A 112,012-nucleotide genomic window follows, 5' to 3' on the forward strand; every position below is an offset into this window, starting at 1 on the left:
GCGATATCAGTCCCGCATTCGGACGATCCCGTTCTCGAAGACCTTCCGGTTGGGGACGATGTACTCCTCCGAGTCGTCCTCGATCTTCGTGACGAAGAGGTCGACCTCCTGGACGATCCCCGTTTGATCGCCGATCCGGATCTCGTCGCCGATCCCGTAGGGCTGGTTGAGCAGCAGGTAGATCCCCGCCGCGCTCGAGACGAGGAAGTCCTTGAAGGCGACAGTGCCGACGATGACGATGCCGACGGCGTACACTGTCAGCAAGATTAGCAGGGCGACGACGTGGACGCCGACCTGCCCGAGCGCGATGATCAGCGTCACGTAGAGGACGCTGTACTTGACGAGCTTCGGGATCACGGAGACCTCGGGGAGCTTGACGCCCCGGAGGTACTCGCTGACGACCAGTTCGGCCTTGTCGGCGATGATGAAGCCGATGATGAGCACGAGGACGGCGATGAACAGCTGCGGGATGAAACTCGTCACCCGGAGCCAGAACGCCTCCGTGTCGAGCAACTGCGCGATGTGGATCGCCGTCAACACGGCGATGCCGTAGATGAACCACGAACTCAGTCTGGCGACGATCTCGACCGTCGAGGTGCCGATCGACTGGGCGGTCCGCTCGAACGGCGTCCCCTCGACGGCCTCCGGGACGCCCGACGCCTGCAGGAGTTCCTCGTTGAGCCGCCCGACCAGATAGCCGACGACGAGGCCGAGCGCCAGCACCGCCGCGGCTATCACGGCCGGTTCGTCGATGAGCGTCTGCCACTCTACCATATCAGTACGCCTCCGGATCGACCTCCAAGATGAGCTCGCCGGCCTTGAACGCCCGGACGAGCCCATCGCTTTCCGAGAGCACGATCGTGATCGCGTTCGTATCCCGCGTGATCGCGCCCCCGGCCATGTGTCGCGCGCCCAATCCCTTCGGAATGTCGACACCTTCCGCGGACGGCTCGAGGTAGCGGTACGCCGAGACGATCTTGCCCGCGTCGGAGATGACGAACGCGCCGTCGAGCCGCGAGAACTCCTTGAGCATCACGTTCACGATCGGATCGCCGACGTGGACGTGGGACTTCTCGAAGGGGTTGTACGACAGCGGGCGGGACTTGTTCATCACCTTGCCCGCGTCGCCGACGACGAACAGCGCGCCGACAGGTTTCCCCTTCTGGCCCTTCTTGCCGAGTTCGATCGCCAACTCGAGCACGGCCTTGATCACCTCCGGCTCCGCGCGGGACTTGACGAACAGGTCGTAGATGCCCGTGTGCGTCTCGGCGTCGGCGCGGACCCGGGAGACCGTATCGATCTCGTCGCCGTAGAGACTCGTCGCACAGACCAACTGGTCACCGTCCTCGATGAGGTCCTGTTCGATGGCGCCCTCGAGACCGAACTTGATCCGCTCTTTGATGTCGTCGAACGCGAGGGGAAGTTCGACGAAGATGTCGGCGTTGACGGGGTTTTCCGTCCCGACGACGATGACGTCGAGGTCGTCGACGTCCGCGAAGCGTTCGTAGTACGAGCCGCTCGGCGAGAAGAGAAGGATGGCGTCGATGCTCGCATAAAGATCCCCGAACACGTCGTCTAACCCGGCCATTGCTCGTATAAGTTGCTCCCGCGCGAATAAGCGTTGTGGACCGTCTGACGCGCGTCTGTCGCTTCTCTCTCGGTTCGACCGGATTCAAAATACCCACACCGCGTTCCGGCGCGCGATCCGCGCCCGAACGGCAATCCCGTCATTCGACGGTGTGCCGCGTCGTTGGTCCGATTCTCAACCAGTGGAAGCCCGCTCTGGACGACGCCCAAACCGTTCTCGAACCGCCATCGGTGGGACGGTTCCGCCGACTCCTCGAGCGAGCCGCCGTCGGGCCGGTCGGTCGTCAGCGTCGACGGCTGCTACTCGCAGACTCGAGTCACCGCGTCGAGTCGCCGCTCGAGCCGAGCGGCTCACTCGGTAAGCGGCAGGATGACCCCGAAGATCCACACCGAAAAGAAGCCGATGATGAGGCCGCCGCCTTCCGCGAAGGTGAACAGCGTGTGTTCCCACGCCGGCAGCTGTCCGACGAACGCGTGGCCGAGCAACTCGCCGGCGGCGCCCAGCACCAGGAGTCCCAGGCCGAGCAGGAAGCCGCCCTTCGTGAGGGTCGGGTAATCGAGATCACCGTATCGTCCCGTACGGGTCATATACGACACAGACACGCGAGGAATTATTATCGCTTCGGAACCTGAAGGCGATCGGTTGGTTTTTGTGGACTATCGCCCAGGACTCGGGACTATCGCCCGGGACTTGAGGTCGTCTTTCGCCTCGAGTGATTGCGACGGCTCGAGTGGGACCCGAGTGTTTGTAAATCAGGGGCACGGGACCGGATTCGAACAACGCGAAGACGTGCTCGCTCGCGGCTTCGTCGCTCGCTGCGCGCGTCTTCCTCGTTCGAATCCGCTGGCTACATTTTCCGCTCACGACGTTGTTCGCGGAAAATGCGCGGGACCGGATTCGAACCGGCGGACCCCTACGGGACAGCGTCCTAAGCGCTGCGCCGTTGGCCTAGCTTGGCTACCCGCGCGCACCCCCAGCTTTTCACGAATCGAGTAAGTACCTGTCGATACACGCTACCGCTGTTTCACTGGCTCCTCGGGTGACCAGTCCGGCGGCACGATAAACGTCACGTGCTCCGAATCCCGAAGCTGGTGCAGTTCCGCCGCTTGTTCGGCCAGCGATCGATCCCGGTACGGCATCTCGAGGCCGCAGCCGGTACAGACGAGCTTGCAGGTTGGCTCTTTCATAGACGGGACGCAGCCGTGCAGGAGCCGGACGAGCGTCTATTGTGAGAGACGAAGACAACCCGGTTTAGTAGTCGTGTCCTAGCGAACGTATCAGTGAACAACCAATTAGGCAACTCGTTCGTATCTGAACGTTGCCCAGCGTAGCACCGGATTGGACGGTCCGTTCGGTGCTATTTCGAATCAGTCGTCCGAATATGTGATCGTTTCCTGACTGATCGGCCCTACCTTTATGCGCGCTGGGCCGATAGCCGGGTGCATGCACAGCGCTCGGGATCGAATCGAGTACGAACCGTGGCTCGAAGAACTCGAGCAGATCGCCGATCGGCTGGAGCTCTCGACGGAAGCGCGGTCGTGTGCAGTGGATCTCTTCCTGACCGACGTTCCCGAGGACGATCGGTCGAAGCGAGCCGTCCTCGCGGCCAGCGTCTACGCCGGCTCGCTCGTCGCCGGCGAGGGCCGAACGCAGGGCACTGTCGCTGACGCCGCGGACGTTTCACGGCTCTCGATCCAGTCTCGCTGGAAGGACCTCCTCGAAACCGCAGGCCTCGAGCCGCCGCGGTGGTAACTCGCCCCAACAGACCGTTTCGACTGTTTCACGGGGCCATTCTGTGACTGTCTTTCCGTAAGTATACGCTACGAGAACGAAATTCGCGAACCGGGACGCGATCGCGTCCGTCCCTCGATTCGGTTCGCCGTTCGAGACGCTGAACTGATCGGATCGGAGCTGTCAGTCGGATTCGGCTGCGTCGTCTCCGTCCTCGAGGACGTTCCCGTGTTCGTCGATCTCGCCCGTGACGATCCGGGTGCTTGAGATTATGTCGCCGTCCTCCGCGCGGACGTGTGGCACGACGACAACCTCGAGGGGGTCGTGGCCGCGCTCCCGGCGAATCTCGTTGATCCGTTCCCCGCCGTCTCTGGTCTCCGGCGAGACCACGAGGTAGTCGAACTGCGGTTCGGTCGCGATGCCGGTCGGTTCCTCGAGGCAGCGAACCTCGAACGCGCGGTCGTGATCCGCAGCAAACGACTCGAGCTCCGCCTCCAGCGCTTCCTTCCGTTCGTCGAACGATCTGACGCGGCGTTCGACGTGTCGTGTCTTCGGTGCGAGTTCGTCGCTCGTCAGTCCCACAGTCACGTCTCCGAGTTCGAACGCCCGTTCGAACAGCCGACGGTGGCCGTCGTGGACGGGGTCGAACGTCCCACCAAGCGCGACGTCCATACCCCATTCCACTTGCGCGGAGCGTATAAAACGGTCGAATCGGGGAACGCGTCGGGTTCGAGCGCCGATCGGACCGGGCCGGGTATTCGACGATCGTCGAAACTCCCCTTCACATTGTTTTTAGTACTCCCCTGCAGTGTCCCCAATATGGGATTAGACGAGGACGCACTCGAGTATCACCGTACCGATCCGCCGGGAAAGATAGAGATTTCGACAACGAAACCGACGAATACCCAACGCGACCTCTCGCTGGCGTACTCGCCCGGGGTCGCCGCGCCGTGTACGGAGATCGACGAAGATCCGACCGACGCCTACCAGTATACGGCCAAGGGAAACCTCGTCGGCGTCGTCTCGAACGGCTCTGCCGTGCTGGGTCTTGGCGACATCGGGGCCCAGGCCTCGAAACCCGTCATGGAGGGGAAGGGCGTGCTGTTCAAGCGCTTCGCCGACATCGACGTCTTCGACGTTGAGCTCGACGAGGCCGACCCCGACAAGATCGTCGAGGCCATCAAGATGATGGAGCCGACGTTCGGCGGCGTCAACTTAGAGGACATCAAGGCGCCGGGCTGTTTCACCATCGAGGAACGCCTGCGCGAAGAGATCGACATTCCCGTCTTCCACGACGACCAGCACGGCACCGCGATCATCTCCGGCGCGGCGCTGCTCAACGCCGCCGACATCGCCGGGAAGAGCCTCGAGGAGCTCGAGGTCGTCTTCTCCGGCGCCGGCGCGAGCGCGATCGCGTCGGCCCGTTTCTACGAGTCGCTGGGCGTCCGCGAGGAGAACATCACGATGTGTGACTCCTCGGGGATCATCACCGAGGCCCGCGCGGCGGAGGGTGACGTCAACAAGTACAAACGGCAGTTCGCCCGGGACCTCCCCGAGGGCGGCCTCGCAGACGCGATGGAGGGCGCGGACGTCTTCGTCGGCCTCTCGATCGGCGGCATCGTCTCCCAGGAGATGATCCAGTCGATGGCCGACAACCCGATCGTCTTCGCGATGGCCAACCCCGATCCCGAGATCGGCTACGAGGAAGCGAAGGCGGCCCGCGACGACACCGTCATCATGGCCACCGGCCGCTCGGATTACCCGAACCAGGTCAACAACGTCCTCGGCTTCCCCTTCATCTTCCGGGGCGCGCTCGACGTGCGCGCGACGGAGATCAACGAGGAGATGAAGGTCGCCTGCGCCGAGGCGCTTGCCGACCTCGCCCGTCAGGACGTCCCCGACGCGGTCGTCAAGGCCTACGGCGACGAGCCGATCCAGTACGGCCCCGACTACATCATTCCGAAGCCGGTCGATCCGCGCGTGCTCTTCCGCGTCGCGCCGGCGATCGCGGAGGCCGCGATGGAGTCCGGCGCCGCCCGCACCGAACTCGATCTCGAGGAGTACGAGGAAGAACTCGAGGCCCGCCTCGGCAAGTCCCGCGAGATGATGCGCGTCGTCCTCAACAAGGCCAAGAGCGACCCCAAGACGGTCGCGCTCGCGGAGGGCGAAAACGAGAAGATGATCCGGGCGGCCTACCAGATCCAGGAGCAGGGAATCGCGCTGCCGATCCTCATCGGCGACGAGAGCGAGATCCGCCAGACGGCGGCCAACCTCGGACTGGACTTCGATCCGCAGATCGCGGACCCGTCAGTTGGCGACTACGAGGCGTACGCTGACCGGCTCCACGAGCTCCGATCCCGTAAGGGGATCACGCGCAGCGAGGCCGGCGAACTCGTCGAGCGCGACACCAACTACTTCGGGAGCGTGATGGTCGAACAGGGCGACGCGGACGCGCTCCTGACCGGCCTCTCCCACCACTACCCCTCGGCGCTGCGGCCGCCGCTGCAGGTGATCGGCACCGACGAGGACGTCGATTACGCGGCGGGCGTCTACATGCTGACGTTCAAGAACCGCGTGATCTTCGTCGCCGACGCGACGGTCAACCAGGACCCCGACGAGGAGGTCCTCGCGGAGGTCACCAAACAGACGGGCAAGCTGGCGCGACGGTTCAACATCGAACCGCGCGCGGCCCTGCTCTCGTACTCGAACTTCGGCAGCGTCGACAACGAAGCGACCCGCCGACCCCGACGCGCGGCGAGCATGCTCCAGGACGACCCCGAGGCCGACTTCCCGGTCGACGGCGAGATGCAGGCCGACACCGCCGTCGTCGAAGACATCCTCGAGGGAACCTACGGCTTCTCCGAACTCGAGGACCCGGCGAACGTGCTGGTCTTCCCGAACCTCGAGTCCGGTAACATCGGCTACAAGCTGCTCCAGCGACTCGGCGGCGCCGACGCCATCGGCCCGATGCTGGTCGGCATGGACAAGCCGGTCCACGTCCTCCAGCGGGGCGACGAGGTCAAAGACATCGTGAATCTGGCTGGCGTCGCGGTCGTCGACGCCCAGCAGGAATAGTCCGGTTCCGCCGCGATCGGCGCGAACGAACGGTCGCAATTTTTAGACGGGCGCGCTCACGACGAGGAGGTGGTCCACTCCCGTAACGTCCCATCGTCGTGGATGTCGACTTCGCTGCCGACATCGTCGAACGTGACGCCGCCGTAGGCGATGCTACTGCCGTCTCCCACGTAGACGCCCGCGTCGCCGCACTCGGCCGCTCGAGCGGTCGTCAGCGTCGCGTCGACGTTATTCCGGAATCGGAACGCCTGATCCCTCGCGCCCTTGGCCGTCACGGTGCTCAGCTTCAGGTCGTCCATGTCGTCGAAGAGGATCGCGTTCGTGAACTCGCCGTCGACGACGGTGTTCGAGATCTCGGCGCCGTCGAACCCGGCCGCGTACAGTCCCGAGCCGGCGGCCAGCCCCCTGTTGTCGGTTCTGATCGTGACGTTGCTGATGGTCAGCTCTCGTCGGCCGCCCTTGATATGTCCGAGCGAGATCCCCCGCGCGTTCTCGATACACGAGACGGAGTCGATCGTCAGGTCCTCGATCGCGTCGCCGGTGTCGCCTCGGATCGCCGAATAGAGGCAACCGGTGATGTACCCGTCCCTGATGGTGATCGACTCGTTGCCGTTCCGGTGCATGTGGACGCCGTACTCCGGACCGTTCGCAGGGTCGATCTCGAAGTTCTCGAGCGTGCAGTTCCGCGTCGGGGTGCCGTCGCTCCCGGCCAGTAGCTCCTCGTTACCGTTCCAGACGCTGTTCGACGCGATTTCCGTGGTCTGGTTGTCGAACTGAATCGGCGCGTCCGAGTCGGCCTCGCCGCCTCGAGTCGCCCAGTAGCCGTCGATCCCGACGTTTTTCGAGGACACGACGTCGATGTGGTGGTAGTAGATCCGGTCGCCGTAGATTCGTTCCAGCCGGACGTTCTCCGCGTGTGCAGGCATGATCCCGTTCGTGGCCGGCGAATCGATTCGGACGTTACAGATCGCCCAATCCGACGCGCCGTCGAAATCGACCGCGTCGTAGCCCCTGTTGGAGAGCAGCGCCCGGCCTTCCTCGTCCTCGGGGCGCGTTCCCTCGAGGACCGTCGCGCGACCCGCGCCCAGCAGGAGCGTATCGTCGCCGATCAGCGGCGTCCGCTCGAGGAGGTATCGGCCGGGCGGGAAGTAGACGATCCCGCCGCCGGCCTCAGCGACGTCCGCGAGGAGGTCGTGGACGGCCGCCCCGACTTCCGTCTCGCCGTCGCCCTCGATCCCGTGGGCTTCGACGTTCCAGACGGGGGTCTCCTCGGTGCGCGCGTGGACGAGTTCCGCCGCCTCGAAGTGACTCGTCCCCGGTATCGGCTGCTCCGAACAGCCCTTGCCGCCGAAGTACGTCCAGTCCTCGCTCGAGGCGTCCCAGCGCCACGTGATCCCCTGATCGTTCGCGTGGTAGAGTTCGTCGTCGTACTCGCCCTCGTCCGGACGGTCGGCGATCGGTCCCCGGACAATCGCGTGTTCGTCGACGGCTTCGACCGTGTCGGTGTGATCCCACGCGTCGCCCTCCTCGAACGTCTCGAGTCCGAGCCGGGGCGTTCGGTCGCTCACGACTGCTCGCCTCCGCGTCCGTATTCGCGTCCGTAGGCGGTTCCGTAGCCGGTATCCTCGACCGACGCGTCGGTTTCCGAACAGCCAGCAAGTAGGAGGGAGGTTCCCGAGATCGCGACGAGTACATCTCGTCGGCGGGGTCCTGAATCGGTCATACGTCCTGACTCTCCTACCACCGTATAAACATTATTGCCTGAAACGGGGCCTCGCGGACGCCGGCCGGCGTCGCGTTCGCGACGGCCGCGGAAACAGTGGGCTTTTTCGAGATTCCCTCGAGAGGTGTAGACCACGCAATGCGATCTCCGAACCGAGATACGGTGTCCGAGCGCGGTCCCGACCGGTCCGCCGACCTCTCGCGTCGTCAGTTGCTCGGCGCGAGCGCCGGCGCCGCGGCGGCGGGACTGGCCGGTTGTGTTGGCCTGCCGACCACGCTGGGCGGACGCCTCGACGGCTCCGAGGACGTGTCGCTGTTCCAGAACGGTCTCCGGCGCCTCGGCTACTACCCCGACGAAACCGTCCCGGAGTCGGTGAGCGTCAACTGGTCGTTCCCGATCAACGCCGCCGACCACACGGCCGCCAAGTCCAGTCCCGTGCCGACGCCCGACGGCGAGACGATCGTCTTCGCCGGCGATACCGGCAAGGTGTGCGCCTACGCGCCGTCGGGCGACCTCCAGTGGGCGACCCAGACGGACGCGACGAAAAAGGGCTTTCACGGGTCGGCGGCGATCGTCGGCGACACCGCCTTCATCGGCGGCTACGACGGGGACCTCTACGCGATAGACGTTGAGAGCGACGACGGCGAGATCGTCTGGCGCACGCGCTCCGAGGACGGCGATCTGGACGGTCCGCTCGCGATCGGCTCGAGTCCCGCCTACCACGACGGCAGTCTCTATGTCGTCTCCGAGTACGCCCCGCCCTCCTCCGGCGCGATCTGGGAGGTCGACCCCGACACCGGCGACCCGACGTGGAGCGACGACCGCGTCTGGGGACAGGCCCACCCCTCGCCGACGATCGATCTCGAGGCGGGCCGTCTGCTCTTCGGGTCGAACGACGGCGTCGTCTACTGCTGGGAGTACCCCTCCCTCGAGTTCGCGTGGTCGTTCCAGGCCGACGCCGACGGCGAGGAACAGGAGGGCGGCGCCTTCCGCAAGGGCGCTCAGATCAAGGGCACCACTGCGGCTCACGACGGCTACGGCTACGTCGGTAGCTGGGACGGGACCTTCTACTGTCTCGACCTCGAGGACGGCTCGGAGGAATGGGCCTTCGAGACGGGCAAGGTGATCATGTCGAACCCGGCCGTCGACACCGACGCGGACGTCGTCTACATGGGCAGCGACGACGACTACGTCTACGCGCTCGACGCGAAATCGGGCGAGGAGCTGTGGTCGACGGACGTCGGCGGCCGCGTCATCGGCGCGCTGACGGTCACCGCGGAGACGGTGCTGGCGGGCTCCTACGACTCGCACCTGTACGCCCTCGACAAGGAGACCGGCGACCAGCGGTGGCGGGTCCAGAATCGGGGCCGGGTCACCAGCGCGGCGGTCCCCGTCGACGGGCGGATCTACTACGCAGAACGGGCCGTCTTTTCGAACTACTACGACGACGAGGAGACGGTCCTCGAGGAGCCGGGGCACGGCTACTGCCTGGTCGGCGACGAGTAGCCCCACACGGGCCGACGAGGAGCGTCGACACGGGCAGTCGACGGCGGTCGCGACCGCGCGCCTCGCCGGGCGGGTCCGGACGGGGCCCTAACGTTGCATATAAATATACGCCGAGACTGGATGCGAGTATGCAAAACCAGGGACGCTCCACGCGCAAGCGAACCGGTGGCCGACTGAAGAACGTCCGAAAGCGCCGAAAGAACGAGCTCGGACGCCTACCGACGGAGACGCAGGTCGGCGAGCCCCGATACCGAACCGTCGACGTCCGCGGCAACGAGACGAAGACCCGCGCGCTCGCGACCGACGTCGCCAGCGTCAACAAGGACGGCGAGACCGTCTCCGCCGATATCGAGGACGTCGTCGAGAACGACGCCAACCCCAACTACGTCCGCCGAAACATCATCACGAAAGGCGCCGTCATCGAGACCTCGGAAGGCCGCGCCCGCGTCACCTCCCGTCCCGGTCAGACCGGTCAGGTCAACGCCGTTCTGCTCGACTAGATCGCGACCGTCTCGCTTCGTCTTCGCTTCGGAGGCGACGCTCAGTTTTCTCGAGCGACAGCTATCGTCGAACCGTCACGGAGCCCACTCGAGCCCCCGCGGGCAGGCGCGTCAGACGTCCCCGATTTCGGCGTTCCAGACCGGCGTCTTCGGCGCCTCGAGACGCTCGAGTTCCTCGTCGGTCAGGTCGACCTCGAGCGCGCCGACGTTTTCCTCGAGGTGATCGATCGTCCGCGGGCCGACGATCGGCGCGTCGACCAGGTCCTTGTGGAGTAACCACGCGAGCGACAGCTGTGCCGGCGTGACGTCCTTCGCGTCGGCGAGGTCGCGGACGCCCTCGAGCACGTCCCAGTTCTCCTCGGTGAACCGCTTCTCCATGAACTCGTCCGACGCGGCGCGGCCCTCCTCGAGGTCCGCGTCGCGTTCGTACTTGCCCGTCAGGAAGCCGCCGGCCAGCGGCGACCACGGAAGGACGCCGATCCCCTGATCGGCACAGAGCGGCAGGACGTTGGCCTCCTCGTGGCGGTCGACGAGGTTGTACTCGCACTGCATGGAGACGAACCGCTCGCGGTTGTTCAGGTCGGCCTCGTACAGTGCCTTCGCAAACTTCCAGGCGGGCATCGTGCTCGCGCCGACGTAGCGGACTTTGCCTTCCTCGACGAGCGTATCGAGCGCCGAGAGCGTCTCCGCGATCGGCGTCTCGTCGTCCCAGCGATGGATCTGGTAGAGGTCGATGTAGTCGAGTCCGAGTCGCTCGAGGCTCGCGTCGGCCTGTTCGAAGATGTGCTTGCGGGAGAGCCCTTGCCCGTTTGGGCCGTCGTGCATCGGGCCGTACACCTTCGTCGCGACGGCGAGTTCCGACCGCACCCGGTCGGACTCGGCTAGCGCCTCGCCGAGGATCTCCTCGCTCTCGCCCTGCGAGTAGACGTTCGCCGTATCGAAGAACGTGATCCCGAGGTCGAGCGCCCGCTGAATCACCGCACGGGACTGCTCGCGGTCGTTTATCATCCACGGCTCGCCGCTGCCGAAGTTCATACAGCCGAGACAGAGCCGGGACACCTCGAGTCCCGTCTCGCCGAGGTGAGTGTACTCCATCCCGTCGTCGTTCGCGGCGTCGCGGGAAAATTCTCAGCCGGCCTCGCGAACACTGTCTCGACGCTAGATACATACGATCCTCGGTCGGGGGGCAGAAGCGCCGAAATCGCAGCCGAATCAGGGGCGAGGCGCGGCCTTCTGGAGGGCCGTCTCGGCGATGTTGCCGCCGTAGTCGGCGCTCCGGGACAGCGAGTCGACGATCAGCCCCAGCGACTGGGCCTGCACCGGCTCGAGCTCCCGAAGCATGTCGTCGATCGTTCGGGTGTGCTCGTCGATTTCGAGGATCGCCTCGCGGGCGGCGTGGCCGAGGTCGGTCGCCTCGTCGCTGTCCTCGGCGACCAGCGCGTCCATCGACTTCTCGATGATGTCCGAGACGTCGTCGTGGAGCGCGACGAGCGCGTCGGCGACGTCCTCGGGGATCGCCTCGAGTTTGAGCGCGAGGTTGCTGATCTTGGCCGCGTGGTCGGCGACCCGCTCGAGCTGGCGGGCGCTCGAGTGGAAGTCGAAGCAGTCCTCACGGGGGACGCCGAGCTCCTCCGCGGCCCGCGGCGAGCGCAGCGTCGCGCGGAAGATCCGCGAGACGACCTGCCAGAGGCGGTCGACGTCGTCGTCGCGTTCGATGACGTCCTGAGCGATGTCGTCGTCGTTCTCGACGAGCGCCGTGACGGCGTCCTTGAGCATCGCCCGGGCGATCAGGCGCATCCGCGAGACGGCGTTGACGATCGACAGCTCCGAGGAGTCGAGCAGGTCCTGGATGACGACGCTATCGGTCGTCTCCTCTAAGACCTCGACGCCGACGAGGCTCTGGGTCGCGCTCCGGATCGCGCTGCGCTGGTCGGTCGTGATGCGGCCGGCCGAGAGGCGGATGATGTCGAAGCCGCTGACGTACATCGTCATCACGGCCCGGGTGAGCCGCTCGCCCTCGAGGTCTGTGACGTCGAGGGTTCCCTCTTGACGATCGGTCTCGTTCTGGGGCGTCAACAGCAGCGAATCTCCCTCCGGATAGAACTCGACCGTCGTTCCGGCGCTGACGTCGTTGTCGGTCGCCCAGGATTTCGGCAGCGAGACGGTGAACGTCGATCCGCCCGTTACCTGCACCTTGCGCGTCTCCATACCGTGGCGATTCGACCCCGTGCGTATAAACCCATCTTCATCTATAGAGTTCGGCGTCAACGAGCGTATGAGCGCACCACTGTCGTTGTAGCGGTGAGTCGCCGAAATACGCACTCCGATCCCTTGCGATTCAGTCTCGGTCGTAGAGATATGTATAGTTGACAGTGTACTATGTAGTGACGGCAGCGACGGATCCGTACCCGACCGTTCGCGACCGACGCGCCGCTCAGTCGCGAAAATCGAGCAGCGCCACCGACCAGCGCCGTCGTACGCCTCGCTCTCCGTAGGTCACTATAGCGCCATTGGGACGACGTACAACGGACGGAGCGCTCATAGCACAGTATTTGTTCGCTCGGCGGTTGAGTGCGGATAATGGTACTTGCGCACCGATTCGGACACCGACCGATCGGAGCCGAGTTCGGTCCGGCGCGCGCCGCCGGTCGCGTGCCACCACGGCAGCAATCGTATCGACCCGCGTTTTCCAACCGATAAGCCCGAGATCACTCACAATGACCGCGAACGGAACCCAATCCGTCTCGACGTCCGACGACAGCACCGCCCGTTCGGACACGTCCGCAACCGACGACGTCCCCCTCGGATCACCGCTGGTCGACGACGCCGTCATCGAAACCCGCGATCTGGACGTCTACTACGGCGACGACCCGGCGCTTGACGGTATCCACATGGACATCCCCGAAAAACAGGTGACGGCGCTGATCGGCCCGTCGGGCTGTGGAAAGTCGACGTTCCTGCGCTCGATCAACCGCATGAACGATCTGATAGACATCGCCCGCGTCGAGGGCGACCTCTACTTCCGCGAGAAGAACGTCTACGACGACGACGTCGATCCAGTCGCCTTACGCCGGAAGATCGGCATGGTCTTCCAGTCGCCCAACCCGTTCCCGAAATCGATTCGGGACAACGTCGCCTACGGGCTTCGGGTCCAGGACAAAGATGAAAACGTCGACGAGAAGGTTCGAACCGCCCTCGAGCGGGCCGCACTGCTCGAGGAGGTCGAAGATCAGTTGGACTCGAGCGGACTCGATCTCTCGGGCGGCCAGCAACAGCGGCTCTGCATCGCCCGGGCGATCGCTCCGGACCCGGAAGTGATCCTGATGGACGAGCCGGCGTCGGCGCTGGATCCGATCGCCACCTCGAAAATCGAGGACTTGATCGAGGACCTCTCCGAGGAGTACACGGTCGTCATCGTCACCCACAACATGCAGCAGGCCGCTCGGATCTCCGATAAGACGGCGGTCTTCCTCACTGGCGGCGAGCTCGTCGAGTTCGACGACACGGACAAAATCTTCGAGAACCCCGAGCACGACCGCGTCGAGGACTACATCACTGGCAAGTTCGGCTAACGAAGTCATCGATACATGCGGCTACGGGAAGTCGGAGTCGACGGCTCCGAAGCGTCCGAACGTCGTCGGGAGATTCGTCGCGTAGTTCGTGCCCGGTGAATGGGGCCACTCCTGACTCGATTTTTTGACCGAATTATGGAATCTGGCGCTGGTCGATACGTCGCGAAACTCGGGATTCCATCAGCGTGACCCTCGGCCGGTCGACCGATCGTCCGATCTCGTCTATATATGTTCGACTGTTTCCCACCGAATACTCTCTAGTAGAGTACACGTTCATTCCTCGCTACTGCTTCGCGCGTTAGCTATTCTCATATGTATGGATTAACGCCTTAACAGCAGCACCAGTTATAGCGCTGACAGTCACTGTATCGAGTACATATCACTATATAGTTCTCATAGTAGTCTACTTACCTACAGTGTGGTTTGCATCCGGTGATGTCGAGAGAAACCACGGCGTCCCTGCCGACCGGCTTCGGTCGGCGTGATTTTCTCGCCGCGGCTGGCGTCGCTCTTTCCGGTGGGTTAGCCGGCTGTAGCGGCGTCTTCGCCGCGGAAGGGAAACAAGTGAACGTCGCGGGGAGCAGCACGGTGTTTCCCGTGACTGAGGCGATCGCCTCTGCGTTCTCGGAGAAAAACCCGACCGTCAATATCTCGCTCAGCAAGACCGGGACCGGCGGCGGGTTCGGGAACTTCTTCTGTGCGGGGCGAACCGACATTAACAACGCGAGTCGGGAGATCGCCGATGCCGAAATCGAACAGTGCGGAAACAACGATGTCACACCGATCGAGTTCCAGATCGCGACCGACGCGCTAACGGTGGTCGTCAATCCGGAAGCCGACTGGGTCGACTGTCTCACAGTCGAACAACTCCAGGAGATCTGGCGGACCGACGGCGCCCAGCGGTGGAGCGATCTCAACGACGAGTGGCCCGACGAGGAGATCGAACTGTACGGCGCCGCGACCACCTCGGGCACGTTCGACTACTTCAACGAGGCGGTCCTCGGCGAGGAACTGAACCACCGTAGCGACTACTACGCGACCGAACGGGATCGAACGATCGTTCAGGGAGTCCGCGGTTCGGAAACTGCTATGGGGTACTTCGGCTTCTCGTACTACAGCGAGAACCCGGATTCGATCAAAGCCGTCTCGATCGACAGCGGTGACGGTTGTGTCGAGCCGTCGATCGAGACGGCCATGTCCGGCAAGTACACGCCGCTTTCGCGACCGCTGTTCATCTACGTCGCGAAGGAATCGCTCACGAAACCGGCGGTCCGTAACTTCGTTCGGTTCTACATGGAACAGGCCGCGACGGATCTCGTCTCCGACGTCGGCTACGTGCCGATCACCGAGGACAAGCGCGACGAGAACCTCGAGAAACTCGACGCCGCGGTCGCGGAGGTGACCGAATGAGCCAACCCGATTTCTCCCACGACGACATCCGAACGGCGCGGGGGACCGCGTTCCGGTACCTCTTCCTGCTCTGTGCGCTCCTGTCGATTCTGACGACGGTCGGGATCATCCTGACGTTGCTCATCGATGCGGTGGATTTCTTCGCTCAGGTTTCGCCCGTCGAATTCCTCACCGGAACGGAGTGGAACCCGACGCACGATCCGGTTTCGTTCGGCGTGCTGCCGCTGATCTCGGGAACGCTCGTCATCACCATCGGCTCGGCGATGGTCGCGCTCCCGATCGGGCTGCTGACCGCTATCTACCTCAGCGAGTACGCCTCCGACCGCCAGCGCGCCTACCTCAAGCCGGCGCTCGAGGTGCTGGCGGGCGTGCCGACGGTCGTCTACGGCTACTTCGCGCTGGTCTACGTGACGCCGGCGCTGGACACGTTCCTGCCGCTGTCGACGTTCAACGCCCTGTCGGCGTCGATCATGGTCGGTATCATGATCATCCCGATGGTCTCCTCGATCAGCGAGGACGCGATGAGCGCGGTGCCGGACTCGCTTCGCCAGGCCAGTTACGGGCTGGGAGCGACGAAGTTCACCGTCTCGACGTCCGTCGTCGTGCCGGCCGCCCTGTCCGGAATCTTCTCGTCGTTCATCCTCGCGCTCTCGCGGGCGATCGGCGAGACGATGATCGTCGCCATCGCGGCGGGACAGACGCCCCGGATGGTCGATCTGACCGATCCGGCGGGGATGTTCCTGAACTCGATTCAGCCGATGACCTCCGCGATGGTCCAGATCGGGACGGGCGACATCGTCGGCCAGGGAGAAGCGTACAAGAGCCTCTTCGCGGTCGGCCTGACACTGTTCGTCATCACCTTCGTCATGAATCTCATCAGTGAATTCGTCGCGTCGCGTTACCGGGAGGTGTACCGCTGATGGCGGCCGACACCCGCGACGAACCCGCCGACTCCGGGTTCGGTCATATCAGTCGGACGAAAGACGTGTCGTTCCGCCTGCTCGCGCTGGCGGCGACGCTCGTCGGTATCGTCTCGCTGGCGGCGTTGCTCCTGAACGTCGCCGTCGACGCCGTCGGCTGGCTCGACTGGCAGTTCCTCACGAACCCGCCGCATCCCGATCCGTTCCAGGCCGGGTTCCTGCCGGCGATCGTCGGTTCGATCGCGATCATGCTCGTGATCGCGCTCGTCACGTTCCCGCTCGGCGTCGGCGCCGCGATCTATCTGGAGGAGTACGCCGGCGACGGCTACCTCACGAAGTTCATCCAGCTCAACATCGCGAACCTCGCCGGCGTCCCCTCGGTCGTGTACGGATTGCTGGGACTGGGGCTGTTCGTCGGCCTCTTTAGCATCGGCTACGGGTCGGTGTTGGCGGCCGCGTTCACCATCGCCCTGCTCATCCTGCCGATCGTGATCATCTCGGCCCAGGAAGCGATCCGGTCTGTTCCCGACTCCCAGCGGCAGGCGTCCTACGGGATGGGCGCGACGAAGTGGCAGACGATCCGCAACGTCGTCTTGCCGCGGGCGATGCCCGGCATCATGACCGGGACGATCCTCGCGCTCGGCCGTGCAATCGGCGAGACGGCACCGCTGATCATGATCGCCGCCCCGACGACCGTCTTCGGGCTCCCGAACGGCCCCTTCAGCAAGGTCAGCGCCATGCCGCTACAGATCTACAACTGGGCCTCCTACCCCCAGACCGAATTCCAGTACGGCGTCGTCGCCGCCGGCGTCGTCACGCTGCTCGTCGTCTTGCTGACCATCAACTCGATCGCGATCGTCATCCGGAACCGATATCAACAGCGCACCTGACAATGACTAACGAACAGATGACTTCCTCGGAGACGGAACCGACCGACGACCAGCCAGCCCCGACGCCGGGAACCGGCGGTCTCGCCGACAGCGCCGACGCCGGCGCCGAATCGGTGACCGATCGGACGATTATCGAGGCGCGAGACCTCGACGTCTACTACGGCGACGACCAGGCACTCCAGGGGATCGACATGGAGATTCCCGAAAAACAGGTGACGGCGCTGATCGGCCCGTCGGGCTGTGGAAAGTCGACGTTCCTGCGCTCGATCAACCGCATGAACGATCTGATAGACATCGCCCGCGTCGAGGGCGACCTCTACTTCCGCGAGAAGAACGTCTACGACGACGACGTCGACCCGGTCGCCCTGCGCCGGAAGATCGGCATGGTCTTCCAGTCGCCCAACCCATTCCCGAAATCGATTCGGGACAACGTCGCCTACGGGCTTCGGGTCCAAGGGAAAGACGAAAACGTCGACGAGAAGGTTCGAACCGCCCTCGAGCGGGCCGCACTGCTCGAGGAGGTCGAAGATCAGTTGGACTCGAGCGGACTCGATCTCTCGGGCGGCCAGCAACAGCGGCTCTGCATCGCCCGGGCGATCGCTCCAGACCCGGAAGTGATCCTGATGGACGAGCCGGCGTCGGCGCTGGATCCGATCGCCACTTCGAAGATCGAGGACTTGATCGAGGACCTCTCCGAGGAGTACACGGTCGTCATCGTCACCCACAACATGCAGCAGGCCGCTCGGATCTCCGATAAGACGGCGGTCTTCCTCACCGGCGGGGAGCTCGTCGAATTCGACGACACGGACAAAATCTTCGAGAACCCCGAGCACGACCGCGTCGAGGACTACATCACCGGCAAGTTCGGATAGGCGCCGCCCTCGTCTGAGCGGCGGCCGCTGATCGTACACCGATCGGATCCAACTTTGGTCGAAGCGACGTTTTCAGTACCGCCCGTATGAGCGAACACACTGATTACTACCCGAGGAGATGCTTCCGTCTGCGAATGTGTATTGTTCGCTAACCACATCTATTATGTGACTAACTAGCATGGACTGAGAAACATGGTCGCCACTGGGGTACACATCCTGCTCAGTCTGGCACTGGTTTCGCTCGCCGCTCGGTCCGAACGACCCGAGCCGTATCTCGTCGCGGCGCTCGCCGCGACGGTCCCCGACGCCGATACGTTCGTCTTTCGACCGCTGATCGAACTCGGCTACGTCTCGAGTATCGTGTGGACGCACCGAGGACTCACGCACTCGCTGCTGGCGGGAGTCGTCGTGGTCGCGCTCCTCTCCGCGGTCGGCCCCTGGCGAGCCGCCGCGATCGGGTTCGGCTCGCACGTCGTCTTCGATATGCTGAGCGGCGGCGTCCGGTTGTTCGCGCCCATCGATCAGACGCTGTACGGAATCTCGATCGACTGGCTCCTCCTGAATATGACCGCGTCGGCCGTCGCGATCACCGTGATCCTCGGCGGCCTGCTCGGGATGAAGTACGACTTCGATCGACGAGTCTCCCTTCGGGCTCCGAGAACGTCGCTGGAGCGGTTCCGATAGCGTGCGGTCTCGACGATCCAGACGAGCGCGTGGAGAGCGCGACGAAGCCCCTGCGCTCGGTACGCGAGGAGCGACCCCGATGCGAACCGAACGCGTCCGTCAGGCGCCGTCGACCGTCCCGTCCGGACGGACCGTGACGACCGGAACCGGAGCCGTCCGGACCACCGTATCGGTGACGCTGCCGACGATCCGTTTCTCGAGTCCGGTTCGGCCGGCGGTCCCCATGACGATCATGTCGGCGTCGATCTCCGCGGCGAAGTCGGCGATCTCCTCGGCGGGGACGCCGGTCCGGACGACGCCCTTCGCCTCGAGGCCGTACGCTTCCGCGTCGTCCGCCAGTTCGTTGGCCCACTCAGCGGCGATCTCGGTGACCTCGTCCTTGCTGCGGGGCGGCGAACCGCTGTGTGGTAGTGCGAGCGCAAGTTATATCTTCGCCCAGAAAGGTGGCTGCATCATGGCCAGAAAATCGTATCAGGAGAAACTCGCGGAACTCCGCGAGGACATCCTCTACATGAGCGAAGTCGTCATGGAGCGACTTCGGATGGGGCTCGACGCCCTCGAGCAGAAAGACCACGAACTCGCCCGCGAGGTAATCGAGGGCGACGGCGAGATCAACCGGATGTACCTCGACTTAGAGAAGGACTGTATCGACCTGCTGGCGCTCCAGCAGCCGGTCGCGAGCGATCTCCGGTTTATCGCCGCCTCGTTCAAGATCATCACCGACTTAGAGCGGATCGCCGACCTCGCGACGAACCTCGGTGAGTACACGTTAGACGCCGAGGAGAACCTGTTCCCCGACGTCGACGTCCAGGAGATGGGCGAGTTGACTCTCCAGATGATCGAGGACGCGATGGTCGCCTACGACGAGGAGGACACTGCAGCCTGTCGCGAACTCGCCGCTCGAGACGACGACCTGGATCACTTCGCTGAGCGAGCCAGCGAGATCGTCGTCCGCGACCTGATCGAGCGCGAACTCGATTCGCCCGACGAGGTCGAACTACTGCTCCAGGACGTCTCGCGGCTCCTGCTGACGATCCGCGACCTGGAGCGCGTCGGCGATCACTCGGTCAACATCGCGGCGCGGACGCTGTACATGGTCGAAAACGACGACGAACTGATCTACTGAGCGCCGCGCTCGTTTTCTCGCCGCGACCCGTCCTCACTCGGGTTCGCGGTCGGTCGTCCCCATCGTGATCTCGCCGTCGGCGCGGATCGTCCCGTCGATCTCCGCGTCGGGGCCGAGCTCGAGCGCCGCACACGAGACGTCGCCGAGGACGCGAGCGCCCGCCGCGATCGTGACGTCGCCGTCGCGCGTGGTCAGGTCGCCGTGAATTCGCGTTCCCTCGCCGACGGAGACGTCACCTCGAGCCCGGAGGCTGCCGAAGATCGTGGTGTCGGTTCCGACATCGATCGTCTCGGCGCGGACGTTGCCGTGAAGCCGGCAGTCGTCGCCGATCGTCGCGGGCGTCGAGACCCGCCAGGCGTCGTCGCTGACCGTCGCGTTTTTGGGGATCACGAGCGGGTCGACGTCGATCTCCTCGCCCTCGTCCTCGTCGACGAGTTCGGAGACGAGTCGCTGCGCGGTCTGTTCCTCGCCGATCAGCAGGAGGTGTTTGAGGTAGACGAACAGGAACACGATCGTCGGCATGGGGTTGCGAATGACGATCCAGCCGTTGGCCTCGAACCCCTCCTCGATCTCGACGTCGTCGCCGATGTCGAGGTCGCCGGCGACTTTCATCTCGCCGGCGACGTGGACGCGCTCGCCGATGTAGGCGTCTTGACCGACCAGTACGTTCTCGGCGACCTCACACCACATGTCGAGGCGACAGTCCGCCTCGGCTTCGATGGCGCCGCCGAACTCGACGCCTTCGCCGGCGAGGACGTTTCGGCCGCGGACCCCGAACTCGACGGTCGACCGACCGCCGACGAGGACGTCACCGTCGGTTACAAGGTCGACTTCCTTGGCTTCCGTTCCGTCGGGAACGACCAGTTCGTCTAACGGGTCCCTGCTGAAGGCCACACTTCACCCCAAAGGAGTTATCCACTAATAAACCTCGCGCGTCGTCCGCCGCGCGTCTGACGCGCGTCTCACGCGAAGCGAGTCGCAACGCCTCTCTTTTAATCCCGCACCGCGTACGGCCGTCCATGACGACTCTCGCGTTCGACGAAGAGGGGGTCGACGTCGTCTACGAAGGCACCGAGTTCCGCCTCGAGCGAGAACTCATCGAGGAGGCGACGGAGAAGACCTACTACGACGTGACCGATCACGAAGTGCTGCAGATGGTCGCCGAACAGCCGAACCTCCAGGGAGAACCGCGACGCGTCGGTGATATCCTCTGAGGACGAACGGGGATCCCGCGACTGGTACGGTACACACCATCACGGGAGGCGAAAATCGAAACGGGTAAAAACATCACCCGGGTACGAATGAGTGAGCCGAGATAGCCTAGCCCGGCCAAGGCGGTAGATTCGAAATCTACTGTCCTCACGGACTCGGGAGTTCAAATCTCCCTCTCGGCGTTTTCACGGCGCAACAAGGCGAACAGAGTGAGCCACTGCGCCGTGAAACCCACTATGGAGATTTGAATCAGGGAGGAGCTTTGCTCCGACCGTGGTTCAAATCTCCCTCTCGGCACTTTTGCAGCGACACTAACCGACGAGCGGCGCGTAGCGGCGCGAACCGACTCCCGTTGCTGGAAAACGATCGCGGGAATTTGAACGAGGCCAGACGCGCGCAGCGGAGCGAGCACGTCTGGACGTTGTTCAAATCTCCCTCTCTTACGAACGGCAAAGTGAGTGCGGCGAGCCGTGCGTTCGTTCATCCGACGACACCGACTCGAGTCCGAGTCCAGTCCTCGAGTCGAGCCCGCAGCGACGACCCACTCACCGCTTTGTCGACCGCGGCGAACCGTCGCGCGTTCGGACCTCACGAGTGATATACACAACCATGCTATTCGCAAGCATACTGTTTATCGAAATCGGTCCGAAATCGGTAGTAGCAGAAAATGGGACTCGATTATAATCAGGCAGCCGTCGATCGGGGTGGACAGCAGTGAGTTCCGACGATCACGAGGATGCGGACGAGGAGGTGTTTCATCCGCTCGGCGAAGAGTGGCAAGATGGCCTCGAGGCGGAACTCGAGGACACGGAGTACGACGCGGAGCTTGGGATGGAGATGGCCAAAGACGCCATGCGCGTCACGAAGGGGGAGCTCTCGGAGGCGGACTTCCACGACCGCTACCACGAGGACGTGATGGACGAGTTCGGCGAGGACGAGCGGCCAATCGAGGCCGGTGACGCCGACGAGGACGGTCGCCTCGAGAACACGCTCTCTCGGTTCGGCGTCGACGAGGAGTCGCGCCGCGACATGATGAAGAAGATGGGGGGCGCCGGTGCGGTGGGGTTCGGCGCCTGGGGGATCTCCAACGGCGGTTCGGACGAACCGCCGGCCGCCGCGGTCGCGGAGGAGTCCGAAGAGGGGGGCGAAGAGAACGAAGGGACCCAGTGGGGGATGGCCCTCGATCTGGAGTACTGCGACGGCTGTCTCTCCTGCGTCGTCGCCTGCGCAGAGGAACACGACTGGAATCAGGGCGCCAACTGGATGTACATCCTCGACTACCAGGACGAGACGACCGACGAGGAGGAGGACTACCGCCTCATCCGTCCCTGCCAGCACTGCACCGACGCGCCCTGTGAGAAGGTGTGTCCGACGACGGCGCGCCACACCCGCGACTCCGACGGGCTCGTCCTGACCGACTACGGCGTCTGTATCGGCTGTCGCTACTGTCAGGTCGCCTGTCCGTACGGCGTCAACTACTTCCAGTGGGACGAGCCCGAAGTCCCCGAATCCGAACTCGATCCGGACCACGTTTACGACGAACGGGGGCGGCCGGTCAGCGCCCGTGGTCCCCGTGGCGTCATGGAGAAGTGTACGTTCTGTCCGACGCGCCAGGACGGAAGTAAAGGCGAGGAGTTCGTCGGCCGGACAGCTTGCGAGGACGCTTGCCCGCCGGAGGTCATCCAGTTCGGCGACATGAACGATCCGAACAGCGATCCGCAACGATACATCGAGAACACCGCGAAAAGTCGCTCACTCGTCCAAATCGCCAGTGATCTTCCGGATCCGGAGACGATCGAAGGGAGTCTCGAGGGCGGCGATCAGGATCTCCAGTCGGTCGTCGACTCCGTCGAAGACCTCGACGAGGAGACGATTGCGGTCGTGGTGGCGGTCGCCATCCTCGGAAAGGGCGGCGAACCCGAACACGGGGCGAACGAGACCCTCGCCGAACAGGAGGCGACCGTGTTCGACGTAGCCAGCGCGCTCCAGGAAAACGGACTCGACCTCGAGAGCCGGGACCTGCTCGTCGAACTCGACCTCGCCGAGGAACCGGACGAGGACGAGGAGTTCCAGGGACCGGACGAGGAGCTCGCACAGGAAGTCCTCGAAGACTTCGGCGGCGATCCGCAGTCGCAGTTCAAACTCCTCGAGGACATCGGGACGGATCCGAACGTCGTTTATATCGGCAACCAGCCCGGCCCCGAAGCCCATCAGGTCGAGGGCCCGGTCGCCTACGAGGACGTCGACCAGACGGACGTCCGCAAGGACGTCCTCGACGAGAAGACTTTCGGCCCGCAGGGACCCTCCCTGTGATCGGGTGATCGGTGATCCGGCGGCGGCGACCCGCCGGGTTCATTACGTCCGCCGCGAACGTCCACGTATGAACATTCGCCAGCGACTGATCGTCGGGGCCCTCTGGATCGGCGTCGGGGCCGTAATGGCGATCACGATCGAGCCGGGCATTCCGTCGACCGCGAGCGAGTTCCTCAAACTGTTCGTCGTGCTCCTCGCGCTGTTCATCGCGGGCGTCTACCTGTTCGACCCCTGGAACGTTATCTCCCGCCAGCGGTTCCACTAGCGGGACGAATCCGGAACGGGAGCGGTGCTACTGGGTGCTATTTCCTCGAGCGAACGCGTGGAAAGCGGCTCGCGCGACCTCAGTCGTCCGCGGGCGCGAGCGGCTGCTGATCGGCCGCGAGCAACCGATCGAGCGCGTCGACCATCGCCTCGACGCTCGCGCGCGTGATGTCGGCCTCGCTGCGGGCGACCGTCACCGAGCGATCGTTGCGCATCATGGTCACCTCGACGGTGACGACGGCGTCGGTGCCGCCGGTCACGGCGTCGACGTGGTAGGAGTCGAGTTCGGCGTCGGCCATTGAGCCCAGCGCCTCGCGAACCGCGGAGACGGCGGCGTCGACGGGGCCGGAGCCGGTTCCGCTGGCGACGCGTTCCTCGCCGTCGACCTCGAGTCGGACGCTCGCCGTGGGAACGGCACCGCCGCTGGTGGCGTTGAGGTCCAGCAGTTCGACGACCCGTTCGCGGTCGTCGCCGGTGACGTCCTCGGCGATCGCCAGCAGGTCGGCATCCGTGACCCGGCGACCTCGGTCGCCGAGTTCGGTGACGCGGGTCGCGATCTCGGCGACCTCGTCGGAGTCGGCCTCGACGCCGTGTTCTTCGAGCGTCGCCGTGACGCCCGCGCGGCCGGTGTGCTTGCCGAGGGCGAGCCGGCGCTCGCGGCCGACGGTTTCGGGCGCGTAGGGCTCGTACATCTTGTCGTCCTTGAGCGTCCCGTCGGTGTGGATCCCGCTCTCGTGGGTGAAGGCGTTCTCGCCGATGACGGCCTTGTTCGGCGGGAGCTGGATGCCCGTCGCCCGGGAAACGGTCTGGGCGAGATCGTACAGCTCCGTGAGCTCGAGTGTCTCCACGTCGTAGACGTGGGAGAGGGCGATCGCGACCTCCTCTAAGGCGACGTTGCCGGCGCGTTCGCCGAGCCCGTTGACCGTACAGTGGACGAGGTCGGCGCCGGCCGAGACGGCCGCCAGCGCGTTCGCGACGCCCAGCCCGAGGTCGTCGTGGGTGTGGGCGCTGACCGGTCCGACGTCGGCGAGCCGACCGACGGCTTCGGCGGTGCGTTCGGGCCCGGTGTGGCCGACGGTGTCGGCGAAGCAGATCCGATCGGCGCCGGCGTCGACGGCCGTCGCCATCAGTTCCTCGAGGTAATCGAGATCGGCCCGGGAGCCGTCCTCGCCGATGACCTCGACCCAGAGGTCGTGGTCTTTCGCGTAGGCGACGAGTTCGGCGGTTTTCTCGAGGTTGTCCTCGTGAGAGGTGCCGACCTTGTCCTCGATGTGGCGGTCGCTGGCGGGGACGACAATGTGGACCCCGTCGACGTCACAGTCGAGGGCCAGATCGATGTCGGACTCCATTCCGCGACAGAAGCTCGTGACGCGGGCGTCGAGTTCGAGGTCGGTCACCCGCGAGATCGCCTGTCGCTCGCCCGCGCCGGTGCAGGCGCTGCCCGCCTCGATGACCGAGACGCCCGCCTGCTCGAGCGAGCGGGCGATGTCGACTTTCTCGTCGGGCGTCAGCGAGACGCCCGGGGCTTGTTCGCCGTCGCGAAGCGTCGTGTCGAGAAGGCGGACTGTGCGGTCTGGAGCGATCGTATCGTCGGCGGAGTGAGTCACAGGTAGAAGCGAATCGGTGGTTGCAGTCTGTTCATCGGAGAATTTCACGCCCAGCCGGGTTGCCCCGACTTCCTCTATCCTCGGACATATGTGTGTGACCCTATCGCATCTTGCCGACTTAAATCCGCCGGTCCCGGAGAGCGGAGACGTGGGTGAGCCAGTATGCTCGCCGCGAGCGAACGAAGCGAGCGAGCGGGCCGACGACTGACCCGAAACGGAGTGGAGGGGAAAGAGGAGTGCGTTTCATCAACGCTAAGCGGGATCGAAGATCCCGCGGGGTCGTCGGCGTGGCCCGAAAATCGAAGATTTCCGGCATCACGAAAGATCGAAGAGCTTTCGAACGACTTCGCGTCGACTGCTCGAGGGCGCGGCGAAGCCGCGCTCGCAGAGCAAACGGTTGGATCCAAACACCCTTGCAACCCCCCGTTGTACCGGCGCTCGAGTACATGGACCCGACTCTGAAGCAGCTCGCACGGTCGCTTCGCGAGGCCCCGGTCGTCGATCGCGACGGCTACGAGTACTTCGTCCACGGCGTCACTGACGGGGTGCCCCCGCTCGACCCCGCGGTGCTCGAGGCGATCGCCGACGGCATCCGCGAGCGGATCGACCTCGAGGGCGTCGACACGCTCGTCGCACCCGAAGCGATGGGAATCCACCACGGGACGGCGCTGTCGCTGGCCACCCGAATTCCGCTGGTCGTCGTCCGCAAACGCTCCTACGGCTTCCCGGAGGAGGTGGCCGTCCACCAGGAGACCAGTTACGGCGAGAGCGATCTCTATCTGAACGGCGTCGACGCGGGCGACCGCGTGGTCGTCGTCGACGACGTGCTCTCTTCGGGCGGCACGATCGAAGCGGTCTGCGAGGCCCTCGAGGCCGTCGGCGCCGAAATCGTCGACATCGTGACCGTCCTCCGACGGGTCGATGCCGACCACGGGGACATCTCCCGGCCCGTGACGAGCCTGCTCGATGTTCGCGTTCGGGACGGCGCGCTCGAGGTCGTCGAGTGAGGCGGGCGAGCGATCGGAGCAGGCTCAGGACTCGAGAACGACCCTGTCACCGTCCTCGACGCCGTCCGCGGTGCCGGCCGGGAGTTCGACGAGGAGGTCGCACTCCGCGCGGGCGAAGCTCAGCCACGGGCGCAGGCGCTCGACTCGTTCGACGACGCCGTCGACGACCCAGACAGCGTCGATCGGGAAGAAGACGAACAGCATGTGGACATCGCGAACCGCAGCGGAATCGAACCGGAAAGTCAGCGCGGAGCCGTCGAGCAGCGATCGGCGGAACATCAGGCCGCGGGTCTGGCTCAGCAGCGAGTCCGCGAGGTCGACGTCGGTCGCCAGCACTCGTCGATCGCCGCCCTTATCGGTCGCATCGCCGCCCGAAACCGGTTCGTGAACCAACTGCACAGCCTCGAGTCGGGAGTCGGGTGGCAAAAACCTTCTCGCTCGAGGCGCCTCCGAGGGCCGACTGCGATGAGAGCGATCAGGTCGGTTCTACGGGATGCCGTGCGAGCAGTGCTGGTCCAGGGAGGATAGATCTGCGAACACATCGTCGTATTCGCAACGGAAACGCTCCGTGTACTCCCGTCTGGATTGTAACGCGATCTTTCTCGCCGCTAACCCTGATTTCGCCACTGTAACTGCAGTGATGCGACCGAAAACGATCGGATAGGCGGCGCCACGAGAAGATTACGACCGTGAACGGACTTCCGTCTTTTATTGGATGCCGTTTCTACGCGAGAGCGTCCGCGGGGACGAGAGAACGATGACTGACAGTAACAAACGCCGACCTGAGAGAATTGTTGCCGATGAATCGCGTCGGACGTTCCTCAAGAAGAGCGTCGTCGCAACTGTCGGCGCGAGCGCCGCAGCATCGGGCGTAACGAGCGCACAGGACTACGACGAGGAGCGGCCCGGCCCCCTCGAGGGGGCGTGGGAGGCGTTGATTTTTCAGAACAACTTCCATCCGGAGGCGCGGTTTGCGATCGTCTCGGATACCCTCGACTGGTCGCCGAATTACGGCGGGATCGACGATAGCTGGTTCACGGGCTACAACACGCGGACGATTCGATGGCTCAACACCGGCGAACACGTCCAGTTGTTCATCGCGGACGAAGCCGACATCGGGCAGTACGATGTGAGCCTCGGATACGTCCCGAACCTGAAAGAGGGCTCGGACCGGCCGCTGGTGTACGAAGTGAGTCCGGAGTGGACGCCCTTTGATAACGATCCGCGGCTGACCGCGATCAACTTCAGTCCGGTCGAGGAGGAGATCGAAACGCGACTGCTCGAGGGGGACGACTGGTGGCGGAACCAACAAGAGACGATCCCCGACGACGAAAGCATCGGCGGCAACGCCACTGACGATACTTAGCTCGAGTCGATTCTCGCCGACTCGTCTGCTCGCCTCGAACAGCGCGAGCACACCCTCCTCGAGCAGCGAGCGCCCGGAGTCCGGAGCCGTCTCGCCGACCCGTGACGTTCAACTGCTCGCCGTGCGAACGGCTGCTAACCACGCATGGAGAAAACGCCGCGGGGAACGTCGGTCGGCGTCGACGACCCCTACGAGTTCGCGGGCGTCTGCGACCACCTCACCGGCGAGGGAACGTGTCGGTACGCCTTCGACCACTACGAGCACGATCCCGAATTCGCTCGCGAACGCGCCGAAGACGAGTACGAGTGTCCCGTCGTCGACCCCGAATCGGACTGGACGTGGGCCGACTGCCCGCACTTCCGCTCGCGCAATCGCGACCGGGAGTGCGTCCGGTGTGGCCTCGAGGAAAAGCGCATGGCCCACGACGACGAGCGCCCGCTGCTCGAGGAGCACCACCTCTCGTACGCGCGCGACGGGGAGACCCTCTCCCACGAGATCACGGTCTACCTCTGCCGGTGGTGTCACGCGAAGGTCCACAACTCGTGGGCGCGGATCACCGACGACGCGGCGCCGGATCCGGAGGCGATCGCCGCGCTCGAGGAACGGCGCGGTCGGGAATACGAGGAGTTGGGGTTCCAGTCGGCCGCGGAGCGGTACGACGAGGACGACTGACGAACGGATAGCCGCGTCAGCCCCTCGTGGACCGAACTAATCGATTAGCCCGTGTTCTTCATCCCGGCGGCGATTCCCTTCACCGTCAGCCGCAGCGTCCGCTCTTCGACGTCCGTCCGGTGGTTGCGATCGAGCAGGTAGACCTGTAACACGTTCAGCGGGTCGACGTAGGGGTTGCGCCGCGCCAAGTTCTCGCCGAGCCAGTCGCGCGTGTGCAGGTCCTCCCGCTGGCCGATCTCGGTGATCAGCTCCGTCGCGCGCTGGTACTCGTCGGTGATCCGCGGGAAGAACCGCTCGCGGAGCTCCGAATCGGCGAGGTCGGCGTACTGGTCGGCGATCTCGAGTTCGGTTCGCGACAGCGAGAGCGCCGCGTTGTCGAGCGTGGTCCGGAAGAACGGCCACTGGTCGTACATCTCCTGCATGGTCTCCATCGAGCCACCGTCCTCCAGATACGCGTCGATCCCCGCGGCGACGGCGTACCAGCCCGGGAGGATACACCGCGACTGGGTCCAGGAGAACACCCACGGGATCGCCCGCAGATCCTCGACGGTGCGCTCGCCGCTGCGCGAGGCCGGCCGGGAGCCCAGATCGAGATCCTCGATGACGGAGATCGGCGTCGCCTGCTCGAAGTACTGGACGAAGCCGTCGCTCTCGAGGAGATCCCGGTACTCTTGCCGGGCGGCGTCGGCCATGGTCTCCATCGCGTCGAACCACTCCTCGGGGAGCTCCTCCTCGTCGGGTTCTTCCTTCGCGTACAGCCGCGCCCGGAGCTGGGCGTTGAGCATCTGCTCGATGTTGCGCTCGGCGATACGGGGGTTGGCATACTTCTCGGCGATGGCCTCGCCCTGTTCGGTGAACTTGACCTGGCCGGTGATCGTGTTGTTCGGCAGGGCCAGCAGCGCCTCGTTCATCGGCCCGCCGCCACGGGAAATCGAGCCACCCCGGCCGTGGAACAGCCGCATCTGGACGTCGTAATCGTCGCAGATCTCGCCCAGCCGGCGCTGGTTTTTAAATAGCGACCAGTTGGCCGCCAGGAAGCCGTTCTCCTTGTTCGAGTCCGAGTAGCCCAGCATGATCTCCTGAGTCCGCCCGCGGGCCTCGAGGGCCTGACTGTAGGCCTCGTTTTCGAACAGCGTCCCCATGATGCGTCGCGCTCCCGAGAGGGCGTACTCGGTCTCGAGCAGCGGAACGATGTCGATCCCCGCGTGTTCGGGCAGCGAGACGACGCCGGCTTGATCGGCCAAGAACAGCACCTCGAGGACGTGGCTGGGCTCGTCGGTCATCGAGATGGCGTAGGTGTCGATGGCTTCGACGCCGTACTCGGTCTGCCAGTCCCCGAGGCTGTCGAAGAGTTCGAGGACTCGCGCCGAGTCCTCGGAGAGGTCGCTCGTCTCCGAGAGATCGACGAGGGGGTCGTCCTGTAGGACCGCGTCGGTCAGCAGTTCGACGCGTTCGTCCTCGGAGAGCGATCTGTAGTCGATCCCCTCTCGCTCGAGGGCCTCGGCGATAGCGCCGGTGTGTTTCTGCTGGTGTTCGCGCAGGTCCAGACTGGCCAGCGAGAAGCCGAAGGTGGCGACCTGTCTGCGGATCGGATCGACGTGGGCCTCGACGACGCTCTCCCCGCTGTTGTTCCGCAGACTCTGTGCGATGACCGCGAGATCGTCGAGGAGTTCGTCGACGTCGTCGTAGCCACCCGGCCGGACGTCGCCGACGCGCGCGAGGCGCTCGCGCATGAGTTTGAGTTTCTGGCGGTAGGGCTCACCCGGGTACCGATCTTCGGCGGTGCGAGCGCTTCCGGGCAGTCGCTCGCGGTCGTCCTCGAGGGAGGCCTCGAACTCGCCGCCGGTGTCGATCCGGCTCCCGTCCTGGCTCAGGACGCCCGAGAGGCGCTTGAGCTCGTCACGGTACTTCTCGAGGACGACCTCGCGCTGGCGCTCCAAGACGTTCGCGGTCACTTCGGGCGTCACGTAGGGGTTGCCGTCGCGGTCGCTGCCCGCCCACGAGCGGAACTCGAACAGCTTCGGAATCTCGAGGTCGCCCGCCGTCTCCGCGTCGATCGCGTCGGCGAGCTCGTCGTAGACCTCGCCGACGACGTCGAACAGGGTGTTCTCGAGGTACCACTGGACGTTGCGCGCCTCGTCTTCGGGCTCGGGCTGGCGGTTTCGCACCTGTGGGGTCTGCCAGAGGCTCGTCACCTCGGCATCGATGTCCCGCCAGACCTGCGACTGCTCCTTCTCGGTCAGCAGCCGTTCGTCCAGCGTCTCGAGGTGCGTCGAGATCGTCCGCAGCTTCGATTTGACCGTTTTGCGCCGCGCCTCCGTCGGATGGGCCGTGAACGTCGGCTCGATGAGAACGTCGTCGAGCACATCCTCGACGGTGTCGACGCCGCGCTCGCCGAGTTCCTCGGCCGCCATCTCGAGGCTGTCCTCGAGCGTTCCCTCGTTGGATTCGGTGCGGATCGTTCGGACTCGCTCGCGCTCCTCCGCGAGGTTGATCAGTTCGAAGTAGGTCGTAAACGCCCGCGCGACGATCCGCTGATTGTGGGGCGAGAGCCCCTCGAGTCGCGAGATCAGCGGCTCACGGGACTCGAGGTCGCCCGATCGGTAATCGATCGCCGCCCGCCGGCACGACTCGACCGTCTCGAACCCCTGCCGGGAGGTCTGGTCCTCGAGAACGTCCCCGAGTAACGCGCCGAGTTCTCGAACGTCCTGTCGAATCTCCCTGTTGTGAAGTCTCATACTGGTATGATGTATCTTCACCCCCAAAAACCCCTGTGGAGCCGTTCTACCGCCGGTTTGAATCGTTTTTCGTGATAGTTACTCGTGGTAGTCGGCTGCGACGACGATTCGTGTAGGCGATCGGCGATAGCGAATGTTTGCGAATAGCAACCACAGTTGCGTTACCGCGAAATTTCGATCGAATATGATACGTCAGAAACTGTTTGCTCGCCGTGGTGTCTGTCAGGTAGACATACATATTTCCGCCAGCGCCATTCAATTCACTACAAAAATAGTCAATGATTGCGATTATCGGGCGGCGACGGACCCCGCTGCTGACCGCGCCCGAGTTCACCGGCGCGTTCGGTCCGCTGTATCCGGCGCATAGCGCGCGACCGTCGCGCTCGTCCGTTCGAAAGCGACTCCTATCCGTTTCGCACCCTATTGGATCTTTGCGCCGAGTCGCGAGGGAACGTACTCGCGTCGCCGCGACCGAACGTCGACACCGTCGCTCTCGAGCACCTGGACCGTCGAGCGCGCTACTGACGTTACCAGCATTCGACAGGGTATCAGTCTTGAGGGGGCTCCGATTGGACGACTGACATGTACCGGCGTTTCACTCATTCGTATCTTATTCATTGACAATTTGGCGTGTATGTACTGTCCTCTGTCATGGATGGGTGAGAAAAACGTCCTCGAGAACACCACTATGTCGGTGTTAGGGAGACTGAACGAATTGTACGACTGTAATAACAAAACTCTATACACTGTGACAATAGCCCCGTGTTCGCTATGGAGAGTTCGACTGGTTTCGATCGCCGTTCCGTGGCTGTCCGGACAGCCGACGGGATCCCCGTAGCCGAGCGCGCGGAGCGCGCTCGCCCCGCAGTCGACCGTCGTCGGGACGGTAACGACGATTCCGACGCCCTCGCCGCGCCGAGAACCGGGAACGCGTCCGGATCGGCAGTCGCCGGTCCGCGTTCGGGGCGACCGCGCGTTCGCGCGTGGAACCGGGGAAACCGCGATCGACCAGTGGCGTTGCTTGGACGGATTGCAGGGTATCGAACGCAACCCGGGACCGCCGGCTACGGAGGGTGAGAGCATGTATAGACAGCACACGGTCGGCGTCGTCGTTCCGGCGTACAACGAGGAAGGATTCGTCGGCGACGTGCTCAGAACGATGCCGGAGTACGTCGATCGGATCTACGCCGTCGACGACTGCTCGACCGACGGCACCTGGGACGAGATCCGCCAGACGGCCGAGGAGATAAACGGCGCCGCCGAGGAGTCCGTCGCGGCCGTTCGGGCCGACGAACAGCCGGTGACCGCCACCGACGGCGGTCCGGCGTTCGACCGGCGCGTCGTTCCGATTCAACACGAGACGAACCGCGGCGTCGGTGGTGCGATCAAGACCGGCTATCTCGAGGCCCTCGAGGACAAGATCGACATCACCGCCGTGATGGGCGGCGACGGTCAGATGGACCCCGACATCTTGTCGCGCTTTCTCGATCCGATCGTCGAGGGCAAGGCAGACTACACGAAAGGGAACCGCCTGGTCGACAAGGAGTACCGCGACGGCATGTCGCGGTGGCGGTTCTTCGGCAACTCAGTCTTAACCTTCCTGACAAAGATTGCCTCCGGCTACTGGAAGATGATGGACCCACAGAACGGGTACACAGCCATCTCCCAGCGGGCCCTCGAGAACGTCGGCATCGAGGAGATGTACGAGTACTACGGCTACTGTAACGACCTGCTGGTGAAGCTCAACGCCCGCGGCATGCGGATCGCCGACGTCCCGATGCCGGCCGTCTACGGCGACGAGGAGTCGAGCATCGATTACCCCTCCTACATCTGGAACGTGTCGGGAATGCTCCTCCGGAACTTCTGCTGGCGGCTGAAGGCTCGCTATCTCGTCCTCGATTTCCACCCGCTGGCGCTGTTTTACCTCCTCGGGACGGCGATCTGCGGCGTCGGCGTCCTCGGGATCGCCTGGTCGCTGTACGCCTGGATGACGCTCGCCGCCCCGCTGTTCGTCCGCGGATCGGTGAGCGCGCTCCTGTTCGTCACCGGCTGCCTGTTCGTCTTCTTCGCGATGCTGTTCGACATGCAGGCCAACGAGTCCATGGAGGTGTGACGATGGCGACTACACCTGCGGGCCGCGTCGTCGTCACCGTCCAGCATCCGGCTCACGTCCACTTCTTCAGGAACGCGATCGACGAACTGGAGGAACGGGGCTACGACGTTCGCGTCTTCGCCCGCGCGAAGGACGTCACCGAGGCTCTCCTCGAAGCCTACGGGATCGAGTACGAGCGTCTCGCGGGGAGCGCGGAGTCGCCCTTCGAACTCGCGAAAGTGCAGGCGACCTACGAGTACCGCCTGCTCAAACGCGTCCGACGGCTGGATCCGGACGTCATGCTCGCGATCGGCGAACCGGCGGTCGCACACGCGTCCGCGGCCGTCGACGGCCACAGCGTGCTGTTCACCGACACCGAGCACGCGACCCTGTCGAACGCGCTCGCGCTGCCGTTCGCCGACCTCGTCTGTACGCCCCGTGCGTTCTGGGACGACCGCGGCTCCTCCCACTACACCTATCCGGGCTACCACGAACTGGCGTACCTCCACCCGGATCGGTTCAGTCCCGATCCGTCGGTCCTCGCGGACCTCGAGCCGCAGGTCGAGGCGGGACTTCCCGCGGCGACCGACGGAGGGGCCGCGTCCGGGACCGCCACCGGAGCTGACTCTGTTGAGCCCGGCGACGCGACCGCCACCATCGGCGACGAGTCGCTGATCGTCCTGCGGCTGATCTCGTGGACCGCGGCCCACGACATCGGCCAGGAGGGGATGGCCGGTGTCGAACGCCTCGTCGCCGACCTCGAGCGCGAGGGGGCGACGGTCCTCGTCTCGGCGGAGGGCGACCTCCCGCCGGCGCTTGCCGACCGACGGATCGACCTGCCGCCCGAACGGATGCACGACCTGCTGGCTCACGCCGATCTGTTCCTCGGCGAGAGCGCGACGATGGCCATCGAGAGCGCCGTCCTCGGCACGCCGTCGCTGTACGTCTCCGATCTGGACGCCGGCGTCCTCGAGGAACTCGAGACGCGCTACGGGTTGATCCGCCGGCTCGAGCAGGACGCCGAGCCGAGCCAAGTCGCCGCCACCGCCCGGGAGCTGCTGGCGATCGACGACTCGACGTGGCGGGAGCGTCGACGGACGCTGTTCGACGAGACGATAGACACGACGGAGTTCGTCGTGAACACGGTCGAACGGGTGAGCGACGCATGATGGCGGACCGCTCGTTCGACGACGACTACGAGTTCGCCCTCTGTCTCACCCACGACGTCGACCGGCCCTACAAGACGTTCCAGGCGCCCTACTACGCCGCCGCGGAGCGCGATCCCTCCCATCTCCGGTCGCTGGTCACCGACGAGCGCCCCTACTGGCAGTTCGAGGAGCTGATGGCCCTCGAGGACGACCTCGACGTCCGGTCGGCCTGGTACTTCTTGAACGAGAAGCGTCTCTGGGAGCAGTCCCCTCGCGAGTGGCTCGAGCCCCGCAACTGGATGCTCTACACGGGCCGCTACGACATCATGGACCCGGAGATCGTCGACGTCGTTCGGGCGCTCGACGATGGCGGCTGGGAGGTCGGCCTGCACGGCTCCTACGACTCCTACGACGACCGCGAGCGGTTGGGGTACGAGAAGCGGGTCCTCGAGAATGTCCTCGGCGATACCGTTCGCGGCGGCCGCCAGCACTACCTCAACACGAAACTCCCCGAGACGTGGGAGCACCACCGAGAGATCGGCCTCCGGTACGACGCCAGCTACGGCTCGAGCGACAGCTACGGCTTCGACGGCCAGTACGACGTCCTCCGCCCGTTCGACGACGAGTTCGTCGTCTTCCCGCTGACGGTGATGGAGACGACGCTGTTCTCCCAGACGCCCTCGGTCGACGCCGCGTGGCGCGAGTGTCGGCGCCTGCTCGAGGAGGCGGCCGACAACGGGGCGATCATGACCGCGCTCTGGCATCCGCGGTACCTCAACGAGGACGAGTTTCCGGGATATCGAACGATCTACCGCCGAATGATCGAGAAGGCGAAGGCGCTGGGCGGCTGGGTCGGACCGCCGGCCGAGTGTTACGAGCGGCTCGCGGCGGCGACGCCGTAGCGGCTACTCGCGCACAAAATCGGCGCTCCGTCTCGGCAGCTAACTGACCGCGTCGAAGACACTTACCGGCTCTCGAGAGCGGCGCGGGCTTCCTCGCGGCCCATGTCGAGACAGATCTCGTGTTCGTCGTAGTACAGCGCCGCATTGGACGCGTCGCCGACGACGTAGCCCAGCGGCCCGACGGCTTCGATCCGGTTGTCGTCGGTCGTCGTAAAGCGCATCGAGGTGTCCTCGAAGGCGAGTTCGCCGTTGACCCAGTACTGCATCACGCCGTCGGCGTTGGCCTGCCCGTTCTGGTAGGAGTTGACCTTCACGTGGCACTCGATCTCGTTCCACTCGTCCATTCGAACCACGGCGTCGGTCATCTGGAAGTCGCCCGAGCCGGTGTTGTCGAGGTGGTAGGAGTAGCTGAAGAACTTGTACCCCTCCGGCGCCGGCGAATCGTTCCGGTTGGCGAAGCCGATCGCGTTCGACCAGCCGTTCGTCCCGTCGGTGTTACCGCCGCCGGAGGAGCCGGGACCGTTCGTCAGGGGCCCCCAGAACATCCGGATGGTATCGTCCTGATTGAGGGTGAAGTTCTCCGGGTAGATCTTGAATCGCGTGTAGACCTCGTCCTGATAGTCGCCGACGTGCTCGGGGAACCGGTACTCGCAGTTGGCGATCTTCTGATCGCCCGTAAACGCCGTGTAGAGGGACTGTCGGCCAGTCGTCGCTCGGTCCGTAACGAACTCTGGCTGGTGGGAGCCGCGAACGTCGTTGACGTCGTAGACGTCGCCCGGTGCGCTGTAGTCGTCGTAGTTCACGGAGATCAGATCGCCGTCACCCGCAGCGGCCGCCGACCCCGCTACGCCCGAGACCCCGAACGCCGCGGCGGCCGATCCGGCCAGCTTGAGATAGGACCGTCGGCCGAGACCCGACTCGGCACCGTTGGTTCGGTCGTTGCTGACCGATCGATCGTGTTCGGTTACCGGCTGATCGCTCGTCATGCAACTCGGGTAACGCTGGGATATCATTATAAACCTTTACTACTGATTAACGTTATATTATACTGAATGTATTCTATTACTACCACGATTGGTCGATAATTCTCGAAAACAGATATGGACGACGGCAGGCGATATTGCCCGTTCGAAAGGCAGCATTACCGGCCGTTGACGGTGGGGAAATAGTCTATTACTACGGCAGGAATAGGCCGGCTCTATCGTCGGTAGCGGACGGAAAACGGACGGAATCGAATTACCGAAACGCCGAGTCGACGGTCCTACTGGATGTCGTGGTGGACGTCGACGGTGGCGTCGCCGACGAGCGTGAAGTCCGTGATGTCCCCGTCGAAGAAGTAGGCGTCTCGTTCGCCCGCCCGAACGGTGCCCGCGGCGCTCGTACCCTCGAGCGAGTCGGCGCGGTCGACGGTCGCGTCGCGGTAGTTCGACTGAATCACGTCGCCGTCGATGGTAAAGGAGTAGTCGGTCGCGTCGTCGGCCTCGCTGCCGTCGACGACGATCGCGTGCGGCAGGACGCGGGTCTCGCTGCTGTAGTCGGCGGGATCGATTCGCTCGGCGTCGAGGTACACGTGCGTCTCGCCCGTCGCGAACGTGACGTCGACGAGTTCGCCGGAGAAGCGGAATCGGTGGACGCCGCGCTCGATCGTTCCCGTCACGGTCTCGGTGGTCCGTCGCTCGGCGTCAGTAGCGGACGCGTCACCCAGGACGGTGTCGATCGTCCCGTCGACGGTCAGCTCGTAGCTCGCCTCCGATCCGTTGCCGACCACGGTCAGGACGTGGGGCAGGTCGTTGCCGTAGTCGGCCGGATCGATCTCCTCGCCGTCGACGGAGACGCGCGCGGCCCCGTCGACCGTGAGCTCCTCGAGGTCGCCGCTGAAGCGGAACGCGTCGCGCCAGCCGGCGACGGAGCCCGTGACGGTCCCACTCTCGATGGTATCCGTGCCGTCGATCGAGGCACCGCCGTCCGACGATTTCTCGACCGAGCCGCTGACGGTGAACTCGTATCGGCTGGTGCCGGTCGTTCCGAGACCGTCGACGAGCACGACGCGCTCGAGGGGCTCGTCGGATCGATTCTCGGCCGGCGGCGCGTCGGGATAGTCGGCCGGATCGATCTGCTCGCCCGAGACCCACAGCTGTTCGGGTTCGGGGTCGGCCGAAATCGCGACGATGTCGCCGTCGAAGAAGTAGCCGTCGACGGTGCCGGGCTCGGCCGTCGCCTCGACGACGGCGTACTCGTCGGACGCGATTTCGACGCTCTCGTTGTAGGTCGCCTGGCTCCAGTCGGACTGGACGATGTCGCCGTCGACGTACAGTTTGTACTCGGCCTCCTCGTCGCCGTTTCGGTAGGTGAACCGCTCCTCGTACTGCTCGCGGGCGCTGGGCTCGACCAGCGTCGGATCCTCGTCGTACGGCGGCGAATCGTCCCGATCGTCGGGCACGCCGCCGATCGCGATCTCGTGGTCGTCGTAGATCAGCGCGCTGCCCGAGAGGTTCGAGCCGACGACGTACCCCAGCGGGCCGACGCCCTCGATGAGGTTGCTCTCGGTAGTCGTCATCCGGAGGTTCGTCCGTTCGAAGGCGAGTTCGCCGTTGACCCAGTAGCGCATCACGCCGTCCCGGTTCGCGCTGCCGCCGGAGAACGTGTTACACCGGACGTAGCCCTCGATTTCGTTCCACTGGTCCATCCAGATCGGAACGTCCGTCATCTGGAAGTCGCCCGAGCCGCCCCGATCCATGTGATAGGAGTAGCTGAAGAAGTTGTAGCCGTTCGGCGCCGGCGAGTCGTTCCGGTTAGCGAATCCGATCGCGTTCGACCAGCCGTTGGTTCCGTCCGTCGCGCCGCCGCCCGACGAACCGGTTCCGTTCGTCAGGGGCAGCCAGAAGATCCGGACCGTATCGTTCGCGCTGAGTCGAATCCCGTCGGGATAGAGCTTGAAGCTGGTGTACACCTCCCGCGGCATCTCGTAGCCGTTCTCCTCAAACCGATACTCGAGATTCGCGGTCTTTTGCGCGCTCGAGAACTCCGTCCGAATCGCCTGGTCGGACCCGTTCGTCGGCGAGGAGACGAACTCCGGCGGAATGCCGCTGCGGTTGTCGTTGACGTTGTACAGCTGCGACGGATCGCCGTACCGGTCGTAGTCGAGTTCGATTCGTTCCATTCCCTCGGTCGATTGCGCGCCCGCGACGCCTGCCGAGGTCCCGATCGCCGCCGCGGTCGCGCCGGCGAGTTTGAGATACGATCGGCGGTCGATCGCGCTGTCGCTAGCGGCCCTCTCGTCCGCACCGCCCGACGAGTCGTCACCCAGTTCCGGAGTCTTGCGTGCCATATACTCCGAGTAATCAGATTTTACTATCATAAACTTTTCCGCTCCGTGAACGGACAAATAATGCTAGAGTAAAAGCGTTTGAAAGGGAATTCCGTGAAATAACGACACATATATCGAAAACATTGACTGTGATGATACCGTGGTGTAAGGCGGGATTACCGGCGGCTCGAGGCCGCATTGGTCGCACAGTCGCCCCCGGTCGACTTCGGTTGGCTCCGGTTCGCGGGCCCGAAACGGTCGGATTGTCCGTACGGTCACGCGAACCGACGTTATCGCGGTCGTCGCGAATCGCGTGTCCGGATGACCATCCCCGAAACGAAAGAAGCGACTCCCTTCGTTTTGCGCAGTACGGCTACAGCGGCCGTACGGCTGCTATAACAAAGCCTACATGAACCAAAGCTGAGCGAGAGTGTCGCCTTCGGCGATCGACCGCCCGTCGACACCGACAACAATGAGTATTCGTGTTTCAGTAGCCGATCCGTCAGAACAGGAGACGTGGAACAAGTACGTCGATCGCTCCCCGCAGGGAACGGTCTTTCACCGGTACGAGGCCCTCGAGTGTCTCCGAAATCATTCGGGCGCGACGCTGTACCCGCTGATAGGGTACAAGGGGGAGCAGCCGGTCGGGATCTTCCCCGTCTTCGAACTGAACAGCGGCCCGTTCTCGCTGGTCTTCTCTCCGCCGTACGAACTCGGCATTCCGAACCTCGGGCCCGCACTGGTACACTTAGACCAGTTGAAACAGCGAAAACGAGAGAAACGGCACCTCCGATTCATGGAGAGCTGTCTCGAGTGGATCGACGAGGAGATCGATCCCCAGTACACCTACGTCGAGACCGACTGGCACTACGAGGACACGCGACCGTTTGCCTGGAACGACTTCGACGTTTCCCCGTCGTACACGTACGTCATCCCGCTGGAGGATTCGCCCAGCGAGGAGGAGTTGATCGGTCGATTCAGCCAGAACCCACGGCGACTGATCCGGAACGCCCAGGACAGGGACTACAGCGTCGAGGTCGGAGATCGCGACGACCTCAAGTGGATCACCCAGCAGGTCATCGAGCGATACGAGGAACAGGATCGGACGCCGCATCTCTCCGTCGATTACGTCTTGGAACTGTACGATCGACTCCCGGAGGGGACCGTCCGACCGTTGGTTCTCGCGCTCGAGGGCGAGCGAGTGACGGGCAACATCCTCACCGATAGTGGGGATCGGGTCCGCGCCTGGCAGGGCGGGACGCGCGTCGAGATGGACTTTCCCGCGAACGAACTGGTCGAGTGGCACGGTATGCTCGACGCGATCGAGCGCGATGTGCCCAGTTACGAACTCGTCGGCGCGAACACGCGCCGACTGACCACGTGGAAGGCGAAGTTCAGCCCGGAGACGCGGACCTACTACTCGGCGAAACGGTCGACGGTGAGCATGGAACTGGCCGAGAGCCTCTACGTCAACCTCCGAGACAGCAGCGAGTTGCTCTCGCGACTGTCTCCGGCGACGAACTAGACGTTCGCGCCGTCGCACGGGCCGAGTCGTCCGCGACCGCGAGTCGAATACCACGCACGAACACCGCCGACCAACCGTCTACGCTTTCGAAACCGTGTCAGCACTCGAACCGACTCTGTACCGGAGCATCGAACCGATAAACGAGAACCAGTGGAACAACGTCGTCACCCAGTCCGACCGCGGGACCGTCTACCAGCGCTACGAGTGGGTGCGGGCGATCGAGGAGGCGTTCGACCACGAGCCTCGCCACGTCGTCGTCGAGAAGAGCGGCAATCCGATCGCCCTCATGCCTAACTTCAAGACCGACCTCCCCGTCCCCGACGCGGTCACGGAGACGCTCCCCGTCGCGCCGCCGCTCGAGCAGCTGGTCTCCCTGCCGACCGGATTCGGCGGCCCGGTCGTCCTCACCGACGAGGCCGACGCGCTCGACATGCTGTTCGACGGCCTCGAGTCGACCAGCGAGCGCACCGTCGTCACCCACGCCATCGAGACCTACGACCTCGAGTACGTGCGGTACGGCCAGTACCTCCAGACGCGGGGGTACGAGCCGTCGTTTGAGTCGTGTCTGTTCCTGATCGACCTGACAGACGGCTGGGATTCGATCCTCGAGGGGATGGACAAGGGCCGACGCCGCGACATCCGAAAGGGCAACGAACAGGAGTATCAGATCGAGATCGACCCGCTCGGGACGGACCTCGAGACGACCTACGACTGGTACGTCAAGAACCTGGAGCGCGTCGACGGCTCGCCGCTCCCGAAGGCGTTCTTCGAGTCCCTGGCCGACCGACTCGAGGATCGGCTGCGGGTCTTCAGGGCCGTCGTCGAGGGAGAGGAAGTCGGTCGGTACGTCTACCTCTTAGACGACGAGGGCGGGGTCCTCCACCACTGGTTGTCGGCGATCCCGGATTCGGACAACTATCAGTACCACCCCTCCGAACTCCTCCACGAACGCGGGATCAAATGGGGGATCGAGCAGGGGTACGAGCGGTACAACTTCGGGAAAACCGGCTCGCACTTCTCGAACTCGGTCTTCCGGTTCAAACACAAGTACGGGGGGACGGCCGTCCCCGTCTTCAAGGTCGAGAAGGGGTACTCGCGCGTCGCGTGGCCGTTGTACCAGCTCGGGCGCGAGAAGTACGTCGAAAAATCTCTCTAACCAACCTTTTGCTCTGCGCTCCCTCGCTATCGCTCGGTCGGTCGGCAAAACGTTGATGAAAAGCGCTCCTCCCTCCCCTACGGGTCGGTCGTCGGCCCGCTCGCTCACTCCGTTCGCTCGCGGTGAGTGCATACCCTCTCTTTCTACTTTTCGCGAGCACAGCCACTCGTACGCCTTGAGGTGCCCTCATCTAATCGACCGCCCCCGCGTCACTCCTCGGGCCTCGAGGGAACGGCCGCCGGGTCGAGTTCCTGCCCATCGACCCACAGCTCCGCCAATTCCGGGTCAGCGTCGACGGCGACGACCGAACCGTCGTAGAGGAAGCCGTCGGCGCTCTCGGGATCGGCGACGGCGTCGGCGACCGCGTACCCCTCGGTGTCGTCGGCCAGTTCGATCTCGACCGTCTCGTTGGGTACCGCCGTGTGCCCGTCGACGTTGCTCCACCCGCTGTGGACGACGTAGCCATCGACGTAGATGCGATATCTCGTCTCCTCGTCGCCAGTCGCGACGGTGATCCGGCCATCGTAGTCGTCCATTCTGCTTGGATCCTCGACGTAGGGATCCGGGTCCCGTTGGTCCTCGATCGCCCCGTTCCCGCGCAGTTCGTGGTCGTCGTAGTAGAGTGCCAGATCCGCCGGTGCCGTTTCGTCGCCGCCGTACCGAACCAGCGGCCCGCCGTACTCGATCGCCTGATCCTCGGTCGTCGTCCAGCGGAAGTCAGTTCGCTCGTAGACGGGCGTGCCGTTCAGCCAGCACCGAACCTCGCCGTTCGGATCCGCCGCGCCGTCGCTGACCGTGTTCATCCAAACGAGCGTCTCGAACTGAAACCACTTGCCGACCGGAACCGGCGCGCCGACGACCTCGAACTCGCCGCTGATGCCCTCCTGATCCATGTGGTAGGAGTACGCGGCGAGGTTGTAGGCCGCCTCGTCGTCGATCTCGCGATCGGTCACGGCGAACATGCTCGACCAGCCGTCGTCACCGTGCGGCCGACCTCGACTGCCCGATCCCTGGACGCCGGCCTCCGTGTTGAGCCCCGCACACCAGAACCGACAGACGTCCGTCTCCGCCATCGTCCAGTCCTCGCTCAGTGAGACCATCGCCCGCTGGTAGAGCGCCCGCGGCTGGTCGTAGCCGTCGTCGGGAAACCAGACCATCGCGTTGCTCCCGTCGCTGTCGCCCTCGGGGATGTCACACCGCAGGGCCGTCTCTCCCGTGTAGGTGCGTCCGTTTTCGAAGGCGAACCGTTCCGGATACCCCGTCCAGACGCGGTAGACGTCCGACGGGTCGTCGTGCGCGTCGTACTCGATCTCTCGTTCCTCGAACGTCGCGGTCCCGCCGCCACCCCCCTCGTCTCGGGCGACGAGCGCGATCACCCCACCCGCGATCCCTGCCGTGAGCGCGCCGCCGGTGAGTTTCAAATACGACCGTCGGTCGACCATCTCCCGGGAGATACAGCGATGGCGCTCTTAGTTACGGTCCGGATTCGAGGGTATACAATCGGTAGCAGGCCGTTATATTATATACGTCTCTGCTACGGCACCGTCCCGCCTGTCCCAACGCTCGAGAGACCTCGTTCACCCGCTCCAGGCGTCAACCAGAGGCGATCAGATCGTGTCGCTGGTGCGGTGTTCAGTGCTCGAGGAAGCCTCACGCTCTTCGTGCCGGATCGTCCCCGCTAGCGGGACTCTCGAGTCGGGATTCGATTCCGTCTTGACAACTGTTGTGTCACCCTACTCTGACAGCTCCGATTCGATTACGTTCACCGAACTTCTCATAAGTTACCAGATGTGAGCAGTCCAACAGTAGCGACAGCGATACCTTCTCAGCGGCTGTGAACGGTGTCGTACGTTTTTCGAACGCGATTGTATGTAGTTGCGACAGATGATCAGTTCCGTCGATCGAAGCGGACCGGCGGCCGACCGTCGGTCCCGACCGGGAGCCGAACCGAGACCGGACCCCGTCGCTCGAGTACGGATACCGAACTTCCCGCGACCGATTGCGAGACCGACGACGCAGGTCGGTGATGCCCCGTGAGACGGCTCGTCGATCGCGTCTACGGGCTATCGACGGTCGCGCTGCCGCTCGTGGCCGTCATCGGAATCGTCGCCCCGCTGGTCCTCGGGCTAACGAATCTGGCGATTCTGGGCCTGTACTTCGCCGTCCCCATGATCGCCGCGCCGGCACTGGTCCGAGCGATCGGCGACGAGCGGGGTTCCTCGACGGCGGCCGGCCGTCGGATCCCGCGGGTCGACTGGCGCGTCTGGTCGGTCACCTTCCACCTGCTGCTCGCGGGACTCGTGGTGGTGCTCAGCGCGACCGCGGTCCGACCGCTCCTGTTCTACGCGGGGGTCGCCGTCGCGTACCTGCTGTGTTTCCTGTTGATCACGACCTCGCGACCGACTCGAGGCCGCCACGCGATCGGCCTCTATCACCTGGTGGTCCTCGCCGCGCTCGTCATCTTCAGCGTCACGCTGAACTACGACCTCTTCGTGGGCCACGGCGACCTCATGACCCACATCGCGATGGCGAGGTCGATCCTCGAGACGGGCGAGCTTTCCTCGCTGCTGCCGGAGTACGAGGCGTTCCAGCTCTGGCACGTCTACACCGCCGTCTCGACGCAGCTGTCGGGCGGCTGGCTCCCCGTCCACACGACGATGTACCTGCTCTCCGGGGGGATCTTCGCCGCCGCCGTCGGGCTCATGTACGGCCTCGCCCGGCGCGTCTACCCCAACGAGACCGCCAGCCTGCTGTCGTGTCTGGTGTTGATCTCGTTCCCGCTGTACCTCTTCTACGGGATGTACTCGATCCCGCGCAGCGTCACCTCGATCCTCTTTATCGCGCTCGTGCTCGCGCTCGTCGATCGGCCGACGGGGAACATGCGGATCCTGACGGTGCTGCTCGTCGCGGCGATCGTCGTCTACCACCCCGCGTCGATCCCGTTCGTCCTCGCGATCCTCCTCCTGTTCGCAGCCCTCGAGTTCTCGATCGCCAGCCCGATCCGGGCCGCCGACAACTACGTCCTCTCCGTCGGCGTCCTGATCACGGCCACCTACTGGCTCTACAACGCTCAGTTCATCGTCGAACGGCTCGTCGACACGATGGTCGCGAGCTTCCTCGGCTCCACGCCGGGGTCGGGTCAGTCCGGAGACGTGCTCGCCGCGCCGTGGGCGCAGGCCGCGAACTTCGTCCCCTACGCGTTCGCCCTGTTGCTGGTCCTCGTCGGCTTCCTGTTCTGGCACCGGCGGCTCGCGACGAGCGGCGAGGCCGACGCGATGGCGGACGTGGCCGAGCCGGGCGTCGACGTCCGTTCGTCGCGGCGCGTGCCGCTGTTTACCTCCCTCGGACTGCTGACGGTAGCCCTCATTCCGCTCGCCTTCCCCGGACCGACGCTGCTGCTCGATTCCCTAGCGGGCATCAACATCAGCCGGTTCGGCCACTACAGCATCATGTTCGTCGCGCTGCTCGGCGGGTTCGGACTGTACGAACTGTTCGACCGCGGCGGCGTCGCGGTGTTCCTCGCGCTGCTCGTGCTCACGTCGGGGCTCGGGTTCACCGCCGTCTCCAACGACTTCACCGCATCCGACAACCCCGTCGTCGAGCGGCCCTTCTACACCTTCTACCTCACCGACAACGAGGTCCAGTCGTTCGAGGCCGTCGGCGCGGGCTACGACGGCGAGGTCGGCGCCGACAGGCTCTCCTGTCGATACCTCGAGGAACTGCAGGGGTCGTCGTGTTCGGTCGTCAACGCCGGCGGGGAGGGAGACCTGTTCGCCGGCTACGACGCCGTCCTCATCAGGGAGGGCGAACTCGCGGACAGGCCGTTGCAGTTCTCCGAGTACGTCGAGAAGGAGTCGATCGACGAGAGCGAACTCGCGGATCGAAACCGCGTCTACGATTCGAACGAGGTCGCGCTCTACGGCTGATCGGCGCCGCACAGCGTGCGATCAGCCCGTGAGCTGCTCCGCGACCTGATCGACGTCGATGAGATCGAAGGCCTGGCAGGCGACCAGCCAGACGACGCCGCTGGCGGCGATCGCGACGACGAGGCCGACGTACCCCGAGAGAACGTGCAGGAACGCCAGGACGATCGCGGCTATCCCGACGCTGATCCCCAGTGACGTCGTGAAGCAGTGGGCCACCTTCCGGTAGTCGAAGGGGAGTTCGGTGTAGACGATCCCGACCGTACAGATCGCGTAGGTGCCGTACGTGATCACGGTCGCGACCGCAGCCCCGGCGGCTCCGAAGATCGGGATCAGGGCGAGGTTCAGGGCGACGTTCCCGGTCGACGTCGTCGCCTTGAGGATCGCCCGCGACCGCGCTCGCCCGAGATAGTCCAGCGCGGGCCCGGAGATGTTCTCGAGGGCCTCGAAGAAGACGAACAGCGAGAGGATCTGGACGACGAGGATGCCGCCAGCGTAGCCGTCCCCGAAGATCAGCACGATGGCCGGGTCGGCGATAACGAGGATGCCGACGCAGGCGGGCACGTACAGCGTCAGCGTCTTGCGAAGACTCTCCTCGTACACCGAGGCGGCCGCCTCGGTCTCTCCCTTCGACGACTCTGCCCCGTAGGAAGGCGAGAGCGCGAAACCGATCGAGGCCGCGGGGACGCGCGTGAACTGGCTGATCTGTTTCCCGATCGTGTAGAACGCGACCTGCGTCGGATTCGTGAGAAAGCCCACGAGGATCGTGTCGAGGTGGCCGTCGACCTCGGCGGAGAGTCGCGTGACGCTCAGGGGCACGTTGTACCGGAGGATGTTCATTCGGACCTCGCCGTCGCCGGTGATGCTCGCCCGATCGAGGTCGCTGACTCGCCAGACCATCCAGTGGCCCAGCAGTGTCGCGAGGCCGTAGGCGACTACGTAGCCCACGACGGCCGCCGTCGGCGTCGGTCGGAGCAGGACGGCGGCCGTCACGAGCGCCAGGGTCATGCCTCCCTTTATCGCGTGCAACTTCGCTGTGGCGGAAATCGCTTCGTACCCCTGCAGGATGGCTCGGTTGTACCGGTAGAGCGTGTAGAACAGGACGTAGCCCGAGCCGACGAACAACAGGCCGGCGAGGCCCGTCTCGTTCAGCAGCGCCGCGAGGAAGTCGGCGCCGACGAGCAGGGCGACGGCGACGGCCAGCGACGCGATCGCGACGAGGACCCACGATTCGACGACCGCGGCGACGGCGCGCTCGGTGGCGTCGTCCCTGTCCTCGGCGATGAACCGCGCCGCGGCCCACGGCAGCCCCGATTCGCTGATGAACCGAGAGAAGGAGAAGACCGAGAGCGCGAACGCGAGTAGTCCGTACGACTCCGGCCCGAGGATCCGCGTGAGTACGAGCAACAGGAGTCCGGTCGATACGACGTGGATGACGCGACCACCGAAATCGGAGACGATGTTCGATATCAGTCTGTTCGCCATGTGGTGTTTGGAGGTATTGTGTGTGCGATTGGACGGCGCGGCGTTCCGGAGCCGACGCGGGCGCGGAACCGATTCCGTCCGCGGTCGGCCCGGGGCGATACCTGATCTGAGGGTGATGTGAAACGCGAACTAATAGGTTCGTGACGGGAATCGTGTCACTGACGAGTTGCTGAACGATAGGGATCGAATAGGATTCGCTACCCGCCGCCTGAACCGACCGGCGGCGCGCGTAGGATCCGAATTCTCTCCGCCGTCTCGAGGGGGACTCCTCGCTACGGTTCGAACGATCACCCACCGATATGTACGCGAATCGCATTAGCCGACCGTGATGTCACTCGTCAGTAAGGCGAAACACACCACGCAGGATCTCACCAGCAAAGCGAAGAACGCGAAACTCGATCTGGCCGCCTACAAGTTCGCTGGCGAGCTTCCCGAGGAATCGTACGCGTCGATCGATACCGAGCGTGCCGTCGTCGACGACAGAGGGACCGTGCGGCGGTTCTTCGGCGACGACCCCACGTGGCGCGACCGCTACTTCGAGTACCTCGAGGACGGCCACGTCGGGATGGTCCTCCACGACGACGGCGAGGTGATGAGCTACGGCTGGACCCTGACGCCGGCGTCGGTTCGGGCCCCCAGAGCGCTCCCGGATTCGATCGTTGAAGAGGACTGCTACTGGCTGTTCGACGCCGGGACGGAGCCGGCGTACCGCGGCAACGGGCTGTTCAAGGAGATCAACCGCGCGCGAACCGAGTGGATCCTCGAGCGCGATCCCGACGCGACGATCTACACCGATACCGGCGTCGACAACGTCGCCCGCTACGGTATCGAGTCCTCGCAGTTCGAGCCGCACGGCACGATCTCGCTGGTCAGGTTCGAACTCCCGGGAACGCCGCTGTTGAAGTGGAGCCGATGGGATCGGGACGCCGAGCATCCGCCGAAACCGGAGTGACGGATCGGCGACGGCCGACGGTCGCTCGCGTCTCGCGCCGGAACCGCTCGCTCGAGTCCGGCGCTGCCACGATCGACGGGTACGTGCCGATTACCGCCCGTTCGTGCGGTGGACGACCGACTGGTTTTATGTCACGGTCCGGAATAGTGCGGCGGCGATGCCTACGCCACGTCGTCTCAGATTCATTCACACGCAGGTCGCGCTGCTCCTGGGGTTGCTCCTAGCGCTGACGGTGGTCGGCGCGTTCTCGCCGGGACTGTTCGTCCTGCTGGGAGTCATCGGCTTCGTCACGGCCATCGAACTCCTGACGCCGGTCGAAGTCCGTCCGCGGTGGTACGGCCGCGTCGAGGTGCTCGTCACGCTGGCGCTGGTCACCGCCGCGGCCGTCGCCGGCGTCCGCACCCTCCAGTTGTTCGAGCCGAGCCTCCTCCCGTAGCGCGGCCGTCCGCCGCCGTCGGTGGTCGACACCTTCCGCGACTCACGGACGCAGCACTGGCGTTGCACCGGTACTCGATAGCAGCGTCACGTATCTCGTACTCAGTAGCAGCGGCACGAATTCGCACTCCGTACCGGCGTCACGACGACTCGCATCGCCCAGACGTCTCGCGTCTCAGCGACACCGCCATCCGTTTCAAAAGGAGTTCCGTTTCCACCCGTTCGAACGGTGCTATGCGGGTCCCCGATCCCCAGCCGTCGCGCAGCGACTCGAGTCCGAGTCCGCGTCCCGAGCGCCGCGCTCAGTTCGCGTCGATAGCTGCGTCCGCGTCCCACGCACAGCGGACGAGCCACTCCCCGCGGTCGGTGTCGTCGGTGACCTCGAGTCGAACCGGCCGCTCGAGACCGCCGGCAAGCCCCACCGCGAGCGTCGAGGCGACGGGGTGGTCGAATCGGTCGACGGCGCCGAACGCGCTGCCGGAGACGGCGATCTCGGCCCGGCCCCGATCGATATCGACGGCCGGCTCGGCCGCGGTCACGAACTCGAACCGGGCCTCGAGGGCGTCGCTCAGTTGCTCGACAGCCGCGGCCGGCGTCTCGGTCGCGTCCGAGCCCGTTTCCACGACTTCGCGAACGAACTCAGTGCCGATCGGCTTGAGGACGAGGCCGTCATCGCCGAAGCCGACGCTCGCGTCGCCCTCGGTCGGCCGTGGTGCGTCGTCCGAATCGGCCGGGACGAACAGGCGGACGCGATCGTCCTCGGTCGGGCAATACCACCGGCTCGTCTCGAGACCGCGACGCGCGAGTATCGCCTCGTAGTTGGCGGCGCAGGTCGCGTAGACCCGCTCGGCGTCGCCGCTTTCGACGAATCGACTCCCCGTCACGGACCGGGTCAGCAGGCCGGCGAACAGTCCGACGCCGGCGAGCGCGTACAGCACCTCCTGCCCGTTCGGGAGGACGAACGCGGCCGCGAAGCTCAGGACGCCGAGGCCGACGAACCCGAGGGCGGTGAGCCGAAGCCGGTGTCGGCGGGAGTTGTCGACTCCGTCTCGGAGCCGTTTGTTTTGGGCCCGCAGTCGCTCGACCCGGTGCTCGAGTTCGACGCGGTCGCCCTGCGTCGGGCCGCGAGTTCGGTCGGTGTCGGCGATGCTCGCATCGACGTTTTCGTCGGGGTTGTCAGTCCTCATGGGTGGATTCCTGTGGCGGTCGACCGCCGCGGACGGCCGCCTGCGCGCCGCGTCGGTCCCGCGAGCGGCGCCGACAGAGACGGCTCGCTCCCGGTGGGCGGAGAGACGCCCGCAGTCGACGCGAACGGCGCATTCCTCGGGTGCTAATGACGATCCCGGTGAAAGTAATGCTCTCACTATACTCCGTCAGGAGCAGAAACTACGGGGGACACTGCTGAGCGTCGCGTTCTTCGATATGGTGGGTCGCTCGCTCGAGTCGCGTAGTCGGATGCTACGCTCGTGACTGTTCAAGTTGCGTAGTCACTACTTCCTGACTGTCTCCGCAAGCGACCACCCAATTTACGTATCGGATATCGAACGGGTGCATATATGTCAGACACCACTGCGAACCGGAATCGGTCCGCGCGGACCGAGAGGGTACCGCCGGATCTCGCGGCGGTCGTCGTGGCGACGCTGCTCGTCGTCGTCGCCGCGTTCGCGCCGGTGATCCGCGAGACGCCGCTGCGCGTCCCCGTCGGCATCGCCTTCGTCCTCTTCGTTCCCGGCTACGCGCTCATCGCAGCACTGTTTCCCGAACGGAATCGAGTCGCCGTCGCCGACGCGGACGGCGGCGATGCGAGCGAGACGACCGACGGAGGGCGAACCCGCGTCCTCGGTGCCGGCACCGGCCTCGACGGCGTCGATCGCCTCTCACTGTCGGTCCTCGCCAGCGTGATCCTCGTCTCGACGGTCGGCGTCGCGATCCACTACACGCCCTGGCCCATCCAGGCCGGCCCGGTCGTCGCCGTCGTCGCGGTCGCCACGCTACTGCTGTCGTGGATCGCCGTCCGCCGTCGGCGAGCGCTCGCCCCGTCGGTCGCGTTCGCCGTTCCGGTCGAGCGCTGGCGGTCGACGGTTCGGGGCGCCGTCCGCGACCCCGACAGCCGCGCCGACGTCGTGCTGACCGGGCTGCTGGTTCTCGCCGTCGGAATCGCGCTGGCGAGCGTCGGCTTCGCCGCTGTCGGTCCCGGATTCGGTGGTGCCGACGGCGCCGATGGTCACTCGGCCCTGTTCCTCGAGCACGACGGCGACCTCCTGACCAACGAATCGGCCGTCCTCGAGACCGACGACGCGGCGAACGTCACCGTCGGCGTCGAGAACGAGGAGGGGCGGACGGTCGACTACACCGTCGTCGCCGTCACACAGCAACTCGAGGGCGACGGCGAGAACGTCTCCGTCGCGAACGAAACCGAACTCGAGCGCCGCGGGATCGAGGTCGACGACGGCGACACCCGACGCCTCGAGTACGAACTCGAGTCCGCGGCGGTCGACGACGCCGCGGACGACACGCGGGTCGTCTGGCTGCTCTACGCGGACGAGGTGCCCGACGACCCGTCGACGGAGACCGCCGAGGCGTACGTGACGCTGTCGCTGTCGGACGGGTCGGACGGCTGAGCGCCGCGGCCCGATTTAGCCGACTGCCCGGCACAGTAGCGACCGACCGCGGATCGGTCCGGCCGCCGATCGGGGTCGGTCGCGCTCTCCGGCCGTCGACGTACCGCTACCCACCCCAACCTCTTTTCGAACGACCCGACAGCCGTTCCGCTCGCGGGAGCGCGGAATCGATTCGAGGTGTCGGTGAGTTCCTGACCGACCTGACAGCGGGACCGAACGTCGCCACCTCTCCGGCAACAATAATCAAGAGGGCGTACTCACAAGCGAGACTATGACAGATTCGGGTCCACCGGAGGGGGAACGCGAGGGGGATCCGGAACGGTCGTTCGTCTCGCGAGTCGCGCGCTCGGTCGTGCTCGGTGTCGTCCGCCGCAGCTACGCGCTGAAACTCGCGCTCGCGCTCTTCGTCGTCGTCCTGTTGATCGCCGGCATCGGCGCGGTCAGTTACGTCCAGATTCAGGGGATCATCGAAGCGGACGCGGAGGAGACGCTCCGATCGACCGCGACGATCCAGTCAGACGCCGTCGGCGAGTGGGTCAACGGAATCGAGAGCCAGACGCGCGGGATCGCGACGTCGGACGTCTACGGCACTCGAGACCGGGAGGCGATCCGGGACCACCTGCGGGACTCGCAGGCGCTGGCCGGCGAGGACGTCGTGGGCGTCCACTACGTGGATCCGGAGAGTGACGAGATCGTCGCGAGCACCGATTCGGACTACGAGGGAGAGTCGGTCGCGACGGCGGTCCCGGCCTGGAGCGATCCGATCGAGCGAGCGACCGCCGAGGACGGCGACGACGGCCTGATCGCGCCGTCCGATCGCGCCTACGAACGCAACGGCCGCCTGCTGATGGCGTTCGCCGGGCCGGTTCGCGTCGGCGACGGCGTGCTCGTCGTCGTCGCCGACGTCCGGCAGGGGTTCGAACAGCTCTACCGGTCGGAGACGATCACGACGACGCGGGTCCTGACCGCCGACGGCCGAGAGGTGGCCGCTCCGCGCCAGATCCGGCCGACACCGCTCTCGGACTCGTCGGCGTTCGAAATCGCTCGCGACGGGAAGACGGCGATTCACGACCGCGAGTCCGACGTGCTCGCGTTCGCTCCGGTCGACGGCACTGACTGGATCGTCGTCGCCGAGGCCCCCAAGACGCGGCTCTACGAGGCCGGCGAGACCGTCGGTCGGAACGTCGCCTTCCTGGCGGTCGCCTCGCTCGCCGCCCTCGCCGTCGTCGGGCTCGTCGTGGGCCGCGGGACCGTCCTCCCGCTGATCCGACTGCGCGAGCGGACCCGAGCGCTCGAGGCCGGCGAGTTCGACGTCGATCTTCGAACCGACCGCGAAGACGAGATCGGGCGACTGTTCACCTCCTTCGCGGCGATGCGAGACACGCTCCGAACACAGATCCGGGAGACCGAAGCGGCGCGAGAGCGGGCCGAACGCTCCAGTCGGAAACTCGCGCGCCAGAACGAGCGCCTCGACCAGTTCGCGAGTACGGTCAGCCACGACCTGCGCAACCCGCTGAACGTCGCGGACGGCTACCGGGACCTCCTCGAGTCGAAGCTCGCCGACGCCGAATCCGAGGACGTCGACCTCGAAGAACTCCGGGAGTACGCGACGCGGATCGACGAGTCCCACGCGCGCATGGAGACGATCATCGACGACGTGCTGGCGCTCGCCCGAGAGGAGAACACCATCGACGACACCGTCTCGGTCGACCTCGAGTCGATCGCGACCGACGCCTGGGCGACCGTCGACCACGAGGACGCGACGCTGTCGGTGGTCGGCAGCCGAACGTTCGAGGCCGATCGGGACCGGCTCCTGCGCGTATTCGAGAACCTCTTCCGCAATTCCATGGAACACGGTACCACGAGCGCCGCCTCGCGAACGGAGCACCCCGTCGTCCAGCAGGGCGGCCCGAGCGTCAGCCTCGAGGTTGGCCCAACGGAGACGGGGTTCTACGTCGCCGACGACGGTCCCGGCATCCCGACGGACGCCGTCAACGACGTCTTCGAGTACGGAGCAACGACGGCCGAGGACGGGACCGGGTTCGGGCTGGCCATCGTCGAGAGCATCGTCTCGGCACACGACTGGACGATCGCCGTCGACGAGAGCCACGACGACGGGGCGAAGTTCGTCGTCTCGGACGTCGGTGACGAGTGATCGGGCTGCCTCGAGGGCCACGGAGTCATCGTCGGGTTCGCAACCGATCGCCCGCCCGGCGTCGGGCCATCACGGTTATCAGCGTTACCGAGAGAGTACACCGGTAATGCACCGCCGCCGGTATCTGGCGTCGCTCTCGGCTAGTTCGATGGCTGCGATCGCCGGCTGCTCGAGCCAGCGAACCGATGGTCCGGAGACGGCCGGACCGCCGCGGCTCACCGTCGAGGGGCGGTGGGTGACCGACCCGGACGGCAACCCGGTCGTCCTCCGCGGAGTGAGTCTCGCCGATCCCGTGTGGAGTCTCGAGCACGCCGAAAAGCCGGAGGAAGAGTACTGGGAGACGTTCCGACTCGCGACCGACGACGACGCCGGGTGGCACGCGCGGGTACTCCGGCTCCCGATCGAGCCCAACTCGATCAGCGAGGCCGGCATGGACGCCGTCGTCGACGCCCTCGATCGAGCGGTCGAACTCGCGGCCGAGCGAGGCGTCTATCTCCTCGTCGATTACCACGCGAGCAAACGTTACGACACGTCGTCGATCGATCGACGACTGCGCTCGTTCTGGGACCGCGTCGCCCCCCGGTACGCCGACGATACCCACGTCCTCTACGAACTGTTCGGCGCGCCGACCGAGCCGGCGGCCGGTGGCCGCGAGGCCTGGCGGACCTGGCGCGATCGTGCGCGTCCGTGGCTGTCCGTCGTACGCGATCACGCCCCGGACACGCCGATCGTCGTCGGCTCGCCGGCGTGGTCGTCGCTGACGGCATACGCCGCCGCGGAGCCGTTCGATCACGACGGACTGCTGTATTCGGCGCACGTCTACCCGTCCTGGGAGCCCCGCTCCTGGGAGGCGACGTTCGGTACGCCCGCCCTCGAGGTACCGGTGTTCGTGACCGAGTGGGGGTACACCGGCGCCGAGGCGGCGGGATCGGTGACCCACCTGATCGGCACCGCCGAGAGGTGGGGCGAGCCGTTCCGCGAGTGGGTCGACACCCACGAGAACGTCCACTGGTGTGCGGCGACGTTCGACACTCGCCGACAGCCGGCCATGTTCGACGCCGACTGGACCCTCCCCGACGGCGACGACAACATGGGCGCGCTGGTCAAGGCGTGGCTCACCGACAGACGCGACGACCACCGACCCGGTCAGGAGACGCCGCTTCCGTCCGACGAGGGGTCGCCGCCGACGCCCCCGGAATCGGTCAGGATCGTGCGCGTTCAGGAGACGAGGGCGACCGTGCGATGGGAGCGGCCGCAGGATCCGGACGGCGCCGTCCTCCAGTATCGGGTGACCCTCGACGATCGCGAGCCGACGATTCTGCGCGGGAGCAAACGGGTGGTGGAACTGTCCGACCTCGCTCCGGATCAGGACTACGAGGTGCGCGTGACGGCCGTCGACGAGCGCGGCCTCGAGTCTGACCCCGCGTCCGCCCGGTTCAGTACGCTCGCTCTTTCCAGTCCCGAGGCCGCGATTCCGCGGACGCCCTCGGCGCCGTCGATCGGTGCCGAGGTCGACGACGCGTGGACCCTCGCCGAGCCGAACGCGGTCGATACGCTTCTCTGGACCGATCGGCGCCTCGAGATAACGGCCACGTGGCGAGCACTGTGGGACGAGAACGCGCTGTACGTTCTCGTCGATACTGACGATCCCGAGGGCGGGACGGACGTCTTCGCGGAGCTCTATCTCGACCTCGATAACAGCCGCGAGGAAGCGTACGACGGGGAAAACGATCTTCAACTCGGTATCCATCGAGGCGACGAATACATGTGGCAAGGCTATCACTCGGCGCCGGTAACCGGGGTTGCGGAAGTCGCGACGACTGAGACCGATCGCAGCTGGCGTGTAGCATTTGTGGTCCCGTGGACGGAATACGACGTGCGGCCGATCGTCGGCTCCCGACTCGGACTGGACGTCCACATCGGCGTCAGGGACGGCAGCGAGCGAATCGCGAAAGTTAGCTGGTTCGACGAGAGCGACGAGGCGTGGGAGAACCCGCAGGCGTTCGCGACCGTCGAACTCGGCGAGTGACCGACGGTCTCGCCGTCGCAGTTCGTCGACGGGATGGTCGACCCCAGTACCGCCGCGCTCACATGAGACCTTATGATCGCTTCGCCGTCGTATCGACCGCTGGTTCGGCTGTCAACTCCGTTCTTGCCGTTCGTTTCGATCGCTCGCGGACTCGTTTCCGCTCCTGTCCATCGACCCGATCAGATCCGTCCGGAAGGTGCGGTCATACGAGAGGAACTCCAGCGGGACCGTCCGCTGGACTCCGGCATACTCGAGAGTCGCATTAAATTCGACCGACAGGGTCGACGTTTCGTCGTTCCGGAGATGCGTGACCCACCAGTCGTCTAGCTCCGTGTTATCGATGGCCGCCCTGGCGTCGATCGTTCGCGTACTGTCGGCCGGGATAACGGTCCGCTCGGCCGCGACGCCCTCTCCGACGACGATTCCGTTCAGTCGGATCGTGTAGCCGATCTCCGTGATCGGAACCGGCAGTCGGGTCGGGTTGGTCACCGTCGCCGACGCGTCGATCGGCGTTCGGTTCTCGGTCGCGTTGCCCCACTCGGCGTCCGTTTCGTCGACGACGAACACCGTCCGATCGTACGCCCGGAGCCGTTGGGTCTGATTCGTCCGGAGCGGCTCGAGCAGGTCCGTCCGGACGGTCCGTTCCTGCGTCATTCCGTCCGCGGGGAGCCGGATATCGCCGTAGGCGGCGACCACGTCGGGGTCGATGCGCACCGTCGTCGTCTCGTTTCGGTTGACGTGGGACGCCCACCACGCCGGGATCTCGTCGTTGTCGATCCACGTCGAGACGGTAACGGCGCGTCCCGCGTCGTCGAATCGGACGCGGTTGTCCCGCTCCGACGCGAGCACGATGTCGTTCGCCGAGACGGTGTACGAGACGTTCGCCGCGGCGTCGCCGGCGCGGAGGACCAGCGGCTCGTCGACGCCGATCCGGGTTTCGACTTCGGTCCGCTCGTCCGTGACGGTCCCCCACTCGGTCTCGACGGATTCGACCTGCGGCCGATCGGCCGTGATCACGCCGTACGTCGCGGTCCCGCCGGTCAGGACGATCACGGCGAGCACCGCCAGCACCGCTCTGCGACGGTCCATCTACCGCTCCTTCCGTTCGGCCGGGGTTCTGCTATCGCGTTACACGTTCAGGTCGTTCAAGTCCGCCCGTCAGTGGCTCGCTCGTCAGCGCTCGAGACGTCGCTGCGAGCGCTGGTCCCTTCCGCCGAGTCGTCGCCTCTGGTTGTGACACCGCAGCGAACCGTCCCCGCTGCTCCGCGACCGGATTTCGAATACCAAATCGTATTGGATATACGGTTATTCCGATCGGTTTCCTTTGTTGTCGTAGGGCAGGCACCATCCCCCATCATCCCCCACCATCGCAGTGTCAGAGGCAGTTTTCCTGCCCTATCACGGCACCCCCTTCCATCCCACCGTTTCGGGATCAATCGGGGAGAACCACCATCGGCTCCTGCTTCCAGTCAGTCGCTCTGATCAGCGTCTTGCTCGAGTCGAACGACTCGCGACGGTCTCAATAGGCCGGTCGCTTCTGGCGAAAAGACGACATCTCCGCAAGCGGAATAAGCTACGCGTCGCTCACTCGAAAACTGTATTAGAGAAGTGCTCCGTCAGGGATTCGAACCCTGGTCATTGCCGTGAGAGGGCAATATGATTGGCCGGACTACACCAACGGAGCGTTCACGTCCTTCGTCTGCATTCAATCGTTACGTCGTACGATGTTTAAGCATTCCGTTTCGATCCGAGAGTGTTCCACCGTGACACAGATTCGGATGCTGACAGCAGTCACTCCTCGAAGGGCGATTTGGTGGCTTCGGGTTCGAACCCGTCGAGGCTGATGATGTTCTCCCGACCGACCCGGAGTTTGCTGATCGTCCCGTCCTCTTCCATATCGGAGAGGAGCATGCTGACCTTGGATTTCGACCAGCCCGTCTCTTCGACGATGTTGACCTGCTTCATGCGGCCGCCGTTCTCGCGGATGAGTTTGACGACCCGGTCCTCGTCGGTGAGCAGTTCTTCGTCGGTGAGCGGATTGGGCTCCGATTGCGCCTCCCGTTCCGACGGTCCGTCGTCGACATCGCGCTCTGTCGTGGCGGCCGTCGCGGCTGCCGCCGCTGGGGCCGACGCCTCCGAATCGTCCGGCTCTGCGACTGCGTCAGGCGTCGGGCCGTCGTCGTCGTCGGTCCGTCGGCGGTGATACCAGACGGCGCCGACGACGACCGCCAACGCGAGGAGGCCGGCCGCGGCGAGTTGCCACGTCACGGCGCTCCCTTCGGCGACGCCGTCCCGTACGAACACCGCTCGCGGTTGCCCGTCGAGAAACTGCTGCTCGCCGCTCCAGCGAACCGTGTCCGCGTTCTCGAGCGAGTTGCCGGCGTACTGAGCGTCGGCTTCGGGATCGACGCGATCGAAGGTGAGACCGTCGCCGGCCTCGACCTCGATTACCTGATCATCCGCGATGTAGAGGTCTTCGAAGACGTCGCCGACGGTAACGGTCCCGCCGTCGACGCGGGCGAACCCTTCCCAGGTGAACGACATTTCGACGATGCCGTGCGTTGTGCCCAACTGCTCTTCGACTCTCGCGGAGCGTCGGAAGTTCGTCGCCGCCATCTCGCGGTCGGTCTGCTCGGCGCCGCCGGCCGCCATGGCCTTCGAGGAGTTAATAAATCGCTGGTAGAGGTCGCTCTCTTCGGACTCGAACTCCTCGGCGAACTCCTCGAACGCGTCCTGCTCTTCGGACGCGTTCTCGCCCTCGAACCGCCGTTCGTGGCGGATCGTCCACGTCGCGCTCCCGTTCTGGTGGACGGTGATCTCGAACGTCGTCTGATCGAAGTCCTGGGACTGAGCGACCGCGGACTGTGACTGCGTCTCCGTCGGCGCAGTCGACTGTGCGTACGGCGACGGATCGCTTGCGGCACCCGTCCCAGCCATCGCCGTCGGGACGCCGAGACCGGCGACACAGAGGACGACGAGAACGACGGCGACGACGGAGACCGGCCGGTTCATTCGTCTACCACTACGTGCCGCAGCTAAAAATCCTTGTGAATACGAGACTCTCGAAGAAACCGGCCCAGACTCGAGTCGAAAGCCGATATCGTTGGGTTACAGACGCCAAATCACACTTTGAGAGGCGTATGTCGCAGTGACGCACAACGCTCGAAACCGGCGCGTGTCGGGATGTCGATACGTACAAACGGATCGACGGCGTACCGTCGGCTATGATCGCCAATCTCGCGCAGGGCGTCCAGGCGTTTACGAGCAACGTCTTTCTCGTCGACGGCGAGCGGACCGTGTTAGTCGACGCGGGAGCGAACTTCGACGGCGTCGCGGCCGTCCGGGAACGGGTCGACGACCTCGACGCCGTCGTGCTCACGCACACCCACCGCGACCACGTCGGCAATCTCGAGGCGGTGAAAGACGCCTTCGACGTCGACGCGTGGGGGTACGACCCCTCGATCGACGGCGTCGACCGCGCGATCGCGGACGAGGAGACGGTCCGCCTGGGCGACCACGAGTACGTCGCGCTCCACACGCCCGGCCACAAGAACGACCACCTCTGCTTTTACGCCGAGAGCCCGGGCATCCTCTTCGCCGGCGACCTAATCTTCCAGAACGGGAGTTTCGGCCGGACGGATCTCGAGGAGGGGGACCGCGAAACCCTCATCGAGAGCCTCGATCGCGTCCGCGAGCGGATCGATCCGACCCTCGAGGAGATGCACACGGGCCACGGGCCGAGCGTGACGTCCGATCCGTACGATCACGTCGAACTCTCGGCGCAGATGGCGCGACAGGCCTGATTAACGCCGCTCTTCTGCCGACTGCGTCTCCAGTACGTGCGCGTCCGTCGGCGCGAATCCGACCACGACGTCTCCGTTGATCGTCGCATCGCCGTCGTCCGCCGTCTCCGCACCGCCATCGTCCACCGCCTCCGCACCCCCGTCGGTCGTCGCAGTCGCCCCGTTATCGAGACCGTCGGGATCCGACGGAAGTGGCGTCTCGGCGTCGAACTGGAGGACGACCGACCCGCCGTCCCACCGCCCGTACGTTCGGACGCGCTCGCCGCGGAACTCGCTCGTTTCGATCTCGACGGCGAACCGATTGGCGTCGGCGTCTCGAGCGAGCGCGGCCGGTCGGACGCAGAAGCTCACGCGCTCCGCGCCCGCGGGGACGTCCGCGACCTCGAACTCGCGGTCGCTGCCGTCGACGGCGACCCGCGTCCGGTCGCCGTCGCGGCCGCGCACGGTCGCGTCGAAGACGTTGTTGTCGCCGACGAACGCGGCGACGAATCGCGTCGACGGCTCGCGATAGATCTCCCGGGGGCTCCCGATCTGCTCGATCCGGCCGTCGCGCATCACCGCGAGGCGGTCCGAGATCGCCAGCGCCTCCGCCTGGTCGTGGGTGACGTAGACGGTCGTGATATCGAGTCGCGACTGGATGCGTTTGAGCTGTCGGCGCAGCGACTCCCGGAGCCGCGCGTCGAGCGCGCTCATCGGCTCGTCGAGCAGGAGGAGATCCGGTTCGGGCGCGAGCGCGCGGGCCAGCGCGACTCGCTGGCGCTGGCCGCCCGACAGCTGATCGGGATCGCGATCGCCCGTTCCCTCGAGGTCGACCAACTCGAGCAGTTCGCGGACGCGCTCGTCGGCGCTCGTCCCCGCGGGCGACTCCCGGTATCGGAGCCCGTAGCCGACGTTTTCGGCGACGCTCATGTGCGGAAAGAGCGCGTAGCTCTGAAAGACGACGCCGACGTCGCGCTCCTCGGGCGCCGCGTCGGTGACGGCCTCGCCGTCGAAGCGGACGGTTCCGTCGGTCGGCGCTTCGAACCCCGCGATCGCTCTGAGCGTGGTCGTCTTCCCGCAGCCCGACGGCCCGACGAGCGTGAAGAACTCGCCGTCGCGGACGGTCAGGTCGACGTTCCGCAACGCGACGGTGCCGTCGCCGTCCCCAGCTCCGTCTCCCGAACCGCTCCCGCCCGCACCGTAGCGCTTGGTGACGCCCTCGAGTTGGAGTTCGGTCACAGTTCGTACCTCCCGCCGACGCGGTCGACGACGACGAAACTCGCCGCCGTGACGAGCAACAGCAGCGTTCCCATCGCGATCGCGGGGCCGGAGCGACGGCCCAGATAGCGTTCGACGGCGACCGGCATCGTGTAGTGTTCGCTCCCGCTGGCCAAAATCACCGTCGAAGAGAACTCCCCGATCGAGATGGCGAAGGCGAAGGCCGCGCCGGCGACGATCCCGTTGGCGACCAGCGGGAGTTCGACGTCGAGCAACGCCCGCGTTCGCGAGGCGCCGAGGGCGCGGGCGGACTCGACCATCGCCGGATCGAGGGTCGCGAGCAGCGGCGAGACGTTGCGCGTCACGAACGGGTAGGCCGCGACCGCGTGGGCGGCGACGATGGCGACCGTACCCGTCACCTGAAAGCGCCAGCCGCCGGGCAGCGGGATGCCGAAGACCAGCCCCTGCAAAAGGCCGATCCCGAAGACGATGCCGCTGACCGCCAGCGGGAGCATCGCGAGCGTGTCGACGAGCCGTCCGCTCCTGCCGGCCCGGACCGTCAGCACCGAGATCACGACGCCCATCGGGACCGCGACGGCCAGCGTCGCGAGCCCGAACAGCAGCGAGTTCCGGATCGCGGGGAACGGACGCGTCTGGAAGCTTGCGCCCTCGAGCTGGCGCTCCACGAGGAACGCGTAGTTCCGGAGCGTGAACCCGGAGCCGTCGGTGACGCTCCCGACGACCAGACTCGCCAGCGGACCGACGAAGAGGACGAGCGCGACGCACCCGTAGCCGAGCACGGCGAGCCGTCGCGGCGAGAGCGCCGTCCGCGCGTCGGGGAAGAGCGCCTCTTTCGGCGGCGGCGACGGCGCCTGGGAGAAGCCGGTCTGTGCCGACTCGTACCGGAGGTAGGCGTAGGTCAGCCCCAGCGAGAGGATCGTCTCGAGGATCGCCAGCGAGGCCGCTTCGCCGTAGGCCAGCCGCTGGACCCGGTCGTAGATCCAGACCTCGACGGTCGCGAGTTGGAGGCCGCCGAGCGCGAGCACGATGGGGAAAGTCATGAACGTGAAGATGAAGGTCAGCAACGCGCCGGTGAGGACCGCCGGGACGAGTTGCGGAGCGACGACGTCGCGAAAGGCCCGGCGGGGGCTCGCGCCGAGGCTACGTGCGGTTTCGACGGTCCGGGCGTCGACGGACTCCCAAGCGGCGACGGTCAGGCGGGCGACCAGCGGCGCGTTGTAGAAGGCGTGGGCCAGGATCACGATCGCGAGCGGACTCGTCTCGATGAACGCGAACGGACCCAGGCCGACGGCTCCGAGCAGGGTGTTGAGCGTCCCCGTCCGCCCGAACATCGCATAGAAGCCGACGGCGACCATGATCCCGGGCAGGACGAACGGCAGGATCGTCAGCGACCGAAGGGTGCGCCGGCCGTAGAACTCGTAGTTCGCGAGGATGTAGGCGGCCGGGAGGCCGAGCGCGACGCTCGCGACCGTCGACAGCGCGGCCTGATAGGCCGTGAAGCCGAACAGTCCCTTCTGAACGGGCGGGAGCTCGACGGCGAGCCACGGCACCGGGAGATCGAGTCCGGGAACCGGAGACGCGAGCGTCACCGCGATCGATATTCCACCGAGCCAGCCCGCCAGCGCGCCGAGGTGGTCGCCGATCGCGAGCGGATCAGCGAAAACGTCCGCGAGGACGCCGAAGTAGAACGGATCCGTCAGCACCTCGACGAAGTGGCCGAGCGTCGGCGATCCGTCCTCGAGGAGCGCCTCGACGAAGACGAGCCCGACGGGCAGATAGAGCATGACGACGAGGACGGCCGCCGTCCCGAACGCGGCCAGCGAGAGGACGTGGCGCTCGAGCCACGCGCTGACGACGCCGGCGGAGAGTCGATCGACGACGGGACGATCTGCGAGGGACACGGATACGCTGGCCCGTTACTGGCCGGCGAACTCGCGCGCCCAGTCCTCGACCCAGCCGTCGAGGTTGCCCCGGAGACCGTCGTAATCGAACGAGACCATCTCCGACGGCCTGTGTGCGTACTCGTCGAACTCCTCGTCGAGATCGACGTGCTCGTCTGCGACGGCCGGGAACTGGACGTTTCGGGTAGCGATCTCGGCCTGGGCTTCACTCGAGAGGACGAAGTCGAAGAAGTCGTAAGCGAGGTCGACGTCGCCGGCGTCCTCGAAGATCGCCATCCCCTCGGGGTTGGCGTAGCCCTGCTCGTTCGGGAAGGCGACCTGGTGGCGCGAGAAGTCGTAGTCGAACCGGTTGGTGTACACCTGGTCGGTCGAGTAGGAGACGACCATCGGTCGCTCGCCCTCCATGTACGCGCCCGAGTAGGACTCGGTCCAGCCGTCGAGAACGCGAACCCCGTTGTCCTCGAGTCGCTGCCAGTAGTCCAGGTATCCGTCCTCACCGAAGGCGTCGATCGTCCACAGAAGGAACGCCTGTCCCGAATCGGCTTTCTGGGCGTTCTGGGCCAGCAGCGTGTTCTCGTATTCGGGCTCGGTCAGATCCTCGAGCGACGCGGGTTCCGCGACCTCGTTCTCGTCGTAGACGAGGCTGATGTAGCCCATGTCGTAGGTGAGCGTGCGGCCGTGGGGATCCCCCAGCGCGAACTCGTCGCGGACGCGGTCGGCGCGCTCGAGTCGATCGCGGTCGAGTTCGCGAAAGAGAGCGCCGTCCTCGAGTTGGTCATCGACGCGCACCAGATCGTCCACGTTCAGCCCCAGGTAGACGTCGGCGTCGATCCCGGCGTCTCGATCGGCGCGCTGGATATAGTGGTTGATCCCGCCGTCGGGCAGCTGCTCCCACTCGAGTTCGGCGTCGAACTCGTCTTCGAACGCCTCTTTGAGCCACGGCCCGGCGGAGTCTTCCGTGTCGATCATCGACTCGTACGTGACGACGGTGAGCGTTCCGTCGCCCTCGCTGCCGCCGTCCCCACCGTTCCCGCCGTTTTCATCGCCCTCTCCGTCTCGAGTCAGACAGCCCGCCAGACCGAGCGCCGATCCGCTTCCAACGGTACCGAGAAACGTGCGTCGTCTCATTACACGGTGGTTCCACTGGGTGGTCTTAATCCCTCTGATCGCGTATTCCGGCAATACGTTCCGTAGGAAGTGCTTTCGAACGGATATACGAGCGGAAAATCGGTCCGAACAGACGCGGGATGTCCGACCGGAACGGTCAGACTGCTCCGGCCGCCTCGAGCAGCGCGTCGTAGGCCTCCGAATACGCGCGAGCGACCTGTTCGGGATCCGCCCGCTCGTCGCTCCCGAGCGGCGGCAGGCGAACCCGGTCGATCGGATCGAGGTACTCGAGCACGTCGGGGACGCGCTTCTCTATGGCGCCGTCTTTCGGGCTCGAGCTGGCGATCTCGCAGGCGCGACAGTAGCGATCGCTCGGATAGATCCGGACACGGCCGGGCTCGACGGCCGCGACGGCGCTGATCGCCGCGGGGTCGAGCGACTGCAGCGGCCGCGCAATATCGCTGTAGGACTCGACGACGGCGACCTCCGTCGATTCGATCTCGGCGGCCAGTTCCTCGAAGGCGGAGACGTACCGCCGCTCGGCGAGCTCGTTGAACTCCGCGACCGTCTCGACGGGGACGGCGTCCTCGAGCGGGAGCGCCTCGGCGACCGCGTCCGGAATATCCGCGGTCGCGTTGCGCACGAACGTCGGTCCGTCGCCGCCGTCGCCCGGGCGGCCGACGCGGTCGACGAGGAACTCGCGATCGGACTTCCCCAGGAGTCCGGTCCCCTCGTCCGGCGTGGGCCGCCAGAGGCGGTGGACGGGGTTGAGCGCTTCCGGGTCACGGTCGCGTCCCTCCGCGGCCGCGAGGCGCTTCGCGTCCTTGCCGTAGAGGCGGTCGTCGGCCAGCGCCGTCCGGCAGTCGTCGTGGTCGAACCAGTAGTCGTTGCCGGCCCGGGGCTTGTAGCCGACCGCGCCGGTTCGCTCGAGCAGGCCGACCGAGAACGTGGTCTTGCCGGCGTCGACGCGATCGGCACCGACCACGAGGAGGATCATTCTTTCAGGCCGTAGTAGCCGGGCTCGTCGTCGGATCGGGGCTCGGCGACGACGAGATCGTCCGCGTTTGTCATCACCCAGGGGATCGCCCAGTCCAGCAGGACGCTCTCGGTACCTTCGTCGATCTCGGCGTCGGCCTCGATCCCCTGCAGGAGGCGGGCGATCTCGTAGACGGTGTACATCTGGTCGTCCTCGAGCAACTCGTCGGGCGTGTAGAAGTCACACGGTGGAAGCTGATCGAATTCGGATTTCGGAACCGGCATACCCGTCCGTACGCGTGCGCGCCACAAGACCGCACCGATCCCGGCTCTCGATTTCGCCCCTCGATCCAGCCGCCGCAGCGACTGTTCGAGGGACGACGGCACTCGAGAGACGAGACGACTACCGAGACGTATCCGACCGTCAGACACGTCTACCGCTCGATGTGCCGTTGCGAGTAGTAAAATCCAAAGTTGGATGGGGATAATCTCGCAATATATAGCGCATACGCTAGCTATTAGCCGCAAATCTTTATAATTTCGGCGAGAGACGAACTCGAGTGGAATCTACCGATGTCCTGGTCCCGATCATCTACGCAGTTGCGACGGTGATCGCCGCCGTTCTCGGCGGTGTCATCTGGCGCCATCGGGAGAAAACCGGGGCCGTGCCGCTGGTGGTGGCGATGGCCGGCGCAGTGATCTGGGCGGGATCGCTGTTCGCGCGCTCCGCGGTCGATCACGTCTCGCTGTCGGTGTTCTTCCTCCGATTTCTCTACGTCGGTGTCGGAGCCAGCGTCCTCGGCTCGTTCCTGTTCGTCCTCGCGTACACCGGCCGCGAGCACCTCCTCACGCGACGGACGATCGCGCTCCTCTCGATCGAGCCAGTGCTCCTCGTGGCGTTCGCGTTCGCGAATCCCGGCAACCTGTTTTTCGAATCGATCTTCCGCGATCCGACGGTCGTCGGCGGTATCGGCTTTCAGTGGGGCCCCGCGTTCGACGTCCACCTCGTCTACTCGTACTGTCTCTCCCTCGCCGGAACGATACTAATCCTCGAGTTCCTGCACAACTCCCGGTCGCTATACCGGGGCCAAGCCGCGATGCTGGTCGGCGCGTCCACGTCCCCGCTACTGACGAACGTGGTCTACACCCTCGACGTCCTCGGGTCGATCGACATCGATACGACACCGATCGGCTTCATCGTCGCGGGTGCGCTGTATTCGGTCGCGATCGTCCGCTACCGGCTGGTCGATATCGCTCCGATCGCCCGCGATCGGGTCCTCGATACCGTCACCGACGGCGTTTTCGTCGTCGATACTGAGAATCGCCTCATCGACGTTAATCCCGCCGGCCGAGCGCTGCTCGAGGAGTTCGACGAGTCGCCGATCGGTACGGATCTCGGTTCGCTGTTCGCCGATCGCCCCGAGTTACGGGACGAATTCCGCGGTCTCAGGGATCGTCCCGTCGAGACCGAACGCGAACTGGCACTGCGCGACGGGCACTTTCACGTCCGGACGACGCCGATCGAAGACGGGCGCGACCGTCACGTCGGCTGGCTGTTCGTCGTCCGGGATATCACCGAACGCAAGCGCCGGGAAGCCGAGTTACAGCGCCAGAACGAACGCCTCGAGCGGTTCGCCGATCTCGTCTCCCACGATCTTCGCAATCCGTTGAACGTCGCGGACGGCTACCTCGAGCTCGCCCGCGAGACCGACGACGAGGAATACCTCGACGAGATCGAGCGGTCCCACGATCGGATGGCGACGATCATCGACGACGTCCTCGCGCTCGCCCGCGAGGGGGCGGACGTGACCGATCCGGAGCCGGTCGCGCTCGAAGATGTCACCGAACGGGCGTGGAACGGCGTCGATACGGGCGCGGCGTCGCTCGCGATCGATACCGACGCCTCGATCCTCGCCGATCCGGAGCGGATCACGCGACTGCTCGAGAACCTGTTTCGCAATTCCCTCGAGCACGGTGCCGAGCGCGCGGACGGCGCCGACCTCGAGGTCGCGGTGGGTACGCTCGGTAACTCCGGCGACGGCTCCGCCGCGGGGTTTTACGTCGCGGACGACGGCGACGGAATCCCGTCGTCCCAGCGCGGTCGGGTCTTCGAGGGCGGCTACACGACCGACGAGGACGGAACCGGGTTCGGACTCGCGATCGTCGCCGAGATCGCGACGGCTCACGACTGGACCAGCGCCGTCGCGGAGAGCGACGCCGGCGGCGCCAGGTTCGAGTTCCGCGGCGTCGAACCAGCCGGCGACGCGACTCCCGCGGACGCCGAGATCGAATCGACCGAGTCACCGCTTAGGTCCGACCCGTCTCAACCCTGAGCCGCTCGCCGAGTCGGCGAGCGGTCCGAACGCGAGCGCTGCCCTCATTCGTCCCGCGTGCCACCGTCCAGGTAGTACCGGATCCGATCCCGGCTCGACTCGGCCACCTTCACGAACTCGAGGACGCGCTCGCCGTCCGCGCGGCGGTCCGACTCGAGGTCGATCGTCAGCGACTGCTCGCGAAGGTGCTCGAGGAGCGCGCCGATCGTCTCCGGATCGCCCCTGACCGTGTGTCGCTCGCCGATCGTCTCGCCGGCTTCAACGGCCCGAATGGCCGAGACCATCGGCCGGAGGATCGACTCGCCGAGGTCGTGCGCCCGTTCCTCGAGCCGATCGTCGTCCGCGTCGAACTCGGCCGCCTGAAACGCGTCCCGGACGATCCGCGAAAAGACGAAGTCGCGGCCGTGATCGAAGGGCAGCGAGAACGCGTAGGCGAGTTCCTCGTGGTGTTGGGTCTCCGTCGTGTACTTGACCAGTCGCTCCCCGTCCCCCGATTTCAGGACGACCCCTTCCCGGCCGGCCGCGTCGAGTTCCTCGATCGCCGCTCGAGTCGGTCCGACGGCGTCGGACGGCGTCGCTCGTCCGAAGAGTCGCGGCTGGGCGAACTCGTACTCCTCGCAGAGCCGTCGCCGGTCGACGACGGAGAGCGGTTCTCCGGACTCCCGGTCGCGGACGTCGAAGACCCGGAACTCGTGGGTGTCGATCTCCTCGTAGTCGTGAGTCGAGTAGGGCGTCTCCGGGCCGATGAGTTCGGCACAGAGGGTCTTCTCCGGGTGGGTCACGAAAAAGTCCTCGAGCGGGAGGCGATCGCGGGCCCGGCCCGTCGTGTACGGGCAGACGTAGCCGCTTCTGGTGAAGGCGAGAGGCTCGCCGTCGACGGCCGCGATTCGGACGTTGAAGCCGTCGAGTTTCTCCTCGATGACGACGTTCTCGCCGTCATCGAAAAACGACGGAACTCCGGGGTCGAGCACGAGAACTCGGGGGATGCTCGGATAGCCGCGAACGATGGTCTCCGTCTCCTCGACGATGACCGTCCCCCGCTCGACCCCGTGACGAGCGGCCGTGAGGACGTGGTGGGTCCGCCCCGCCGTCGACCGTTCCTCGACGTGCTCGAAGAGGTCGTCGGGCGTTTCCGCGGTCGCCTCGAGCCGCTCGAGGTACTCGTCGCGTTCCATGCGTTGTTTGTCACCATTCCTCGTGAAAAACACCCGGTAGGTCAGCGGCCGGCGATCAGCGGTCCGCGGATCGTCGACCGATCGACTGCGCCCGACCGATCGAACGCGGGGGGAGACCTTTGTAGCACACCGTCGAAGTACCGACTATGCCCGGCGAACTGCCGCGCCAACAGTTCGTTCTCGACACGTCGCTGTTCATCACCGAAGAGATCCGTCGGGGCGACGAATCGCTCGAGCCGGCCGTCATCCGCCTGCTCGATCTCGTCGCGACCGCGCGACTCGAGCTCAACATCTCCTGTTACGTGCCGCCGTCGATCCACGACGAACTCGCGACGATGTTGCGCGAGCGCGACGTCGACGAGGCGGTGTTCTCGCGGCTCGACACGTGGGTCGTCCGCAAGAGCCCCGATCGGTACGGCGTGACGATTCCGGCCAACATCGTCTACAACTTCATCGACGAGATGAGCGATCGGGTCGACCGCGGCCTCCGCGTCTCCGAACAGGCGATCCGCGAGGTCGAACAGCTCGATCCCGACGCGCTCGCGAGCGATCCGACCGACGACGGGCGCGAGGAGTACATGACCGACGCCGACCGGATCCTCTCTAACATGCGCGATAAGTATCGAGGGGCGCTCCGACAGGGCGTGCTCGACTCCCGCGAGGACTTCGACCTGCTGATCCTCGCCCGCGAACTCGACGCCGGCGTGGTCACCGAGGATCGGGGCATTATCTCCTGGGCCGACGAGTTCGGTCTTCGGTACGTTCGCGGCGGGCAGTTCCCGACGCTCCTCGAGGAGTACCTGCGAGCGACCGGCGTCGAGGACGACTCGTAATTGCGGTCTCCGCACTATCCGCTCCTCGACTGACAGTCACAGGTGCGCCGCTATCGGCGGACCGATCTGCGAGAAAAATTCGGGATTGACTGGCTCGTCGCTGTCGCGGTCGGCGACTTACTCGAAGTGGTCGAGGCAGGTCTGGTACTCCTCTTCGGCCTTCTCCCAGTTGACGACGTCGAAGAAGGCGTCGATGAACTCGCCACGGTCCGGACCGTAGTCGTAGTAGTAGGAGTGTTCCCAGACGTCCAGCGCGAGCACGGGATGGGCGCCCCAGAGCGCGCCCTGGTCGTGCTTGTCGACCGCGAGGTTGCGCAGCTGCTTGGCGACCGGGTCGTAGACCAGCAGGGCCCAGCCACCGGCGGCGCCGGCGGCCTTCTGGAACTCGCCCTTCCAGCCCTCGTAGGAGCCGAAGTCCTCCTCGATGCGGTCGGCGAGGTCGCCCTCGGGCTCGCCGCCGCCGTTAGGGGACATGTTCTCCCAGAACAGCGTGTGGAGATAGTGGCCACAGCCGTTGTGGGTGACGTCCGAGAGGGCACCGGGCGTCGAACTGTAGTCGCCCTCCTCGCGGTTCTCCGCGAGGGTCTCCTCGGCCGAGTTCAGGCCGTTCACGTAGCCCTGATGGTGGGTGTCGTGGTGCCAGGTCAGGACCTGCTCGGAAAGTGCCGGTTCAAGCGCGTCGTAGTCGTACGGAAGTGGTGGAAGTTCGTGGTCAGTCATTGGCGCTCACCTACAGTTTGTATCTGCATCTCGCGTGTTAAGCTTTGAGGAAAGAAACGCTACCACGGAGCACAACCCGACGCCCGCACGCGATTTGCACTCTAGACGCCGAGCTATCGAGACGCGCACTCCCCAGTTCGTCGCCCCTCGTCCGGCTGTCGTCGGTCCCTCAGGCGAGTTCCTTGTGACGGGCGTGCTCGAGCCACTCCTCGAGCGACGGCTGATTCCAGTAGCGGACCATCTCGCTGCGATGGTCGTGTTCGAGAACGCCCGCATCCTCGAGTTTCGGCAGGTGCGTATGCTGGAGGTCCATGCGAACCTGTTGGCGGCGGCCCTCGAGAGCGCCGTCGGCGTCGGTCCGGTCGTCCGTCTCGCGGTCCGCGTTCGACTCGAGATACTGGTGCGTGACGACGGCATCCGTCAGTTCGTCCATCGTCGCGACGCCGTCGGGCTGGTCGTAAAGATGGTACAGCGCGTATCGGCGACGACGGTTCGAAAGTAGTTCAAAGATGAGATCCAGCGACGGCGTCACCTGAGCCGTGAGCTCCGTCGACTCTCCCTCCGTTTCACGCATCCACGAACCACCTACCGTGTGTTACCATTCGAAACCACCACCCGCCTCTACTGCAGCCGTCACATTAGATGTTACGTCTACCTAGAAAAATACATGTATTCGATTCCGGACCATATCGGCAGTAGAACCTCTATTTGGGCCCGTTAGCGCGGAATCAGCCGCTATCCGGGGCTGGTAATTATCGCTACAAATGATGAATGGATGACCGGAGTGAGTCCGTTACTCGTAGAGCCACTCGGCGTCGTGCTGATCGTAGTCGATCAGCTCGTCGTCGTTGAAGTGGATTCCGATCTCGCGTTCGTTAGCGCCCTCGTCCTCGTGGTCGGCGGCGTGGACGACGTTCCGACCGAGATCGAGCGCGTAGTCGCCCCGGATCGTTCCGGGTTCGGCCTCGAGGGGGTCGGTCTCGCCGATCATCTGGCGAACCTGCCGCGTCGCGTCCTGGCCCTCCCAGACCATCGGGACGACTGGCCCCGAGGTGATGAAGTTCACGAGGTCGTCGTAGAACGGTTTGTCCTCGTGTTCGCTGTAGTGTTCCTCGGCCCGTTCGCGGGGCATGTTCTCGACCTTGATTCCGACGAGCTTGAGCCCGCGGTCCTCGAGTCGGGAGACGACCTCGCCCACGAGCCCGCGCGCGAAGGCGTCGGGCTTGACCATCACGAAGGTCCGCTCGTGGTCACTCATTAGGCCTCACTCTCCTCGGCCTCGGCTTCCTCGGTCTCGTCGACCGCTTCGTCGCCGGCGGACACGTCGTCTTCACCCTCGTCGACGGCGTCCGCTTCGGTCTCGAGATCCTCGTCTTCGTCGGCTTCGACCTCCTCGGTCTGCTCGGCGTCCTCGGCGGCGGCCGTCTCGGCCCGGGTGGGGCCCTTGCCGCGGCGACCTTCCTCGGTCCACTCGAGATCGCGAGGCTCGCGACCGAGCTTGTAGTTCTTCTCGGCCTTCGAGTCGACGAAGTGGAGCACGCTGCCGTCGTTCTTGACGTACATGATGCCCGTGCCGGGCTCGATCTCTTCGCCCGTGTAGTCGCACGTTCGTTTCTCGACCATTGGTTATTGTCCTCCGATGGAGTCCGCCTCGCGGGCGGTCTCGCGAAGCTGGAGTACGTCCCCTTCGCGGACCGGCCCGAGGCAGTTCCGGGTGATGATACGTCCCTGGTTCTCGCCCTCCTGAATACGGCATTTGACCTGCATGGCCTCGCCGTGCATGCCGGTCTTGCCGACGATCTCGATGACCTCGGCGGGCGTGGATCCAGTTTCTTCCTCTTCAGCACTCATCTCTGATCACCTCAGTCGAGGTCCTCGACCTTGTCGGCGATATCTTCGACGTCGTCGGAAGCCTCGCCGGCGTCGACGATCGCCGCGGCGGCCGAGCCGACCTCGAGGCCGGCTGCGTGGCCGACGTCGTCCTGAGTCTCGACGAAGATGACGGGGATGCCCTTCTCCTCGGCGAGGTCGGGCAGGTGCATGACGATCTCCTCGGGGGAGACGTCCTCGGCGACGTAGACGAGCTCGGCGTTGCCGCGCTCGATCGCCTTCGTGGTTTCGTTCGTTCCTTTCTTTACGCGTCCGGTGTCTCGTGCGACCTCGAGGGCCTCGAGGGCGTCCTCTGCGAGGTCGGCTGGGATGTCGGTGTTGACGTAGACTGACATTGGTTGTTCACCTCTCCTACACGTGGGCTCGCGCTCCCCTGCCATTCGGGGCACTGGGCACCCCTGGCCGAAGTAGCTTCGGCGGAAGTCCTGTGAGGCTAGGAGCATCATCAACCCCGCGTAGGGTGTACTACGTCTGTAGCGTTGCCCCCCTTAAAAGCGTGTTCAAACGCACGGAGCCGTGCGACGTGTCCGCACAGGAAGTCCCACGTCGTTCTCTCACCCTAACGTCAATAACTCGATAATTCTACCGATACTCAGGTCGCGCCCTCGGTCTCGAGTTGGAGGTCCCCGATCTCCTCGACCAGCATCTGACGCAGTCGTTCGGCGTCCTCGTCGTTGTAGTCGGTGTGGTACTCCTTCGCCACGCCGTGTTCCGCGAGCATGTAGTGGCGGTCTGGCGTGACGTCGTGGCGGTCGAGACACTGTTTCGTACACTCGAGCGGGCAGCCGTCGATCGCGACGATCGGCCGGCCAGAGGTCGCGGTGTCGACCAGCGGCGCCACGCCGCCGCCGACGCCGGCGATACACGACATCTCGGCGACGCCGTCCCGGTCGAGGGAGACGGCCAGCTCGTTCGCCAACTGCGCGGCGCTCGAACAGCCCGAACAGGAGTAGACCAGCGGCAGATCGTCGTACTCGGTCTCGTCGCTCATATCGGGCGTCCGTTTCGCTCGAGCGCTCGAGAAGGTGGTCCCGCACATGTGCGCCCCGACAGGTTTCTCGGTCGGCGGCGTACCGGCTCCCGTGACCGATCTCAGAACGCACCCGGTCCCGGACGCGGTCGACGCCGAGGCTTGGGCGCTCCGCGTGACCGGCGCCGTCGACCGATCGCTTCGCCTCTCCGCGGCGGCCCTCGAGTCGTTCCCGCTCGAGACGGTGACCGACGACTTCGCCTGTGCCGAGGGGTGGGTCGCCGACGGACTCGCGTGGCGCGGAATTCGCGTCGGGGATATCCTCGAGCGCGCCGGGCCGTCGGCCGAGGCCGAGTACGCCCTCGTCCGCGCGATGGACGGCGACTACGCCTGTTCGTTCCCGCTCGAGGCCCTTTCGGACGCGATACTCGCGGTCGAACTCGACGGCGAGCCCTTGCCGGTCGACCACGGCGGGCCGGCGCGACTCGTCCCGACCGGTCCCGACCGCGACTGCTGGACGAGCGTCAAGTGGGTTTCAGAGATTCGCATCGGTGAAACGCCGTTTTCGGACGCCGACACCGCGAAAGAGACCGCACTGTCTCGACTCGAGTAGGACTGCCTGTCCCTCCCGCCTACCCGATCGCCGGATCGAGGATAGTCCGACCGTTCGGACCGCGGCCGATAGTAGTGACAACTATCTCCGACGTGACCACCATTCATGTGATTATGTGCTAACAATAGTATGCACCATAAGCATGGCTTCGATAGAAAAGATTACTTACGCTTGTAATTCACCGGACCGACTCGCGACGTTTTGGGAACAGGCGCTCGAGCGCGACCGGGTACCACTCCCATCTGAACTAGCCGACGAGACGGACGATCCGGATCACGTTCTCCTCGCGGATCCCGATGGTCGATCACCGCCGCTCCTGTTCAAGCGGCTGCCTAAGGGGTCCACCGAGGACATTCCGATTCACCTCGATTTGGCGACCAAAGAGAGGGCGGCCACGGTCGAACGACTCGAGGATCTCGGCGCGAGCACAGTCGAGACGAAACGCGAGCGATTCCACGAACGAACCGAGGAATGGACCGTGATGAAGGATCCCGAGGGGAACGGCTTCTGCGTCTGTGATCGAGCGTCTCGATGAGAGTGAGCCCGCGATAGCGTTTCGATTCCTATTACTCTCGAGTCCTCAGGGCGGACGTCTGAACGCAGACGTCGTCAGTCTCGCCGAGTGGCTGTTCGAGGGCAACGGCAGTCGCGTTCGATTCCTCGAGCCGTCGCTCGGTCGAGTGCGGTAGTGGACGTACCGTCTGAACTATCAGAGAATTGACTCCCGAAACGCGAACGGTCGAGCCGACTCGCGTCGACGACCGACGCTACTCGCCTTCGGAAGCGGTTTCGGTGACCCGATCGAGGAGTTCTTCTTCCGAGCGCTGGTTGCGGACGAACTCGACCAGCCAGGAGACCCGAACCTTCACCGTGAGGCCCGACTTTCCTTTCTTGTTCTTCCCGTGGGTCTCGTCCAGAATGGACACGGTGATGGTCTCGATTTCAGCGATAAACGCCTGCGGATCGGTGACCGCGTCGGCCGCGGCGCTAACGATGTCCGAGAGCCGCTGTTGCACCGCGGCACTGTCGGCCGAGGCCGACAGGTCGTCCGTGTTCATGTCCGAGACCGACACCTCGAGGGTGAGATTCGGCCCGCTTCGGCGGAGCGTCTCGATAGTGATACCCCGTTGCTCCAGCAGGGACTCGAACGCATCGACGTCGAGGCCGGGAACGTCCCGTTTCCCCTTCTTGTCACCGCCTTTCTCGTCGCCGTTCTCGCCGTTCTCGCCGTTCTCGCCGTTCTCGCCGTTCTCGCCGTTTTTGTCGTTTTTGTCCTTTTTGCTGTTTTTGCCCTTTTTGCCGTTCTTGTCCGAATCGTTCGACGTTTCGTTCCCGTTTCCGTCGGGATCGTTCTCATTACCGCTCATGAGGTCCCCGCCGCTGCAGCCCGCGAGGACGGTTGCCAGTCCGACGCCGCTACCAAGGAGGAGTTTTCGTCGCTCCATGGGCGCCACGTCGACGATACTTGGTAAAGGTAATCGGTGAATATAAATTGAGACGCGACCGTTCGAATTTTGGGATTGTTTCTGGACGCTCAACCGAGGCGCCGGCTGTCGCTTACGGTGTGGGTGCCGCAGGCTGTCGCTTACGGTATGGAACCGCAGTTCGGTCGCGTCCGACCGGGTACGGCGTCGATGGTTGCACTGATTGCAACGGAACGGTAACGCTTCTCGGCCACGCCACCGAATCGCCGGGCTGGACGCGGCAACGCCGTCCTCGACGGATCCCGGATACTATTACGGTCTGCGTTCCAACGAGATCCCATGATCGTCGAGACGGGCGCGACGGCCCTATTCGAGGAGGCGACGGCGGTCGACGAGCGACGCGTCCTCGTTCTGGCCGGTGACCGCGACCGGGGGTACGACACCCTCGAGTCGGTCCTCGAGGCGCTTCCCGTGCCGATCACGGAAACCACGCTCGTCGGTCCCGAGGACCGGCTTCGCTGCGAACACCTGTCCCAGGCCAACGCGAGCGAACTCCTCGGGACGACGCGGACCGCGATCGCGCTCGACGCCCACGAGGGGTTGCGGCCGAACGCCCTCGGAAAAGTCGTCGGCGCGGTCGACGGCGGCGGCCTGCTCGTCCTGCTGACGCCGCCGCTCGAGGACTGGCCGAATCGCCGCGGCGCGTTCGACGAGTCGCTGGCCGTCCCGCCGTTCTCGCTGGACGACGTCACCGGTCGCTTCAGGGCACGGCTCGTCGAGACGCTCCGAGCCCACCGGGGAATCGGAATCGTCGACCTCGAGACCGAGCGGATCGTCGACGACGGGCTGACGGAGCCGGCGCCGAAGCGAGTCGACGGCTCGGACGCGACCTCGCTCGGGGCACCGCCGAACGCTCGGTTCCCCGCCGACGCCTACGAGGCGTGTCTGACTGGCGACCAGCGGGACGCCGTCGCGGCGTTCGAGTCGCTGCTCGAGAGCGATAATCCCGATGATAGTGAGGGGCAACAGCGAGCCATCGTCCTCGAGGCCGACCGCGGACGGGGCAAGTCCAGCGCCGCGGGACTGGCCGCGGGTGCGTTCGCCGCCGAAGGGTTGGACGTGCTCGTCACTGCACCTCGGTCGCGGAACGCGGCGGAACTGTTCGACCGCGCCGGCGAACTCCTGGAGACGCTCGAGGCCGACGCGACGATCGACGGTCGGACGATCGAGACGGGTTCCGGCGGTCGCGTTCGGTTCCTCGAGCCGTCGACGGCCGTCGAGCGGATCGAATCGGCGGCCGATGGCGACGGCACCGGCCCCGCCGATATCGTCGTCGTCGACGAGGCCGCCGCGCTCCCGGTCTCGGTCCTCGAGTCGCTGCTGGCGGCCGACCGCGTCGCCTTCGCGACGACGATCCACGGCTACGAGGGGGCGGGCCGGGGGTTCTCGGTCCGGTTCCGGGACCGGCTCGCCGAGAGCGATCACGAGGTGGTCGACCGCACGCTCGTCGAACCCATTCGGTACGCCGCCGGCGACCCCGTCGAGGTCTGGGCCTTCCGCGCGCTGTTGCTCGACGCGCGCCCGCCGGTCGAGCCGCTGGTCGCCGACGCGAGACCCGAGACTGTCGCGTACCACAGCCTCGAGCCCGACGACCTCCTCGCGGACGACCGCCTCCTGCGGGAGGCCTTCGGCTTACTCGTGCTCGCCCACTACCGTACCGAGCCCAACGACCTCGCGAGGCTGCTCGACGCGCCCAACCTCGAGGCCCGCGCGCTGGTCCACCGCCCGGACGGGGCGGACGGGGAGCCGGGTGACGGTCGCGGAGACGGCCACGTCGTCAGCGTCGCCCTGCTGGCCCGCGAGGGGAATCTCCCGCCCGAGACGCGCGCGATGATGTACGAGGGCGGCCGGGTTCGGGGGAACATGCTCCCGGACGTCCTCACGAGCCAGTTGCGCGATGAGGACGCCGGCAAGCCGGCCGGGCTGCGCGTCGTCCGGATCGCGACCCATCACGCGGCCCGCTCTCGAGGGCTGGGTTCGCACCTGCTCGAGCGCGTTCGCGAGGAGTTTACCGACGGCCTCGAGGCGGACGACAACGGCGACGAGATAGACTGGCTCGGCACCGGTTTCGGCGCCACGCCCGGCCTGCTCGAGTTCTGGCGCGAGAACGGTTACCGGACCGTCCACGTCTCGACGACGCGCAACGACGCCAGCGGCGAGTACTCGGCGCTCATGCTCGCCCCGACGAGCGACGCCGGACGAGCGCTGCACGACCGTCACGCCGACTGGTTCGCCCGTCGGTTCCCCGCGCTCTGTACGGACGCCCTCTCGGACCTCGAGCCGGACGTCGCCCGCGCGGTGCTTCGCTCGGTCGACGCCGACGCGGCCCCGGAACTCGCGCTCTCGGCTCACGACTGGCGCGTCGTCGCCGGCGCGGCCTACGGTCCCGGTCTGTTCGACGCCGATCCCGGCCCGTTCCGCGACCTCGTCGTCCGATACTTCGTCGAGAACCCCGACGACGTCGACCTGACCGCCCGCGAGGAGCGCTTGCTCGTCCTGCGCGCCCTGCAGGGCCGGGACTGGGAGTCCGTTGCCGACCGCCTCGAGTACCACTCTACGGGCCAGTGTATGCGCGCGCTCGGCGGGGCGTTCTGTCCGCTGGTCGATCGCTACGGGTCGGACGCGGCGTTAGATGTTCGAGAACGGTTCCTTGAGGAATAGCGGATCGTTTCCACCCTTTTGATCGTTTGAATACCACGAAAGCCCCTGTCGGCATCCGGTCGATGCACTCGCTGCGCGCTCCCACCGGTCGCGTGCTTACGTCGTCCGTCATTCCGGATACTGACAGCCCCTTTCGTGGTAGTCTCAAGCGGATCGGTGCGGAACAACTGTGAGCCGATTCCAACTCACTCCGTGATTCGTCATTCCAGAACGGCCTCGAGCGCGTCCATCGCTCGATCGACCTTTTCGACTTCGGCGTTGTACCCCATGTGACCGAATCGGAGGATGTCGTTCTCAAGGTCGCCCAGTCCGGTCGCCAGCACGACGTCCTCCTCTTCGGCGACCCGTTGCTGGATTTCCACTACCTCGCCGGGCAAGCGGAACGCCGTCACGGTCGGCGAACTCCGCTCCTGATCGGGATAGACCTCGAGCCCCAGTTCGGCGCCGCGCTCGCGACAGCGCTCGGCGGCTTCCTCGTGACGCCGATAAACGCTCTCGAGGCCCTCATCGAGGATCATCTCGACCGCAGTCTCGAGCGCGGCCACGTTCGCGCTCAGGTGGGTGTAGGGGAAGCCGTCGGAGACGTCGCGCCACGGGAGGAAGTTCGTGTACAGCGAGGAGGGATCGCGTTCTTCCATGCGCTCCCACGCTCGGTCGCTGATCGCGGCGGTGGTCAGCCCCGGCGGCGCGCTGAAGCACTTCTGGGACGCCCCGAGACAGACGTTGATTCGGTCGGTCGGTACCGGCGTGCCGCCCAGCGAGGAGACGGCGTCGACGACGCTCAAGACGTCGTGGTCCTCGAGCAGGTCAAGCACGGGGCCGAGATCGTTCAGCGTCCCCGTGGGGGTCTCGCAGTGAACCATCGTCGCCAGTGCGAACGGCTCGCCGGCGTCCGCGGCGTCCTCGAGCGCGCGCTCGATGGCCTCGAGGTCGAGACTCTCGTCGTACGCCGCGGAGACGAGTTCGGCCTCGCCGTCGTAGGATTCGACGAAGTCCGCGAAGCCGTCGCCGTAGAGCCCGTTGGAAATGCAGAGGACGCGGTCGCCGGGTTCGACCAGCGAGGCGATCGCCGCCTCGAGGCCCAGAATTCCCTCGCCGCCGGGGACGACGACATCGTGGTCGGTGTCGTAGACGGTCGCGAGGTCCGCACAGAGCGCCTCGTAGCGCTCCGCGAATTCGGGCTCGAGGTCCGGGTTCGGCTGTTCCGCGGCCATCGCTTCCCTGACCGCCGGCGGCACCGCCGTCGGTCCTGGCGTGAACTTCATGGTCGCTATCGGGTCCGCGTCCCTTAGCCGATTTCGGTGGCGGAGAACGAGTCACCGCGAGCGGTGACGAGAACCGCAGATCGGTTACGAGACCAGCCGTCGGAGCACGAACTCGGGCATCGCCTTCAGGAACCACGCGACGAGTCGCCATCGGCGGGTGACGTAGACGTGGTTCCGTTGCTTGTGGATCGCGCGGGTGATCTGCGCGGCGGCCGTCTCGGGCGCACACTCCCAGAAGCCGCCCATCGAGAGCTCGGTGTCGACATAGCCCGGCTCGACGGTCGTGATCGTCACGTCCGCGTCCCGATCGGCCTGTCGCGCCCGCAGCCCCTCGAGGTACGTCGAGACGTACGCCTTCGAGGCGTTGTACGCCTGCACGCCGCCGACCCCGAAGTGGGCGGCGACCGAGGAGATGCCCACGAGGTGGCCGTCGCCGGCTCGCGCGTGGTCGGGCGTGGTCTCGAAGTACTCCATCGCGGCGGTCGCGATCGCGGTAAAGCCGCGGACGTTGACGTCGATCGTCTCCCGTTCGGTCTCCCACTCGAGGTTCGGGTTCAGCGCCGCCATCCCGGCGCTGATGACGACTACGTCGACCGACGGCATCGCCGCGGCGAGTTCGAAAAAGCCCTCTCGGGCGTCTTCGGTATCGGTGACGTCCATCGTCGCGACGTACGATTGGGTCGACAACCCGGCGCCGATCTCTTGCATGCGTTCCGTCCGGCGGGCCGCCAGCCCGATCTCGTACCCCTCGTCGGCGAGCGCTCGAGCCAGCGCTTCGCCGATGCCCGAGGAGCCGCCGACGATGATCGCTCCGCGCGTCTCGCTCATACGGATGGATTCGGCCGTCAAACCGTAACGATACTGGTGACCGGCAGTCGACGGCGAGGCGGTCTCCGAGCGGTCGCTGTCGGTCAGAAGCGACCGGACCACGAACGAAGGCCGTACGCCTTTGGGCCGGCCCGTCGTCGGTCCCCGTATGGTCGATGCAGTCACGATCCTCGCGGTCGCCCTGCTCGTCGGCGGCGTCGTCGGAACGGTCGCGCCGCTGGTCCCCGGCGGGCTGCTCTCGCTGTCGGGGCTCGCTCTCTACTGGTGGAGTTCCGGCTTCAGTGAGCCCGGGACCCTCACGGTCGCCGTCCTCGCGCTCCTCGCCGTCATGACGATGGTCGCGGAGCTCTTCGGCGGCTCGATCGCCGCTCGAGCGGGCGGGGCCTCGTGGACGACTACCACGATCGCCACCGTCGTCGCCATCGTTCTGATGATCGTCACCGGACCGCTGGGGCTGCTCGTCGGGCTGTTCGGGACGGTCTTCCTCGTCGAGTTCGTTCAGGGCGGCGACGCCGGCGGCAGCGTTCGGTCGGCGGCGTACGCGACCGGCGGCATGCTCGCGTCGACGGCGATTCAGGTCCTACTGACGGTGACGATCCTGCTCGGATTTCTCGTCGCGATCTTCCTCTTCTGATCGCCGCGTTCGCGCGCTGACGCTCTCGCGTCGGTCGGGACGATAGCGCTCCGATTCGTATTCGAGCCGCCGTGACTGCAACTTATCCGGCCACGGACCGTACTCCGTCTATGAGCATGTTCGAACGGCTCGGCGAGAAAGTCGAGCGCTTCAAACAGGAAGCCGTGGCCGCACGCGAGGACAGCGCCGCGTACCGCTGTCGCGACTGTGAGACCCGATTCCACAGCGAGCGGGAGACGTGTCCGGAGTGTGGAAGCGGTGAGGTCGAGCGAGTTTCCGGGGCGACCGAATCGGACGTGGAGATGAACGCGGATCCAGACGAAAGTGCGGAACCGGACACAAACGCGGAGTCAGAGACGAACACCCGAACGGAAGCAGGGTCGGAGACGGGAACGAAAACGGAGTGACGTACTGCCGTCAGTGGCCGAGCGACTGTTGATCGACGATCAGTGCGATCCGAATTAGGGATGCGCGTAGTAGACGACGGTCTCCTCTTCCTCGTCGTCGTGTCGGTCAATTCGCGCGAAACCAACCCGTTCGAACTGCACCATCTCGTCGCTCTCGAGGTCGCCGACGCCGGGTTCCGCGTGGCCGCGCACGTCGCCGTCGGGCGTGCGCATCCGGACGGCGACGCTCTCGCTCGCCGGGGCCCAGTGGACGACGTCGACCTCGCCCTCCCGGACCACGTCGATGTCGTCGGCCGTGTACTCGAGTGCGCCCTCGGCGTACCGGAAACAGCCGAATCCCTTGAGCCAGATGCGTTCGCCGTCTTCGGGGACGTCCTCGGGCTCGAGCATCACGGAGTCGCTGACGGGAATCTCGCGAACGCCTCGCTCCTCGTGGTTGGGATGGAGCGGCGGGTTCGCCTCCGCGGGCGGATCGCCGGAAATCGGGAGCTGGTTGCCCTCGCGGACGAAGAAGCGGCGATCGGTCTCCTCGTCGATCAGGTCGCGGTTGTTCGCGTAGATCGAACTCATCGCGAGGTCGACGTCGCTGGTCGAGGTGCCGAGGCCGGCCATCGCCTCGACGATGGCTTCGCCGCGGATGCCCCGTCGCCGGAGGCTCTTGAGCGTCGGCGCGCGCGGGTCGTCCCAGCCGTCGAGTTCGCCCTCCTCGATCAATTCGGCGATGGTCGACGTGCTCATCTTCACGTCGTAGGCGTCGATCTGGACGTGGCCCCAGTGGACGACTTCGGGGTAGTCCCAGTCGAAGTAGTCGTAGACGAACTGCTGGCGCTTCGCGGAGTCCTGCAGGTCGATCCCGCGGATGATGTGGCTGATCTCGAGTAAGTGGTCGTCGACCCCCGACTGGAAGTCGAGCATCGGCCAGCAGCGGTAGTCGCTGGCCTCCTCGCGGGGATGGGGCGTGTCGATCATCCGGAAGCCGACCCAGTCGCGGAGCGCGGGGTTCTTGTGCTCGATATCGGTCTTGATCCGCAGGACCATCTCGCCGCTGCTGTACTCGCCGTCGACCATGGCCTCGAACTCCTCGCTGACCGTCTCGACGTCCTTCTCGCGGTGGGGACAGGGCTCGCCGCTGTTCTTCAGCTCCGAGAACTCCTCGCCCGAACACGAGCAGGTGTAGGCTCCGCCGAGCTCGATCAGTTCGCGGGCGTGCTCGTAGTAGGTCTCGAGGCGGTCGCTCGCTTTGTAGGTCGCGTCGGGCTCGAAGCCGAGATAGTCGAGATCCTCGAGGATGGCGTCGTAGGCCTCCATATCGGGCCGTTTCGTCTCGGGATCGGTGTCGTCGAACCGAACGCAGAACCAGCCGTCGTAGCGCTCCTTGTACGTGCCGATGACGGCGGGCATCCGGGCGTGGCCGACGTGCCACGGCCCGTTGGGGTTGGGCGCGACGCGCATCCGAATCTCGTCGTACTCCTTCGCGTTGGGGAGGTCGGGGAGGTCGTGTTCGTCTTCCTCGTCCTCGGCCTCGATTTCGGCGAGTTCCTCCGGGGCGAGGTCCTCGAGTCGCTCGCGTTTCTCCTCGTACGAGAGGTCGTTGACTCGGCCGATGACGCCGCCGGCGATCCCCGGGATCTCGTCGCCGTGCTCGCGGAAGTCGGGGTTGTCGCCCATCAACGGCCCCATGATCGCGCCGACGTCGGCGTCGCTCTCGTGTTTGACGGCGTTCAACAGCGCGTGCTTCTCGGCCTCGCGCTCGATGCGCTCGCGCAACTCGTCGTTCATTACGCCCCGATAGTCGTGCCCGGACCAAAACGTCCGCGATGTCGGGTCGTTATCGGTTCGTTGGATTCATTTCGAGTCCTATCCGTTCCGGGACGGGAGTTGACGTGCAGTGGCGCGCGCTGTTGGCTATCCGAGCGACTGCGAGGGGAGCCGATGACGTCGTGCGAGGGATGAGTAAACGAACGCAGTGAGTGAGCGAATCGGCTGGGGAGGGCGTGGTCCTCCCCATTGCCAGCGCGAGCAGAACACATCATTGCCGACAGTCCCTCTGTATTCCTCGAGGCTCAGCCGCTACTCGAGCGATCGCACTCGCACGACCGGAAAAACATCGTCGAAAAGCGCGACCGAACGACGGTACCGAGCGTCTCAGTAGCCGCGTTCGATCAGGTAGTCCGCGATGTCCCGAAGCAACTCGCGGGCCTCGTTGTCCGGCAGGACCTCGAGTCGCTCCTTGCCTTGGGCGACGAGGTCTTGTGCCGTAGTGTTCGCGTACTCGATCGAGCCGGCGGCCTGGAGTTCGGCGACGGCGTCGTCGATCTCGGCTTCGGTGACGGCCTCGACGTCGTTCGTGTCGACCAGATTGTCGACGTCGACGCCCTGATCGCGGGCGTGGACCGTGATCAGCGTCTGTTTGTTCTCGACGAGGTCGCTGCCCCGCTGTTTGCCGAGCTGCTCGCTCGGGACCGTCAGGTCGAGGACGTCGTCCTGAATCTGGAACGCCCGGCCGATGTCGAGCCCGTAGCCGTAGAGGGCGTCGATCGTCTCCTCGTCGGCACCCAGCAAGATCGCCGGGAGACACGCCGAGGCAGCGTACAACACCGCGGTCTTCTGCTCGACCATCTCGAGGTACTCCTCGGGCGAGACGTCCGCGCGTTCCTCGAAGGTGACGTCCAGGGACTGGCCCTCGCAGATCTTGGTGCAGGTCGTCGCGAGCACGTTGAGCGCTTCGACCGACCGGTCGGGTTTCGCGCCGGTCTCGAGCATGATCTCGAACGCCTTCGAGTAGAGCGTGTCGCCCGCCAAAATGGCGGTCTCGAGATCGTACTCTTTGTGGACGGCGGGGACGCCGCGGCGGAGATCGTCGTCGTCCATGATGTCGTCGTGGATGAGGGTAAACGACTGGATGACTTCGACGCTGACCGCCGCGTCCATGATGTCGATGCGGTTCCCGTTTAGCGTCGGAAACTCGCGGTAGTCGGTACTCAGCGGCTCGACGTCCAGCAGCGACTCGGCCACCGTCAGCAGGACGGTCGGGCGCAGTCGCTTGCCGCCGGCGTCGAGTAAGTAGCGCGACGCCTCGTAGAGCCGTTCGGGACGCTGAATCGGTAGCTCCTCCGGAATGGCCTCGTTGACCCGCTCGCGGCGCTCGCGGACGGCCTCGAGCACCGCCTCCTCTCGTGCCTCGGGACTGGTCATATCAGTCGACGAGTTGGATGAGGTTGCCGTTGCGCGTGACGTGGAGATCACGTCCGAGCTGGTACCCCTCGCTCTCACAGAGGTTGACGTAGCTGGAGTAGCCGCTCATATCCTGGTGAGCGGGGATGATGTGCTGGGGCTGGAGGGCGTCGAGCATCTCGTAGTGGCCCTCCTGGTTGAGGTGGCCCGAGACGTGGATGTCGTCGTAGACGCGGGCGCCCTGCATGCCGAGCAGTTTCTCGGCCTGGTAACGCTGACCCTCGTTGGTCGGCTCCGGAATAACTCGGGCCGAGAAGACGACCTTGTCGCCGTCGTCCAGTTCGTACGGCGTTTCGCCGCGAGCCATTCGCGTGAGCATCGCGCGGGGCTCGCCCTGGTGGCCGGTGACGATGGGGAGGTAGTTCTCCTTGCCTTCGTTCATGATCCGCTTGAAGGTGCGGTCGACGGACTTGCGGTGGCCGAACATCCCGAGGTCGTCGGGGAAGTCGACGAAGTCCAGTCGTTCCGCCGTTCCGGAGTACTTCTCCATCGAACGGCCCAGTAGGACGGGCTGGCGGCCGATGTCCTTCGCGAACTCGACCAGCGACGTCACCCGCGAGATGTGACTCGAGAACGTCGTCGCGACGATGCCGCCGTCGTAGTCCTCGATACTGTAGAGGACGTCCCGGAGGTGCTCCCGGGCGACGTTTTCCGAGGGCGTGCGGCCCTTCTTGTTGGCGTTGGTACAGTCCTCGATGTAACACAGCACGCCGTTGCCTTCGCGGCCGATCTCGCGGAACCGCTCCATGTCGATCGGGTCGCCGATGACCGGCGTGTGGTCCATGCGCTTGTCCAGCCCGTAGACGACTGCGCCTTCGGGCGTGTGAAGGACCGGGTTGATCGCGTCGATGATCGAGTGCGTGACGTTGACGAACTCGAGTTCGACCTTGCCGGAGTCGCCGATGGACATCGTCTCGCCGGCGTCCATCTTGATCAGGTCGTTCTCGACGCCGAACTTCTGCTCGCCCTCGATCTGCTGTTTGACCAGTTCGATCGTAAACGGCGTGGCGACGATCGGCGCGTTGTACCGGTGGGCCAGCTTCGAGATGGCACCGATGTGGTCTAGGTGGCCGTGGGTCGGGACGATCGCTTTCACGTCGCCCTCGAGATCCGACATCACTCGGTCGTCGGGGATCGCTCCCATGTCGATCAGATCCAGGCTGTGCATCCGCTCGGTTTCGACGTTGTCGTGGATCAGTACCTGCGAGAGGTTCAGACCCATGTCGAAGATGACGACGTCGTCTCCGGCGCGAACGGCAGTCATCTGCCGTCCGACTTCCTCATAGCCGCCGATTGTTGCGATTTCGATTTCCATAGTTCGTTGTACTGAAAGCCGCGATCGACTCTCATCGAAACGGTCCGCGGACTCCCGGTTGTGCGGCCCCGGCGTCTTACAGCGCGTCGGCCATCCCGCTATGCGCACGGGGAGGCAATCGCCTCCGATCGGCCCACGGTGTCACACCGTCGACCCCGAGCGCACTTGCCCGCGGGTTTCGCTACTGGCCACTACACGCCGGGGTGTTAAAAACGCAGTGGGTTGGGTATCCCGCTCGAGCGCCACCTCCGGAACGTCGAACGCGGCGCGAAGCGGAGCAAAAAGCGGTGACTCGTGTGCGTCGTCGATCACCGACTACGTCTCCGACGAGTCGATCGTCGTCCCCGATTCATCGCCGGCGAGGAACGCGTCCAGCTCCTCGAGGCCGAAGATCGAGGCCTCGGCCTCGAGGGCCAGCAGCGCCTGCACCTTCGCGGCCATGCCGCCGGTGACATCGGTCGCCTCGCTCTCGCCCAGCACGGCTTCGACGTCGTCGTAGTCCGAAATCCGGTCGATCACCCGATCCTCGTCGTCCAGTACGCCCGGCACCGTCGAGCAAAGGCCGATCCGCTCGGCCTCGAGGTCGCGGGCCAGTGCCGCCACGAGTTCGTCGCCGCTGACGACGGTCGCGCCCGCACCCGCGTGGGCGACTAGATCGCCGTGGAGTACGGGGACGAATCCCTCCGCGAGCAGCGTCGCGACCTGCCCGGTCGGTAACTCGAGGTCGCTCTCCGCGTCTCGGTGGGCCGCCGAGAACGGGTGGACCGGCACCGCCTCGACGCCGCGCTCGAGCAGTCGGCCCAGGACGAACCGGTTCAGGGTCGTCATCGCTCCGTGGATGTCGAGGGCGGCGCCGGCGTCGCGGGTCCCCTCGGTGGTCGTGACGCCGTGCTCACTGGCGTTGTGGTGGCCGAAGCTGCCGCCGCCGTGGACGACCACGAGGTCGTCGATGTCGCCGTCGAGCGCCGCGGCGACCGCGTCGGCGGCCCGCTCGAGGGCCTCCCCGTCGAGCGTCTCGGGACGGTCCTTGTCGGTGATGACGCTGCCGCCAAGTTTCAGGACGATCATTCGAGTCGCTCCACCCCCGTCTCGGCGAGTTCGGCGCGGAAGGCGTCCTCGCAGCCCAGCGTGTACGACAACGCCGTCTCGGTCTCATTGGTGTCGTCGAGGCCGACGATACAGCCGCCGCCGCCGGCGCCCGTCAGTTTCGCACCCAGGGCGCCGGCGTCGCGGGCCGCCCAGACCATCGAGTCGAGCGTCCGGGAGGAGACCCCGAGCGCCGAGAGGAGTCCGTGATTGAAGTTCATCAGCCGGCCGAGTTCCTCGATATCTCCCGCAGCGAGGGCGTCCTCGCCGCGCCGGACGATGTCGCCGATGGCTTCGACCGTGTCGGCCGCGAACTCGTACTCCTCGCGGAGGTCGCGGACGCCGGCAACGAGTTCGCCCGTGTCGCCCGCGCCGCCGTCGAAGCCGATCACGATCGGGAGCTCCGGTGCCTCGAGCGAGCGGCAGTCGTCGCCCTCGACGCGGACGGCGCCGCCGGTCGCCGAACAGAACGTGTCGGCTCGGGAGGCCTGCCCGCCCTGAACCTCGTGTTCCGTTCGGTAGGCGCGCTCGGCCAGTTCGTCGATCTCGAGGGTCGTGCCGAGTTCGCGGGTGCCGGCGTCGATGGCGGCGACGGCGACCGCCGCCGAGGAGCCCAGCCCCGCGCCCAGCGGGATGTCGCTCTCGATGGTGACATCGAAGCCGACGTCGTCCTCGCCAGTGACGTCTCGGACCTGCTCGATCGCGCTGTCGACGTACCCCATCGCGGCGTTGAGCAGCGACTCCGAGACGTCGACGTCGGGTCGCCCCTCGGGCTCGCCGGCGTACTCGACCGTGAAGCCGTCCAGGCTCAGGTCCTCGGCGTGAACCCGGAGTTTGCTGTCCGTCCGTTGCTCGACGTCGACCCGCGCCCGTAACTCGATCGCACACGGAACCGCGGGCTCGCCGTAGACCACTGCGTGCTCCCCGAACAAGTATACCTTCCCGGGAGCGCTCGAGACTGCCATGCCCGGCCGTTCGGGCGACGACGGTTAATAGCTATTCGTCTCGCCGCGTTCGACCGCGACCCGGCGGCCCGCCGTCGACAGCGGCGTCGGGGATGTCGGGGGAGTCGGATTTAAGCCCGTGTCGCCGCAACGCGGTCGTAATGGCTCTTGTCTTGCCGAGCGAACTCGTCGTCGACCGCTTTCTCCCCACCGTGCGGGCGATGCTGGCGACACGTCTGGCCGACCGCGGCATGACCCAACAGGAAATCGCAACGAAGCTCGGCGTCACGCAGGCCGCCGTCAGCAAGTACGTCAGCGGCGAGAGCGGCGGCGACGACCGCTTTCGCGACCACCCCGAGACCGTCGCGACCGTCGACCGCATCGCCGACGGCCTCGCCGGCGGCGAGATGGACGGCTACGACGCGCTGTCGGAACTCCTGGCGCTGATCCGCGATCTCGAGGACCGCGGGCCGATCTGCGAACTCCACGAGGAGGAGATGCCAGCGTTGCGAGGACTGGGATGTGACCTCTGCGTCCGCGGCCTCGACCCCGACGTCCGCGCCGAACGCGACGTGCTCGCGAACGTCAGGACGGCCGCGCGGACCCTCGCATCGATCCCCGAGATGGCCGCGGCCGTCCCGAACGTCGGCACCAACGTCGGGATGGCCCTCCCCGACGCGCGCGACGAGACCGACATCGCTGCGGTTCCCGGCCGGATCTACGAGATCGGCCGCCGAATCGAGATCCCCGCCAACCCCGAATTCGGCGCCTCGAAACACGTCGCGACGGCCGTCCTCGCCGCCCGCTCGATCGATCCCGAGGTCCGCGGTGCGGTCAACGTCGCGACCGACGAGGCGCTCCTCGAGGCCGCCCGCGCGCTCGGGTACGACCCCCTCGAGTTCGACGCCGACTACGAGGACCGTGGCGAACACCTCCGGGACCGGTTCGCCGAGCGCGGGAGCGTCCCGCGGGTGGTCTACCATCAGGGCGCGTTCGGTATCGAACCGATCACCTACGTCTTCGGGGAAACGGCCGTCGACGCGGCCGAACTGGTCGCGACGCTCCTCGAGGAAGCGACGACGTAGCCGAAACCGGATTTCACTCGGCTCAGAAGCCGACGAGAGCGCGGTACGGGATGCCGACGGCGAAAATCACGATCAGTGCCGCCGCGGCCAGCATGACTGGTAGCGGGATGACGTCCTCCTCGAAGTGAAACAGCGAATCGATCATAGCCGCCCGTTGTTCGGGTGCTCATGTAACTCCTTTGCTCATCGAGTGTGACTCGAGCACGACACGAGCAGTGCGGCCGCTCGGCGGAACGTGGAGCGATAACGAAAACGGATCAGTATCGATTCCGGTTCGAACGGATTAGACGCCGCTCTCGAAGTCGTCGAGCGAGTAGGACGGCTCGGCGCCGCGTCGATCGAGGACTTCGTTGGCGAGCAGCCAGTAGACGACCGAGAGGGCCTTGCGACCCTTGTTGTTCGTCGGGACGACCAGGTCGACGTTGCTGACCTGGTTGTTCGAGTCACACATCGCGATGACCGGGATGCCGACCGTGATGGCCTCCTTGACGGCCTGGGCGTCGCCGATCGGGTCGGTGACGACCAGCACGTCGGGCTCGATGTAGCCGTCGTACTTGGGGTTGGTCAGCGTGCCCGGGATGAAGCGGCCGGTGCGGGCGCGGGCGCCCACGGCCTCGGCGAACTTCTCCGCCGGGAACCGACCGTACTGGCGACTCGAGGTGACCAGGATCTGCTCGGGGTCGTAGTTAGCGAGGAAGTCCGCGGCCGTGCGGATGCGGCCGTCGGTCTTCGAGACGTCCAGCACGTAGAGACCGTCGGTCCGGACGCGGTGGATGAACCGCTCCATGTCCGAGGTCTTCTGCTGGGTCCCGATGTGGACACCGGCGCCCAGGTAGTCCTCGACGGGGATGAGGAGGTCGGCCTCCTCGTCGCTCATAACGTCGTCGTCGAGCGAGGGTCCGGCGTCTTCCTCTTCCTCCTCGGCGGCTGGTTCGGCGTCGGCGTCGGCCTCCGTGGCCTCGGCGTCGGCTGGCTGTTCGTCTACAGGCTCGACGTCCTCCTTGGCGGCGGGACCCGGCCCCTCGGCCGGCTCCTCGTCGATTTCCTCCTCGGCGGCGTCGAGCCCTTCTTGGGTTGCGTCGTTATCTGTCATGTCGCGTCGTCTGCGATTCTGATGAGCTCGTTGAGTTTGGCGGTTCGCTCGCCGCCGACGGCACCGGTCTTGATGAACGGTGCGTCGGTCGCAACGGCGAGGTGTGCGATCGTCGTGTCTTCGGTCTCGCCCGAACGGTGGGAGATGACCGGATCGTAGCCGTTCTGGGTCGCGAGTTCGATCGCGTCGAAGGCGTCGGTCAGCGTCCCAATCTGGTTCGGCTTGATCAGGATGCTGTTGGCCGCACCGCGATCGATACCCTCGACGAGTCGATCCGTGTTCGTGACGAACAGGTCGTCGCCGCAGATCAGCGTCTGGTCGCCGACCTCGTCGGTGAGGTCGGCAAAGGCGTCGTAGTCGTCCTCGTCGAGGGGGTCCTCGACGTAGACCAGATCGTACTCGCGGACGAGCTCCGCGATGTACTCGATCTGCTCGTCGGTGTCGCGACTCCGGTCGCTGTACTCGTAGGTGCCGGTCTCGCTGTCGTACAGCTCCGCGCCGGCGACGTCCAGTCCGAAGCCGATGTTGAAGCCGACCTCGTCCTGAACGATCGAGACCGCTTCGTCGACGATCTCGAAGGCCTCGCTGTCGTCGATCGACGGCGCCCACGCGCCTTCGTCGCCCTTGCCACAGGGAACGTCGCGTTCCTCGAGCAGGTCGGCGACGGTGCCGTGGACGGTGGCGTTGGCGAAGACGGCGTCCTCGACGCTGGGCGCGCCGACGGGCGCGACGAGGAACTCCTGAATATCGGTCGCGTCGGCGGCGTGTTCGCCGCCGCCGACGACGTTACCGAGCGGGATCGGGAAGTTCTGGCCGCGGAACGCGCCGCCTAAGTGCTGGAACAGCGGCGCGCCGAGCACGTCGGCACCGGCCTTCGCGGCGGCCATCGAGATGGCGACCGCGCTGTTGGCGCCGATCTCCGAGAAGTCGTCGGTTCCGTCGGCGGCGTGCAGGGCGGCGTCGACCTCGCGCTGGTTGCCGGCGTAGGCTTCGCCGACGAGTCGCGGGACGGCCTCCTCGCGGGCCGCGGCGATCGCCTCGCTGGGCGGTCGCTCGACGGCCTCGTACTCGCCGGTACTGGCACCGCTCGGTGCTGCTGCGCGGCCGAAGCCGCCGCTTTCGGTCACTACGTCGGCCTCGACGGTCGGATTGCCCCGCGAGTCGAGGATCCGACGCAGTCGCACGTCAGTGATGAGCGTCATTTCCGATCGTACCCCCGTTTAACTGTGAACGGAAGCGCACCGGCGTCGTACTCCTCGGCGGCGATGAGGATCGGCTCCGACTGGTCGGTGTCGACCAGCACCGGCGCGCCGTAGGAGATCTGCAGCGCTCGAGCGCCGAGGATGCGTGCTTTCTCGTAGCGGTTGTGCTGTTGTTGTTGCATTGTTACTGGTACGGGGAGACGACGTCGACGAGGTCGCGGTGACTGACGAGCATGCGCCGACAGCAGTAGCGCTCGACGCCGAGTTCGTCGAGGACCTTCTCGGGGTCCTCGTCGCCCTCGTTGGCTCGTTCGTCGAACTCCTCCCAGTGTTCGGCGACGACGTTGCCACAGGTGAAACACCGGACCGGTACCATCATGCTTGAATCACCTTAGCGGTAGGACTTCTGGTAGCGGGCCCGTGCACCGGGGCCGCCCCACTTCTTCGGTTCGGACTGACGAACGTCGTTGACCAGCAGCGACCGGTCGAACTCCATGTAGGCGTCGCGGAGTTCGGCGTCGTTAGTGTACTGGACGATGCCGCGTGCGATGGCGGTGCGGACGGCGTCTGCCTGTCCGCTAATGCCGCCGCCTTCGACGCGAATGTCGATGTCCATCTCACTGCGCAGGTCCTCGCCGGCGATGCGGAACGGCTCGAGCATCTTGAGCCGGGACATCTCCGGTTCGACCAGTTCGACTGGCTTGGAGTTGATTCGGACGCGACCCTCGCCCTCGCGAACGGTCGCGCGGGCGACGGCGGTCTTTTTCTTTCCACTCGTGTTGGTTACCATGTGACGTTAGCACCTAACTGTTCGGAGACTTCGCCCAACTGGACGAAGCGGATGTTCGAAAGCCGATCGAGCGACGTCCCCTCAAGCACTTCGGCCTCGCTGTCGTCGTCGTGCTCGTAGGGGTTGCCGACGTAGATGCGGACGCTGTCGAGCGCTTCGCGGCCACGGGGCTTCTTGTACGGAAGCATGCCGCGAACGGAGCGCTTGAAGATCGTGTCCGGTCGCTTCGGGTAGTAGGGTCCGCTGTCGGACTGCAGCTGCAGTCGCTTGCGGTAGGTGCCGAAGACGTCCTCCTCGTCGCCGGTGATGATCGCCTCCTCGGCGTTGACGACGGCGATGCGCTCGCCGTCGAGGGCGCGCTGTGCGACTTCGCTGGCGACGCGACCGAGGATGCAGTCTCGGGCGTCGACGACGACGTCTGCGTCGAATTCCGCGATACTCATCGAATCACCCGGACGTTGGATCCTTCGGGGTTTGCTTCGAGCGCCTGCTCGAGCGGTACTGATTCGCCGACCTGTTCGATTTTCGTCTCGGCCGAGGAACTGAAGTTGACGGCCGCGACGGTAACCGATTTCTGTAGTGCGCCGGAGCCCAGCACTTTGCCGGGAACGACGACGGTCTCTTCTTCGCGTGCGTATCGCTCGATACGGCCCAGGTTCACCTCTGCGTGGGTGCGCCGGGGCTTCTCGAGTCGATCCGCGACATCTCGCCAGACGTCGGCGTCCGTCTCGCGGGACGTCGACTTCAGCTCGGCGATGAGATCGTTGAGCCTCGGATTAGTTTTGCTACTCATTGGTTTCCTCCAAAGATACGGAACCGACGGGACGAGGAACCGTCTCGTCGGGTATGGAATCGCTGTCGTGTCGAACGGTCCGGAACGCGCCCAGCCCGGCGTCCGGTACGGACGGTCGGCTGTTCGGTCGTGGACGTTCGACGAGTGAGAAGTGGATGCAGGGAGCAGGATTTGAACCTGCGGACTCCTACGAGACAGCGCCCTGAACGCTGCGCCGTTGGCCTGACTTGGCTATCCCTGCTCGCACTTCTGTGTATCCGCCGCCCCTTCAAACCCCTTTCGATTCCATCGGACGAGTCCGTGCCGGTCTCGTTGCTAACGGCGCCGGCGAACGCGGACTCTCGGTGTCGGGAGTTGGGGCGGAACATCTGTTGCTATAGCTGTACTGCGTCTTCGAGGTCGGTCGCTCGCGACTCGATCGAGTCGGCGGCTCGCGTGACCAGTTCCTCGACGCTGAAGGAGCCGTCCGTCTCCACGTGGAAGACGAAGGCGTTGGGCACGTCCTCGATCTCGACCTCCTTCCCCGGATACCGGTTCGAGAGATCGTGATCGAACTCGCTCGTGGGAACGAGTTCGCCGTCGTCCTCGATAACGCCCCGAACGATCCGGGACTCCTCCTCTTCGAACTCGGGGAGGTCACCGACGACCTCCACGCGCTGGAGGTGTCGGTAGCCGACGGCCACGCCGCCCTGATGTTTGGCGTGGTCCTTGCCGTAGTCGAGGACGGCGTCGGCCTCGGCCTCGAGACGCTGGTCGTCTTTGAGGTCGATGATCGGGACGTTCTCGTCCGCCGGTTGGACGAGATCGTCACTCGAGACGAGATCGCCCGAGTAGGCCGTGGCCGGCCCTTCGACGTCGATCGAGAGCGTGACGGTCTCGTCCTCGCCGAACTCGCCTTCCGGCGGCGTCGTCAGCGGGACGAGCCCGAGCCGGAGCGCGAGCTGCTCGTCGAACATGACCGACGAGTTCTCGACGAACCGGACGGTGTCGATCGCCATCGTCGGCACGTCGGCGAGCATCGCTCGCCGGATGCCGTTGGCGAACCCGGGGGTCACGCCCCGAACGAGGAACCGCGCCTCGCGTTCCTCGCGTTCGACGAACTCGACGTCGTACTCTTCAGTCATGGATCTAGTAGCCGCCCTTACCCTTCGGTGCGCGCGATCCGTCGTGCGGGATCGGCGTGACGTCTTCGATGCGACCGATCTCGATACCGGAGCGAGCGAGCGCGCGGATCGTCGCCTGCGCGCCGGGACCGGGGGACTTCTGGAGGTTCCCGCCGGGGCCACGGACTCGCACGTGGAGTCCGGTGATGCCCGCGGCCTTGACCTCTTCAGCGACGGACTCGGCCATCTGCATGGCCGCGTACGGCGACGCCTCGTCGCGGTTCTGCTTGACCGCCGTCCCGCCGGAGGACTTGGCGATCGTCTCCGCGCCCGTGAGGTCGGTCACGGTCATGACGGTGTTGTTGAACGATGCGTGCACGTGGGCAACGCCCCACTTTTCGTCGTCCTGGCTCATGGTTTACTGACCCTCCGCTCGTTCGGGATGAAGTTCGTCCGCGAGGGGACTGTTCTCGTCGAAATCGACGAGGTCCTCCTCGTCGACGTCGACGACGTACGACGGAACCCGGTGGCGCTGGTCGCCGATCACGATGTGCCCGTGGATGATGTACTGTCGGGCCTGCTGGGTCGTGTTGGCCAGCCCGTTTCGGTAGACGACCGTCTGGAGACGGCGCTCGAGGATATCCTCGATCTCGAGCGACAGGATGTCGCCGAGTTCGTCGGTCTCGTCGAGGATGCCGACGCGCTTGAGGCGACCGAGGAACTCCTCGGAGCGGCGCTGGACGATCTCGTCGTCCTGGGCCTGACCGAGGAGTTCGCGGGCCTCGCGCCGGTAGGAGCGAAGCTCGGACTGGGCGCGCCAGAGCTCTTCCTTGTTCGAGAGCCCGTAGCGGTCGACCAGCGAGTGCTCGGTGGCGATGCGTTCGCCCTGGTATGGGTGGTTCGGCGTCTCGTATTGTTTGGTGTCAGTGCCGAGTGGCATTATTCACCCTCGTCCTCTTCGGCGGCGGCCTCTTCGGCCTGTTCTTCGCGGATCTCTTCGACGTTGACTCCGATGGTGCCCTCCGTACGACCGGTGGACTTGGTTCGCTGACCGCGAACCTTCTGGCCGCGCTTGTGGCGCGTCCCCTTGTAGGAGTCGATCATCTTCATCCGGTTGATGTCGTGCTGACGGGTCAGCTGGAGATCGTTCCCGATCTCGTGGGTGGTTTCGCCGGTGTAGAAGTCCGACTGGCGGTTGTTGAGCCAGTCCGGCACTTCCTCGGCGTAGTTCTCTACGGTTTCGACGACCTCGTCGATGATGTCGTCATCGAGTCGACCGAACGTAGCTGTTCGATCGACGTCCGCTTCGTCGGCGATGAGTCGGGCGGTCCGTCGACCGACACCGTTCAGCTCCGACAGCGAACGCTCGACAGTCTTCGTCCCATCGAGGTCCGTCTGCCCGATGCGGACGAAGTACTGGAGGTCTTCGTCGTCCTCTTGTTCTTGAGGTGCTTCCTCACTCATGTGTCGTGTATCTGTGTCTGGTGTGCGCGCGGTTCAAACGACTGGCGAAAGAACGCCAGGGAATGCTACTGACGAGGAGTCGCCAGCGAATCCGACGTTGTGGCGGGGATTCGAACCCCGGAGGCTTGACGCCACATGGTTAGCAACCATGCGCCTTGGGCCGCTTGGCTACCACAACACCGTGTCTCTATCGTCGCCCGTCTGGACTCGGGGACCGCGTCCCCTACACGTATCGCACCCGGACCTACCGGCGACGGGTACTTAAGCGCAACGAAAGGCCCCGGCCCCGGTACCGAATAACAGTCACCGACGTCGATAGTTTCGTCTCGAGAAGACGTCAGTTCGTCTCTCGAGACCGGCGTCCGTTCGACTCCTTCCCACGGCAATCGGCATATTTATCATATAACTATATAGTGTCCTTATATGAACAGAAGAACCCTGCTCCTCGCGAGCGGCGTGACAGTTTCGAGCGCACTGGCCGGCTGTACCGGCGGCTCGGACGACGGAGATGACGAAGCAGACGGCGGCGGTGACGGGAACGGCGACGAAACCGATTCCGAACCGGCCGAGAGTTCCGACGCCGACAGCCCACAGCCCGACGACGAAACGAGCGGAGCCGAAACTGAAGACGACGACGCCACACGACCGACCCCACAGACGCTCTCCGGTACCGGCGATGCGTCGGAACCGATCGGTATCGAGGGCGGACTGACCGTCGTCGAGAGCAACCACGAGGGGACGGAGTCATTCCGCGTAGAAGTCGCGGCGGACGACGGGGCCAGGGCGATCTTCGCCGACAACACCGGGCCGTACGAGGGTGAGAAGGCGGGCCTCCTCGAGGCCGGAAACTACACAGTCGACGTCTCCGCCGACGGCGCGTGGCACCTCACAGTGCGCCAACCGCGAGCGACCGCCGAAGCGGCCGACGGACTCCCGCAGACGCTCAGCGGTACCGACCCGGTGGTTGCCGGCCCGATTGCGTTCGACGGGGGCCACACTGCGCACGCGACGCACGACGGAGACGGCGTCTTTCAGATCCGCGTCTTCCCGGAAACGGGAACGCGTCCTGAGTTGGTGGTCCTCGAACAGGATGAGTACGATGACTCGGTATCGTTCGATTTCGACGGACTCGGCTGGATCGACGTTCAGGCCGACGCCGACTGGACGCTCGAGATCGAATAGTCGCAAATCGGTCCGATCGACCACCGGTTCGGGCGGAATTCTTATCTTTTAAGGTGAGCTACCATAAACTAGCAACTATTCATGAGTTTGTCCGAGGCCGAGGCCGCGTTCGACCATCCCGTACTGGAACTCGAGACGCTGGCCGAGATGTTCGAACGGAGCGTCGAGCGAAACGCCGACACCGACGCCCAGCGGTACAAGGGCGGCGTCTACGACCGGTCGCTCGCCGGCAACGGTGACGACGCCCCCCTCGAGCCCGCGCCGGCGGGCGAGTACGCGTCGATCACGTACGACGACATGGCCCACCTCGTCCGCCGGATCGCGGCCGGCGTCCGCGACCTGGGGATCGCTGACGGCGAACGCGTGGGAATCTTCGCGGACACGCGCATGGAGTGGGCTCTCTCCGACTTCGGGATCCTCGCCGCCGGCGGGGTCGTGACCACCGTCTACAAGAGCTCCTCGCCGGACCAGATCCAGTACCTCCTCGACGACCCCGACGCCGCCGGTGTCGTCGTCGAGAACGAGACGCTCCTCGAGCGCGTCCTCGAGGTCGAAGACGAACTGGATCTCGACTTTTTCGTCGTCTTCGACGCTCTCGAGACCGACGCGTACGCGGACCGCGAGGACGTACTCACGCTCGCCGATCTCTACCGGCGCGGCGACGAGGCGTTCGACCGCAGTGAGTACGAGTCGTGGCTCGCAGCCCGCGACGTCGACGACCTGGCGAGCCTGATCTACACCAGCGGCACGACGGGCAAGCCGAAGGGCGTGAAACTGACCCATCGGAACCTCCGATCGAACGTCAACCAACTCTACCGGCGGTACGGCCCGCGCGACGACAAGGGCGCGGACGATCCGTCGATCACGCCCGAATCGCGAGCGCTCTCGTTCCTGCCGCTGGCCCACGTCTTCGAGCGGACGGCGGGCCACTTCATGCTGTTCGCGGCCGGGGCCTGCATCGCCTACGGCGAGAGCCCGGAGACCTTCGCTGAGGACCTCGGCGCGGTCGGCGCCACCAGCACGACGGCCGTCCCGCGGGTCTACGAGAAGCTCTACGACGGGATCCGCGAGAGCGCGGCCGCAGACGAGGACAGGAAGGAGGCCCTCGAGTGGGCCCTCGACGTCGCGCGCCGGTACAACGCGGCCGACGATCCCGGCGAGGAACTCGAGTCCGAACTGGCGGACGCCGACGAACTCGTCTTCGCGACGATCCGCGAGAAGCTGGGCGGCAACATAGAGTTCCTCGTCAGCGGCGGTGGGAGCCTCTCGCCGGACCTCTGTCGGCTCTTCCATACGATGGGGCTGCCCATCGTCGAGGGCTACGGGATGACCGAGACCTCGCCGGTCATCGCGACGAACCAGCCGAGTGATCCGCGCGTCGGAACCGTCGGGCCCGCGCTCGCGGGCGTCGAGACCGAACTTGACACCTCGGTCGTCAGGGACGAGGCCTTCGACGACGAGGGAACGGTCGGCGAACTCCTCGTCAGGGGCCCGAACGTCACCGAGGGCTACTGGGAGAAGCCCGGCGCGACGGACCGCGCGTTCACGGATGCGGGATGGCTCCGAACCGGTGACATCGTCCACGAACGGCTCGACGGCTACCTCGAGTTCCGCGAGCGTACGAAACAGCTGCTCGTGCTCTCGACGGGCAAGAACGTCGCGCCGGGCCCGCTCGAGGACGCCTTCGCGTCCGTCGACGTCGTCGAGCAGGCGATGGTCGTCGGCGACGGCGAGAAGTTCGTCGGCGCCCTGCTGGTTCCCAACGTCGAGGGACTCGCCGGTCGGGCCGAGGACGAGGGCGTCTCGCTGCCCAACGATATCGAAGCGCTGGTCGAGGACGAGTGGGTGCTCGAGCAGGTCCAGGCGGCCGTCGACGACGTCAACGAGGGCTTCGAGTCCTACGAGACGATCAAGGAGTTCCGGCTGGTCCCCGAGGGCTTTACCGAGGAGAACGATCTCGTGACGCCGACGATGAAGAAGCGACGGTCGAAGATCGCCGACCGCTACGAGCACCTCGTCGAAGACATCTACACCGAGGACGACGCCGGAGCGGGTTCGGACTGAGCGATTCCGCTCGCGAACGATCGGCTCGCGTAGCGATCAGTCCGCCGGCGGTTCTACCTCGAGGTACTCGTCGTTGAGTTCCCACTCGCCGTCGCCGTTTTGAATCATGTACTCGCCGTAGTAGGGCACCCGGTTTTCGACGACCTCGCGGAACGCCTCGCGGATCTCGGGTTTGGACATCTCGCCCATCGACTTCAGGTCGTCGTTGCGGTTCAGACAGCCCTTCAGGTAGCCCTCGTGGGTGACCCGGACGCGGTGGCAGTTCGCGCAGAAGGTGGGGTTCTCGACGGGGTCGACGATCTCGACCATTCCGCCGTCGTCGTCTGACGTGCCGCCGACCCAGTAGCGCTTGCGGTCGTGCATCTCGCGGTGTTCGATCTCGTCGGCCTGCTCGGCCAGCCAGTCGTGGACCCGCTGGATGTCGATGTTCCACTCCGGCTTCCCCGTCAGTTCGGGCATGTACTCGATCAACTGCAGTCGGAGGCCGTCGTTTTCCGCGACGTGGTCGACCATCTCGGGCACGTAGCCCGCGGTGTGTTCGAAGACGACCATGTTGAGCTTGACCGGGTCCAGTCCCGCCTCGAGGGCGGCCTCGACCCCCTCGAGAACCTTCTCGTAAGCGCCGCTTTTCGTGATTTCGGCGAAGTCCTGCGGGTCCAGCGCGTCCTGGGAGACGTTGACCCGCTCGAGTCCGGCGTCGACGAGGTCCGGTGCGCGACCGGGAAGGAACGTGCCGTTGGTCGTCAGCGAGACCTCCATCGAATCGGGTGTGCGTTCGATGATCTCTTCTAGATCCTGGCGGAGCATCGGCTCGCCGCCGGTGAACTTGACTGCGTCGACGTCGAACTCGGCGGCGACCTCGAGAAACCGGACGACGTCGTCGGTCGACATCTCGTCGTCCTGGGGATCCATCGGTCCGCGGGTGTCACCCAGCCCCTCGTTGTGGCAGTAGACGCAGTCGAAGTTACACCGATCGGTGAGAGAGACCCGAACCCCAGTTACCTCCCGTCCAAAGTCGTCGGTGAGCATGCTACCGAGTTGCAGTCGGATCCGCTTAAGTGCGCCGGGTATTTCCGCCCTTCCGTAACCATTTTCGGTTGCGGTGTCGGCCGACTGCGGCCCGCGACCGATTGCGACACCGCGGCGGAAGAACTACCCGGCCCACGGACCAACGGGGACGCATGGACGAGGACATGCTCGAGGACCAGCGCCGGCTGGTCGAACTCATCGAGGAGGAGGGGTGGGACGTGACGGATCTCGAGATTTCGGCCTACGACAGCCCGTGGGCCGACGAGGACGACCCCGAGGCGACGGTGACGATCACGGCCCGGAAGCCCTACGAGAGCGAGGGTGAGGACGACGGCGACGATGATAACCCGTATCGGCTAAAGTAGCGTCGACGCGAACGGAACGGCTCCGTCCCGACCTGTTCCGTCCCGGCCCGTTCCGTCCGAGTCACGCGTCGCTGTTCTCGGATAGCTTCCTCGAGTCATGGACACGTCTCAGAGAAATCTGTTTGTCTGTTTCGGTCGTCTCTCACACTGTATTCGAAATGAAATCTCTCTATTGAGTAGCTAGAGAAGAGAGTCTAGAAGAGGTACCCTCACACACCGTTGTCGAAATGAAATTCGGTGGTCGAATCCGGATACTGGCTCCATATTCGGTATATGTGTCGAAATCACTAGTTCCAAACACGGTTTCCGAGATTTCATTTCGATCACGGTCCTCGGTTCTCGGCCAGCGAGCACTCCGTTTCGCGGTTTCATTTCGATTACGGTGTGGGAACGGTCCGGTCCGGCCGCTCCTCCAACTCGATGGATCGACTTCATTTCGAAAACAGTCCCTTCATTTCGACAACGGTCTTGTTTCCGCTTCATTTCGGTCACGGTGTCTTCATTTCGGCGACGGTCGGCATCCGATCTTCATTTCGAAAACGGTGCCTTCATTTCGCTGGTGGCCGTCTCACTCCGATACCGGCGATATCTCGGCTTCATTTCGACTGCGGACTCTTCACTTCGACCACACCGTCTTCATTTCGACTGTAGCCCCTTCATTTCGAAAACGGTATTACAGCGTAGTGAACAGTGCAGATAATGAACAACGAGCCATCGAACACTCGAGAAGACGGAGGCGACGATGGCCCGGCTCAGTCTCCCGAGTCCTCTATCGTGGATAGTATCCTCGACGGCGAACGGAAAACCGTCTTCGAGAACAAGCAACTCGTCGACTCGAATACGATCGTCGATCACAACCGGATCTACGGCCGCGACGAACAGCTCGCGGCCGAAGCGCGCGCGTTTCGCGACACGCTCGACGGCGAACGGCCCCCGGATCTCCTGCTTTACGGTCCGAGCGGTACCGGGAAGAGTCTCACCGTGAAGGCGGTCGCCGAGAAGGTGAAAGGACGCGCCACGCAGAACGAGATCACGTTCGACTTCGTCGCCGTGAACTTCAAGACGATGGAGCCGCACTCGCTGGATCGCGCCGTCTGGAAGCTCGGGCACCAGACCGCCAAAAAGGCCGGCGTCGCGTGGGACATCCCGCGGAAGGGCGTCTCCACCGACGCGAAGTACGTTCGTCTCTACGAGATCGTCGACCGCCACTTCGACGCGCTCGTGTTCATCCTCGACGAGATCGATGCGCTCACCGGTCGCGTCGGCGAAGACGAGCCGGCGTATTCACGACTGCTCTATAGTCTGAGCCGCGTGATGGCCGAACAACACGTCGATACCCTCGTCTCGACGGTCGTCATCACCAACCATCCCAAATTCCGCGAGAACCTCGACAGCAGGACCGATAGCTCGTACAATCCGACCGGCATTCACTTCTCCGATTACGACGCCACCGAACTCATCGAGATTCTCAACCGTCGACGTGACGCGTTCAAAGAGGGAGCGCTCGACGACGGCGTCATCGAACTGGTCGCCGCCTACGGGGCGAAAAACGAGGGCGACGCCCGGCGAGCGATCGACCTGCTTCGCGACGCGGGCGAAATCGCGAACCGGAACGGGGAGACGGTCGTTACGGAACAGCACGTCCACGCGGCCAACGATTCGGTCGTGAAGAACCGCGTGCTCGAGATGGTCGGCGGGATGACGCTCCAGAAGAAGCTCTCGCTGTACGCCGCGGCAGTCGTCGCGGACGTGAACGACGGGGCCGCCCCGAGCCCGGCGGTCTACGCGCTGTACCGAGAGATCTGCCAGCGCACCGACCGCGACGTCTATACTCAGGAGACCGTCAACAGCCACATCAACAAGGCGGGCACGTACGGCGTGCTCGAGAGCGAGCGGACGAGCGGCGGGTTCAAGAGCGGTGTCCACCTCATGTTCACGTTCACGGAACCCGTCGAGGCCGTCATCGAGACGCTCGAGGAAGACGACACGTTCGACGAACTCGACGTGTCGACCGCCCGCTCGATCGCCCGGCAATCGCTCCGCGACTCGTGATTCGATAGCGAAATCGACCGAAAAAGCGATTCGGCGTCAGAACCGGTTCGGCGCCGTGTTTACCCCTTGATGTTACAGACGGGGAACGTCCGCGCCACCTTGTCGCCGATCCCGAGTTCGTCGGAGACGCGGACGACTTCGTCGACGTCCTTGTAGACGCCGGGAGCCTCCTCGGCGACCGTCGCGCCCGACTGGGCCTTGACATAGATCTGGTCCTGCTCCTCGAGTTCCTGCTGGACGTCGCCGCCCCAGTACTCGTTTTTGGCCTGGGTGCGGCTCATCAGGCGACCCGCGCCGTGGGCCGTCGAGCCGAAGGTGAGGTCCATCGAGTTCTCGCCGCCCCGGAGGACGTAGCTGCCGGCGCCCATGCTGCCGGGGATGATGACCGGCTGGCCAACGTCGCGGTAAGCTTTCGGAACCTCGGGGTGGCCGGCGGGGAACGCCCGCGTAGCGCCCTTGCGGTGGACGTAGAGTTCGCGCTGCTCGCCGTCATCGTTCACGGTGTGCGTTTCCTTCTTCGCGATGTTGTGCGCCACGTCGTACAGCAGGTGCATGTCCATCTCCTCCCACGAGCGGTCGAAGACGCGCTCGAAGACCTGCCGCGTGCGGTGCATGATCAGCTGGCGGTTGACCCACGCGAAGTTGATCGCCGCGTTCATCGCCGCGTAGTAGTCCTCGGCGAGCTGCGAGCCCGCGGGCGCGGCCGCGAGTTCCTTGTCGGGCAGCTGGTTCAGCAGCCCCTGATGTTGCTTCTCGATCTTGCGCAGGTAGTCGTTGCACGTCTGGTGGCCCAGCCCGCGGGAGCCACAGTGGATCAGGACGACGATCTGGTCTTCCTCGAGGCCGTAGGCCTCGCCCACGTCGCCGTCGAAGACGTCCGTGACGCGCTGGACCTCGAGGAAGTGGTTGCCCGAGCCCAGCGAGCCGATCTGGTTCTTCCCGCGGTCTTTGGCCTTCTGGCTGACCTTGTCGGCGTCGGCGCCCTCGCGCATCCCCTCGTCCTCGCAGTGGAGCAAGTCCTCCTCGACGGCGTGGCCGTGCTCGAGCGCCCAGTCGACGCCGCGCTCGAGGATCTCCTCGACGGTGTCGACGCCGGCCTCGACGATGCCGCCGCCACCGAGACCTGACGGAACGTTCGTAAACAGCGAGTCGACGAGTTCCTCCTCGCGGCCCTGTAGCTCGTCGTAGGTCAGGTTCGTCCGCATCATCCGGACTCCGCAGTTGATGTCGTAGCCGACCGCTCCCGGCGAAATACAGCCGTTTTCCGCGTCGAGTGCACCCACGCCTCCGACCGGGAAGCCGTAGCCTTGGTGGCCGTCGGGCATACAGATCGCGTAGTTGGTGATGCCGGGGAGGTGAGTCGTGTTCGTGATCTGTTCGAGCGTCTTGTCCTCTTTAATCTCCTCGAGCAGCGCTTCGCTGGCGAGCACCCGCGCCGGCGCGCGCATGTCGCCCTCCTGTGGAATCTCCCAGACGTACTCACGCACTTTCTCGAGCGTGATGCCGTCGGCGTCGAACGTGGTCATACTCGAGTATCGACCTCCATCGATGAAAGGTGTTCGTCTCTTCGGTCGGCGTTGCTAGCCGTTCCCACCGCCGTCGTCGGATCGTTCCTGCCGGGATCCGTTATGCGACTACCCGGTCACACCGCGCCCGGAACGTCCGCATCCGACACGTCGGCCTCCTTGTCTGTCCCGTACGCCCCGAGCCACCCGTCGACAGCGTAGGGGCCGCTCCCGGTGATGAGCAACACCGACGCCAGTCCGAAGAGGCTGACGTGCGCGAGCACCGGATCGTCGGGCAGCGCGAAGAGCGTGAGCGTGAAGACGCCGATCGCCGTCGCCGCGCTCGCCCGCGTAAAGAACCCGAATAAAAGTGCGAGTCCGAGACCGACTTCGGACAGGCCCGCGCCGAGGACCCACAGTTCGGGACCAGCGGGGACGACCGCGGTCAGATCGTACCGGTCGACGACCGCGAGCGCGATGCCAGGGCGCAGGAGCTTCTGGCCCAGGCCCAGCGAGACGAACGTGCAGCCGAGACCCGCGCGGACGATCGTCGGCAAGAACCTGCGGTACGGATCGATCCGCGTCTGAAACTCGCGCGCGTAGTCGTAGATCGGGTCGAATCGACCGTAGACCGTCCCCGGTGTGCCGGCGATCCGCTGGAGAACGTGATCTCCGCTCGGTCGCCCGCCGCCGAGCAGTGCGATCGCCAGCGTTCCGGGCACGAACTCGAGTTGCAACAGCAGGATCGAGTCGATCGCGAGGCCGACGAGGTAGACGGCGAGCGTGAGCACGGCGACGAGCCGCGTCACCAGCCCGAACAGCAACAGGAAGCCGAGTGCGACCTGTAGGAGTCGCGCCTCGATGCCGAATGCGGGACTGATGAGGTAGCCGCCGAAGCCGGCCCCGATCAGCGGGATGCCGATCGAGATCCGCAGCAGCCAGGGCACGTACGCGGTATACTCCCGCATGGCAGCCCGGAACGCCGCGACGTCTCGCTGCGCGGGGCGAACGACGAGGTAGACTCCGACCACCGCGAGGACGACGAACGCGCCCGCAAGCAGCGGTCCGACGACGAGCGGGTCCGTCAGCGACTCCCGGAGGAACTCGGCGACGGCGACCTCGCGCTCCTCGTCGACGACGTACTCCTCGTGTGCGCGTGCCGTCTCGCTTGCACTGAACAGGAGCGCCGCGACGAGCGCCGCCTGACCGACGACCCGACCGGCCGGGAGTCGACGCAGGGGAGCGTCCATCACTGAACCGACGACTGCCACGGTCAAAATGCGTTGCCCGGCAGATTCGTTGCCGAGTCGGTTCCCCTCGATTCCCGTCTCTGATCGTTCGGTGCCGATCGGCGAGCAATCAGACGTCGAAGACGACGTAGGCCTCCCAGCCCTCATCGTCCGCAGTTTCGTCCCCACGGCGCTCGAGGCGCATCTCCGAGTAGGTCACGGCCTTGATCTCGCGGGCGTCGACCTCGGCCAGCGGAATGCCTCGAGCGCTGGCCTCGAGGCTCCAGTCGCCGCTTTCGGCGCCCTCGCCGTCGCGTTCCGGGCCCGCAATCGTCTCGACGCGGTGATCGACGGGGAGTTCCGCGCGGACGTCCCGGAGGTAGATCAGTTCGTCCAGATAGTCGAACAGCAGGGCTTCGCGGCTCTCCGCGGTCACGGACAGCGAGAATCGATCACCCGACCCGTCGGGAATCTCGTCACAGGAGGCGGCCGCCAGCCCGTCGGCGACCGCGGCGAAGACCGACTCGAGCGCGTCGCCGCTGGCCGCGACCGCGACGTCGGCCGTGTGATTCCGCAGTTCGAACCGTCCGCCCTGCTGGCTGGTCATCGCTTCTCGGGATTGGACGGGCGGTGTGGTATGCTCGTCGGTTTCGGTTGCGAATTAGGTGGACGATTTCGACCGCGAGTGGGTAGACTTCGCGACCGCGGCGACGCCGACCGCGTTCTGTCAGAACGCGTGCCTGCGTTCGGTCCGCATGCGACCGACGGAGGCGGGCGAGATCGGGAGCGCGAATCGCCGACGGACAGTACGGACGTCTGACGTTACGGATCGGTGACTGCCGGTGGAATTATATTGGCGACGCTGGTAGACCCTGGTAGTGAGCGTCAATATCGACAGTCGAGTCGTCGCGCCGGGGAGCGACGACTTCGTCGACGAAGCCTGGCAACTGAAGGAGGAGATCAACCGTCAGGAAGGCGTGCTCAAACAGCGATACGACTTCTTTACCGACGCGTATCGTCGTTCCAAGGTTCACTGTTACGTCCAGGAGGACGAACTGGTCGGCTTCGCGGCCGTTCGCCGTGACGGTTACATCCTCTTTCTGGCGGTCTCACCCGACCTGCGGGGGCAGGGGATTGGTAAACAACTGATCGCGCGCGTCGCTGAGGACCACGACACGATCACGTGTCACGCCCGGACGAGCAACGAGAACGCCCTCCAGTTCTACGAACACCTCGGGTTCGAGATCAAACGACGCATCGACGACTACTACGAGGACGGCGGCGACGCCTACTACCTGAAACTCGGCTCCGACGTCGGCATCGCCGACAAGATCTCGGAACTGATGCGGCGCTGACCGCGGTCGATCGATACTCCGCTCTGATCTCGTCCCGTCGTCTCCCCGGACGACGGTCGCAACGAACACACGCCGAAGAACCGCCAGCGGCAGCTTCGAACGTCTCCTCGAGGAACGTCCAGTAACGCTCGATTTCCCACCGCTGAGAACGCACCGTGATCTCAATCATCAGTTGAGTCGCATGCCGTCCGGTCTCGAGACTCCCTCCCATCGGGTCGAACATTCGGCAAGATTATACGGTCCCACCCACGACTACTCGAGTCGTATGGAGGAGCGAACGAGGGCGTATCTGCGGGGGCGATTTCGCGACCACTATCGACGCACGGAGATCACGCCGCCGCCCGCGGCCAACGAGCGCGAGTGGGGCTTCATCCCGTGGACGGAGGGCCCCGATACCACGATGGTTCGCCACCGTTCGCTGCTCGAGTTAGGTGATCTCTCGGAGTTTCTCGTCCGGAAGCGCCCGCGACACGTCTACTTCTCGGCGGGCCGCTTTCGCGACCCCGGCGCGAGTTCGATGAGCGCCAAGGACTGGCAGTCCGCGGACCTCGTCTTCGACTTAGACGCCGACCACCTGCCGAGCGTCACCCTCGGCGAGGACTCCTACGCGGAGATGCTCGCGAAGTGTAAGGACGCCCTGTTTCGGCTGCTCGGCTTTCTCGAGGACGATTTCGGCTTCGAGGACCTCGAGATCGTCTTCTCCGGCGGCCGCGGCTATCACGTCCACGTGCGAGACGAGAACGTCCTGCACTTAGACCGGGAACACCGCCGGGAAATCGTCGACTACGTCCGCGGCATCGGCCTCGAGTACGAGCACCTGATCGAGACCGAGACCGTCGCGGGGCTCGGCCGGAAGACGCCGACCGAGCGCCGCACGCTGGAAATCGAGGGCGGCTGGGGAAAACGCACGCACGCCCGCTTGATGACGTTCGTCGACGGCCTCCTCGAGATGGACGAGGACGACGCCCTCGAGCGCTTACAGGAGTTCGACGGGATCGGCGAGGGGAAGGCCGAGGCGACGCTCAACGCCGCGCGCAACAACCGCGAACAGCTGGCGGCGGGCAACGTCACCGTCCACACGGCGGTCTCGCAGCTTGCCGAGCGGTTCGCCGCCCGCGCGGTCGACGACGACAACGCGCCGATCGACGAACCCGTCACGACCGACACGAACCGGCTGATCCGCCTGCCGGGCAGCCTCCACGGCGGCAGCGGCCTGAAAACGGTGCGCCTCGCACGCGACGAGATCGACGCGTTCGATCCGCTGGTCGACGCCGTCCCCGACACGTTCCGGGGCCACGAGATAACCGTCGACGTGACCGCTCCCGGCGAGGTCGAACTCGGAGGAGATAGCTTTACGGTCACGGAAGGTGACCAATCACTACCCGAGTACGTCGCCGTGTTTCTGATGGCACGCGGCCGTGCGGAGAAGGAGAAGGAATGACCCACAACAAATGAATCTCGATGAGTTACGGTCCGTCCAGAGCAAGGAGCGCCAGAAGGACAGCCTCCAGAATCTGCGCCCCTCGTTCTACCAGGAGGTCGGCGAGTACATCGCCGATCTGGAGGACGAACGCGACCGCGTCGCCGAGGAGAGCGACGATCCCTTCTCCTCGCCCGAGGTCGGTCGGCTGACCGACGAAATCGAGACCGCCAAGGACGTCGTCGAGGCGATCTACGAGCGCCGGATGGGCAAACTCGTCAAACAGGCCAGCCTCGCCGCGGCCGGGATGCCGGCCGACGACGACGGCCTCACGGCCGAGGAGGCCGACCTCTTCGACGATCTCATCGATCGCATTAGCTCGAACAAATCCCGCGTCCTCGACGTCCTCGAGGGCGTCGAGACCGAGGCCGCCGCGGGCGATACCGAAGCCCCGGTAGGGAGTGAGGGGGCCGGCGCCGGACCAGCCGACCCGCGGGACGCCGCCGATCCGACGCGAGGGGACTCGAGTCCCGCACCCGGAACGGATCCGACGGCCGCCGATCCGATGGCCGATCCCGGGACTGCGGGCAATCGCGACTCACGCGACTCGCCACCGACCGATACAGCCGACGACGACGCGCCACCGGTTCCGCCACAGGAACCGCCTGCGGACGCCGACGGCGGCCCGGACGGCGATCTCGGTCCCGCTCCCGAATCCGGACCTGAATCCGGGTCCGGCGACTCGAGCGGCGTGACCCCCGCGGACGTCATGGGCGGGGACGGACCGGATCTCGGCGACGAAGCCGCCGGGGAGTCGCCGCCGGTACCGGACGAGACCCCGTCGGACGCGTCGTCAGCGGCGCCGGACGGTTCCGAACCCGACGTGACGGGCGACGCCGCCGCCGACACTGATGTCGAGCGCGTTACCGTTCGGATCACTCGCGATGTCGGCTCGATTCTCGGCGTCGACGACCGCGAGTACGCCCTTTCGACCGACGACATCGTCACCCTCCCCGAACAGAACGCCGACCCGCTGCTCGAGCAGGACGCCGCCGAACCGCTCGAGTGAGCCGCGTTCTGCAGAGGTTGTCAGTACGGCTGCGGTCAGATCACTCGCCTAAAGCGCTCGTTCGAACTTCGAACTGAACACTGCGAAGCGCTATCGGAAACCCCTATTGTGGTCGGTAGTCAGTGTCTGTCATGGGAAGTGAAAGGGAAACGATGCTGGACGGAGAGCTGTACGATCCGACCGATCCCGAACTCGTGGCTGATCGGAACCGCGTGCGCGACCTCACGAGACGATACAATACCACGACGCCGGACGAACAGTCTGAACGGCGAGAACTGCTAGACGAACTTCTCGGATCGGTCGGCGATGAGTGTCAGATAGAGCCGCCGTTTCGCTGTGACTACGGGTACAATATCCACGTCGGCGAGAACTTCTACGCGAACTTCGACTGCGTCGTTCTGGACGCGGGCCGAGTGGAGATCGGTCGGAACTGCATGATCGCGCCGGGCGTCCACATCTACACGGCGACCCACCCGCTCGACGCGAGCGAGCGAATCGAGGGGCCGGAGTACGCGAAACCGGTCACGGTCGGCGACGACGTCTGGATCGGTGGACGGGCTGTTATCAATCCCGGTGTGACCGTCGGAGATGAGAGCGTTGTCGCCTCCGGCGCGGTCGTGACCGAAGACGTTCCCGACGAGGTCGTCGTACAGGGTAACCCCGCGACCGTAGTGAAAGACCTGAGTGAGAACTGATCCCGTACGTATCCGAACTTAGCGAGACTCTACTACCGATACCGTGTCCGAAATCAGGCCCGACTGAAACCACAACGCATACATCTGCCGTCGCTAACCCACCCCCATGCTCGACGTCGGCGACGAAGCACCCGAGTTCGAACTGCCCAACCAGCACGGTGAGACCGTTCGGCGCTCCGATTTCGAGGGCGAACGGCTCGTCATCTACTTCTATCCGCGGGCGAACACCGACGGCTGCACCACCGAAGCCTGCGCGTTCGACGACGCGAAGCCCGACTTCGACGACCGCGGCGTCAACATCGTTGGCATCAGCGACGACCCCGTCGCGGACCTCGAGTCCTTCGCCGACGAGTACGACCTCGCGTTCGACCTCCTCTCGGACGAACTGGGCGAGGTCGCGACGCTGTACGACTCCTATGGCGAGAAGCAGATGTTCGGCAACACGTTCGACGGCGTCTTCCGCAACACCTACGTCGTCGGCCCCGACGGCCGCGTCGAGGCGGTCTACGAGGACGTGACGCCCGAGGGCCACGCCGAGGAAATCCTCGCGGACCTCGAGGAGTCGTCGACCGAACTCGCGCCCTGAGACGACGGTCTCCGTCTCGGTTCGATCGACCGATCGATTGCTGAAGTCCGAGTTTCTATCGATATCCTAACACACCCGCGTCCCGTTTCCGAGTCCTGAAGTAGCCGGACGCGAACCGGTCGGTATCGACTGATCGACGAGATGACGCTGAACGACAACGACCGATCGATCGCGGCCTTCGCGATGCTCGCCCACGCGACCGTCCACTGGTTCGAACTGGCCATTCCGATCTTTCTGGTCGTCTGGCTCGAGACGTTCGAGATCTCCATCGCCGCTGCCGGCGTGGTCGTCGCCGCCGGCTACCTGCTGTTCGGCGTCGGCGCGTTACCGGCCGGACTGCTCGCCGATCGGTACGGTCCGAAGCGCCTCGTTCTAGCCTGTCTCGTCGGCATGAGCCTCTCGTTCGCCACGCTGGCGCTCGCGACCTCGATCTACGCCATCGCGGTCAGTCTGATCCTATGGGGAATCACCGCGAGCGTCTATCACCCCGCGGGCCTGGCGCTCATCAGCACCGGCGTCGAGGAGCGCGGGACGGTCTTCGCCTGGCACGGCATCGCCGGCAACCTCGGCATCGCGCTCGGCCCGTTCGCGGCCGCGACGCTGTTGCTCGCCCTCGATTGGCGGGTCGTCGCCGTCGCGTTGGCGATACCCGGCGCACTCGCCACGCTGTACGGGCTCCGAGCCCGGTTCGATCCGACCGCGGCCGTCGCGGACGACGACGGGTCGGCCACCGACGGGTCGAGCGACGCGCTCTCCGCGGGCGAGTTCGTTTCGAACTCCCGCACCCTGTTCGCGGGCCCCTTCCTGCTGGTCTTCGCCGTCGTCACGGTCGTCGGCCTCTACTACCGCGGCGTCCTCACCTACCTGCCGGAACTCCTGAACGGGCTCCCGGCGCTGGCGGTGATCGAACCGCCGGCCGCGCTCGAGGAGCTCTCGCTGGGCGATTATTTCTACGTCGCGCTGCTCGTCGCGGGGATGGCGGGCCAGTACGTCGCGGGGAAACTGACCAGCCGCGTCTCCGTCGCCCGTGGGCTGGTGGTGGTCTTCGTCGGCCTCGCGATCATCGCCGTCGCGTTCGTCCCGGTGTCCGCGATGGGGATCGCGTCGATCCTACTGTACTGTACCGTCCTGGGCTTCGCGCTGTTCGCGATCGAACCGTTCTACCAGGAGGCCGTCGCGGTCTACACGCCTCCGGACGGCCGCGGGCTCTCCTACGGCTACACCTACCTCGGGATGTTCGGGCTCGGCTCACTCAGCATCGCCCTCGGCGGGTTCCTGCTGGACCACGCCACGATGGCAGCGCTGTTCGCGACGCTCGCGGCGATCGCGCTACTCGGCGCTGGGATCGCGTTGAAGCTGTTGGTCGGACCGGCGCCCGGCAGCGAGTCGGCGTCGACGGAATCGACGGCCGCTGCCGACGACTGACTAGGCGTCCGATCGAGGCCGTCGTGGTCGGCTCGGCTCGAGCCAGTGGCCGAATTGTTTCATCTTCGCTCGAAGTCCAGTAAACGCCCAGTACAGGGAATCTGGGCCGGCTGACACGGTGAAAACGTAATCGGCAAGGCGAGGATTCCGATACGTTGTTCAGTGATCTCGTTCCGATTTGCCCGATCCGAGGTCCCTTTACTCAGACGGTTCGTTCACGCCGGTCGATTCGTCGACGCCGGCCTTCCGGCGCAGCCACTCGAGGCCGAGCGCCCCGCCGAGAAGTCCGCCACCGGTCGTGAAGCCGGGCACGTTGTCGGCGTCAGTGTCGTTCTCGGCGTTCGTCTCGTTTCCGGCGTTCGTCTCGTTTCCAGCGTCCCCATTTCCGGCGGTTCCGTTCACGACATCGCCGTCATCGTCATCGACAGACTCTCCGTCGTCGCTATCGGTTCCGCCGTCGTTGTCAGTCGGATCGTTGTCGCTGTCGTCTTCACCCGCGTCGCTGTCGTCCTCGCCGTCCCGCTGGTCGTCTCCCTCGTCGTTTTCCCCGTCCGTATCGGCGTTCTCGTCGCTCTCGTCGGGCTGGTCGTCCGTGTCGGTTTCTTCGCGAAGCGCCACGAGATCGCCGTCGTGATCGACGTAGATCGTCTCGCCGCTGATCGCACGGACCGATCCGACCGGCGCATCGTCCTTCGAGAGCGCCCACTTCACGGACCCGTCGTACTTGTTCAGGGCGACGAGGTGCTCGTCGTAGTCCCGCCACTCGGGATTTGGGGGCCCCGCGTTCCGAGTGAGATACGCGAACACGGTTTCTCTGCTGATGACGGCTTGCCCGTAGGTGTACAGAACGTCGAGTCTCCAACTGTATTCGTCACCGCGGATCGAACCGCCGCCGTACCCGTGGTCGCTGCCGCCGCCGACGTGGATTTCCTCGCCGAACGCTATTTCGCGGAACCCGTAACCTACGGCTACAAACTCGCCTGTCTGGGCATCACGCAACGGCCACTCCGCGGAGCCATCGGCGGCGTAAGCGACCGCTTCCGACGTCGCATAGACGGTATCGGGTTGGGAGCCGATAGTGCCCTTTTGCCAGACTTCGGCACCGGTCTCGGGATCGAGAGCGATCAGACCGGCGCCCGTGACGCTGTAGATCACGCCGTTTGCCGCGGCGGGCGCCGTAAAGAACTCGTACTCGTCATCGTCGTCGCTGCCGACCGATTCTTTCTTCCACCGAACCGAGCCGTCGTCGGCCTCGAGTGCGTATAGCGTACCGTCGGCGACGGCGTACACGCCTCCGTAAGCGACCGTCTGCCAGACGATCTCCTCCTCGGAATCGAACTCGGTTTCCCAGCGGACGGTCCCGTCGGACCGGTCGAGCGCGATAACCTCGTTCCCACTGAGATAGACGGTCTCGCCGGCGACCGACGGCATTCCCGCGTCGATATCCGTATTCTCCCAGCGGACGGTGCCGTCCGTCGCATCGAGGGCGACGACGCCGTCGTCGGTCGGCGTATAGACCGTCTCGTCGGCGACGGCGACGGTACCTGCGCCCGCACCCTCGACGGACCACGCGGCCTCGAGTTCTCCTCCCTCGAACTCGTGGCCGTCAGCGATGTATCTGGCGTGACCGGGGCCGCCTCGGTGTGACGGCCAGTCCTCGTTCGGTCCTGGATTGCGATCCGGATCCGGAAGCTCGTCGACGTCAGCCTCGGAGGCTCCGGCTCCCACTGAAGAGAGGCCGGTCCCGATCGACAGCGCTGCACCAGTCGCCAGCACAGATCGACGTTTCCACATACGTGTACGAGTCAGTACGAATACCAGTCATAACCGTATGGAGCAATTAGCGTGTTTTTTACTCACACAATCGTCTCAAACAAGAATAATTATAGGCCTATCTAGTAGTTAATATGACTTTTTAGCTGTGCAAGTGTCTCGAACTCTCCCGCGGTCATGACTCTCACGCAGGTTTTCGGTACGATTCCCACCAACCGATTCGCACCTGCGGGTGACGAACGACAACTCCTCGCCGTGGACTATCTCGGGGCGACGCACTGCGTTACGTACAGACGGAGACGTTATCGCTGCGATCGAGACGCAAGCGCTGCACCCGCGAGCGACCGAAAGTGTGGCGCTTTGAGCGCGGGGCCAGAAGGCCCCGCGAGCCGTGCGAACGGTCGCGAAGCGACCGTAAGCAGACGAGAGGTGAGTGCGCGCAGCGAGCGAACCCGAGGCGGAAAAAGGTACTTGCGCGGACGAAGTAAGCGATACAGGACGACCAGAGCGCTTCGGAACATCCCAGTTCATCTCGAGTACACCGTACGATACGCTCCGCTATCGGACGAGAGTCCCCTTCACCTAAAAACGAAAAACCGCGACTGAAGACCGCTACGAGGTCGACCTTACTGGAAGGTGCGACCGAGCTGGTCCTCTTCCTGAGCCGGTTCGGCGGTGTCGAACTGCTCTTCGATCTCCTCGTACTGCTCGCGGGTCTCGGGGGTCACGCTCGGGTTGACCTCCTCGAGGGCGTGCTCGAAGTGCTCCTTGCTGATGCGGACGTTGCCGATGGTGTCGGCCATCTCCTCGGGGTCGACCGAGTTGATGAAC

The 112,012-nt window shown here is 65.3% G+C and carries 107 protein-coding genes and 5 tRNA genes (1 of these 112 only partly in view); 48 read left to right on the forward strand and 64 right to left on the reverse strand.

Features of this window, described 5'->3' with window-relative positions; genetic code table 11:
• Positions 1-6: 6 nt before the first annotated feature.
• The 5 genes from HTUR_RS12165 to HTUR_RS27395 all read right to left on the reverse strand — a co-directional run bounded on the left by HTUR_RS12165 (position 7) and on the right by HTUR_RS27395 (position 2,775).
• Entirely contained in the window at positions 7-774 is a 768-nt protein-coding gene (locus HTUR_RS12165; protein WP_012943623.1) for a mechanosensitive ion channel family protein, read from the reverse strand.
• Between the two features lies 1 nt (position 775).
• Complete coding sequence (dacZ, locus tag HTUR_RS12170; RefSeq protein WP_012943624.1) at positions 776-1,588, reverse strand: diadenylate cyclase DacZ; 813 nt, start codon at positions 1,586-1,588, stop codon at positions 776-778.
• A gap of 350 nt (positions 1,589-1,938) precedes the next feature.
• The gene (locus HTUR_RS12175; RefSeq protein ID WP_012943625.1) at positions 1,939-2,175 is read right to left on the reverse strand and encodes a DUF7860 family protein; all 237 of its coding nucleotides are present in this window, start codon (positions 2,173-2,175) and stop codon (positions 1,939-1,941) included.
• A 295-nt stretch (positions 2,176-2,470) separates the two neighbouring features.
• Positions 2,471-2,555: transfer RNA gene (locus HTUR_RS12180), tRNA-Leu, on the reverse strand.
• A 46-nt stretch (positions 2,556-2,601) separates the two neighbouring features.
• Positions 2,602-2,775, reverse strand: coding sequence for a hypothetical protein (locus HTUR_RS27395; protein WP_012943626.1), 174 nt, complete (start codon positions 2,773-2,775; stop codon positions 2,602-2,604).
• A 256-nt stretch (positions 2,776-3,031) separates the two neighbouring features.
• Between HTUR_RS27395 and HTUR_RS12185 the strand changes: the two genes are divergently transcribed.
• Positions 3,032-3,340 (forward strand): cyclin, encoded by a 309-nt coding sequence (locus HTUR_RS12185; RefSeq protein WP_012943627.1) that lies wholly within the window; start codon positions 3,032-3,034, stop codon positions 3,338-3,340.
• 162 nt (positions 3,341-3,502) lie between these two features.
• Here HTUR_RS12185 and HTUR_RS12190 read toward each other — a convergent pair whose 3' ends face one another.
• Positions 3,503-3,991, reverse strand: a complete 489-nt coding sequence (locus tag HTUR_RS12190; protein WP_012943628.1) for a phosphopantetheine adenylyltransferase — start codon at positions 3,989-3,991, stop codon at positions 3,503-3,505.
• 147 nt (positions 3,992-4,138) lie between these two features.
• On the opposite strand from HTUR_RS12190, the gene HTUR_RS12195 reads away from it, so the two are divergent.
• Complete coding sequence (locus HTUR_RS12195) at positions 4,139-6,394, forward strand: NADP-dependent malic enzyme (protein WP_012943629.1); 2,256 nt, start codon at positions 4,139-4,141, stop codon at positions 6,392-6,394.
• A gap of 56 nt (positions 6,395-6,450) precedes the next feature.
• On the opposite strand, the gene HTUR_RS12200 is transcribed toward HTUR_RS12195, so the two are convergent.
• Both HTUR_RS12200 and HTUR_RS27400 read right to left on the reverse strand, forming a co-directional pair.
• Positions 6,451-7,962 (reverse strand): glycosyl hydrolase family 28-related protein, encoded by a 1,512-nt coding sequence (locus HTUR_RS12200; protein WP_012943630.1) that lies wholly within the window; start codon positions 7,960-7,962, stop codon positions 6,451-6,453.
• Positions 7,959-8,117, reverse strand: coding sequence for a hypothetical protein (locus HTUR_RS27400; RefSeq protein ID WP_187291453.1), 159 nt, complete (start codon positions 8,115-8,117; stop codon positions 7,959-7,961). Before HTUR_RS27400 ends, HTUR_RS12200 begins: the two co-directional genes overlap by 4 nt.
• A gap of 138 nt (positions 8,118-8,255) precedes the next feature.
• On the opposite strand from HTUR_RS27400, the gene HTUR_RS12205 reads away from it, so the two are divergent.
• Together HTUR_RS12205 and HTUR_RS12210 are read left to right on the forward strand one after the other, a co-directional pair.
• Positions 8,256-9,623: an outer membrane protein assembly factor BamB family protein gene (locus tag HTUR_RS12205; RefSeq protein ID WP_012943631.1), complete on the forward strand. Its 1,368-nt coding sequence runs from the start codon at positions 8,256-8,258 to the stop codon at positions 9,621-9,623.
• Between the two features lie 128 nt (positions 9,624-9,751).
• The gene (locus tag HTUR_RS12210) at positions 9,752-10,123 is read left to right on the forward strand and encodes a 30S ribosomal protein S8e (RefSeq protein WP_012943632.1); all 372 of its coding nucleotides are present in this window, start codon (positions 9,752-9,754) and stop codon (positions 10,121-10,123) included.
• A 111-nt stretch (positions 10,124-10,234) separates the two neighbouring features.
• On the opposite strand, the gene HTUR_RS12215 is transcribed toward HTUR_RS12210, so the two are convergent.
• Complete coding sequence (locus HTUR_RS12215; RefSeq protein ID WP_012943633.1) at positions 10,235-11,218, reverse strand: aldo/keto reductase; 984 nt, start codon at positions 11,216-11,218, stop codon at positions 10,235-10,237.
• Between the two features lie 117 nt (positions 11,219-11,335).
• Positions 11,336-12,331, reverse strand: coding sequence for a phosphate uptake regulator PhoU (locus HTUR_RS12220; RefSeq protein WP_012943634.1), 996 nt, complete (start codon positions 12,329-12,331; stop codon positions 11,336-11,338).
• A gap of 509 nt (positions 12,332-12,840) precedes the next feature.
• Here HTUR_RS12220 and pstB (HTUR_RS12225) point away from each other — a divergent pair.
• The 6 genes from pstB (HTUR_RS12225) (at position 12,841) to HTUR_RS12250 (ending at position 18,471) form a co-directional block, all read left to right on the forward strand.
• Entirely contained in the window at positions 12,841-13,695 is an 855-nt protein-coding gene (gene pstB, locus HTUR_RS12225; RefSeq protein ID WP_012943635.1) for a phosphate ABC transporter ATP-binding protein PstB, read from the forward strand.
• Positions 13,696-14,130: 435 nt separating this feature from the next.
• Positions 14,131-15,105: a PstS family phosphate ABC transporter substrate-binding protein gene (locus HTUR_RS12230; protein WP_012943636.1), complete on the forward strand. Its 975-nt coding sequence runs from the start codon at positions 14,131-14,133 to the stop codon at positions 15,103-15,105.
• Positions 15,102-16,025: a phosphate ABC transporter permease subunit PstC gene (gene pstC / locus HTUR_RS12235; protein WP_012943637.1), complete on the forward strand. Its 924-nt coding sequence runs from the start codon at positions 15,102-15,104 to the stop codon at positions 16,023-16,025. Before HTUR_RS12230 ends, pstC begins: the two co-directional genes overlap by 4 nt.
• On the forward strand, positions 16,025-16,915 hold the full coding sequence (gene pstA / locus HTUR_RS12240) for a phosphate ABC transporter permease PstA (RefSeq protein ID WP_012943638.1): 891 nt from the start codon (positions 16,025-16,027) through the stop codon (positions 16,913-16,915). The genes pstC and pstA overlap by 1 nt, the downstream gene beginning before the upstream one ends.
• Before the next feature lie 2 nt (positions 16,916-16,917).
• A complete protein-coding gene (gene pstB, locus HTUR_RS12245) occupies positions 16,918-17,787 on the forward strand; it encodes a phosphate ABC transporter ATP-binding protein PstB (RefSeq protein WP_012943639.1) in 870 nt (289 codons plus the stop codon).
• A gap of 192 nt (positions 17,788-17,979) precedes the next feature.
• Positions 17,980-18,471 carry a metal-dependent hydrolase gene (locus HTUR_RS12250; protein WP_012943640.1) on the forward strand — a complete coding sequence of 164 codons (492 nt, stop codon included), beginning with the start codon at positions 17,980-17,982 and terminating at the stop codon, positions 18,469-18,471.
• 99 nt (positions 18,472-18,570) lie between these two features.
• On the opposite strand, the gene HTUR_RS12255 is transcribed toward HTUR_RS12250, so the two are convergent.
• Positions 18,571-18,834 carry a universal stress protein gene (locus HTUR_RS12255; RefSeq protein WP_081443462.1) on the reverse strand — a complete coding sequence of 88 codons (264 nt, stop codon included), beginning with the start codon at positions 18,832-18,834 and terminating at the stop codon, positions 18,571-18,573.
• 91 nt (positions 18,835-18,925) lie between these two features.
• On the opposite strand from HTUR_RS12255, the gene phoU reads away from it, so the two are divergent.
• Positions 18,926-19,597, forward strand: a complete 672-nt coding sequence (phoU, locus tag HTUR_RS12260) for a phosphate signaling complex protein PhoU (protein WP_012943641.1) — start codon at positions 18,926-18,928, stop codon at positions 19,595-19,597.
• Positions 19,598-19,630: 33 nt separating this feature from the next.
• Here phoU and HTUR_RS12265 read toward each other — a convergent pair whose 3' ends face one another.
• Positions 19,631-20,491 (reverse strand): polymer-forming cytoskeletal protein, encoded by an 861-nt coding sequence (locus tag HTUR_RS12265; RefSeq protein WP_012943642.1) that lies wholly within the window; start codon positions 20,489-20,491, stop codon positions 19,631-19,633.
• Positions 20,492-20,616: 125 nt separating this feature from the next.
• Between HTUR_RS12265 and HTUR_RS12270 the strand changes: the two genes are divergently transcribed.
• The 4 genes from HTUR_RS12270 (at position 20,617) to HTUR_RS12285 (ending at position 23,387) form a co-directional block, all read left to right on the forward strand.
• Entirely contained in the window at positions 20,617-20,811 is a 195-nt protein-coding gene (locus HTUR_RS12270; RefSeq protein ID WP_012943643.1) for a DUF5800 family protein, read from the forward strand.
• Between the two features lie 95 nt (positions 20,812-20,906).
• Positions 20,907-20,991: transfer RNA gene (locus HTUR_RS12275), tRNA-Ser, on the forward strand.
• 532 nt (positions 20,992-21,523) lie between these two features.
• Positions 21,524-23,122 carry a 4Fe-4S ferredoxin N-terminal domain-containing protein gene (locus HTUR_RS12280; protein ID WP_012943644.1) on the forward strand — a complete coding sequence of 533 codons (1,599 nt, stop codon included), beginning with the start codon at positions 21,524-21,526 and terminating at the stop codon, positions 23,120-23,122.
• 67 nt (positions 23,123-23,189) lie between these two features.
• The gene (locus HTUR_RS12285; protein WP_012943645.1) at positions 23,190-23,387 is read left to right on the forward strand and encodes a hypothetical protein; all 198 of its coding nucleotides are present in this window, start codon (positions 23,190-23,192) and stop codon (positions 23,385-23,387) included.
• Between the two features lie 79 nt (positions 23,388-23,466).
• Here the strand turns inward: HTUR_RS12285 and HTUR_RS12290 are convergent, their stop codons facing one another.
• Positions 23,467-24,993 carry a (R)-citramalate synthase gene (locus tag HTUR_RS12290; RefSeq protein WP_012943646.1) on the reverse strand — a complete coding sequence of 509 codons (1,527 nt, stop codon included), beginning with the start codon at positions 24,991-24,993 and terminating at the stop codon, positions 23,467-23,469.
• A 446-nt stretch (positions 24,994-25,439) separates the two neighbouring features.
• On the opposite strand from HTUR_RS12290, the gene hpt reads away from it, so the two are divergent.
• Entirely contained in the window at positions 25,440-26,000 is a 561-nt protein-coding gene (hpt, locus tag HTUR_RS12295; RefSeq protein WP_012943647.1) for a hypoxanthine/guanine phosphoribosyltransferase, read from the forward strand.
• Between the two features lie 24 nt (positions 26,001-26,024).
• On the opposite strand, the gene HTUR_RS12300 is transcribed toward hpt, so the two are convergent.
• Positions 26,025-26,399 (reverse strand): DUF192 domain-containing protein, encoded by a 375-nt coding sequence (locus tag HTUR_RS12300; protein ID WP_012943648.1) that lies wholly within the window; start codon positions 26,397-26,399, stop codon positions 26,025-26,027.
• Positions 26,400-26,757: 358 nt separating this feature from the next.
• On the opposite strand from HTUR_RS12300, the gene HTUR_RS12305 reads away from it, so the two are divergent.
• Both HTUR_RS12305 and HTUR_RS12310 read left to right on the forward strand, forming a co-directional pair.
• The gene (locus HTUR_RS12305; RefSeq protein WP_148225336.1) at positions 26,758-27,366 is read left to right on the forward strand and encodes a hypothetical protein; all 609 of its coding nucleotides are present in this window, start codon (positions 26,758-26,760) and stop codon (positions 27,364-27,366) included.
• 144 nt (positions 27,367-27,510) lie between these two features.
• Positions 27,511-28,038, forward strand: a complete 528-nt coding sequence (locus HTUR_RS12310; RefSeq protein ID WP_012943650.1) for a DUF7097 family protein — start codon at positions 27,511-27,513, stop codon at positions 28,036-28,038.
• 44 nt (positions 28,039-28,082) lie between these two features.
• Here the strand turns inward: HTUR_RS12310 and ppc are convergent, their stop codons facing one another.
• A complete protein-coding gene (gene ppc / locus HTUR_RS12315) occupies positions 28,083-30,776 on the reverse strand; it encodes a phosphoenolpyruvate carboxylase (RefSeq protein ID WP_012943651.1) in 2,694 nt (897 codons plus the stop codon).
• Positions 30,777-31,857: 1,081 nt separating this feature from the next.
• Here ppc and HTUR_RS12320 point away from each other — a divergent pair.
• Genes HTUR_RS12320 through HTUR_RS12330 form a run of 3 tightly spaced genes read left to right on the forward strand, consistent with a single transcriptional unit; the run spans position 31,858 to position 34,918 of the window.
• Positions 31,858-32,889, forward strand: coding sequence for a glycosyltransferase family 2 protein (locus HTUR_RS12320; protein ID WP_012943652.1), 1,032 nt, complete (start codon positions 31,858-31,860; stop codon positions 32,887-32,889).
• 2 nt (positions 32,890-32,891) lie between these two features.
• Positions 32,892-34,037 (forward strand): DUF354 domain-containing protein, encoded by a 1,146-nt coding sequence (locus HTUR_RS12325; RefSeq protein ID WP_012943653.1) that lies wholly within the window; start codon positions 32,892-32,894, stop codon positions 34,035-34,037.
• The gene (locus HTUR_RS12330) at positions 34,034-34,918 is read left to right on the forward strand and encodes a polysaccharide deacetylase family protein (protein WP_012943654.1); all 885 of its coding nucleotides are present in this window, start codon (positions 34,034-34,036) and stop codon (positions 34,916-34,918) included. Before HTUR_RS12325 ends, HTUR_RS12330 begins: the two co-directional genes overlap by 4 nt.
• Positions 34,919-34,980: 62 nt before the next feature.
• Here HTUR_RS12330 and HTUR_RS12335 read toward each other — a convergent pair whose 3' ends face one another.
• Complete coding sequence (locus HTUR_RS12335; RefSeq protein ID WP_012943655.1) at positions 34,981-35,904, reverse strand: hypothetical protein; 924 nt, start codon at positions 35,902-35,904, stop codon at positions 34,981-34,983.
• A gap of 275 nt (positions 35,905-36,179) precedes the next feature.
• Positions 36,180-38,246: a hypothetical protein gene (locus HTUR_RS12340; protein ID WP_049941724.1), complete on the reverse strand. Its 2,067-nt coding sequence runs from the start codon at positions 38,244-38,246 to the stop codon at positions 36,180-36,182.
• A 451-nt stretch (positions 38,247-38,697) separates the two neighbouring features.
• Between HTUR_RS12340 and HTUR_RS12345 the strand changes: the two genes are divergently transcribed.
• Both HTUR_RS12345 and HTUR_RS12350 read left to right on the forward strand, forming a co-directional pair.
• Positions 38,698-39,750, forward strand: coding sequence for a lipid II:glycine glycyltransferase FemX (locus HTUR_RS12345; RefSeq protein WP_012943657.1), 1,053 nt, complete (start codon positions 38,698-38,700; stop codon positions 39,748-39,750).
• Positions 39,751-39,844: 94 nt separating this feature from the next.
• Complete coding sequence (locus tag HTUR_RS12350; RefSeq protein WP_012943658.1) at positions 39,845-40,906, forward strand: GNAT family N-acetyltransferase; 1,062 nt, start codon at positions 39,845-39,847, stop codon at positions 40,904-40,906.
• A gap of 209 nt (positions 40,907-41,115) precedes the next feature.
• On the opposite strand, the gene HTUR_RS12355 is transcribed toward HTUR_RS12350, so the two are convergent.
• A complete protein-coding gene (locus HTUR_RS12355) occupies positions 41,116-42,348 on the reverse strand; it encodes a hypothetical protein (protein ID WP_012943659.1) in 1,233 nt (410 codons plus the stop codon).
• Positions 42,349-42,939: 591 nt separating this feature from the next.
• Here HTUR_RS12355 and HTUR_RS12360 point away from each other — a divergent pair.
• Entirely contained in the window at positions 42,940-44,832 is a 1,893-nt protein-coding gene (locus tag HTUR_RS12360) for a hypothetical protein (RefSeq protein WP_012943660.1), read from the forward strand.
• 21 nt (positions 44,833-44,853) lie between these two features.
• Here HTUR_RS12360 and HTUR_RS12365 read toward each other — a convergent pair whose 3' ends face one another.
• Complete coding sequence (locus HTUR_RS12365) at positions 44,854-46,314, reverse strand: oligosaccharide flippase family protein (protein WP_012943661.1); 1,461 nt, start codon at positions 46,312-46,314, stop codon at positions 44,854-44,856.
• A gap of 328 nt (positions 46,315-46,642) precedes the next feature.
• Here HTUR_RS12365 and HTUR_RS12370 point away from each other — a divergent pair, with 328 nt between their 5' ends.
• Together HTUR_RS12370 and HTUR_RS12375 are read left to right on the forward strand one after the other, a co-directional pair.
• On the forward strand, positions 46,643-47,266 hold the full coding sequence (locus tag HTUR_RS12370; RefSeq protein WP_012943662.1) for a hypothetical protein: 624 nt from the start codon (positions 46,643-46,645) through the stop codon (positions 47,264-47,266).
• A 157-nt stretch (positions 47,267-47,423) separates the two neighbouring features.
• Complete coding sequence (locus HTUR_RS12375; RefSeq protein ID WP_012943663.1) at positions 47,424-47,702, forward strand: hypothetical protein; 279 nt, start codon at positions 47,424-47,426, stop codon at positions 47,700-47,702.
• 301 nt (positions 47,703-48,003) lie between these two features.
• Here HTUR_RS12375 and HTUR_RS12380 read toward each other — a convergent pair whose 3' ends face one another.
• Positions 48,004-48,888 carry a hypothetical protein gene (locus tag HTUR_RS12380; RefSeq protein WP_012943664.1) on the reverse strand — a complete coding sequence of 295 codons (885 nt, stop codon included), beginning with the start codon at positions 48,886-48,888 and terminating at the stop codon, positions 48,004-48,006.
• A gap of 369 nt (positions 48,889-49,257) precedes the next feature.
• Here HTUR_RS12380 and HTUR_RS12385 point away from each other — a divergent pair, with 369 nt between their 5' ends.
• The 3 genes from HTUR_RS12385 to HTUR_RS12395 all read left to right on the forward strand — a co-directional run bounded on the left by HTUR_RS12385 (position 49,258) and on the right by HTUR_RS12395 (position 54,506).
• A complete protein-coding gene (locus HTUR_RS12385; protein ID WP_012943665.1) occupies positions 49,258-50,322 on the forward strand; it encodes a DUF1616 domain-containing protein in 1,065 nt (354 codons plus the stop codon).
• A 271-nt stretch (positions 50,323-50,593) separates the two neighbouring features.
• Positions 50,594-52,477: a sensor histidine kinase gene (locus HTUR_RS12390; protein ID WP_012943666.1), complete on the forward strand. Its 1,884-nt coding sequence runs from the start codon at positions 50,594-50,596 to the stop codon at positions 52,475-52,477.
• A gap of 106 nt (positions 52,478-52,583) precedes the next feature.
• Positions 52,584-54,506, forward strand: coding sequence for a cellulase family glycosylhydrolase (locus tag HTUR_RS12395; RefSeq protein ID WP_049941725.1), 1,923 nt, complete (start codon positions 52,584-52,586; stop codon positions 54,504-54,506).
• A gap of 111 nt (positions 54,507-54,617) precedes the next feature.
• Here the strand turns inward: HTUR_RS12395 and HTUR_RS12400 are convergent, their stop codons facing one another.
• The 3 genes from HTUR_RS12400 to HTUR_RS12410 all read right to left on the reverse strand — a co-directional run bounded on the left by HTUR_RS12400 (position 54,618) and on the right by HTUR_RS12410 (position 57,518).
• Positions 54,618-55,595, reverse strand: coding sequence for an LEA type 2 family protein (locus HTUR_RS12400; protein ID WP_012943668.1), 978 nt, complete (start codon positions 55,593-55,595; stop codon positions 54,618-54,620).
• Positions 55,596-56,115: 520 nt separating this feature from the next.
• Positions 56,116-56,190: transfer RNA gene (locus HTUR_RS12405), tRNA-Glu, on the reverse strand.
• A gap of 107 nt (positions 56,191-56,297) precedes the next feature.
• Positions 56,298-57,518: a helix-turn-helix transcriptional regulator gene (locus HTUR_RS12410; RefSeq protein WP_012943669.1), complete on the reverse strand. Its 1,221-nt coding sequence runs from the start codon at positions 57,516-57,518 to the stop codon at positions 56,298-56,300.
• Positions 57,519-57,730: 212 nt separating this feature from the next.
• Here HTUR_RS12410 and HTUR_RS12415 point away from each other — a divergent pair, with 212 nt between their 5' ends.
• Complete coding sequence (locus tag HTUR_RS12415) at positions 57,731-58,309, forward strand: MBL fold metallo-hydrolase (RefSeq protein ID WP_012943670.1); 579 nt, start codon at positions 57,731-57,733, stop codon at positions 58,307-58,309.
• Here HTUR_RS12415 and HTUR_RS12420 read toward each other — a convergent pair whose 3' ends face one another.
• From HTUR_RS12420 to HTUR_RS12440, 5 genes are all read right to left on the reverse strand, one after another.
• Positions 58,310-59,527, reverse strand: a complete 1,218-nt coding sequence (locus tag HTUR_RS12420) for an ABC transporter ATP-binding protein (protein WP_012943671.1) — start codon at positions 59,525-59,527, stop codon at positions 58,310-58,312.
• The gene (locus HTUR_RS12425) at positions 59,524-61,428 is read right to left on the reverse strand and encodes an ABC transporter permease (RefSeq protein WP_012943672.1); all 1,905 of its coding nucleotides are present in this window, start codon (positions 61,426-61,428) and stop codon (positions 59,524-59,526) included. The genes HTUR_RS12420 and HTUR_RS12425 overlap by 4 nt, the downstream gene beginning before the upstream one ends.
• Before the next feature lie 15 nt (positions 61,429-61,443).
• Entirely contained in the window at positions 61,444-62,556 is a 1,113-nt protein-coding gene (locus tag HTUR_RS12430; protein WP_012943673.1) for a thiamine ABC transporter substrate-binding protein, read from the reverse strand.
• Between the two features lie 136 nt (positions 62,557-62,692).
• A complete protein-coding gene (locus tag HTUR_RS12435; protein WP_012943674.1) occupies positions 62,693-63,532 on the reverse strand; it encodes an ATPase in 840 nt (279 codons plus the stop codon).
• The gene (locus tag HTUR_RS12440) at positions 63,529-63,795 is read right to left on the reverse strand and encodes a DUF5827 family protein (RefSeq protein ID WP_012943675.1); all 267 of its coding nucleotides are present in this window, start codon (positions 63,793-63,795) and stop codon (positions 63,529-63,531) included. Before HTUR_RS12440 ends, HTUR_RS12435 begins: the two co-directional genes overlap by 4 nt.
• Before the next feature lie 275 nt (positions 63,796-64,070).
• Between HTUR_RS12440 and HTUR_RS12445 the strand changes: the two genes are divergently transcribed.
• Positions 64,071-65,843 carry a histidine kinase N-terminal 7TM domain-containing protein gene (locus HTUR_RS12445; RefSeq protein WP_012943676.1) on the forward strand — a complete coding sequence of 591 codons (1,773 nt, stop codon included), beginning with the start codon at positions 64,071-64,073 and terminating at the stop codon, positions 65,841-65,843.
• A gap of 44 nt (positions 65,844-65,887) precedes the next feature.
• Here HTUR_RS12445 and HTUR_RS12450 read toward each other — a convergent pair whose 3' ends face one another.
• The gene (locus tag HTUR_RS12450; RefSeq protein ID WP_012943677.1) at positions 65,888-67,018 is read right to left on the reverse strand and encodes an RNA ligase; all 1,131 of its coding nucleotides are present in this window, start codon (positions 67,016-67,018) and stop codon (positions 65,888-65,890) included.
• Between the two features lie 146 nt (positions 67,019-67,164).
• Here HTUR_RS12450 and HTUR_RS12455 point away from each other — a divergent pair, with 146 nt between their 5' ends.
• Positions 67,165-67,851 carry an RNA ligase partner protein gene (locus tag HTUR_RS12455; protein WP_012943678.1) on the forward strand — a complete coding sequence of 229 codons (687 nt, stop codon included), beginning with the start codon at positions 67,165-67,167 and terminating at the stop codon, positions 67,849-67,851.
• Between the two features lie 117 nt (positions 67,852-67,968).
• Here the strand turns inward: HTUR_RS12455 and sod are convergent, their stop codons facing one another.
• From sod to HTUR_RS12490, 7 genes are all read right to left on the reverse strand, one after another.
• Complete coding sequence (gene sod / locus HTUR_RS12460; protein ID WP_012943679.1) at positions 67,969-68,571, reverse strand: superoxide dismutase; 603 nt, start codon at positions 68,569-68,571, stop codon at positions 67,969-67,971.
• 169 nt (positions 68,572-68,740) lie between these two features.
• Positions 68,741-69,145, reverse strand: a complete 405-nt coding sequence (locus HTUR_RS12465) for a DUF7344 domain-containing protein (RefSeq protein WP_012943680.1) — start codon at positions 69,143-69,145, stop codon at positions 68,741-68,743.
• Between the two features lie 219 nt (positions 69,146-69,364).
• Entirely contained in the window at positions 69,365-69,829 is a 465-nt protein-coding gene (gene ndk, locus HTUR_RS12470) for a nucleoside-diphosphate kinase (protein WP_012943681.1), read from the reverse strand.
• Positions 69,829-70,194: a 50S ribosomal protein L24e gene (locus tag HTUR_RS12475; protein ID WP_012943682.1), complete on the reverse strand. Its 366-nt coding sequence runs from the start codon at positions 70,192-70,194 to the stop codon at positions 69,829-69,831. The genes ndk and HTUR_RS12475 overlap by 1 nt, the downstream gene beginning before the upstream one ends.
• 3 nt (positions 70,195-70,197) lie before the next feature.
• The gene (locus HTUR_RS12480) at positions 70,198-70,422 is read right to left on the reverse strand and encodes a 30S ribosomal protein S28e (RefSeq protein ID WP_008894573.1); all 225 of its coding nucleotides are present in this window, start codon (positions 70,420-70,422) and stop codon (positions 70,198-70,200) included.
• 11 nt (positions 70,423-70,433) lie between these two features.
• A complete protein-coding gene (rpl7ae, locus tag HTUR_RS12485) occupies positions 70,434-70,796 on the reverse strand; it encodes a 50S ribosomal protein L7Ae (RefSeq protein WP_008894572.1) in 363 nt (120 codons plus the stop codon).
• Positions 70,797-71,053: 257 nt separating this feature from the next.
• On the reverse strand, positions 71,054-71,452 hold the full coding sequence (locus HTUR_RS12490) for a putative zinc-binding protein (RefSeq protein WP_012943683.1): 399 nt from the start codon (positions 71,450-71,452) through the stop codon (positions 71,054-71,056).
• Positions 71,453-71,498: 46 nt separating this feature from the next.
• Here HTUR_RS12490 and HTUR_RS12495 point away from each other — a divergent pair, with 46 nt between their 5' ends.
• Complete coding sequence (locus HTUR_RS12495) at positions 71,499-72,044, forward strand: molybdopterin-dependent oxidoreductase (protein WP_012943684.1); 546 nt, start codon at positions 71,499-71,501, stop codon at positions 72,042-72,044.
• A 142-nt stretch (positions 72,045-72,186) separates the two neighbouring features.
• A complete protein-coding gene (locus HTUR_RS12500) occupies positions 72,187-72,579 on the forward strand; it encodes a VOC family protein (RefSeq protein ID WP_012943685.1) in 393 nt (130 codons plus the stop codon).
• A gap of 232 nt (positions 72,580-72,811) precedes the next feature.
• Here HTUR_RS12500 and HTUR_RS12505 read toward each other — a convergent pair whose 3' ends face one another.
• Complete coding sequence (locus tag HTUR_RS12505; protein WP_012943686.1) at positions 72,812-73,489, reverse strand: hypothetical protein; 678 nt, start codon at positions 73,487-73,489, stop codon at positions 72,812-72,814.
• 318 nt (positions 73,490-73,807) lie between these two features.
• On the opposite strand from HTUR_RS12505, the gene tmcA reads away from it, so the two are divergent.
• Complete coding sequence (gene tmcA, locus HTUR_RS12510) at positions 73,808-76,189, forward strand: tRNA(Met) cytidine acetyltransferase TmcA (protein WP_012943687.1); 2,382 nt, start codon at positions 73,808-73,810, stop codon at positions 76,187-76,189.
• A 200-nt stretch (positions 76,190-76,389) separates the two neighbouring features.
• Here the strand turns inward: tmcA and HTUR_RS12515 are convergent, their stop codons facing one another.
• Both HTUR_RS12515 and HTUR_RS12520 read right to left on the reverse strand, forming a co-directional pair.
• The gene (locus tag HTUR_RS12515; protein ID WP_012943688.1) at positions 76,390-77,454 is read right to left on the reverse strand and encodes a pyridoxal-phosphate-dependent aminotransferase family protein; all 1,065 of its coding nucleotides are present in this window, start codon (positions 77,452-77,454) and stop codon (positions 76,390-76,392) included.
• An 84-nt stretch (positions 77,455-77,538) separates the two neighbouring features.
• A complete protein-coding gene (locus HTUR_RS12520; protein ID WP_012943689.1) occupies positions 77,539-78,282 on the reverse strand; it encodes an SDR family NAD(P)-dependent oxidoreductase in 744 nt (247 codons plus the stop codon).
• A gap of 148 nt (positions 78,283-78,430) precedes the next feature.
• Between HTUR_RS12520 and HTUR_RS12525 the strand changes: the two genes are divergently transcribed.
• Together HTUR_RS12525 and HTUR_RS12530 are read left to right on the forward strand one after the other, a co-directional pair.
• Positions 78,431-78,916 carry a DUF456 domain-containing protein gene (locus tag HTUR_RS12525; protein WP_012943690.1) on the forward strand — a complete coding sequence of 162 codons (486 nt, stop codon included), beginning with the start codon at positions 78,431-78,433 and terminating at the stop codon, positions 78,914-78,916.
• 110 nt (positions 78,917-79,026) lie between these two features.
• A complete protein-coding gene (locus tag HTUR_RS12530; protein WP_012943691.1) occupies positions 79,027-79,323 on the forward strand; it encodes an FmdB family zinc ribbon protein in 297 nt (98 codons plus the stop codon).
• Between the two features lie 54 nt (positions 79,324-79,377).
• Here the strand turns inward: HTUR_RS12530 and HTUR_RS12535 are convergent, their stop codons facing one another.
• From HTUR_RS12535 to mvk, 5 genes are all read right to left on the reverse strand, one after another.
• Complete coding sequence (locus HTUR_RS12535; protein ID WP_012943692.1) at positions 79,378-81,102, reverse strand: glutamate--tRNA ligase; 1,725 nt, start codon at positions 81,100-81,102, stop codon at positions 79,378-79,380.
• A 366-nt stretch (positions 81,103-81,468) separates the two neighbouring features.
• Entirely contained in the window at positions 81,469-82,518 is a 1,050-nt protein-coding gene (gene idsA3 / locus HTUR_RS12540; protein ID WP_012943693.1) for a geranylfarnesyl diphosphate synthase, read from the reverse strand.
• A 1-nt stretch (position 82,519) separates the two neighbouring features.
• Positions 82,520-83,872, reverse strand: coding sequence for a ribonuclease J (locus tag HTUR_RS12545; protein ID WP_012943694.1), 1,353 nt, complete (start codon positions 83,870-83,872; stop codon positions 82,520-82,522).
• Positions 83,873-84,187: 315 nt separating this feature from the next.
• The gene (locus HTUR_RS12550; RefSeq protein WP_012943695.1) at positions 84,188-84,940 is read right to left on the reverse strand and encodes an isopentenyl phosphate kinase; all 753 of its coding nucleotides are present in this window, start codon (positions 84,938-84,940) and stop codon (positions 84,188-84,190) included.
• The gene (gene mvk / locus HTUR_RS12555; protein ID WP_012943696.1) at positions 84,937-85,923 is read right to left on the reverse strand and encodes a mevalonate kinase; all 987 of its coding nucleotides are present in this window, start codon (positions 85,921-85,923) and stop codon (positions 84,937-84,939) included. Before mvk ends, HTUR_RS12550 begins: the two co-directional genes overlap by 4 nt.
• Positions 85,924-86,063: 140 nt before the next feature.
• On the opposite strand from mvk, the gene HTUR_RS12560 reads away from it, so the two are divergent.
• Entirely contained in the window at positions 86,064-86,987 is a 924-nt protein-coding gene (locus HTUR_RS12560; protein ID WP_012943697.1) for a thiamine-phosphate synthase family protein, read from the forward strand.
• Between the two features lie 22 nt (positions 86,988-87,009).
• On the opposite strand, the gene HTUR_RS28460 is transcribed toward HTUR_RS12560, so the two are convergent.
• The 14 genes from HTUR_RS28460 to HTUR_RS12625 all read right to left on the reverse strand — a co-directional run bounded on the left by HTUR_RS28460 (position 87,010) and on the right by HTUR_RS12625 (position 93,610).
• On the reverse strand, positions 87,010-87,132 hold the full coding sequence (locus HTUR_RS28460; RefSeq protein WP_012943698.1) for a hypothetical protein: 123 nt from the start codon (positions 87,130-87,132) through the stop codon (positions 87,010-87,012).
• Positions 87,133-87,270: 138 nt separating this feature from the next.
• The gene (rpsB, locus tag HTUR_RS12565; RefSeq protein WP_012943699.1) at positions 87,271-88,080 is read right to left on the reverse strand and encodes a 30S ribosomal protein S2; all 810 of its coding nucleotides are present in this window, start codon (positions 88,078-88,080) and stop codon (positions 87,271-87,273) included.
• Positions 88,077-89,282, reverse strand: coding sequence for a phosphopyruvate hydratase (gene eno, locus HTUR_RS12570; RefSeq protein WP_012943700.1), 1,206 nt, complete (start codon positions 89,280-89,282; stop codon positions 88,077-88,079). The genes rpsB and eno overlap by 4 nt, the downstream gene beginning before the upstream one ends.
• Positions 89,279-89,464, reverse strand: a complete 186-nt coding sequence (locus HTUR_RS12575) for a DNA-directed RNA polymerase subunit K (protein WP_012943701.1) — start codon at positions 89,462-89,464, stop codon at positions 89,279-89,281. The genes eno and HTUR_RS12575 overlap by 4 nt, the downstream gene beginning before the upstream one ends.
• Positions 89,465-89,466: 2 nt before the next feature.
• Positions 89,467-89,661 carry a DNA-directed RNA polymerase subunit N gene (locus HTUR_RS12580; protein ID WP_008894548.1) on the reverse strand — a complete coding sequence of 65 codons (195 nt, stop codon included), beginning with the start codon at positions 89,659-89,661 and terminating at the stop codon, positions 89,467-89,469.
• Between the two features lie 12 nt (positions 89,662-89,673).
• Positions 89,674-90,072 carry a 30S ribosomal protein S9 gene (locus HTUR_RS12585; protein ID WP_012943702.1) on the reverse strand — a complete coding sequence of 133 codons (399 nt, stop codon included), beginning with the start codon at positions 90,070-90,072 and terminating at the stop codon, positions 89,674-89,676.
• Positions 90,066-90,515, reverse strand: coding sequence for a 50S ribosomal protein L13 (locus HTUR_RS12590; protein ID WP_012943703.1), 450 nt, complete (start codon positions 90,513-90,515; stop codon positions 90,066-90,068). The genes HTUR_RS12585 and HTUR_RS12590 overlap by 7 nt, the downstream gene beginning before the upstream one ends.
• A complete protein-coding gene (locus tag HTUR_RS12595) occupies positions 90,512-90,865 on the reverse strand; it encodes a 50S ribosomal protein L18e (RefSeq protein ID WP_012943704.1) in 354 nt (117 codons plus the stop codon). The genes HTUR_RS12590 and HTUR_RS12595 overlap by 4 nt, the downstream gene beginning before the upstream one ends.
• Positions 90,866-91,021: 156 nt before the next feature.
• A tRNA-Leu gene (locus HTUR_RS12600) sits at positions 91,022-91,106 on the reverse strand.
• Positions 91,107-91,239: 133 nt separating this feature from the next.
• The gene (locus HTUR_RS12605; RefSeq protein WP_012943705.1) at positions 91,240-91,989 is read right to left on the reverse strand and encodes a DNA-directed RNA polymerase subunit D; all 750 of its coding nucleotides are present in this window, start codon (positions 91,987-91,989) and stop codon (positions 91,240-91,242) included.
• A 4-nt stretch (positions 91,990-91,993) separates the two neighbouring features.
• Complete coding sequence (locus HTUR_RS12610) at positions 91,994-92,383, reverse strand: 30S ribosomal protein S11 (RefSeq protein ID WP_008894543.1); 390 nt, start codon at positions 92,381-92,383, stop codon at positions 91,994-91,996.
• A gap of 3 nt (positions 92,384-92,386) precedes the next feature.
• Positions 92,387-92,908 (reverse strand): 30S ribosomal protein S4, encoded by a 522-nt coding sequence (locus HTUR_RS12615; RefSeq protein ID WP_012943706.1) that lies wholly within the window; start codon positions 92,906-92,908, stop codon positions 92,387-92,389.
• Entirely contained in the window at positions 92,908-93,432 is a 525-nt protein-coding gene (locus HTUR_RS12620; RefSeq protein ID WP_012943707.1) for a 30S ribosomal protein S13, read from the reverse strand. The genes HTUR_RS12615 and HTUR_RS12620 overlap by 1 nt, the downstream gene beginning before the upstream one ends.
• Before the next feature lie 95 nt (positions 93,433-93,527).
• Positions 93,528-93,610: transfer RNA gene (locus HTUR_RS12625), tRNA-Ser, on the reverse strand.
• A gap of 245 nt (positions 93,611-93,855) precedes the next feature.
• Between HTUR_RS12625 and HTUR_RS12630 the strand changes: the two genes are divergently transcribed.
• The gene (locus HTUR_RS12630; protein ID WP_012943708.1) at positions 93,856-94,614 is read left to right on the forward strand and encodes a hypothetical protein; all 759 of its coding nucleotides are present in this window, start codon (positions 93,856-93,858) and stop codon (positions 94,612-94,614) included.
• A gap of 81 nt (positions 94,615-94,695) precedes the next feature.
• A complete protein-coding gene (locus HTUR_RS12635) occupies positions 94,696-96,678 on the forward strand; it encodes an AMP-dependent synthetase/ligase (protein ID WP_012943709.1) in 1,983 nt (660 codons plus the stop codon).
• Positions 96,679-96,714: 36 nt separating this feature from the next.
• Here the strand turns inward: HTUR_RS12635 and moaA are convergent, their stop codons facing one another.
• The gene (gene moaA, locus HTUR_RS12640) at positions 96,715-97,707 is read right to left on the reverse strand and encodes a GTP 3',8-cyclase MoaA (protein ID WP_012943710.1); all 993 of its coding nucleotides are present in this window, start codon (positions 97,705-97,707) and stop codon (positions 96,715-96,717) included.
• A 152-nt stretch (positions 97,708-97,859) separates the two neighbouring features.
• Between moaA and HTUR_RS12645 the strand changes: the two genes are divergently transcribed.
• Together HTUR_RS12645 and HTUR_RS12650 are read left to right on the forward strand one after the other, a co-directional pair.
• Positions 97,860-98,072 carry a hypothetical protein gene (locus HTUR_RS12645; RefSeq protein ID WP_012943711.1) on the forward strand — a complete coding sequence of 71 codons (213 nt, stop codon included), beginning with the start codon at positions 97,860-97,862 and terminating at the stop codon, positions 98,070-98,072.
• Positions 98,073-98,771: 699 nt separating this feature from the next.
• The gene (locus HTUR_RS12650; protein WP_012943712.1) at positions 98,772-100,124 is read left to right on the forward strand and encodes a Cdc6/Cdc18 family protein; all 1,353 of its coding nucleotides are present in this window, start codon (positions 98,772-98,774) and stop codon (positions 100,122-100,124) included.
• Positions 100,125-100,183: 59 nt separating this feature from the next.
• On the opposite strand, the gene HTUR_RS12655 is transcribed toward HTUR_RS12650, so the two are convergent.
• The 3 genes from HTUR_RS12655 to HTUR_RS12665 all read right to left on the reverse strand — a co-directional run bounded on the left by HTUR_RS12655 (position 100,184) and on the right by HTUR_RS12665 (position 103,465).
• On the reverse strand, positions 100,184-101,650 hold the full coding sequence (locus HTUR_RS12655) for an RtcB family protein (protein WP_012943713.1): 1,467 nt from the start codon (positions 101,648-101,650) through the stop codon (positions 100,184-100,186).
• 116 nt (positions 101,651-101,766) lie between these two features.
• On the reverse strand, positions 101,767-102,879 hold the full coding sequence (locus tag HTUR_RS12660; RefSeq protein WP_012943714.1) for a DoxX family protein: 1,113 nt from the start codon (positions 102,877-102,879) through the stop codon (positions 101,767-101,769).
• 109 nt (positions 102,880-102,988) lie between these two features.
• The gene (locus HTUR_RS12665) at positions 102,989-103,465 is read right to left on the reverse strand and encodes an archease (protein WP_012943715.1); all 477 of its coding nucleotides are present in this window, start codon (positions 103,463-103,465) and stop codon (positions 102,989-102,991) included.
• 271 nt (positions 103,466-103,736) lie between these two features.
• On the opposite strand from HTUR_RS12665, the gene HTUR_RS12670 reads away from it, so the two are divergent.
• The 6 genes from HTUR_RS12670 (at position 103,737) to HTUR_RS12695 (ending at position 109,408) form a co-directional block, all read left to right on the forward strand.
• Positions 103,737-104,213, forward strand: coding sequence for a GNAT family N-acetyltransferase (locus HTUR_RS12670; protein ID WP_012943716.1), 477 nt, complete (start codon positions 103,737-103,739; stop codon positions 104,211-104,213).
• A gap of 265 nt (positions 104,214-104,478) precedes the next feature.
• Complete coding sequence (gene priS / locus HTUR_RS12675) at positions 104,479-105,654, forward strand: DNA primase small subunit PriS (protein ID WP_012943717.1); 1,176 nt, start codon at positions 104,479-104,481, stop codon at positions 105,652-105,654.
• Positions 105,655-105,664: 10 nt separating this feature from the next.
• Positions 105,665-106,702 carry a hypothetical protein gene (locus HTUR_RS12680; protein WP_012943718.1) on the forward strand — a complete coding sequence of 346 codons (1,038 nt, stop codon included), beginning with the start codon at positions 105,665-105,667 and terminating at the stop codon, positions 106,700-106,702.
• A gap of 131 nt (positions 106,703-106,833) precedes the next feature.
• On the forward strand, positions 106,834-107,397 hold the full coding sequence (locus HTUR_RS12685) for a sugar O-acetyltransferase (RefSeq protein WP_012943719.1): 564 nt from the start codon (positions 106,834-106,836) through the stop codon (positions 107,395-107,397).
• Between the two features lie 106 nt (positions 107,398-107,503).
• Positions 107,504-107,983 carry a thioredoxin-dependent thiol peroxidase gene (gene bcp, locus HTUR_RS12690; RefSeq protein ID WP_012943720.1) on the forward strand — a complete coding sequence of 160 codons (480 nt, stop codon included), beginning with the start codon at positions 107,504-107,506 and terminating at the stop codon, positions 107,981-107,983.
• A 141-nt stretch (positions 107,984-108,124) separates the two neighbouring features.
• Entirely contained in the window at positions 108,125-109,408 is a 1,284-nt protein-coding gene (locus tag HTUR_RS12695; RefSeq protein WP_012943721.1) for an MFS transporter, read from the forward strand.
• A 198-nt stretch (positions 109,409-109,606) separates the two neighbouring features.
• Here HTUR_RS12695 and HTUR_RS12700 read toward each other — a convergent pair whose 3' ends face one another.
• Positions 109,607-111,202: an outer membrane protein assembly factor BamB family protein gene (locus HTUR_RS12700; protein WP_012943722.1), complete on the reverse strand. Its 1,596-nt coding sequence runs from the start codon at positions 111,200-111,202 to the stop codon at positions 109,607-109,609.
• Positions 111,203-111,807: 605 nt separating this feature from the next.
• Positions 111,808-112,012: the 3' end of a CDC48 family AAA ATPase gene (locus tag HTUR_RS12705; RefSeq protein ID WP_012943723.1), read on the reverse strand. Its footprint extends 2,060 nt past the window's final position; only the last 205 of its 2,265 coding nucleotides appear in the window; its start codon lies off the right edge, out of view; the stop codon is at positions 111,808-111,810.

Origin of the sequence: Haloterrigena turkmenica DSM 5511 (assembly GCF_000025325.1) — an archaeon.
In the GTDB taxonomy this organism is placed as follows: Archaea; Halobacteriota; Halobacteria; order Halobacteriales; family Natrialbaceae; genus Haloterrigena; species Haloterrigena turkmenica.

Excerpts from the sequence above, each read along its gene's own strand:
- HTUR_RS12165 (WP_012943623.1), bottom strand. The coding sequence starts at position 774 with ATGGTAGAGTGGCAGACGCTCATCGACGAACCGGCCGTGATAGCCGCG.
- dacZ (WP_012943624.1), bottom strand. The coding sequence starts at position 1,588 with ATGGCCGGGTTAGACGACGTGTTCGGGGATCTTTATGCGAGCATCGAC.
- HTUR_RS12175 (WP_012943625.1), bottom strand. The coding sequence starts at position 2,175 with ATGACCCGTACGGGACGATACGGTGATCTCGATTACCCGACCCTCACG.
- HTUR_RS27395 (WP_012943626.1), bottom strand. The coding sequence starts at position 2,775 with ATGAAAGAGCCAACCTGCAAGCTCGTCTGTACCGGCTGCGGCCTCGAG.
- HTUR_RS12185 (WP_012943627.1), top strand. The coding sequence starts at position 3,032 with ATGCACAGCGCTCGGGATCGAATCGAGTACGAACCGTGGCTCGAAGAA.
- HTUR_RS12190 (WP_012943628.1), bottom strand. The coding sequence starts at position 3,991 with ATGGACGTCGCGCTTGGTGGGACGTTCGACCCCGTCCACGACGGCCAC.
- HTUR_RS12195 (WP_012943629.1), top strand. The coding sequence starts at position 4,139 with ATGGGATTAGACGAGGACGCACTCGAGTATCACCGTACCGATCCGCCG.
- HTUR_RS27400 (WP_187291453.1), bottom strand. The coding sequence starts at position 8,117 with ATGACCGATTCAGGACCCCGCCGACGAGATGTACTCGTCGCGATCTCG.
- HTUR_RS12205 (WP_012943631.1), top strand. The coding sequence starts at position 8,256 with ATGCGATCTCCGAACCGAGATACGGTGTCCGAGCGCGGTCCCGACCGG.
- HTUR_RS12210 (WP_012943632.1), top strand. The coding sequence starts at position 9,752 with ATGCAAAACCAGGGACGCTCCACGCGCAAGCGAACCGGTGGCCGACTG.
- HTUR_RS12215 (WP_012943633.1), bottom strand. The coding sequence starts at position 11,218 with ATGGAGTACACTCACCTCGGCGAGACGGGACTCGAGGTGTCCCGGCTC.
- HTUR_RS12220 (WP_012943634.1), bottom strand. The coding sequence starts at position 12,331 with ATGGAGACGCGCAAGGTGCAGGTAACGGGCGGATCGACGTTCACCGTC.
- pstB (WP_012943635.1), top strand. The coding sequence starts at position 12,841 with ATGACCGCGAACGGAACCCAATCCGTCTCGACGTCCGACGACAGCACC.
- HTUR_RS12230 (WP_012943636.1), top strand. The coding sequence starts at position 14,131 with ATGTCGAGAGAAACCACGGCGTCCCTGCCGACCGGCTTCGGTCGGCGT.
- pstC (WP_012943637.1), top strand. The coding sequence starts at position 15,102 with ATGAGCCAACCCGATTTCTCCCACGACGACATCCGAACGGCGCGGGGG.
- pstA (WP_012943638.1), top strand. The coding sequence starts at position 16,025 with ATGGCGGCCGACACCCGCGACGAACCCGCCGACTCCGGGTTCGGTCAT.
- pstB (WP_012943639.1), top strand. The coding sequence starts at position 16,918 with ATGACTAACGAACAGATGACTTCCTCGGAGACGGAACCGACCGACGAC.
- HTUR_RS12250 (WP_012943640.1), top strand. The coding sequence starts at position 17,980 with ATGGTCGCCACTGGGGTACACATCCTGCTCAGTCTGGCACTGGTTTCG.
- phoU (WP_012943641.1), top strand. The coding sequence starts at position 18,926 with ATGGCCAGAAAATCGTATCAGGAGAAACTCGCGGAACTCCGCGAGGAC.
- HTUR_RS12270 (WP_012943643.1), top strand. The coding sequence starts at position 20,617 with ATGACGACTCTCGCGTTCGACGAAGAGGGGGTCGACGTCGTCTACGAA.
- HTUR_RS12285 (WP_012943645.1), top strand. The coding sequence starts at position 23,190 with ATGAACATTCGCCAGCGACTGATCGTCGGGGCCCTCTGGATCGGCGTC.
- hpt (WP_012943647.1), top strand. The coding sequence starts at position 25,440 with ATGGACCCGACTCTGAAGCAGCTCGCACGGTCGCTTCGCGAGGCCCCG.
- HTUR_RS12305 (WP_148225336.1), top strand. The coding sequence starts at position 26,758 with ATGACTGACAGTAACAAACGCCGACCTGAGAGAATTGTTGCCGATGAA.
- HTUR_RS12310 (WP_012943650.1), top strand. The coding sequence starts at position 27,511 with ATGGAGAAAACGCCGCGGGGAACGTCGGTCGGCGTCGACGACCCCTAC.
- ppc (WP_012943651.1), bottom strand. The coding sequence starts at position 30,776 with ATGAGACTTCACAACAGGGAGATTCGACAGGACGTTCGAGAACTCGGC.
- HTUR_RS12320 (WP_012943652.1), top strand. The coding sequence starts at position 31,858 with ATGTATAGACAGCACACGGTCGGCGTCGTCGTTCCGGCGTACAACGAG.
- HTUR_RS12325 (WP_012943653.1), top strand. The coding sequence starts at position 32,892 with ATGGCGACTACACCTGCGGGCCGCGTCGTCGTCACCGTCCAGCATCCG.
- HTUR_RS12330 (WP_012943654.1), top strand. The coding sequence starts at position 34,034 with ATGATGGCGGACCGCTCGTTCGACGACGACTACGAGTTCGCCCTCTGT.
- HTUR_RS12335 (WP_012943655.1), bottom strand. The coding sequence starts at position 35,904 with ATGACGAGCGATCAGCCGGTAACCGAACACGATCGATCGGTCAGCAAC.
- HTUR_RS12340 (WP_049941724.1), bottom strand. The coding sequence starts at position 38,246 with ATGGCACGCAAGACTCCGGAACTGGGTGACGACTCGTCGGGCGGTGCG.
- HTUR_RS12345 (WP_012943657.1), top strand. The coding sequence starts at position 38,698 with ATGAGTATTCGTGTTTCAGTAGCCGATCCGTCAGAACAGGAGACGTGG.
- HTUR_RS12355 (WP_012943659.1), bottom strand. The coding sequence starts at position 42,348 with ATGGTCGACCGACGGTCGTATTTGAAACTCACCGGCGGCGCGCTCACG.
- HTUR_RS12365 (WP_012943661.1), bottom strand. The coding sequence starts at position 46,314 with ATGGCGAACAGACTGATATCGAACATCGTCTCCGATTTCGGTGGTCGC.
- HTUR_RS12370 (WP_012943662.1), top strand. The coding sequence starts at position 46,643 with ATGTCACTCGTCAGTAAGGCGAAACACACCACGCAGGATCTCACCAGC.
- HTUR_RS12375 (WP_012943663.1), top strand. The coding sequence starts at position 47,424 with ATGCCTACGCCACGTCGTCTCAGATTCATTCACACGCAGGTCGCGCTG.
- HTUR_RS12380 (WP_012943664.1), bottom strand. The coding sequence starts at position 48,888 with ATGAGGACTGACAACCCCGACGAAAACGTCGATGCGAGCATCGCCGAC.
- HTUR_RS12385 (WP_012943665.1), top strand. The coding sequence starts at position 49,258 with ATGTCAGACACCACTGCGAACCGGAATCGGTCCGCGCGGACCGAGAGG.
- HTUR_RS12390 (WP_012943666.1), top strand. The coding sequence starts at position 50,594 with ATGACAGATTCGGGTCCACCGGAGGGGGAACGCGAGGGGGATCCGGAA.
- HTUR_RS12395 (WP_049941725.1), top strand. The coding sequence starts at position 52,584 with ATGCACCGCCGCCGGTATCTGGCGTCGCTCTCGGCTAGTTCGATGGCT.
- HTUR_RS12400 (WP_012943668.1), bottom strand. The coding sequence starts at position 55,595 with ATGGACCGTCGCAGAGCGGTGCTGGCGGTGCTCGCCGTGATCGTCCTG.
- HTUR_RS12410 (WP_012943669.1), bottom strand. The coding sequence starts at position 57,518 with ATGAACCGGCCGGTCTCCGTCGTCGCCGTCGTTCTCGTCGTCCTCTGT.
- HTUR_RS12415 (WP_012943670.1), top strand. The coding sequence starts at position 57,731 with ATGATCGCCAATCTCGCGCAGGGCGTCCAGGCGTTTACGAGCAACGTC.
- HTUR_RS12430 (WP_012943673.1), bottom strand. The coding sequence starts at position 62,556 with ATGAGACGACGCACGTTTCTCGGTACCGTTGGAAGCGGATCGGCGCTC.
- HTUR_RS12435 (WP_012943674.1), bottom strand. The coding sequence starts at position 63,532 with ATGATCCTCCTCGTGGTCGGTGCCGATCGCGTCGACGCCGGCAAGACC.
- HTUR_RS12440 (WP_012943675.1), bottom strand. The coding sequence starts at position 63,795 with ATGCCGGTTCCGAAATCCGAATTCGATCAGCTTCCACCGTGTGACTTC.
- HTUR_RS12450 (WP_012943677.1), bottom strand. The coding sequence starts at position 67,018 with ATGGAACGCGACGAGTACCTCGAGCGGCTCGAGGCGACCGCGGAAACG.
- HTUR_RS12455 (WP_012943678.1), top strand. The coding sequence starts at position 67,165 with ATGCCCGGCGAACTGCCGCGCCAACAGTTCGTTCTCGACACGTCGCTG.
- sod (WP_012943679.1), bottom strand. The coding sequence starts at position 68,571 with ATGACTGACCACGAACTTCCACCACTTCCGTACGACTACGACGCGCTT.
- HTUR_RS12465 (WP_012943680.1), bottom strand. The coding sequence starts at position 69,145 with ATGCGTGAAACGGAGGGAGAGTCGACGGAGCTCACGGCTCAGGTGACG.
- ndk (WP_012943681.1), bottom strand. The coding sequence starts at position 69,829 with ATGAGTGACCACGAGCGGACCTTCGTGATGGTCAAGCCCGACGCCTTC.
- HTUR_RS12475 (WP_012943682.1), bottom strand. The coding sequence starts at position 70,194 with ATGGTCGAGAAACGAACGTGCGACTACACGGGCGAAGAGATCGAGCCC.
- HTUR_RS12480 (WP_008894573.1), bottom strand. The coding sequence starts at position 70,422 with ATGAGTGCTGAAGAGGAAGAAACTGGATCCACGCCCGCCGAGGTCATC.
- rpl7ae (WP_008894572.1), bottom strand. The coding sequence starts at position 70,796 with ATGTCAGTCTACGTCAACACCGACATCCCAGCCGACCTCGCAGAGGAC.
- HTUR_RS12490 (WP_012943683.1), bottom strand. The coding sequence starts at position 71,452 with ATGAGCGACGAGACCGAGTACGACGATCTGCCGCTGGTCTACTCCTGT.
- HTUR_RS12495 (WP_012943684.1), top strand. The coding sequence starts at position 71,499 with ATGTGCGCCCCGACAGGTTTCTCGGTCGGCGGCGTACCGGCTCCCGTG.
- HTUR_RS12500 (WP_012943685.1), top strand. The coding sequence starts at position 72,187 with ATGGCTTCGATAGAAAAGATTACTTACGCTTGTAATTCACCGGACCGA.
- HTUR_RS12505 (WP_012943686.1), bottom strand. The coding sequence starts at position 73,489 with ATGGAGCGACGAAAACTCCTCCTTGGTAGCGGCGTCGGACTGGCAACC.
- tmcA (WP_012943687.1), top strand. The coding sequence starts at position 73,808 with ATGATCGTCGAGACGGGCGCGACGGCCCTATTCGAGGAGGCGACGGCG.
- HTUR_RS12515 (WP_012943688.1), bottom strand. The coding sequence starts at position 77,454 with ATGAAGTTCACGCCAGGACCGACGGCGGTGCCGCCGGCGGTCAGGGAA.
- HTUR_RS12520 (WP_012943689.1), bottom strand. The coding sequence starts at position 78,282 with ATGAGCGAGACGCGCGGAGCGATCATCGTCGGCGGCTCCTCGGGCATC.
- HTUR_RS12525 (WP_012943690.1), top strand. The coding sequence starts at position 78,431 with ATGGTCGATGCAGTCACGATCCTCGCGGTCGCCCTGCTCGTCGGCGGC.
- HTUR_RS12530 (WP_012943691.1), top strand. The coding sequence starts at position 79,027 with ATGAGCATGTTCGAACGGCTCGGCGAGAAAGTCGAGCGCTTCAAACAG.
- HTUR_RS12535 (WP_012943692.1), bottom strand. The coding sequence starts at position 81,102 with ATGAACGACGAGTTGCGCGAGCGCATCGAGCGCGAGGCCGAGAAGCAC.
- idsA3 (WP_012943693.1), bottom strand. The coding sequence starts at position 82,518 with ATGACCAGTCCCGAGGCACGAGAGGAGGCGGTGCTCGAGGCCGTCCGC.
- HTUR_RS12545 (WP_012943694.1), bottom strand. The coding sequence starts at position 83,872 with ATGGAAATCGAAATCGCAACAATCGGCGGCTATGAGGAAGTCGGACGG.
- HTUR_RS12550 (WP_012943695.1), bottom strand. The coding sequence starts at position 84,940 with ATGATCGTCCTGAAACTTGGCGGCAGCGTCATCACCGACAAGGACCGT.
- mvk (WP_012943696.1), bottom strand. The coding sequence starts at position 85,923 with ATGGCAGTCTCGAGCGCTCCCGGGAAGGTATACTTGTTCGGGGAGCAC.
- HTUR_RS12560 (WP_012943697.1), top strand. The coding sequence starts at position 86,064 with ATGGCTCTTGTCTTGCCGAGCGAACTCGTCGTCGACCGCTTTCTCCCC.
- HTUR_RS28460 (WP_012943698.1), bottom strand. The coding sequence starts at position 87,132 with ATGATCGATTCGCTGTTTCACTTCGAGGAGGACGTCATCCCGCTACCA.
- rpsB (WP_012943699.1), bottom strand. The coding sequence starts at position 88,080 with ATGACAGATAACGACGCAACCCAAGAAGGGCTCGACGCCGCCGAGGAG.
- eno (WP_012943700.1), bottom strand. The coding sequence starts at position 89,282 with ATGACGCTCATCACTGACGTGCGACTGCGTCGGATCCTCGACTCGCGG.
- HTUR_RS12575 (WP_012943701.1), bottom strand. The coding sequence starts at position 89,464 with ATGCAACAACAACAGCACAACCGCTACGAGAAAGCACGCATCCTCGGC.
- HTUR_RS12580 (WP_008894548.1), bottom strand. The coding sequence starts at position 89,661 with ATGATGGTACCGGTCCGGTGTTTCACCTGTGGCAACGTCGTCGCCGAA.
- HTUR_RS12585 (WP_012943702.1), bottom strand. The coding sequence starts at position 90,072 with ATGGTAACCAACACGAGTGGAAAGAAAAAGACCGCCGTCGCCCGCGCG.
- HTUR_RS12590 (WP_012943703.1), bottom strand. The coding sequence starts at position 90,515 with ATGAGTATCGCGGAATTCGACGCAGACGTCGTCGTCGACGCCCGAGAC.
- HTUR_RS12595 (WP_012943704.1), bottom strand. The coding sequence starts at position 90,865 with ATGAGTAGCAAAACTAATCCGAGGCTCAACGATCTCATCGCCGAGCTG.
- HTUR_RS12605 (WP_012943705.1), bottom strand. The coding sequence starts at position 91,989 with ATGACTGAAGAGTACGACGTCGAGTTCGTCGAACGCGAGGAACGCGAG.
- HTUR_RS12610 (WP_008894543.1), bottom strand. The coding sequence starts at position 92,383 with ATGAGCCAGGACGACGAAAAGTGGGGCGTTGCCCACGTGCACGCATCG.
- HTUR_RS12615 (WP_012943706.1), bottom strand. The coding sequence starts at position 92,908 with ATGCCACTCGGCACTGACACCAAACAATACGAGACGCCGAACCACCCA.
- HTUR_RS12620 (WP_012943707.1), bottom strand. The coding sequence starts at position 93,432 with ATGAGTGAGGAAGCACCTCAAGAACAAGAGGACGACGAAGACCTCCAG.
- HTUR_RS12630 (WP_012943708.1), top strand. The coding sequence starts at position 93,856 with ATGAACAGAAGAACCCTGCTCCTCGCGAGCGGCGTGACAGTTTCGAGC.
- HTUR_RS12635 (WP_012943709.1), top strand. The coding sequence starts at position 94,696 with ATGAGTTTGTCCGAGGCCGAGGCCGCGTTCGACCATCCCGTACTGGAA.
- moaA (WP_012943710.1), bottom strand. The coding sequence starts at position 97,707 with ATGCTCACCGACGACTTTGGACGGGAGGTAACTGGGGTTCGGGTCTCT.
- HTUR_RS12645 (WP_012943711.1), top strand. The coding sequence starts at position 97,860 with ATGGACGAGGACATGCTCGAGGACCAGCGCCGGCTGGTCGAACTCATC.
- HTUR_RS12650 (WP_012943712.1), top strand. The coding sequence starts at position 98,772 with ATGAACAACGAGCCATCGAACACTCGAGAAGACGGAGGCGACGATGGC.
- HTUR_RS12655 (WP_012943713.1), bottom strand. The coding sequence starts at position 101,650 with ATGACCACGTTCGACGCCGACGGCATCACGCTCGAGAAAGTGCGTGAG.
- HTUR_RS12660 (WP_012943714.1), bottom strand. The coding sequence starts at position 102,879 with ATGGACGCTCCCCTGCGTCGACTCCCGGCCGGTCGGGTCGTCGGTCAG.
- HTUR_RS12665 (WP_012943715.1), bottom strand. The coding sequence starts at position 103,465 with ATGACCAGCCAGCAGGGCGGACGGTTCGAACTGCGGAATCACACGGCC.
- priS (WP_012943717.1), top strand. The coding sequence starts at position 104,479 with ATGGAGGAGCGAACGAGGGCGTATCTGCGGGGGCGATTTCGCGACCAC.
- HTUR_RS12680 (WP_012943718.1), top strand. The coding sequence starts at position 105,665 with ATGAATCTCGATGAGTTACGGTCCGTCCAGAGCAAGGAGCGCCAGAAG.
- HTUR_RS12685 (WP_012943719.1), top strand. The coding sequence starts at position 106,834 with ATGGGAAGTGAAAGGGAAACGATGCTGGACGGAGAGCTGTACGATCCG.
- bcp (WP_012943720.1), top strand. The coding sequence starts at position 107,504 with ATGCTCGACGTCGGCGACGAAGCACCCGAGTTCGAACTGCCCAACCAG.
- HTUR_RS12695 (WP_012943721.1), top strand. The coding sequence starts at position 108,125 with ATGACGCTGAACGACAACGACCGATCGATCGCGGCCTTCGCGATGCTC.
- HTUR_RS12700 (WP_012943722.1), bottom strand. The coding sequence starts at position 111,202 with ATGTGGAAACGTCGATCTGTGCTGGCGACTGGTGCAGCGCTGTCGATC.